The organism is Mucilaginibacter sp. (assembly GCF_036568825.1).
Classification (GTDB): domain Bacteria; phylum Bacteroidota; class Bacteroidia; order Sphingobacteriales; family Sphingobacteriaceae; genus Mucilaginibacter.
This window is the reverse complement of the sequence record NZ_DATCRU010000061.1, coordinates 1-115,343: the sequence shown is the minus strand read 5'-3', so window position 1 is coordinate 115,343 and position 115,343 is coordinate 1. Positions and strand designations below refer to the sequence as shown.

The window sequence follows — 115,343 nt, the reverse complement described above, 5'->3', positions numbered from 1 at the left end:
TCATCGCGGGTATATTTGATGCGGATACTATCGGGCTTATCTTTTTCCTTGTAGGTAAGATAGAAAGTCTTGTTGGCAATAGAATTCAGATAATCATGAAAACGCTGACGGAGATTTCCGTACCTGGCTTTATCCGTCGAATCCCTGTCGCAATTGCTGAATATTTTATCAAATGCCTCATTGATACTAAAAACAGCATCTTCCTCATAATTAACAAATCCCGGCAAGGCTGAATCCAATACTACTGAGCGTATATGCTGCGGAAAATTGCGCATCACGGTCATCATCAAGCCGCCGCTGTAGGAGATACCCACCAGGTTTATGGAGTCGATATTTAATGCACGGCGCAGGTCTTCAATATCTGCTGCGTTTTCAATGGTATTATAAGCATCCAGGTCGATGCCCTCGCTCACCAATCGTTTACGGCAGGCTTTTACTGCTTGCAATATCATGCTATCACGATTTAATCCTTTGCGATATGATTCTTTGATCGCTTCAGGAACTTCGGTGCAGTTTAACCACGGCTTGGCGTAGTAGGTACCACGCTGTTCAAAGGCAATATAATCGCGATCCTTTATAAAAGCACGGTTATGAACAAACGTTACACCATGCAGTGAACTCGCACCCGGACCACCGGCGGTATACAGCACAGGGTCCTTATGCTTATTCGGATTTTTACTTTCTACATAGATAAAAGGCAGCTTGATGGTTCTTCCGTTAGGCTTATTGCGATTTTCAGGAACTATCAAATAAGCACAACGGGTTTTCAGGCTGGTATCGGCTTTAAAGGCACATTCGCAGGGTTCAATTTTAGGCGTATAGCCTTTTTGCTGCGCGATGCTTGTTTGCTGAAAAAGATTGAAAAATATTATAACAGATATCAGGTATTTCATTGTGACAAATTCTTTTTCAACAAAATAAAAGTTTAGAAACAATGGAATTTAGTAAAAAACGGACAATTTGCCTCACCCCAACCCCTCTCCTTTTGGAGAGGGCTTTTATCATCAGTTTATTTAAAGTCCTCTCCTTTGCAAAGGATTTAGGTGAGGTTAAGCCGCCACATGTTCAATAAGCTTCTTGCCTGTGAACCGCACTACTTCTTTGTAAAAATGACTCATATCATAATAGCCAAAATCATAAGGAGTAAAATCAGCCTTATTATTCACATACTCTGTTAAAGCAGTGCGGGCGCGCATAACTGAAAAGTAATTCTTAGGCGAGATACCCACTACCCTGTTGAAATATCTATTAATTGTTTTAGAGGTGACAAACATCTTTTCGGCTATCTCGCTCGTGTTCAGGTGCATGTCATAGTTGTCAATACAATCTCTCACAAAGCGCAGGTAATGATCTTTTAGCTGGCGCTCTTTAAATGAGCCTAGCAGGTAATTCTGCATCAATTCACATCTTTCCAAAAAAGTTATTGGCTTTTTGATCTGATGGAGAAGTTTCGCAGGTAAAATAGCGCCCAGGTCAACCATGCGATCCACGCATTTAAGCTGGCTAATCCCTAAAACGGCTTCCAGTCCGCCGGGATAAAACTTGATAGTGAAAATATTATCAGACGGTGTATTAAACCGCTCGACAATGGAATCGCGCAGAATCAAAATGTCCTGCTTAGCATTGATACGATACTGTTGGTAACCAACGGAAATCAGATAAGGAGCACCGAGATTGATGTAAAAAGTCGGCGTCCAGCTCGGGAACATCTTAACTGAAAAGTTGGAATTGCCAATATATTTTTGAGTTGATTCGACAGACGATTCAGAGAAAAACTCGATGTGATCTGCCAGCCCGGGACAAGCCTCCGTAAAGGTGTATATCTTGCGTATGTTATCGAATATCTCAACCATTGATTATAAGACGTAAGCAAAAGACCAATAGTTACACAATCTGATCCCAAACTGCACAATAAAACCCCGATGTCATTTCGAACCCGCAGTATGGCCTATTTGGTAGCGCGGGTGAGAAATCTTATACGACATGCAAAGCGAATATGCAGGGCGAACATGTAATGCGCAGAAGATTTCTCTTCGCCCTCCTACTCTTTCCCCAACTGCTCATTTGAAATGACAAAGTTTATTACGAAGTATGATCACAAACAATCTTCCACTCACCATTAATTCTTCTAAACCAAAGCGTAAAATAACCACCCGGCGTATCTTTCTCCCGTTTTAAACGCCATCCGCCTAAAACAAAAGCATTATTGCCATCCAGTATTTTTACCTGTATGATATCAAAAGTAAGCTCTCCCATCGCAGTTTTATCGGGATATGCTTTTTTATAACGATCGATAGTTTTTTGCCAGCCATATACCGGAGCATCTTTACCAACAAAAACAAGAGAATCTGACTTCCAGTAACCTTGCATATAAGCGTCAATATCTCCGCGGTTCCAGGCCAGGCGCTGATCTTCCAATATTTTTTTAACAGCCTCTTTATCTTGTGCGAATAATGAGCAGGAAAACAGAAACAGGGCAAAAAAGGTTATTATTGTTTTCATATCCGAAAATAACAAATTGAAATAAAAAGCTTTTAGATTTGTGATAAACCCCGGCACCTATGAACACCGTATTATGCTTTGGCGAGATCCTTTGGGACACTTTTGAAGACGGCAAAAAAGCCGGCGGCGCACCGATGAATGTCGCCATGCACTTAAAACAGCAAAAAGTTGATGTTGGCTTTGCCAGCAGCGTAGGCAGTGACAGATCCGGGGATGAGCTGGTGGAGTTTCTAAAAAAGAATGATCTGTTCTCCGACAGCCTGATACAACATAATGACAGATACCCAACTTGTGAGGTAACTGTCCAACTGGACGAAAATCAGCACGCTACTTATATCATTCCTCAACCGGTTTCATGGGACGATATTGAGTTAAGTTCTTTTCTCGAACACGCCGCTGTGCATGCTTCAGCAGTGATTTTCGGTAGTCTTGCATGCCGGAGCGAAGTCAGTCGCAATACTTTACTAAACCTGCTCGACGAAACCCAGGCATTAAAGGTGTTTGATGTCAATCTACGGGCACCACATTATACTTTGTCTACCATTGAAACACTTACGGCAAGGGCCGATGTAGTAAAAATGAATGAAGATGAAGCAAGTCTTTTAATAGGTGGCAGCAATGGTAACCTGCGCGAGAAGATCGAAGAGTTTCGTTCAAAATATCATCCCAAAACCATCTGCGTTACCCGCGGCGAACACGGAGCCATCGTATGGCACGATCATAAATTCTATGAAAATGCGGGCTGCCGTGTTAAGGTTGGCGATACTGTTGGTGCAGGCGATTCCTTCCTGGCCACTTTTGTAGCCGGCCTGCTCAAAAATGAACCCATGCAGCAACTGGTTGATAAAGCATGTTTCGTCGGCTCCTTTGTAGCCAGCCAGCGCGGAGCTAATCCGTCGTATGATGAGCATGTGAGGAAGTTGCTTGGTTTAGTCTGAGTTGCAGTGGCAGCGGCAGTAGCAGTTTTCTATCAAATGAATAATACTGCTACTGGTGACTGCAACTGCTACTAAACAAAGATTGTCATCCTTCCCTAACATTTTAGGTTCACAGGCGTCATCTCTAAACTTTTAACAGAATTAATCCGTTATTTTATATTCGAAAGGATAACTATGCGTGGCTACGGATTTTCCAAGTTCACCCCCAGGCAGATCCCACAGGGCGGATTTGACGAATTACTGAAGCTTTTTCTCGAACTGCTGAACTATACAGCAGGCGACGCGGGCGAAGCTTTGGCCTGGATGAATGAGCTGGACAAGCAATATAATGTCACCAATGACGAATACGGCATGGGTGATTTTATTGATGAATTAAAGCAAAAAGGCTATTTAGACGAAGATAAAGGCAACGGCGAGTTTAAGATCACCGCCAAAACGGAGCAGGGAATACGGCAATCTGCTTTAGAAGAGATCTTCGGCAAACTGAAAAAATCGGGGAAGGGTAATCATCGTTCACCACAATCAGGGCAGGGTGATGAAAAGAATGCCGAGCGCCGTGAGTACGAATTTGGTGATAGTTTGGATCAGATCGACATGACGCAGTCGATCCACAATGCGCAGATCAACCATGGTATCGGGGATTTTACAATGACCGAGCGTGATCTGGAAGTAGAGGAAATGGATTATAAAACCCTTACCTCTACCGTGCTGATGATCGATATTTCGCACTCGATGATCTTGTATGGCGAAGACCGCATTACTCCGGCCAAAAAGGTGGCAATGGCTTTGGCTGAGTTAATCAGGACAAAATATCCGAAGGATACATTGGATATCGTAGTATTCGGCAATGATGCCTGGCCAATAACTCTAAAAGATCTACCCTATTTACAGGTGGGACCATATCATACTAACACATACGCAGGGCTTGAACTGGCTACTGATCTGCTTCGTCGCCGCAAAACACACAACAAGCAGATATTTATGATCACCGATGGTAAGCCGACATGTTTAAAAGAAGGTAACCGTTATTATAAAAACAGCATCGGGCTTGATCGTAAGGTGGTAAACAAAACGCTGAATATGGCCGCGCAATGTAAAAGGTTAAAGATACCGATCACCACGTTTATGATCGCCCGCGACCCATACCTGCAGCAGTTTGTACGTAAATTTACTGAGACAAACGGTGGCAAAGCGTTCTACAGTTCGTTAACCGGCCTGGGAGAATATATTTTTGAGGACTACATCCGTAACCGGAGAAGAACGGTGAGATGATGTGCAGATTTGCTGATGCGGAGATGTGCAAATTTTACCAATGACTAATGACAATTGACTAATGACAAAAATAACAGATATAAAAACTTTAGGCGAGTTAAAGAAATCGGCATATAAGAGCCGCTCGGTTAAGGATGAATTAAGACAAAACCTTATCCAGCAACTGCAAAAGAAAGAAGGTGGCTTTGAAGGTATAATTGGATTTGAAGACACTGTAATTCCCGATCTGCAAACCGCAATTTTGTCGCGCCATAATATATTATTGCTGGGTCTACGTGGTCAGGCTAAAACACGTATTGCGCGTTTGATGGTGAATTTGCTGGATGAATACGTGCCATATATTGAAGGATCAGAACTGTTTGATGATCCATTCAACCCAATCTCATGGTATGCCCATAATGAACTAAATACTAAAGGTGATGCAACGCCAATAGCCTGGCTTCACCGCTCGGAAAGATATACTGAAAAACTGGCTACGCCTGATGTTACCGTTGCCGATTTGATAGGTGATGTTGACCCCATCAAGGCCGCTACTATGAAGCTGCATTACTCGGACGAAAGGGTGATCCACTTCGGATTGATCCCGCGTGCGCATCGTGGTATATTTGTTATCAATGAATTGCCCGACTTGCAAGCCCGTATCCAGGTATCCTTATTCAATATTCTTCAGGAAAAAGACATTCAGATACGCGGGTTTAAACTGCGTTTGCCTTTGGATCTGCAATTTGTATTTACTGCCAATCCGGAAGATTATACCAATCGTGGTTCTATCGTTACGCCGTTGAAGGACCGTATCGAGAGCCAGATTTTAACGCACTATCCACGCTCTATCGAGATTTCGCGTAAGATCACTCAACAGGAAGCTTTATTATCTCCTGAGCAAAAGACTGCTATTGAGATAGATGGATTGGTAAAAGACCTGATCGAGCAGATTGCTTTTGAGGCACGTAATTCGGAATACATCGATAAAAAATCTGGTGTATCTGCACGCTTAACTATCTCGGCTTTTGAGAATTTGGTTAGTAATGCGGAAAGACGTATGATCATCAATGGCGAGTCGTCTACATTTGTGCGCATCACCGACTTTTTAGGTGTTATCCCTGCTATAACCGGTAAGATCGAATTGGTATACGAAGGCGAGCAGGAAGGTCCGGCCAAAGTAGCCAATATGATGATCGGCAAAGCGATTAAAACCCTGATGCTGCAGTTTTTCCCTGATCCGGAAAAAGTAAAGAAATCAAAAGCTCCGAACCCATATGCCGAGATCATTAACTGGTTTGGCGATAGCAATACCATACTGCTGAATGACGATCTGCCGCTGGCAGAATATAAAAAGTCTCTTAACTCAGTAGCAGGGCTGAAAGATTTAGTTAAAAAAATCCACCCAAAACTGAGCGAAAACCAGCAACTATTGCTGATGGAATTCGTACTACATGGCCTTGCTGAGTTTTCTCAGCTCAACAAAGGCTTTCTTGATAATGGCTTTGCATTTTCAGACATGTTTAACAGCCTGTTCAACCTTGAACCCGATGAAGACGACCTGGATTTAGATGATGACCGTTATTAATTATTCTTACTAAATGGAGCAACAAGCCCCTTCTATACTTCTGATTTGTGCATGCTTTTTGATTGCCGATTTCTATTTGATAGGCGGCATACGCGCCGGGCTCAAAAAATGGAAATTTGTCAAATCAGGTGCTTTTACCCGTCTGTACTGGCTCGTCTCGGTAATACTCACCATTGGAATTTTTGTGAGCATTTTCCGGCACGCGGGTCTTGGTGTGCGGTCTGTACTTCTGCTGGGATTTTTTCTGATGGCAATAGGCAAATTGATGTTCCTGCCATTTATTTTGATCGATGATATCCGCAGGTTAATCATTTGGTTCAGGAATAAAACCAAAAAGGAAGAAAAACCTGAGAGACAACCGGGGCCGAATGATATTCCCCGTTCGGAATTCCTGATGAAAGCCGGATTACTGGCCGGTTCTATTCCCTTAGGCGGACTAGTCTATGGCACCATCAACGGCGTATATGATTACCAGGTAAAATATCGTACACTTTATTTGCCGAATCTCCCAAAAGCATTTGACGGCATAAGACTTGGACAAATATCAGATATCCATTCCGGCAGCTTTTACAACAAGAAAGCGGTAACCGGCGGGGTAGAAATGCTGATGAAAGAAAAGCCCGATTTTATTTTCTTTACGGGCGATTTGGTTAACAGCCGCACCAGCGAAATGAGTGGTTACCAGGATATTTTCAGCAAGGTAAAAGCGCCGCTGGGCGTTTATTCTTCCTTAGGAAATCATGATTATGGCGATTATGCTTACTGGCCAACTGAGGAAGCCTGGAACAAAAACTTCCAGGACATATTGGATACCCACAAAAACATGGGCTGGGACTTGCTGCGGAATGAGAACCGCAGATTGAAAGTAGATGGTGAAGAAATCGGTATTTTGGGGGTAGAAAACTGGGGGTCATTAAGCCGATTCCCTAAACGCGGCAGACTTGACCTGGCTACAAAAGACACACAAGATCTGCCTGTAAAATTATTGCTCTCGCACGACCCATCGCACTGGCGGGCACAGGTATTGGATTATCCTGATATCGATGTGATGTTTGCAGGGCATACTCACGGTATGCAGTTTGGCGTCCAGACCAAATATTTCCAATGGAGTCCGATCCAGTATATTTATAAAGAATGGGCCGGGCTTTACCGCGAAGGCAAGCAGCAATTATATGTAAATGTGGGCTACGGATTTTTAGGTTATCCAGGTAGGCTTGGAATGTTGCCGGAGATTACGATATTTGAGCTGAAAGCAGCCGCTGACCCTGCATTATCAAACAAGGCTTAAGACCAGCGGGCTTTTTCATTTGCCGATGAAAAAACTATTGCAGCCCGTTATTGATTTCGTGCTTTTCAGCAACGTATTCATGTCATTATGTGCCGTGGCGCAGGGCCTGCTCACCTTTTATCTTATTGATTCAAAACCTGCCTATTCGGTTCTGGGACTGCTATTTACGTCGACACTCGGTATTTACAATTTCTGTATACTCATCAGTAAACCCAAACATCCGGAGCAATCGCCTTATCGCCGTATACGCTGGTTTTTCTCACATTACCGGTTGATGGTTACGCTTACCATCGTATCGATGCTATCGCTGATCCCACTATTCTTCCTGATCTCTACTGCTTCAAAAATATTGCTGATCTTCCTTTCGGTATTATCATTTGGATATAGTTTGCCCTTGTTTTCCATTGGCGAACAGAAATTCAGTCTGCGCAATATACCCGGTTTGAAACTGGTGATGATCACTTTGGTGTGGACCATGAGCTGCGTACTACTGCCAATACTGGAGGCTCAGGCGGGGCAACTAGCTACCATTTCCATGCGGGATACGACCATCCTCATCGCCAAACGCTTCCTGTTTATTGCCGCATTGGCCATTCCTTTTGATATCCGCGACCTGTTCCAGGACAAGCAATTAGGCCTTAAAACCATCCCTGTAGCCTGGGGCGAGAAAAACGCCTACTTATTTTGTCAGGTATTGCTGATAGGTTATGTAGTACTGTTATTCCTTTTCCGGGATAGAGGTTTCACAACCGACTTTTGGGCACTAACACTGAGCGTCGTACTTACAGGCTGGCTCATCTTCAAATCCAAATGGGAGAAGAATGAATACTACTACTTTTTTTATATGGATGGGGTATTGATATTGCAGTATCTTTTTGTGATTGCGTTTAACCAGGTAAGCCGGTTGATTTCATAACTTCTATTTATGGCCTCTATCAGCTGAAAGCTTTTGCCATACTTTATCACGAGTTGCAAACTCGCGGCAGCGGTGGTGGTGAATTTGCTATCTATTCCTTTATTATTCTCAAAGTGCCAGTAGTGTAATCTGCAGAATCAGATTTTCCAGCAAATACGCCTTCGACTGAAATGGTATAAAGCCCTTTTTCACTAAAAGCATTTCTAATCAAAACAGTATTTCGATCTGGAAAAATTAAATCCTGACATAGTTTATTATTAATCATTACTTTAATTTCTGGAGTAATTTGCGGCGGATTAGCTACTGTTATATATAAGTCTTTTATTGATTTGTATGCCTTTCCAGTCATTATTGCTACGGCTGAATCGTTATACTTAGTATACGTGCGAGAACTGAACACATAGCCGTCCCTTCTTAAAACTTTGCCTGATTGGTCGTACCTGCATAAATAGAATTTATCACCTAAAATGTCATAAGTATGATAGATTTCCAGTTTCTTATTTGGATAGTAATAAAAAAAATCCCCGTAGGGTCTATCATTGACCCAATTTCTTAGTAATCTTAAACTACCATCTTCGTAATATTCGTATTCCATTCCCTCGACCTTGTCGTTTTTACGAAATGACTTCAGTTCAATCCGTCCGCTCGGATAGTACATTATGTTAGGCCCATCGCGTTTGCCGTCTTTAAAGAATTCCCTACTCTTTATTTCCCCATTTATGTATGTATCAACTTCTCCATTTAATTGACCTTTATTATTAAAATGCCAAATCGTCCCGCTTCTGTGAAATGTAATTATATATAGCTTTTTTATGGAAGTAAAAGCAGTAAGCATTAATATCAAACCCAACACGACGCTTACGCTAATAAAATAAATCGTTCTTTTCGTTTTTGTCATATCAAAGTTATCAGTTTCATTTCACCACCGGCAAACTAATACACGATGCCGCCGCTGCTGTATGATAGATCATCTCCGTGGCCTTCTGATAATCAGCTTCAGTGGCTTTGTAAATATTCGGCACATATTTCTGCGGGTTGCGGTCAATGATCGGGAACCAGGTACTTTGCACCTGCACCATAATACGGTGACCTTTCTTAAATACATGATCAACGCCATGCAGGTCGATGGTGTATAATTCCTCTTTGTTTGGTGTCATTGGTTCCGGTTTTTCAAAGCTTTTCCTGAACCTGCCCCGGAATACATCGTCAGCTATCATCAATTCGTAGCCGGACATTTTAAGTTCTTTTTTGTACTGCTGTGGGTAAACGTCGATCAGCTTTACTATCCAATCCGCATCGGTGCCTGTGGTAGCAGCAAATATTTTGGCGAGTGGGTTGCCCGTTACTGTAATATCTTCAGTCAACGTATCCGTTTCCCAGCTCAGCACATCCGGGCGGTTCTGCACAAAACGCTGATCCTCAGTAAGCCATGGGTACCAGCGCGAACCTGGACCGTAGGTTTCTTCAACCGGTCTTGCACGATAAGGAACCGGTTTAGCAGGATCGGATATATAACTATCAAATTTACTTTCCGCCGCTGATGGTGCATCGAAAGACAGCTTACCATTAGCATGCAGATAGATATTTTTATTGGTTGCTTCTTTTGGCGGCCATGCAGTATAGTTCTTCCACTGGTTTGAGCCGGTTTGAAAGCTGATGGCTTCGGCAAACTTGCCATCGCCTTTTCCTTTCAAATACCAGGCAAACCATTTAGCCTGTATCTCCTTTCTGAAATAAGCACTTGTTTCCTGATCATCAAATTTGATATTGCCCAGGCTTTTGCCTGTGCCTCCGGCCCAGCCGCCGTGATTCCACGGGCCCATCACGATAAAATTCTTATGGTTCTTATCGTGTTTTTCCAGCACCTTATAAGCATCCTGCGGACCCACCATGTCTTCCTGGTCCCACCAGCCGCTTACATGCTGGGTAGCAATCCGCGGCGTGTCGAGCCTATAGGCTAACGACAACTTCTTCCAGAACTCATCATAATTTGGATGTTCTATGAAGTTGTTCCAGGTAGGCAGCGTGTTATGAGCGTATTTCTTATTGATATCGGAGAGCGGACCAAGTTTCAGGTACCAGTCGTAAGTATCATACTCGCCGAAACTATAAAGTGAATCAGTCTTGGCAGCTTCGGTCAGCACCGAGTATTCAAAACCATAACTCAGCCTGAAAGCTCCGTTATGATGAAAATCGTCATTCATAAACATATCAGATGGTGTTGCTTGTTCCGAAACAGCAACCATAGCCGGGTGCGGATCAGTCGCAGCGATGATGGTTGTCCAGCCATCATAGGAAATGCCGTACATACCTGCTTTACCGTTATTCTCGGGAATATTTTTTAACAGCCAGTCGATAGTATCATAAGTATCGCTGCTTTCGTCAATCGCTTTCGGGTCTTTTTTATCGCGACTGAAACGCTGCATTTTAAAAGTACCTTCCGACAAATATCTTCCCCTGATATCCTGAAAAACAAAAATGTAACCCTCTTCAGCCATGTCCCTTATATACCCCTGCCTTTCCGGACTTGGATAACCCTTTACTCCATAAGGCGTCCGTAACATCAGGAAGGGTAATTTTTCTTTCTGATCCTTCGGCGTATAGATCACTGTATACAATTTCACACCATCCCGCATGGGGATCATTACTTCCTGACGATTGTATTTATCGTCAGGTTTAGCTTGCTGCGCAGATGATGAAAATGGATTGAAAAGTATAATAACCAGGACTACAAAACAGGAAAGGAATGTTTTCATGATAATGATGTTTGAAGGTATTGCATTAAATATAGCAATACTCCCATGCATTATGGAATTAAAAAACTATTCTTGTCCAATTATAAAGCTATGTCATTTCGACGAACAGGCCGGGCAGCGTAAAAGCGTGAGGAGAAAACTTATACGCGATGCATGATGAACATTGCGAGTCGTATAAGATTTCTCTTCGCTCCCATCGCTTAGACTGCACCGCTCATCGAAATGACATAGGGTTTTTATTAAACTCTATGGCCGCCAATTACGATAACTCCGCCTGGTTTTATGACCGTCTTTCGAGGCTGGTGTATGGCAAAGCGTTGGTTCGGTCGCAGGTTTATTTGTTAAAGCATATTCCAAAAAAGTCAAGCATATTAATTGCGGGCGGTGGAACAGGCTGGATACTGGAAGAGATTGCCAAAGTTCATCCTTCAGGTTTGAACATCACTTATGCAGAGATATCATCCAACATGATGGAGTTATCTAAAAAACGGAACACGGGGAATAACCAAGTAGCTTTTATTAATGAGCCGGTTGAAAATATTGCGATTAACACGCTTTACGATGTAGTGTTTACGCCTTTCCTGTTCGATAACTTTACAGAAGAAACATTACAACAGGTCTTTACTCACATTCATAATCGATTAAAGCCAGAAGGCATCTGGCTCAATATCGATTTCAGGCCGACGGGTAAGTGGTGGCAGGCTTTTTTATTGAAGTCGATGATTATTTTTTTTAGGGCAATTTGTGGTATCGAGGCAAAGAAACTGCCTGATATTGAGAGACAATTTGAACAGCGTCAATATCAGGTGATCGATCAAAAATCATTTTTTGGAGAGTTCATTTTATCGACGGCGTACAGGAAGAAACTATGAATAAGAGCGTTGTCATGCTGAGCCTGTCGAAGCATTGGCGGGTAAGGCCTTTGCACACCGCACTTCGACTGGGCTCAGTGTGACACCCGTTTTGGTTCAATTCATTCCGATTTCGGCCTTCCGACTTCCGACTTCAAATCATCCTTCGTAAACAAACTTATACCCAATCCCTCTAACCGTCTGTAAATAGGTTGGCGAATCAGGGTTATTTTCGATTTTTTTACGCAAGCGGACAATATGCATATCCAGTGTACGAGTATTTACATCGGCATTGTAACCCCAAACTTCCATCATCAGTTCTTCGCGGTTGATCACCTTGTTTTTATTTTTCAGGAAGTAAAGCAATATGCGGTTTTCCAGAATGGTTAGCTCCACCTTACGGCCGTCCCTTATCAGCAGGTGCGTATTAGGGTGGTGCTCCATATTGGCAAACTTGTAAGCTTCCGGCTTTTCACTGTTCAGCGAAAATTTGATTTTGTTGTCAATCAGGGCTACCAATACATCCATATTAAATGGCTTGGTGATGTAATCTGACACGCCAAAATTATATGCCTCAATCTTGTCAACATCCTGGGCCTTCGCTGTCATCATGATCACCAGTTTATCAAAGCCCTGCTCTCTTATTGCGCTGCATACTTCGCCGCCCTGTTTGCCGGGCAGCATCCAGTCAAGCAATACAATATGGGGTTGTTCTTCCAATATCATTGTTTCGGCATCATCGCCATTATCGGCTTCCAGCACTTTGTAGCCTTCCGACTGTAAACGCTCGGCTACCAGGAAACGCAGGTTTTCGTCATCTTCAACCAGCGCTATTTTTATTTCTTTTTCCATAATACAATTTTGATCATTATTCGGCACTTACATAAGGCAGGGTGACAATAAATTCCGACCCTTCGTTCACTTTTGAATTTACCGTTATTTCTCCGTTCATAAAATTAACCAGTTCCTTACAGAATGCCAAACCCAACCCCACGCTTCCATCCTGGTTATATTGATTTTCTATCCGGTAGAACTTCTTAAATATATTTTCCATCTCCTCGCGGGGTATGCCAATGCCCTTATCCTTAAATGAAAAGAGGATATTGTTTCTTTTCCCCGCGGCTATTTTAATATGCATTTCCCGGTTTTTAGGGTTCGAATACTTGTAGGCATTCTCCATCATGTTTTGAAACACACTACCCAGCAGCACCGGATCGGTATAAAAATTGGTAACCTTGTCTATTTTATAATCCAGTTTAAAATCAGGGTATTTTATTCTAAAGGTATCAATATATCCTTTTGTAAAATCTTCCAGGTTTACTTCTTCTTTTTTTATGCTGATGGATTTATTCTCAATCTGCGTAAATGACAGCAATTTGGTCATCAGGTCATTTAGCTTGTCGGCCTCCTCATCCAGTATCTTTCCGTAATGTTTAAGCTGACGTTCGCTCAGGTTGCTATCACCGCGCAGGTTAGATCCGGCTATTTTTATAACACTGATGGGCGTCTTAAATTCATGCGTCAGGTTATTGATAAAATCGTACTGCAGCTTAAACAGTTTCATATTCACATTCAAATTGCGGTAGATCAGCCAACCGATCAGCACCAGGAAAATGTAGATCAGCAGTACCATTGCGGCAATGGGCATAAAACGGCGGTTGGTCTCTGCGGTCAGGTAATCCAGCGGAGAGCTGAAGTATAATTTATAATCCGCAAAACCTCCTGTAAGGGGAACTTCCGTAGTAATTTTATTCACCGAATTATCCAACGGGTCATACACCACCGGGCGCAGGTAAATATTTTTATATAACTCAGGATGTGTATTTACCACCTTGAGTGCATGTTGGTTTAAAATAAACGTAAGCATGTTCTGCTTATATTCCGATGGCGGCCCTACTCCTTTTTGTATCTCGCGATAGCGTTTTACTTCTTCACGTCGCGGGATATTGAGATAAGTTATTTTTTCCGGCTGGATGTCGTAAAATGTCCTGAATTTTTCGTCCTGCGTCGGCTCCCTTGAGGTATCAGCAAAAGCTACGAAACTATTCAGCTTAGCCGACATGGAAGTAAAATCTGCGTGATTTTCGGGTATCGGCTTTTTCACACCGGTCATAGTTCCATCTTTGCGGCGCCAGTACTCATACATGGAATTGATGTTCACCCCCAGCCCTTTTTGAGGTGGACTAGTGCTGCCAATGCTGACTCCATAAAAAATAATGCGCCGTACAAAAGGATAGTCGCTGAAAACCGTGCCTGAATATTTGGCTGCAGAAGTCGAATCCAGGTAGCCCTGATAATAGGTAATTTCAGGAATACGGTTCGAGAAGAAGTCATTATAAGGCTTCATCGTCTGCTCCAGCACATCTATCTTCTTTGATGAAAACTCATTTTCAACGTAGGTTGATGTTAGCCCGTAGGCAATAAAAAGCGCAACGATAAATGTCGCCGATATCAATATCAGGAAAGCAATGATCAATGAGAAGTTCTTACGATAAATACTCTGCTGCGCGGCCATTACAAACGTAATTTAGTTCTTTACATGCATATTAGCATCCAGGAACTTTTCTATTTCAGTATACATTTCCATACGGTTACGTTCATTTCTGAAAGGCTTACGTTCATTTGGTTTTAGGAAATAGGTCACACTCACCCCTTCTTTTTTTAATTCGCGCACGAACTGGTTCATCTCGCTTATGTTGGCCGATTCATCCTTGGCGCCCTGGAAAATCAATAAAGGCGCCTTGATTTTATCTGTATGGAAAACGGGAGAAATCGCCCTTAATTGTTCTGCATCCGTTTCGGGGTTGCCTATCATCTCATACATCATCTGTAATCGCGGTTTTACATAAGGCGGAACATCTTTGATGTAGGTAAAAAAGTTGATCAATCCATATTGTACAACCGCACAGTTATATAACTCATGATGATTGGCAACACCATATAATCCGCAAAAACCACCAAAACCGCCTCCCAGTATAGCTATTTTTTTAGGGTCAGCCGTACCGCGTTTTATTAGCCAGTTAACGCCATCGGTTATATCATCCTGCATTTTGCCGCCAGCCTGCTTAAATCCGGCGCTGTAAAATGCTTTCCCATATCCGGCAGAACCACGGTAATTTACCTGGAATACAGCGTATCCCCTGTTCGCCAGGAATTGCACCTCATCGCTATATCGCCAGTTATCCCTGCTACGCCACGGCCCGTCGTGTGGTAATACCACTACAGGCAAATCGGTAGTCTTAGTCCTTTTTGGCAAGGTAAGGTAACCATTGATCTCAAGCCCATCTCTTGATTTAAAACTGATAGGTTCCATAACGCAGAGATCTTCTGGTTTTATGGATGAGTTAATATTTCCGAGGCTGGTTATTTTACCTGTATTCCGCTGATACAGGTAATAAGTACCCGGGTTGCGGTCCGTATAACTAAAGAAGATGAATTTATTTTCGGCACTGTCCCTACTGATGATATCTATTTGCGTACCATGCAAAAATTGAGATAGTGTGTCATAAATGAGCTTAATACCCGAGTCTATAAAATGTTTTTTAGGCTTCTCTTCCTCGCAGGTCGCAGTCTCCAACCGATGCTGGTCTTTTGAATAATCGACTCGTCCTATATCAGTTTTATTGCATGAAAATACCACCCTTTGCTCCTTACCCGTTTCTGCATCAATCTCTACCAACGCCGATTTATCACGCTCTACATTCGACAAAGCATAAAAATTGCTTTTTTCTCCTGTAAAAGCTATTGGCTGCACCCTGTTCACGAAGTTGTTTTTAATGATCGGCTTAAAGGGCATATTATCATTTGCCCGGTAAAGGATGGTTTCGTCTACCCCATCTGACGATTTTACCAAACGTATCTTACCATCATCATCCGGGAACCACTCCGTTATATTTCCCGGGTTGATCAGGTAAGGCTTTAGCTGCCCGGTTTTCACGTTCAGTTGGTAAATATCAAAATTTGCGGGGTCGCGTTTGTTCATGCTGATGGTCACCACATCAGGCTCACCCTTGTTGCGGTTATTCAATATGTTTATCCGTCCTTTCTCTACCGTCAATATTTCCCGCAATTTCAATTCAGGAACATCCATTGCGTACATTTTATACTGATCGAGCGAAATAACATCCTGTATGATAACAAGCTGGTTATTGTAGGTCCAGGAGTAATTACGTACAGAGTAATCATCAAAAGAAGTAGCCATCAGCTCTTTCCCGTCGTTCAGCGATTGGATGAACAGATTTTGTCGCCCTTTATACGGTTTCAGGTAAGAAACATACTTTCCATCAGGCGATAACCTGAAAAAACTTTTCTCGGCAGTTTTGAAAAAATCGCTAATAGGTATTTGCTTTATATGCTCTTCCTTGCACGCTGCAAACAAGCATATAATGATAACAGATAATAAAATTCGCAGCCTGGTCAGCATAATCAACAATTGTTCGGAACCCTATATTACGTTAAACTTAGTCAAATTACTTATTGCTTACAAAATGTCACTACAATTTTACTGCATTCCGCCGTTATAGTATATGGCAACCTCTGCCTGCAATAATATTGGCTTTATTTGATTATTTTTGACTTAATGAAGAGGATTTTCGTCATATTTTGCTTTCTGCTTTGCTCTTGCTCATTAGTTTTTGCACAGGGGAGTGACCTGCAATTAGCACGGCAATATTCTGCTAACGGCGAACCGCAGAAAGCGCTGGACATCTACCAGAAACTGTACAAACAGGATAATGACGCCTACTTTATTTATTATCTGAATGGACTGCTGAGCCTGAAAAAATTTGATGAAGCCGAGTCTGTTGCGAAGAAAATGCTACGCAAGCATCCAACTGAATACCAGTACAGTATATGGCTTGGCCGCGTATATACACAAAAGGGAGACAATGATAAGGCAAATGCGATTTATGACGATCTGATCAAAAATATGCCTGCTGATGCCGGAGCCATTACCAATTTGGCTACGCAATTTTACCAGGCTGAGAACGTAGACTATGCCATCAAGATATTTCTGCAGGGCCGCAAGCTATTGCATAATGACAATCTATATGCCTTTGAGCTGATCAACCTGTACCGCTTTAAAAGGGACAAACCTGCACTTACTGAAGAGTACCTGAACTTCTTGCCAACCAATCCCGCGTTTATTACGCAGGCAGAAAATACGCTTTCGTCAATATATGAGGGAGACGAAGACTATAATATGCTCAAAGTTGCTTTGTTTAAACGGATTCAGAAAGACCCGCAACAAGTGGTTTATATCAATCTGCTTACCTGGCAGTTTTTGCAGCAGAAGCAATTTGATCAGGCTTTAGACCAGGCACTGGCATTGAGCCGGAGGCAGAACGATGATGGCAACAGCATTTTTGAACTTTGCCAAACTTTAATTTCGAACGAGGCTTACGATGCTGCTATCCGTGGATATCAATACATCATCAGCAAAGGACGCGACAACCCGCTTTATATTCCTTCAAAAATCGAGCAGATCAATACCAAAAACTTGTTGGTTACAGCAGGCAAATACACACAGGCCGATCTGTCGGGATTAGAGAAAGATTATCTTGATCTGATCGGAGAATTTGGCAAAAACAGCAATACAGCATTCGCCATGCAAAAGCTGGCCAACCTGGAGGCTTTTAAATTACATAAACTGGACGATGCCCAAAAGCTACTTGAGGAAACCATAAAAATCCCCGGCCTGAAAGCCAATTTATTGAATAGCTGCAAACTTGACCTGGGCGATGTTTACCTGATGAATAAACAACAATGGGAAGCGACATTGTTATATAGCCAAGTTGAGACTGCTTACCCCAATACCTCAATTGGTCAGGATGCGAAATTCAGAAATGCTAAACTGGCCTATTATACCGGCGATCTGGAATTTGCAAAAAGAGAACTGGATGTGTTAAAAGCTGCCACCTCCCAATTGATAGCAAACGATGCATTGAACCTATCTTTGTTGATCACCGATAACTTGTTTGCCGACACTTCAGGTAATGCCCTAAAAATGTATGCACGCGCCGATCTGCAGATATTTGCTGAACAACCGGAGAAGGCGGTGACTATTCTTGACAGCATCGATGTAAAATACCCCGGCAATAACCTGAGTGACGATATCCTGATGGCCAAAGCTCGTATCCTGATCCAGCAGAAAAATTTTAATGATGCAGTTACCCCTTTAAAAAAGATCGTTGATGAACATCCTAATAATCTCTGGGCCGATGACGCGGTTTTCATGTTAGGCGATCTGTACGAGAACCACCTAAACAACAAAGAGCAGGCAAAAACATTTTACCAGAAAGTAATCACCGACTATCCCGGTAGCTTGTGGATCAATGAAGCGAGAAAACGGTTCAGGTTATTGAGAGGCGACAAACCGGATGCGTCTTAATTAGTGAATGAGTGAGTTAGCGAATTAGTGATTTTTTATCTTGGGTCTTGTCTCTTGATTCTTGGCTCCGATTCACTACTTTTACCGCATGTTAGTTTACAACGAGACTTTTATTGTCGACGATGCCATCGTAACCGAGTGGCTCGAATGGATAAAAACCAATCATATACCTTCTATACTGGCAACTGGCGCTTTTGATAGTTATAAAGCATTGACTGTGCTCGATTCGCCAAATGAGGGGATCACTTATTGCATCCAGTATCATTCTGATTCTATTGAGCGCTACAGCGATTTTTACTATAAACACTTAGAAAAAATCCACCAGGCACATAACGCGCAGTTTGAGGAACGCTTTGCGTTGTTTCATACCTTGATGGAAGAGATTGAGCTTTAAATAAAAAAACTATGTCATTTCGAAACTGCAGGGATGGCCAACGCTACGGGCAGGTGAGAAATCTTATAAGACTTGCAAGGCGAATATGTAGGGCGTATAAGATTTTTCCTCACGCCATCCCTATTCCCATGCTGGTTCGTCGAAATGACAGAGTTTTTTTATTAATCTATCCTCAACTCCTTCGGCATCCTTCCATGCAATAAGAACTGCGCCCATTTTTCGTTACCATTTTTACGGGCAGCTTCTGAGGCTTTGTGCCAGTCGTAGGCGCAGAGTACTTGTTCTATACTGATATTATCGCCATCCGCAGTTACAATGGCATATTTAGCATGAGGTGTCATCGATTCCATAGCAAAACGGTGTTCCCCGGTGCCGAGGTAAGCTGGCAATCCCACACTGCCGGGATTTAGAATGATCTTATTATTTGAGAGGTAGATCACCCTGTTTACATGTGAATGTCCGCAAAGTATTATTCGTTCTTTTATGTATGTGGTCTTAGCTATTAGTTCCTCGTCATTATAAACAAACACGCCATGTTTGGTTACTTTCTCCAGTAAATATTCGTCATCGCTTTGGGGCGTTCCGTGGCAAACAAAAAACAATCCGTCACAGGTTGATGTCTTTGGCAAAGTGCGTAGCCATTGTATGCTTTGTGCAGACAAGTCAGCTTTTACTCTATCCATACCATCTTTGGTAAACTTGCTATCAATCGCCTGCAATATCTCGCGGTCGGTATTACCGCTGATGCAAAGCATTGGGTTTTCGCGCATCATCCCGGCAACTTTCTCAGGCTCCAGTGCACCAAAAAGGTAATCGCCCAGGTTGATGATCGTTTCAATCCCACGCGATTTAATATCTTTCAAAACAGCTTCAAAAGCGAGCGAATTTCCGTGTATGTCGGATATGATAGCGTATGTTTTCATAGTGATTTTAACAAAAAAAGAAAGCCCCTTGTTCAGGGGCTCTGTATTATTGTTTGATCAGATTATACAACTCATCCAGTTTTGGCGTCAGTACAATTTCAATTCTCCTGTTTTTTGCCAATGCATCCGGCGTTGTACCCGGATCAATCGGTTGGTACTGGCTTTTACCGGTAGCAGTTAATCGCTTCGGGTCGATCTTCTCTACTTCGGTCAGGTAGCGGGTTACCGAGGTAGCTCGCAGCACGCTCAAGTCCCAGTTATCTTTTATCTGGCCCAGGTTGATCACCTTTTTAATATCGGTATGCCCCTCTACAGCTACATTGATTTCTGTCTCTTTATTTAACACATCGGCCAATTGGTTTAAGGCCAGTTTACCATGCTCATCAATCACAATACTGCCTGACGGGAAAAGCAATTTATCAGCCAATGATACATACACCTTTCCATCGCGGATATCTACCGTTAATCCGCTGTTCTGGAAACCCAGTAATGCCTGTTGCAATTTGTCCTTCAGCGCGTTGGCAGCCTCATCACGTTTCCTTAACGCTTCTTCTACTTCTTTTAAACGGGCCTCGCGTTTTTTCAGGTCGCCCGATAATTCACTCACCTTACTCGAGCTGCTGTTATAATTATCGTTCAGCTTGTTATAGTTACTGGTCAAATCGCCGTATTTATTCTGTAATTCAGCAATTTGGTGGTGTAAGTGCATGGTGTCCGCCTGCAGGCTCGAAACCTGTGCCTCAAGACTGGTCGTGCGGTTCTGAAGCGAGTCGCGTTCGCCGATTGCCATTTTGTACTTTTTCATTGATACGCATGAATGCAAGGTTGCGCATGCGATAAAGGCCAATAAATAATATTTGATTTTCATCGTCGTAATTTGTTTTTTAATGGAGATGAAGCTATCATAAGCTATTTTTTATTTTTTTACTGGTGGCATATGATGGTTTCATGATTGAATGGTTATTGAGAGTTAAGCAAGTGCATTTCTTAAAAATACGTTAAGCGGATATATTTTACTGCATATATCTGCCAATTTTTCTGCCGCATCATCCTTCATCAAAAACTTGTCGGTCACGTTGTACATTACGATGAAGCTTTTCAGTCGCAATAAGTCAATGTTTTCATTATCGGCAGCATATCCCTGCGGCGCAGTTTTCAGTTGCTCCTGGTCGCGGAAATTGCCAAACATTTTCCTGAATTCAGGATCATCAATGATCTTTTTCAGATCAGCCGCATTATAATCTATCTCCTGGCGTATTTTCTTTAACAGATCGGCTTCAGGCATCCAATACCCACCTGCAATCATCGACTTACCAGGCTGAATATGGAAATAATATTCTACGCCTCCTGGTTTTGAGCTCAGGGTAGGTATGCTTACACCGAAATTATTCTTGTATGGGGTTTTGTCCAGCCTGAAACGGATATCGCGGTAAATTCTTAAAACGCATTTTTTAGGGTCGGCTTCTTCGTTTACCAATGGGTCTACCTTATGAATTTGTTTTAGCAATTCAGCAGTAAATTCTATTACATTCTGGCGGGCTGCGTCGTGTTGATCTTTGTGTTCCTGGAACCATTCGCGGTTGTTATTTTCTACCAGATTTTTTAAAAAATCGAACGTTTCAGGATTGATCCTCATAGATTAAAAACAGCTAGACGAGATGATAGAATAACAAAAGAATCAAGTGTGAATATCTGAAATTTATTCACGAAAGCAAAAAGACAAGCAAGTCTTAGTTCAAATTTAATTTCTCGTGACGAATGTTCAGATCAACATTCTTGCGACGGTATTTTTTGTACCAGATGTAGCCAACAATAGCCACTGCCAGGTAAGGCGCAGCCAGTAAATAAACGATACCGTTATTGAGCCCGTGAGTTGCATTGCTTCCGCTTTTGTTGTTAGACTCTACCGCGGTGGTACACATAGCGCACTGCGCCTTCACGCCAACAGAGCCTAAAATCATCAGGCTAAAAGCAACCGAAACCAGGAAAATTCTAATGCTTTTCATCAATGCAAAATTACATATTTAATTCCGGATTTTCGATTTCGGATTTTATTTATAACATTCGATAATCTTTATTGTTCAAATAAGCCTAATGTAAGGCTTATCTAAAAGGATAATACGGCGCTATCATAAAGTAAACGATCACACCGGTAATGGTAACATACAGCCAGATCGGGAAGGTCCATCTTACCAGCTTTTTGTGTTTCTCTACCTGCATTTGTAATCCGCGGTAAAAGCTTAGTAATATTAGCGGCAATACACCGGCGGCCAGTATAATATGAGAGGTCAGTATCACATAATATACGTAACGGATATTCCCTACTGTAGCTTTTTCATCGGGTGATAAAATACCATCGCCATTTATGTCTCCAAACCTGGTTTCAGGATTCAGATAGTGGAACAGAATATAGGAAACAAGGAAAAGTGCCGATAAACAAAAAGTGACAATATTGATCCTTTTATGAACGGTAATATTCCCTTGCTTGATGAAGTAAAATGTGGTGAGCAATAAAATAGTACAGGTGCCATTTATTATGGCATTCAACTTAGGCAGATAAACAATGAACGATGGAATAGTTGCAGGCGCGGGTATCAAATGCCGGTTTAAAATAAGCACCACCAAAAACACAAATATGGATACGGCTGCAACGAAACGGATTATGAATTTATCGGACATATTTTTTAATTAGTGAGTTAGTGAATTAGTGAGTTAGTGAATGAATTTTCCTTAGTTAAATCGCTCATTCGCTAACTCACTAATTCACTCATTAATACAATGGTGTATCTTTTGCAAGCAATTCTTCTGAAATAAGCACCTTGATCTCATCATTCAGACGGAGCACATCTGGCATTGACGCACCTGAATAATAGCCCCTTATTCTTTTATGCGAATCGATCAGGATCATTTTGTCCGAGTAGATGAAATTATCTTTATCTACTTTCAATGCATTCACCAAAAAACCTTTACGTGCCAACGGATAAATAGTGCTTGTATCGCCTGTCAGGAAAAACCATTTGGCAGAACCCGGAAACTTCTTTGAATATTCCTTCAATACCGGCGCTGTATCCCTGTCGGGATCAACTGTTATCGAAGCAAAATAGATCATCTTGTTTTTCACCCAGGCTCTCGATAAGCTGTCCATATTGGCATTCATCGTGGTGCAGATATTGGGGCAGTTGGTATAAAAGAAATTGGCTATAAATATTTTGTCGTCAAATGTTTTAAGCGACACCGGCTTTCCATCTTGATCTGTTAATGTAAAATCACTCAGGGTATGATAAATGGTATCCGGAACGTCTTTCCCCTTAGCACGATGAGTGGTTTTGGCTATCTCTTTCGGTCCAAATTTTGCAAGAGGATGATATCGGTTTTTACCCTTGACGGTTAGTAAATAATATAAAAATCCCGGTAGAGCTAAGATCAATACCAGGATTAATATTTTTTTTATTAAGCTTAATTTGCCCATTAAAATGCTCTCAGATCAATCCAGTGGTGGCTTTCATTTGTAAGTACCAGGATTAAACCGATGATAAACAAAACAGGGACTATAATTGCAAACACTAAACCAATTCTTTCGAATTTTAAGTGCATAAAATAAGCAACGATAAAGAAAGCCTTGAACAGCGTCAGTACAATATAAATAGGATTTGCCCAGTTAATCGGTATGTGATGACCAGGTACAAGCCACAACGCTATAATAAACTCGATTACTGTTATGCCTAATAAGATGAAAAATACATTCCAAATTCTTCTTTTGGTCATGGTGTCATGCTCGGCATGCTCATCATGATGTTCTGTATGAATAGTTTCTGATGACATACAATAATTTTTTAAACTAAGTAAAAGAAAGTAAATACGAATACCCAAACCAGGTCTACAAAGTGCCAGTACAGGCCAACTTTCTCTACCATCAGATAACTGCCGCGTTTCTCGTAAGTTCCCTTTAAAACGTTGATGGTAATAATGATATTGATCACCACACCACTAAATACGTGGAAACCGTGGAAACCCGTTATGGTAAAGAATAGGTTTGCAAATTGATGCGCATACGTCGTCGATATCGGTCCATGGAAAAGCTCCTTTAACGTTTCCACATTCGGGATCGATCCCCACCAAAAGCCTTCGCTATGTAAGTGTGTCCATTCCAATGCCTGACATCCCAGGAACATTAAACCACCAATGATGGTTCCGATCATCCATCCTATTACTTCCTTTTTAGCATTACGGTGACCGGCTTCAACTGCCAATACCATAGTAACAGAACTCATGATCAGGATAAAGGTCATTAAACCCACAAATACCAGTGGTGCATCTTCGCTCACATAAGGGAAAGCCTTGAACACCAGGTCCGGTGCAGGCCATGCATTCGAACTAAAACGTAACGCTCCGTAAGAGATCAGTAATGAAGAAAAAGTGAAGGCATCCGAGAGGAGGAAAAACCACATCATCATTTTGCCATATTCAACTGCGAAAGGTGATCTGCCACCCGCCCACGGCGTTGTCTTAACTTCGTCAATTTGTGATACAGTTGTACTCATTTGTACTAAATTGTTGGGTTATTAATGTTGGTTCAAAAGTAAAAAAACATATAGATATATCCATATAATATCAAGAAAATGCCAAAATATTGAGGATATTTCCATTCGGTATAAGTTTATCGCCTGTGGCTTATTGCGATAGCTTGTTATCAATGCTCCCAGCAGGAACATCAAGCCCGCCAAAATGTGCACAATATGCACGCCGGTCAGGATATATATAAATGAACGCGCTGCATTCGGATTAACAAAATAGATCCCCATTTTGTTAGTCAGGATGTACCAGCCGTCAAATTGTATAGCGCAAAAAGCAATGCCTAAGGCAAATGTTATCCACAAAAAAAGGCGTTGTTTTTCAAATTCCAACCTTTTTGCGGCCCTCGACGCTAAAAATAATGTTAAACTGCTAATGATAATTACCGCCGTACTGTATCTGAATACATCGGGTAATATCACGTTTATTCCGTGCCCTTTGCCGCCCACGTATACGATGAACCCGCTGGTAAACGCAGCGAAGATCATAAACGAAGCGAAAACAAACAGCCACATCACAAATTTTTTTGGTGCCAGGTTCAACCTGTCTTTTTCCTGTTGTATTTGAGCCATCATCTCACTTTCCTAAAAAATCAAATAAAAACATTAACTGTACTATCGGTAAATAAAAAAACGAACCAAACATCAGCTTTTGTGCCGATTTGATATCGCGCTTAATTAAAAGCATAAAACCGAGGTACAAAAATACTAAACTGCACGCTAATGACACGCCAAAAACCCAATATCCTCCGTAGCCATAAATAGTTGGCAACAAACTTACCGGTAGCATGATCACTGTACTGATGAAAGTAATTATAGCACTGCCCAGATCGCGTTTGCCCGTAGGCAATAATCTGAAGCCTGCCAGTTTATAATCGTCATCCAACACCCAGGCAATTGCCCAGAAATGCGGGAACTGCCACACGAACTGGATTCCAAAAACGATCAGTGCTATCTGGTCCACAGTCCCATAACCGGCTACATAACCAATAAACGGAGCTAAAGCACCTGGTATCGCTCCTACAAACACGGCTATTGGCGAAACGCGTTTTAACGGCGTATAGGCAAATGCATAGAATAAAATCGAAAAAACTGATAACAAACCAGTAGGCAGGTTCAAGCTACCTAATAAATAAGTACCTGCTATAGCCATACCCAAACCCAGGATCAACGCCTGCCCAGTAGTCATGTGACCGGACGGAATAGGGCGATCTTTGGTGCGTTTCATCAGTTTATCATAGTCTTTCTCTATGATCTCGTTGAAGCAGTTGGCAGCGCCTGTTACAAGGAATCCGCCCACGATCAGCATGCCCCAATGCATCCAATTGATGTGGCCATGATTCTGTGCGTTGGCTTTACTACCTATCAAAAATGTGACTGATGCGGAGAACACCACAAGAAATGTCAGCCTGAATTTGATCAGCTTTGAAAAATCTTTCCACTTCATTTGCTTACCCCCTGTCCATTGGCCGACCGGTACAGGTTCAGCATTAAATAAAACTGTGCGCCAAACATTAAGCTGGCCAGCAAAATATGCGATGCCTGCGCAAGCGGCGGCAACGAAAGGTACGAAAGAATAATACCCGTTACGATCTGCAGCATAATGATCAGAAAATTAAAGCTCATTAACTGCTGCTGAACTGAATGCCTGCTGAAATGACGGCGTATCAATGCGTAAAGCATTATGTTAACGGCCAAAACTAATAATGCCACATCGCGGTGCTGAAGGAAAATCTGGCCCGCGCTGTTCACCCAGCCATCGCGATAGCCGCGTAAACGGGTGGATACTGCGTCGATCTTTTCTCTTACTTCTGTGCCGAAAACAATCTGAGCCACAGATATAATTAGTGCGATCAGGGTAATGATATGGATGATAGGCGTAGTTTTCAATTTCGGCTTACCGTTTGTTTTGGCCATATGGTAAGTCAATATGGCTATAGCCAATATTGCCAATGCCAACATCATGTGTACAGTTATAGTCCAGGCCACCAGGTTAGTAGACACTACGATAGAGCCAAACCACGCCTGGAAACCAACCAGTATGACGTTGAAAATACTTAGTACAACTATCGTCTTGCTTACTTTTCTGTAACTGAATGCATAGATCGCTGTAAAAAGTAAAGCCATACCCGTTATTTCGCCCAGCAACCTGTTGATATACTCTGTCCAGGTTTTGGCGGCGTTGAACTCTTCGGGTACTAATATGGATTTATCCTGGCGCAAGCGGGTAGCGAGATCGCTGAAACCGAATACATCTAATGTTTTAGCAAAGCGTTGATTTTTTGCCAAACGCTCCGTAACATATTTCTGTTTGTAATCTTTGGGAAGTTGAGAAACATTGGTAGGTGGTACCACGCATCCGAAACATTTTGGCCAGTCGGGGCAACCCATTCCTGAACCTGTGCTCCGTACAACTCCTCCGGCAAGTATCAATACAAAAAGCAGAACAATTGTGATAAGATTGATCTTTTGGAACCTTTTTTGGGATACTGCTATATTCATTTATATATTCTAAAAATTTAGGGTACCTGTTAGGGAAATAATTCCGGCACAGATACCCTAAAAGCTAGATCGTTGTTAGTTAATCAGTTAACCAGTTAATCAGTGATTGGTTAATTAGCAATCTATTCACTGCTCACCACTCACTATTTTACTTCTTCACTTGATTTTTGCGTCTTTGCCCATTCATTATACTGCTGAAGCCCGGCAGGATTATCTTCGAAATCATGAGGTAAGTTAGAGCTCATGGTTTCCGATAGTGGAGTAGTCTGCAAAATAAAATCTGCATCATGTCCTGGCTTGCTGTAGTCATATGGCCAACGGTAAACAGTTGGTATTTCACCTGGCCAGTTACCGTGGATATGTTCTACCGGAGCAGTCCATTCAAGGGTATTGGCATTCCATGGGTTCTGGCTTGTTTTCTTACCAGCGAATATGGAATGTATAAAGTTGTATAAGAATGCGATCTGTGCTAAACCTGCGGTGATTGCCGCCCAGGTAATAAAGGTGTTAACAGATAACCAGCGGTTAAATGCAGGGAACTCAGTCATTGCATAGTAACGGCGTGGCACACCGTCAAGACCCATAAAGTGCATTGGGAAGAATACCAGGTAAGCACAAATGAATGTTAACCAGAAGTGCAGGTAACCTAATTTTTCGTCCATTAACTTTCCGAACATTTTAGGGAACCAGTGGTAGACGCCCGCAAGCATACCAAATATCGCTGCCGAACCCATTACCAGGTGGAAGTGGGCAACAACGAAGTAGGTATCGTGCAGGTTGATGTCCAATGCAGCGTTACCCAGGAATATACCTGTGATACCACCTGAGATGAAGAATGACACCATACCAATTGCAAATAACATAGCCGGAGTGAAACGGATATTACCGCGCCACAATGTTGCCAGCCAGTTGAAAGTTTTTACTGCAGATGGTACCGCAATGATCAACGTCGTGATCATGAACACACCACCTAAGAATGGGTTCATACCGGTTACGAACATGTGGTGACCCCAAACGATGAACGAAAGAACGGTGATACCTATCAGCGAGTAAACCATCGCATGGTAACCGAAGATCGGTTTACGAGAGTTTACCGCTATAACTTCCGACGATATACCCATCGCCGGCATAATTACGATATATACCTCAGGGTGGCCCAGGAACCAGAATAAGTGCTGGAACAAGATCGGGCTACCACCTTCGTAAGGCATAATTTTACCGTTCAGGATAATGTCTGATAAATAGAAGCTTGTACCAAAGCTACGGTCGAAAATCAATAACACGACACCTGCAACCAATACCGGGAATGATAATACACCAAGTATAGCAGTCAGGAAGAAGGCCCAAACTGTCAATGGCATTTTCCAAAGGTCCATCCCTTTGGTACGCATGTTTAATACCGTACTTACGTAGTTGATACCACCCATCAGTGAAGATGCGATGAAGCACACCATACTGATCAGCCACAAGGTCATACCTAATTCAGAGCCGTTCATTGCTTTTGGCAACGCTGATAACGGAGGATAGATAGTCCAGCCGCCGCCTGCAGGGCCTTTCTGAATAAAGAATGAGGATAACATGATCACACTGGCAGTAAAGAAGAACCAGTATGAAAGCATATTAATGAATGGTGAAGCCATATCACGAGCACCTACCTGTAATGGAATTAACAGGTTACTAAAAGTACCGCTCAAGCCGGCTGTTAACACGAAGAATACCATGATGGTACCGTGGATAGTCACCAGCGACAGGTAGAACTGCGGATCTAAACGGCCGTTAGGTGCAAAGCGTCCCAATAAAGTTTCCAATAAAGGGAAGTTCTTATCAGGGTAAGCCAGCTGGATCCTGAAAAGGATAGATAACAGCATCGCAATAACCGCCATCGTAATACCTGTGATCAGGAATTGCTTAGCGATCATTTTGTGATCCTGGCTAAAAACGTATTTGGTTATAAATGTATCATGATGATGATGTTCGTGGTCGTGATCGTGACCCGCTACTCCATGATCGTGAACTGCTAATGTTGACATAATCCCTATTCTTGATTAATTATTTAATGCTATCCTGTTCTCTGCTGCCTTGTTTGGCTGTGATGCATCCGCAAGATGCAATTCTTTCTTTATCTGATCGGTCAGGTAAGGTTTTTGCCTTGCCATCCAATTTTCGTATTCAGCCTCGCTCACCACACGAACCACTTTTTGCATGTTGTAGTGACCGCCACCGCAAATTTTGTTGCAATACAGCAGGTATTCAAATTTTGGGTCGTCCAGCCTGTTGCGCATATCGGCAGTAGTAATGGTCGGTGTAAATTTGAAGAAAGTTGGCAAGCCCGGTACAGCGTTCATCTGAACCCTGAAGTGTGGCATGTATACGCTGTGGATCACATCCTGAGCGTGAATGTTAATACGAATCTCTCTGTTTACCGGTAATACCAATGTATCGGCCTTTTGGTCATCAAAGCTATTTCTGTCTTTGAAATTTACGCCAAGGATGTTATTCGGAGTATACAATTGATAGTTAACCTCACCTAATTTGCCATCTTTACCAGGATAACGAATCTCCCATGCAAACTGGTGACCGGTTATATCGATATTGATATCATTTTTTAGATTGTCAGTATTGGTAACTGTTCTCCAGGTGAAGAAACCGAACACCACCAATATCGTTAACACGATAGCAGGGATGATGGTCCATACCTTTTCAATAGTGTTATTATGCGGATAATAGTAACCTTTGCGTTTGTCTGAACCACGGTATTTGAAAAGGAATACCCACAGCAATATCTGCGTGATAAAGAACACAAACATGGTGATTATTGTGGTTGTCCAGAACATAAAGTCAATCTTGACACCGTGCTCTGAGGCCGACTCAGGAAGGATCATATTGCCCTGAACAGTAAATGACCAGTAAACGCCATACATACTTACCACCAGGAATATCAGGCAGATAACACCAATGATGTTATTCCAGTTCATACCTTTTTTACCCTGCATTTGAAGGCTAAGGTCATATACCTTTAACACCTTACCTATTACTGCTACAACAACGCAAGCAAGCAATACTAATAGCACATAGTATCCTACGCCGAGCCACATGTCTGCTTTTGACGTTGAATCTGCAGCTTTCGGATCTGCACCGGTACCCTGCGCCAGTAATACATTCGTGCCGAACAGCATGAACGCAGCAACAAGCGAAAGAGCTTTTTTAGAGTTTATTAATTTTTTGAATCCCATTTTTAATATCCGTTTGGTATTCTATATATCCGTTGTAAAATTAGCAATTATATGTGGTGATGCAGGCTTTCTTCCAGGAATGGGTGCTTCTTTGGAATAAGTGATTTGTACTTACTCAAAGCAGTCATTACACAGAAGGTGAACAATCCGGCAAAACCGATGAAGATACCTGGCTCAAGCAGGCTGAACTCTGTATACCAGTGTTCTTTAGGACCGATAGTTCCCGGCATGATCATTTGCCAGTAATCCAGCCAGTGACCAATGATCAGAATAATACACATTATTTTGATGGTACCTTCGTAGCGTTTTGAGTCGCGTGACATCAGCACTAATAAAGGTGTTGCAAAGTTGATCACAATATTCAGCCAGAACCAAGGCATAAACTGTGGCTCCCATCTTCTGAAGAAATAAGCAGATTCTTCAGGGATGTTAGCATAATAAGTTAACAGGAACTGAGCAAACCAGGTGTAAGTCCAGAAGATAGAGAATGCAAACATGAACAAACCTAAGTTATGAATGTGATCTGTAGTGATCCATGACATGTAACCTTGTTTCCTCAGGGTAATAATGATCAATGCCATTACTGCTATACCGCTTACCCATAAACCTGCCAGGTTATACCAGCCAAACATGGTTGAGAACCAGCGTGCTTCCAGAGACATAATGGTATCGAAAGCAAATACCGGAATGCTAAAGCCAAATAATACCAGGAATACAGCAGATATTGTAAAGCTCTTGTTATAGAATTTCATTCCGCCCAGGTCATCCTCGGTGTTCGAGTATTTGGACAACAGGTAGCCGAATATGCTGTAGCAAATGATCATTGCTGCAATACGGCTAAGGAAATACGGTTTATTTAAGTAACCTTCTTTACCGGCGATCACGTGATCGTATATGCCGCTGCCTTTAATGTGCAGATCTTGTGTTGCCCAACGAGCATATAAATAAGGCTGAACGTGATCTTTTCCGTCGATATTAACGGTATGAGTCATTGACAAACCGGCAACGATGATTATGAATAAGATCACACCTGCGATTGGCAATACTTTACCAAAGGCCTGCGGTACGCGCAATATCGAAGCTGACCAGCCTGCCTGAGCTGCATATTGTATAGCGCAGAACATTACACCGGCTGCACATATGCAGGTAAAGTAATAGCCAACCAGTAACAGGTTGTCAAAAGTTTGCTCGGCATGGTTCGTCAGAAACCCTGCTATGATGGTAATAACACCTATAACAATAGCAATCAAACTCCCGGTTTTTAGCTTCCCGGTAAATTGATATTGTTCGTCAAAACTGTTATGAGTCTTCATCTAAATACTAATTCTTATAAAGTTTGTAAATGGTGTACGTACATAATTACTTTCCAGCGCTCTTCTGGTGCAAGTTGCGAAGCGTAGGAACCCATTGCGTTCACACCATAAGTGATTGTATGGTATATTTTACCATCGGTCAGGTCTTTCATGGCACCACCGCGTGATGATTGTCCTTTTGAATAAGATGGTGGTGGCGGGAATCCGTGAGCAACAACTAAACCGTCACCCTGTCCAGTCATACCGTGGCATGGTGAGCAAAAATGCTCAAACAATACCTTACCTTCTGCAAAGTTGGCTTCGGTTTGTGGCAGCGGGTTTTTTACCTCTGTGCCAGCCAATTCATAGCCATCTTTGGTATTTGGATAATCAAAAGTTACAAATCCAACAGGAATAGTACCCTGAGGTGGTTTTTGTGCCGTCTTGCCATCCTTAAAGTTAGGATTAGGCTGATCGGGATCATACGCAATATGTTCGTACATATTGGGGGCGTATTCCCATCCGGTGCTCCTTTTGTCTTTGCACGATGAAATTACAACCGTAGTGGCAACAGCAACTGCCGCAATGCCCAATATCTTTATTTTATTCATAGCTAACATATTTTCTGTCGTTATGCTTAATTTCTACTGCCCCTGCTTCTTTTAAAATGTTGGTGATGTCTTCGTGAGGGATATTTCCTTTGGCATCAATTGCAATTACAAAGCGGTCATCAGTTGCTCTGAAATCCATTACCCGTGGCGCGCGGCCCGGGAAAAGGTGTGTTGCAAAGAAGAAGGTAATCGTCATACCGAATGCGGTAAACAATACGGTCCACTCGAAAGTTACAGGGATAAAATCCGGCACTGCGAAAGCTGGTTTACCACCGATGTTCATCGGCCAGTCGTGTACCAGGAAGTAATAAACCAAACTGAAGATGGTGGTACCACCTAAACATCCAAACATAAAGGCAGCAAAACCTAAGCGTGATGGCTTAATTCCTAATTTAGCTTCAATGCCGTGGATAGGCATTGGCGTATACACGTCGTAAATAGGAACGCTGTTCTTTTGTAATTTGTCAATCCCGTGCATCATTACATCAGGATCATCAAAAAGACCTAGTATAAATTTAGTACTGCTCATTATTATGCTTTTTCATATTGAGACAGTTCAACACTGTCAAATTTGGTTAATGACTCTTTATAGAATTCAGCATGGCTTGGATCAACATGGCCATCTTCCATCAGCTTCTTCTTAGCCTGCTCGCTTGAGCTCTTCAGCAACAATTTCACTTCGGCCATTGCAATTGAAGGGGCAACACGGATGAACAACAGGAACAAGGTGAAGAACACACCGATCGATCCGATGAACACGCTCATATCAACCCAGGTTGGATAGAACATTGCCCAGCTGGAAGGGATGTAATCGCGGTGCAGTGATACTACGATGATCACAAAACGTTCGAACCACATACCGATGTTTACTACGATTGACAGTACCCATGAGATCGGAATGTTTGTTCTTACTTTCTTGAACCACATCATCTGCGTCATCAGTACGTTACAGCCGTACATCATACAACCTGCCCACCAGTACGGACCAACGAAACGGTTTAAGAATGTATATCTTTCATACTCGCCGCCTGAGTAGTAAGCGATGAAGAACTCAGTTAAATAAGCCACACCTACTATCGAACCGGTTACCAAGATGATCTTGTTCATTGATTCGATATGGAACATGGTGATGTAATTCTCCAATCCCAATACCTTACGTAACACTAATAAGAGCGTTTGTACCATTGCGAAACCAGAGAAGATCGCACCTGCAACGAAGTAAGGCGGGAAGATAGTAGTATGCCAGCCCGGTTCCAGTGAGGTTGCAAAGTCCATGGATACTATCGTGTGTACCGAAAGTACCAGTGGGGTTGATATACCTGCCAGGATCAGGGACACCGTTTCAAAACGCTGCCAGGTTTTTACTGAACCTGTCCAGCCAAATGATAGTACCGAATATATTCTGCGGCGGATACCGGTTGCACGGTCACGGATGGATGCCATATCCGGCAATAAACCTGTGTACCAGAACACTAATGATACCGAGAAATATGTCGAGATCGCAAATACGTCCCAGATAAGCGGTGAGTTGAAGTTAACCCACAGTGAACCGTACTGGTTAGGGAATGGCAACGAGTAAACAGCCATCCAAGGGCGGCCCATGTGCGCTACGATATAGGTAGCGGCGCAGATTACCGCGAAGATCGTCATCGCTTCTGCAGAACGGTTAATCGAGTTACGCCAGTTTTGACGGAACAATAAGAGGATCGCCGAGATCAGGGTTCCGGCGTGACCGATACCTACCCACCACACGAAACCGGTGATGTCCCAGGCCCAGCCGATTGTTTTATTTAAACCCCACGAACCGATACCGTACCAAAATGTCCAGCTTACTGCAAACACCCAAAGGCAGGCAGCCAATGATGCGACAGCGAAACCAATCCACCATGCTTTGGTAGGCATATTTTCTACCGGCTTCAACACATCATTCGTAATCTTAGCATACGTGATGTCGTTACCGGTAATTAACGGTTCCCTTATTATTGATTCATTATGAGATGCCATATTCTATATCTCTTATCTTATTATTAAGCTTCTAACTCAGTATTCGTATTTCTAACTTTTACCTGGTAACCAATACCTGGTTGTACGTTCAATTCTTCAAGCACATAGTATGTTCTTTCACTCTTCAATGCTTTTGAAACTTCTGAGTTAGGATCATTTCTGTTACCGAATACTATCGCGTTGGTAGGACAGGTTTGCTGACAAGCCATTTTAACCTCACCGTCTTTTAAAGGACGTTTCTCGATCTTAGCCTGCAGTTTACCAGCCTGGATACGCTGAATACACATTGTACATTTTTCCATCACACCACGGAAACGGGTAACCACATCAGGGTTAAGCACCAGGTGCGTATGTTCGTTGATCAGGTAGTTATCGAAACGTGCGTCGTTCCAGTAGTTGAACCAGTTAAAGCGGCGAACTTTGTACGGACAGTTGTTTGCACAATAGCGGGTACCCACACAACGGTTATAAGCCATCATGTTTATACCTTCTGATGAGTGAACGGTGGCCAATACCGGGCAAACTGTTTCGCAAGGTGCGTGGTCGCAGTGCTGGCACAGCATAGGTTGATACACCACCTGTACATTATCAAGGTCTTTCAGTTCTGAAATTTCCTGTTCTTCAGTTATCTCTTTACCTTCTTCAACGAAGCTGTAGTAACGGTCGATACGGATCCAGTGCATTTCACGACGGCGGCGAACCTCGTCACGACCTACAACAGGAACGTTATTTTCAGCGTTACAAGCTACCACGCAGGCGCCGCAACCGGTACAAGCGTTCAGGTCAATTGCCATAACCCAATCGTATGCAGGGCGCTCATAAGCATCCCACAGATCTTCGTATGGTTTATGTTTTCTTTCTTCACCGCTGCTTGATGAAGGATCTTTCTGATATTGTTTGAATGTAGTATCGCGGATCACATCACGACCTTCGATTGAATGGTGCGTTTGTGTTTGCGCTAATATGACGATATCGCCTGTTTTAGTCAGAGATGCTGTTGAGGTTCCCTGGAAAGTTCCGTTAAGGAATGTTTGGAAAGGGAAAGCATTTTTACCCACACCGTTAGCTACCGGTCCGGCCATCGTACGACCGTAACCAACTGCTACCGAGATAGTGCCTTGTGTTTGGCCAGGTTGTAATAATATTGGCAATGCTACAGAATAACCATGAGCCTCAACAGTTACGATATCGCCCTGAACATAACCCAGTTTCTTCATGTCAGTTGGCGACATGGCAACAAAGTTATCCCAGGTAACTTTTGATACCGGTTCAGGCATTTCCTGTAACCATGGGTTGTTGGCACGTTTACCATCGCGGATAGCAACGTTCTGGTATAATTCCAGTTCAAACTTACCATCGCCTGCTGCAGTGCGGCCGCTTTGGTTAATTATGGTTTGTGCTACACCGTTCAGGTCACGGCTAAATGATTGCGCGCTGGCAGGTTTTGGAGCAACTTTTACAAAACCAGTTTGTAAAACTGCTTCCCAGCCTTTCAGGCCAGATTGCAAGCCACCTTTTGGTTGTAAATTTTTATCCCAGTTATTTCTTACGTAGGTATAGTAATCTTTAACCGCGTTGTCAGACCATAATAATAGTGACTGCTCAGCCTGGCGGGTATCATATACCGGGTTGATAGTCGGCTGAACTACGGTGTAATATCCTTCAATTGCATTTCCGTCACCCCATGATTCAAGGTAATAGTGGTTTGGCGCAACTACAGTACAAAGTGATGCAGTCTCGTCATTACGTTCTGAGAAAGATACGGTCAAACGAACTTTCTTTAAAGCAGTTTTGAAAGCTTCTGCATTATAGTAATCATAAGCAGGGTTTGTATTCAGGAAGAATACCGCGTCAACTTCGCCGCGGCTCATTTCAGCTACAAATTCTACAAACTCAGCATCGTTACCTTTATATTGATTTGAATAATTATCCAGATCAATAGTAGTTCCGTAGCTGCCTAATTGCGAGTTGATAGCATTCACCAACACCTGAGTAGCTACATCATTTGATCCGCATACTACCAAAGCTTTGCCTTTTGCAGCTTTCAATTCAGCAGCAGCTAGTTTGATTGCTTTGGCAGCGTTAGTATTTCCTAATGCTTTTGTTCCCGGTAAAGTAGTTCCTGCTATTTCATTGTACAGGTTTACCAGTGCAATACCTTGTTCTGATGGTTTGATCAGGATACGGGTATCAGCATTTGAACCGGTGTTGCTCATTCCAGATTCAAACTGGATATGACGCGACATCTTTTTATTCTCCAGTGATTTGTTATTACGGTTCTGAACATATTGGCCCTGGTACTCAACAGGTGAGATCCATGTAGCTAAAAAGTCAGCTCCGAAACTTACGATCACGTCAGCTTTATCAAAATTGTAGTGAGGAACTACCGCTTTACCAAAGCTGTTTTGGTTAGCCTGGATGATACCGGTATAAGATACCGCATCATAAGTAACGTGTTTGGTATTCGGATAAGCACCGATAAAATCAGCAATTACAGCCAGAGTAGAAGGGCTGTGAATAGTTGACGATACGATCCTGATCTTTTTACCGCCTGCTTTAACAGCAGCTAATTCATTTTTTACGAAACCATCCAGCTGATCCCAGGTTGTATCATTGCCGCCGCGGATTGGGTTCTTTAAGCGATTGTAATCATACAGGTCCAATACTGAAGCTTGTGCCTGCGCGTTCAAACCACCTTTTGACAGCAGGTCGTTCGGGTTACCTTCAACCTTGATAGGGCGACCTTCACGGGTTTTAACCAAAATAGCATGACCTTCATAAGAAGAAACATAGTAGTTAGGTACACCCGGGGTTACTTCCTCTGGTTTAATTAAGTAAGGGATAGATTTGTGTACGGGAACTTTCTGACAAGCTGCCAGCGTAACTGCACCAACACCAAATCCAAGTGCCTTTAAAAAGTCGCGGCGTGGGGTTTTGCTTGACAAACCACCGCTGCTCAGAACGTCCTCGATCGGAATAGGCTCGGCAAATTCGTGTTTATTTTTCTCAACAAATTCCGGGTCGCTGTTTAGTTCTTCTAAACCTTTCCAGTATTTTTTATTGCTGTCCATTTAAGCTATATAAACTGTAATGTTTCTCAAATTATTTATTAATAGTGGCACTTGCCGCACTCTATACCGCCCATCATGGCCTCAGTTACTTTACCGCCTTTTCTGATCAGCTCGTGAACCTGCTCCATCTTTTCGTAGTAAGCGTTGCCTTTGATGTTGATCTCAGTACGTTTGTGGCACTGGATGCACCATTTCATAGTAACCGGTGAGTATTGATAAACTTCTTTCATGGTTTCAACCGGGCCGTGGCAAGTCTGGCATTTCAGGCCCTGTACTTTCACATGCTGTGAGTGGTTGAAGTAAGCCAAATCAGGCAGGTTGTGAACGCGTACCCACTGGATAGGATGCATCTTGGTGCTATCGTATTTCTGAGTAGCCGGATCGTAACCCAATGCATCATAGATCTTAGCGATCTCAGCAGATGGCTCTTTGGCTCCCATTCTTGTAGTAATTACCTTGTGGCAATTCATACATATATTTAATGAAGGGATGGTTGCGTTTTTAGATTTGTATGCACCGGAGTGGCAATACTGACAGTTGATCTGCATTACACCAGCGTGCAGATCGTGTGGAAATTTAATAGGTTGAACCGGTTGATAACCTGTGTGAACGTTGGTGTTCCACAAAATAACCCATGTCCAGCTGCTGCAGAATATCGTTCCACATAGTAACACAAAGAATACGAATTTCTTATTCTTGATAAGCATTTTCGCTAACAAGAGTCCTTTGGAAGGACCTGCTTCCTCTTCAGCAGCAACTTCCTCAGGAGCAAGTGCCGGCCTGTTAGCAACCAAACGCTCTAAAGTGCTGATTACCTTGTTTAATACCAGGATTACAATGAAGGCAATGATGATCACACCGATCAGACCAAAAACAACAATGTTGCTTGGACCTGTTTCCTGTGCGGCAGCAGCGCCGGCGGCAGGAGTAGCTTCTTTTTCTTTTTTGTACTCGGTACGTACATAAGCAATAACGTTTGCAACATCACCGTCAGACAGGTCGCCGAAAACAGTCATGGCAGCCCCGTTGAACTCATTGTAGATCTTAAGAGCTTTAGGGTCTTTAGCCGCGATCAACGCCTGGTTGTTCTGGATCCATTTGGTGAGCCACTTGTCATCAGTTTCAGCTTCCAGTGTAGGACCAAGAGCCGGACCAATTACTCGTTGATCCAATTTATGGCAGGCTGTACATTTGGCTTTAAAGATGGCCTCGCCTTTAGAAGCATCTCCCTGGGCATAGGCTGTGAGTCCACAAATAGCAAGACCTGCTATTAAGATAACTTGTCTTGAAAATTGTTTTAAAATCAATGAGATACTTCTCATAAAGCGTATTTGTGCTAAATAGTTTTGTAGTTAATATATGAAAATAGACAAATCAAGTGTGTTTTAACCCGCTTTTTCAGGCACAAAAGTAAAATTTATTACAGTATGGCTGACAAATTAATGACAGTAATATCTAATTTATAATCGTTCTAAATAAATGAGAAAATTAGGTTTTAGATTGAAATTTGGCTGTTTTTACTTATGTGAAATCAACTAGGTTTGTTAATACAATATTACCTTTTTTTTATAATAAAATTATTGTTTTAATATCCAGGCAAAAATAAGCGGAGCAACTATGGTTGCATCAGATTCGACTATAAACTTAGGTGTATTGATATCCAGCTTACCCCAGGTTATCTTCTCGTTAGGCACTGCCCCCGAGTATGACCCGTATGAAGTGGTTGAATCAGATATCTGGCAGAAATAGCTCCAGAACGGGATATTTTCCATTTCCATATCCTGGTAAAGCATCGGCACAACACATATCGGGAAGTCGCCCGCGATACCACCGCCTATCTGGAAAAAGCCTATTCCTTTACCTTCTGAGTTTTTAACATACCAGTCGGCCAGCCATGCCATATACTCGATACCGCTCTTCATGGTAGTAGATTTTATCTGCCCCTTGATCACGTATGAAGCGAAGATGTTGCCCATGGTTGAGTCTTCCCATCCTGGTACAACTATCGGCAGGTTCTTTTCGGCAGCTGCCAGCATCCATGAGTTTTTCGGGTCGATCTCATAGTATTGCTCCAGTTCGCCGTTCAGTAAAATTTTGTACATGAACTCATGCGGGAAGTAACGCTCACCCTTGTCATCAGCATCTTTCCATATTTTATGAATATGTTTTTGCAAACGGCGGAAAGCTTCTTCTTCGGGGATACAGGTATCGGTTACGCGGTTGTAGTGGTTTTCTAACAGATCCCATTCGTCCTGCGGACTAAGGTCGCGGTAATTCGGAACGCGTTTGTAGTGTGAGTGGGCCACCAGGTTCATGATATCTTCTTCCAGGTTAGCGCCGGTGCACGAAATAATAGCAATTTTATCCTGGCGGATCATTTCGGCAAGAGAGATACCTAATTCGGCAGTGCTCATTGCGCCTGCCAGTGTCACCATCATTTTGCCGCCTTCGGCCAAATGGGTTTCATATCCTTTGGCTGCGTCCATTAATGCGGCAGCATTAAAGTGCAGGTAATTTTTTTCAATAAACTGAGAGATTGGTCCTCGTGTGTTACTCATGTTTCAGCTGTAATGTGTGGGCGCAAAATTAGATATTTTGTTTAATCTGGTTGTTAAATTTCAAAATTACCTTTCGGGGTAAACAACTATGCCGAATTTGAGTTTTATCTTCGCGCCGTTGCAGCCTATGAAAAAACTATTTACCGTACTTATTTTTTTACTTAGCGTATTTCACGCAAACGCCCAGATAAAATGGCTGCCCAAGTTTATCAATAAGATGTATTTTGATAACGACAGCACCAAGCATAGCAGCTTTGTTGTGTTGCCGGTATTGAGTTCTGCCCCTGAAACCGGTGTAGAAATTGGCGGAGCGGGCCTATACTCCTACTACAGCGATACCAGCCGAAAAAGCTTTACTAAAGTCTCCAATATATATGGATACGCTACGGTTACCACAAAAGGTCAAAGCCGTTTCAGTTTAAGTACTACTTATTTTTCACCAGCGAATGAATGGCATGTATATTCTGCTATTAGCTATATTCATTTCCCCTTTAACTTTTATGGTATTGGCAACAATACCCGTAAAGCTGATGGCGAACTGGTGGATGAAAAACGTTTTAAATTCAACCTGGATGCTGAGAAATTGATCACCAAGCAATTGTACGCCGGTATAGTCGCGGGAGGATTTAATTACAAATATGCCAATGCTGATCCGGCGAGTTCGTTTTTTGAGACTGATCCGCAAGTTCAGGACAGATCAGGAGGTGCAAGTGTATTTATCGGACCAAGTTTGATATTCGATACACGCGACAATAATACCTATACTACTAAAGGCACTATCATCACCGCTTATTATAACCTCATGCATGGCATTTTAAGCAACAATAATTACGTGGGCGGGTTTTTGAATATAGAATATTCTCAATTTTTCAAATTGAGCAAAAAGTTTATTCTGGCAGTAGACATACAGGAACAAAGCCTTACTGGGGGACAATCACCCTTCTATCTGCTTCCGGAACTAGGCAGTGACGAGATGATGCGCGGTTATTACAACGGCCGTTACCGCGACCGCAACTTTATTGCCGGGCAAACCGAGCTGCGCTATCGCATCTGCAACCGTATTGGCATCGTAGGTTTCTTAGGAACCGGCGAAGTGGCGCATGGTGATTTCTCTATTAATACCTTAAAACCAAATTATGGAGGTGGTGTCCGTTATTTCTTTGATACCGAAAAAGGGCTCAGCATTCGTGCTGATTATGGTATTGGTGAAAAGGTGGCCGGTGAGGCAAGGCAGAGCGGGTTTTATATCGGATTGGGACAAGCGTTTTGATGTGCAAATGTGCAGATTAGTAGATGTGCAGATGGCTTTAACTTTATTTCTTTTTTATCATTTGCACATCTGCATATTCGCACATCTGCACATCCTCAAATCTTCACAATAAAATCCTCTTTCACCTGCCCTTTTTTAAAGTACACCAACCCTATCCAGAAAAGATCAACAGTCACAGTAACCTGCGGATGCGCTTTTATTTGCGCCCAGGCTTCTTTCATGCCTTCGCTCCAGTAAATGTCGTCGAATATCAGTAAGGTATTTTCGTGCACTTTGGGCAGGCACCAATCAAAATATTTCAGCGTTGCATCTTTTTGGTGATTACCATCTACAAAAACGAAATCAAGTTGATCTAAATTGTCGATCACTTCTTTTAATGTATCATCGAAGTTTCCGATTACCTGCTTTATTCCATGAATGTTAGATTTCTCAAAAACCTCTTTTGCAGCATTTGCAGTTTGAGGGCAGCCTTCCAATGTATACAATTCGGCTTCAGGTGCAGCGCTTTTTAAATATAAAGAGGTCGTGCCAAGGCAAGTTCCCAGCTCGATCATGTTTTTTGGTTGCTGATCTTTTACCAGACGATAAAGCAATTGGGCCAGTTTGGGTGGTTTTAGAGCATTTTTGGCGATCTCGCTTATTTTCTTCTGCTTATTATTATTGACTAGCGATCCTGCACCCAGATCAGTTACAGTTATCATCCTGGTGTCAGAAAGCAGTTGCGTACGAATGCCTTCTATATCATTATAAATATCTTTGCGTTTATAATCGTAAATAACCTCATCTAACAGCCTGTAAACAAAAGGCGAATGTGTTCCGTGCCTGTTATTACCCCTCAAGCGATGCAGCAGGTAGTCCTTCGCGAACCTAAAATTTAACATGGCCGTAAAAATAGACAAAGGTTTAGTATTTTAGCTTACATAGAAATATGATAGACCCTAAAGAGATCAATTCCCTGATAAAACTGCTTGACGACCCCGACCGGGAAATATATGAGCATATCCACGATAAAATTCTTTCCTACGGCGGCGAGGTGATCGAATACCTTGAGTCGGCATGGGAGCAGGCTTTCGACCCAATACAACAGGAACGCATTGCCAACCTGGTGCACGAGATACAATTCAGACTGGTAAAAGACGAACTGAAATTATGGTATCATGGCGGCGCTTTCGACTTACTGCAAGGTGCGCTGATCATCAACAAATACCAATACCCTGACCTGGATGAACAAAAAGTGATCAACCAGATCGAGGCAATCAAGCGCGATATCTGGCTGCAGATGATCTATGACAGCAGTCCAGCGGAGCAGGTGAAGCTCATCAACCATGTTTTTTACAACATACATGGCTTTAGCGGCAATACATCCAATCACCAGGATCCGCAAAATAGTTACCTGAACCAGGTTTTGGAAACAAAGAAGGGCAACCAGATATCATTAGCTATTATTTATTCCATTATCGCTCAAAAGCTGGATATACCAGTTTATGGCGTCAACCTGCCGCAACACTTTATCCTGGCTTATGTGGATGAAACGAGAGAAAGCGAATTTGAAGGCGGGGTTTTATTTTATATTAATGCCTTTAACAAGGGATTTATCTTCGGTCGGCGGGATGTGGATATGTTCCTGAAGCAATTGAACCTGAAAGCGGAAAAGCAATTTTATGAGCCTTGCTCAAATGCAGATATCGTACGCCGCATATTGCGTAACCTGATCAGTGCTTACGAGAATTTGGGATCGACGGATAAGGTGGCGGAGTTGAATGAGTTGTTGGAGATAGTTAATCAGTGATCTGTTAACCTGTGATCAGTGACCGGTTAATCTGTGTAATCTCACTTTATAATCGGTGTAATCCCTAATCAAAAGCCATTTTCTGCCATCCAATTCGCGCCCCACTCAAACCATTTCCCTTTGTTTTTAGGGTTAGTCATACCAAAACCGTGACCGCCTTCCTGGAAAAGGTGCATCTCGGCCTTTACTTTATTGTTTATTAAACCATCATAAAACAATAAGGCATTTTGAACGGGTACAGCGTCGTCATTTTCTGCGTGTACCAAAAAGCATGGCGGTGTATCCGCGTCTATTTGCTTTTCATTGGAGTATAGATCAATTAGTTCCTGCGACGGGTTGTTACCGATCAGGTTTTTGCGTGAACCTGCATGCGCAAATGGCCCGAAGGTTATAACCGGGTAAATGAGCATCGCAAAATCAGGTCGCAGGCTGATATTTTTTTTATTAGGTATTACCTCTTTCTTAAAATGTGTCGCCAGTGTCGATGCCAAATGTCCACCTGCCGAAAAGCCGATAATACCAATTTTATCAGGCTTTATGCCCCATTCGGCGGCCCGCTCACGTACTATTTGTATTGACCTTTGTGCATCCTGTAACGGTCCAATGGTTTTATCAACCATGATTTCGTCACTCGGCAAACGGTATTTTACGACAAAAGCCGTGACACCAATTTTGTTGAACTCCCTGGCAATGTCTTCCCCTTCGTAAGTAATCGTTAAATTGATATAACCACCGCCGGGAAATACGATAACTGCAGTACCGTTAGCCTTGCCCTTTTCCGGAAAGTATGGCGTGATCGTCGGGTCCGTTACCTGGCTAATACTATACCCTTCCCTTTTCTCAAAATAAGTAGCCGGTGCCTTTTTTGAATTGGGCACGCCATTAGGATAAAGCGGAATTGGTTTTTCCTGTGCGTTAGAACTTGAAGAAAATAGCATAGCTGCGCCGAACAATAAGCAGATGTTTTTTAGCATGGTTAATGTATAGTTGACGGTTAATCGGTAATAACCAAATATAGCCAACTATTTTGAACCGCCAAATTCCATCAAATAAGCTTTCAGGAAATCGTTCAGATCGCCATCTAATACTGCTTGCGCATTGGATGTTTCGTGATCAGTACGCAAATCTTTTACCAGTTTATATGGATGCAAAACATAGTTCCTGATTTGTGAGCCCCATTCAATTTTCTTCTTGCTGCCTTCTATCGCATTAGTAGTCTCCTGGCGTTTCCGCATCTCGATCTCGTACAATTGCGATTTTAGTAAGCGCATCGCATTATCCTTGTTTTGCAATTGTGAGCGCGACTCCTGGTTTTTGATAATAATACCCGATGGTTTGTGATACAAACGAACGGCGGTTTCCACCTTGTTTACGTTTTGCCCACCTGCACCTCCCGAACGGAAAGTCTCAAACTCAACATCTGCCGGGTTGATCTCGATCTCGATTGTATCATCTACTAACGGATAAACATAAACTGAGGCAAACGAGGTATGGCGCTTGGCATTCGCATCAAACGGTGATATACGTACTAAACGGTGTACGCCGTTCTCCCCTTTCAGATATCCGTAAGCAAAATCACCCTCGAATTGTAAAGTAACTGTCTTCACTCCAGCCACATCGCCTTCCTGGAAGTCCTGCTCGGTAACTTTATAGCCGTTCTTTTCGCCCCACATAATGTACATACGCATCAGCATGCCGGCCCAGTCGCAGCTTTCGGTACCACCGGCGCCTGCCGTGATCTGCAATACGGCATTCAGCTGATCTTCTTCAGCCGACAGCATATTTTTGAATTCCAGTTCTTCAACAGCAGTCGTCGCTGTATCAAACTGCTCCAGCATTTCCGCTTCCGAAGCGTCGCCTGCCTGGTAAAATTCAAATAACACGCCGGTATCTTCAACAGTTGATTCTACCTGCTGAAAAGCGTCTGTCCAAACTTTTTTGGTTTTGATAGAAGCCAGAACCTTTTCGGCTTCCTTAGGGCTATCCCAGAAATTGGGCCCAACGGTTATTTCCTGTTCTTTTTGTAGTGCATCGAGTTTGTTATCGATGTCAAAGATGCCTCCTCAGGGAAGTTATTCTATCCCTCAAGTCCTGGATCTGTTCTTTAGTCATGGCGCAAATATAAGTTTAATGTGCAGATTTTTGATGTGCAGATGCGTTGATTGATGTGCAAATGTGCAGATGAGTAGATGTGCAGATGATTCAAGATGAAAAGCAACTTTTCAACCTTACAACTTTTCAACTTTACAACCTTCCAACGCCGAAGGCTGCCCTAAAAAACGTCAAAGGGGTTGTAAATTAATACAGCCCCTCTGAACGTGCTTTTATAGGTAGTGTATCTTTATCCAACCATCAGCCTGTCTAACAGGGTGGTCAGGTCGGCGCGGTTGCCATTTAATTTCGTAAGGAAAGTAGTTAAAGTAAATTCCTTATTCTTTTCGCCTTTGGTTTGCTCGATCAACTCAAGCATCACCGGCGGGATTAATGCTTTAGAAATATTTAACGCCGAAGCAGGACTGATATTGTAATATCGGTTCAGCTTGTTAGCGAACTTGTTGATCACACTTGTGGTCAGCGGACTCTTATATATTTCCGGGTATTGGAAATATTTTACAAGGTCTTTTAACTTACCCGATTCCATCTGTCCTTTAAAAACCTCGATAATAGAACTTGAAGCATCGTTGATTACGGCTTCACGGTCTTTTTCTAGTATTTCCGGATTGTCAATAACAGCCGTCCCGGCGTTATTTTTCACTATCAAAAAGAGTCTCTCAAACATAAAAAATTCCCTCAATTAGCAGATTAACATTTTGATGACAAATAGCTTTTTTATTTATCAACACCACAAAGGTATGACTTAAATTTTTATAAAATCAAAAGAATTGTCAAAATATTTTAAGATTTTCACAATTTTTCAGTGTACATTAAACACTATGTAGGGTGTGTTGTTTTAACACCCAAAAGAGGTGTGTTTTTGACACCGAAAACAGGTGTAGACACGACACAAATTTCAGTTTCGAGGCCATCGAAAAAACACTAAAATTTATTGTCATTCACCTGAATTTTTAATTCTATTTTTGTCTAAAACCATTCAAACATGCTGCCAAATATTGATTTCACCACGACCCAGGCTTATAAATACTTAGCCGACCATTACATTGACATCACTTCAAAGAGCCTAAAAGACCTTTTTAAAGCTGATAGCGAAAGATTTGAGAAGTTTTCATTAAAATTTAACGACATCCTGCTCGACTTCTCCAAGAACCGTATCGACGACGAGACCGTTGCTTTATTGATACAGTTGGCAAAAGAATGTAGGGTAAAAGATGCAGCCGAAGCTATGTTTTCGGGCGACAGGATCAACGTGACAGAGAACCGCCCGGTGCTGCATATCGCCCTGAGAAACAGGAGCAACAGTCCAATCTATGTCGATGGACAAGACGTGATGCAGGACGTAAACCGCGTGCTCGATCAGATGAAAAACTTCAGCGAGGCGATCATCTCCGGCTCGTGGAAAGGATACACCGGCAAAGCCATTACCGATGTAGTAAATATCGGCATCGGCGGCTCAGACCTTGGTCCCGTAATGGTAACCGAGGCTTTGCGTCCATATAAAAATCATTTGAAGATGCACTTTGTATCCAACGTGGATGCAACACATATAGTTGAAGCGCTGAAACCGCTTAACCCGGAAACCACTTTATTCCTGATCGCTTCAAAAACATTCACCACACAGGAAACTATGGCAAATGCCCACAGCGCCCGCGACTGGTTTATTGCCGGCGGCGGTAAAGATGGCGACGTTGCTAAACATTTCGCTGCCCTATCAACTAATGCGCAGGCAGTCGAAAAATTTGGTATCGACACCAAGAATATGTTCGAGTTTTGGGATTGGGTGGGTGGTCGTTATTCGTTATGGAGCGCAATCGGTTTATCGATTTCTTTAAGCATCGGTTTTGAGAACTTTACCGAACTGCTTACCGGCGCACACCAGATGGACCAGCATTTTAAAAATACCGAACTGGAGCAAAACCTGCCTGTGATATTAGCTTTAGTTGGTATCTGGTATAACAATTTCTTCGAATCTGAAACCGAAGCTATCCTGCCTTACGATCAATACATGCACCGCTTTGCGGCTTATTTCCAGCAGGGAGACATGGAAAGTAACGGCAAACATGTTGACCGCAACGGCAATACTGTAGATTATTCTACCGGGCCGATCATTTGGGGTGAACCGGGCACTAACGGCCAGCATGCATTTTATCAGCTGATTCACCAGGGAACCAAATTGATCCCATGCGATTTTATCGCGCCAGCAATTTCACACAATCCGCTGGGCGAGCATCACCAGATGTTATTGTCTAACTTCTTTGCTCAAACCGAAGCTTTAATGAACGGCAAAACCCGCGAGGAAGTAGTAGCAGAATTAAAAGCGGCAGGCAAATCAGATGCCGAAATAGAAAAACTGGCTCCGTTTAAAGAATTTGACGGCAATCGTCCAACCAATTCTATTTTAGTGAAGAAGATCACGCCGCGTACATTGGGTTCATTGATCGCCATGTATGAGCACAAGATATTTGTTCAGGGCATTATCTGGAACATCTACAGCTTTGATCAGTGGGGTGTTGAGCTTGGCAAGCAATTAGCGGGAAAAATTCTTCCTGAATTAAGGACTAATGACGAGATCAGCAGCCACGATTCATCTACTAATGGATTGATCAATCAATATAAAAGCTGGAGATAGGTTCAGTTTGCAGTTATTAGTGGGCAGTTTGCAGAATATTGCAGACTGCCTATTTTTTTGCTAATTCGTCCTCTCTTTACTTTTCTTTGAGATCAAGACATCCAATGAAAAAGCCCCCGATCCGATTATAATCAGCGTTATCAAACCTGCAATATATAATAGATCAACCTCATATCCCGGTGGACCGAATAAAGGGCCGTCCGCGGACAAGCCTATCGTCTTTATTGCGCTGAATCCATATTTAAGGTGAACCGTGAACATTGCGGTCAGCATCACAAAGATCATTGGAATAGCTGTAACTCTGATAAATAGACCCACTAGAATAGCGAAGCCGCATATTAACTCTGTCAATGGCACTACCCACGCCATCAAGTGTGGGAATGGAACATGAAGGAACATTAATAGCTTTTCGAACCCGCCTACCCCACGACTTAACTTGGCCCAGCCATGAGCCATTGATCCATAACCGATAACCAAACGCAAAGCCAATGGCGCCAGTTGCTGATAATTTTTTGACATGATTTTTCTAAGCAGTTGTTTGCTTAGTCGAAATTATGTCGGAAAACTTACAAGGGGTTTTAATTTTTTACGCGTTCGAAATATTGGCCGGTGAATTTGTAGGTGATACGTTTATTTGTTACCCGCCCTTTAGAAACAACTACGGGTAAAGATATCGTCTTTTGAACAGGGTCATACTTTATATCGTCGTTCTTCCCACCATCAAATAAATATTCATAGTACAACTGACTGTGCAATCCAGAACCAGTTTTGATAAGTTTTATATCATCGTTCAGTTTCCCATTTTCTATCGCAAATATTTGTATTCCTTGTCCAGCTTCAACATGAGTATAAGCACCGTTATAAATAGCCAAATAATAAGTTTTGTTGTTTGCATTCAACGTATATAAATCAGAATAGTAATAAACATATTTCCATTGCCCTGAATCCGACTCTGATATTAAACTTGATTTAGTTTTTTCCCCTATTTTATATTGAATCACATCTGAAAAAGAATACATCGTACCATCAGATCGTGTATCCCATGAGTAAATCCTAAATAAGCCGTCTGTTGATGTTAATATATTGACTCTGTTCTTGGTTACATTATTCCGCTTTTGCGCTATTGAAGAAAACTCCTGGTTGATAGTAAAAGGATAATTCGAGGTATAAAACTTCAATTTTTCTGCAAAAGTATCGCACGCTTTATTCAGGGAATCGTTGCCTCGCTCCGACTTATCCACATTTTCTTTATTGGAATTGCGATAGTCCTCCCAATAATCAATTCTCTTAAACGATTTTAAGAGATCGTTTTCAATCTGATGAGGAGTTTGCGCGAAAAGCGATGATGTTGTTAAAAAACCGAAAGAAGTTAAAAGCAGGCTCAGGTATTTCATCCAATAAAAATAGGGATAATCTTTCGATTATCCCTGCTTATAGTTGATTGAGTAAGTATGCTAAATTACGCTTCTACTGCGTTACCGATCAGGTGATTTGCCATTAAGTATTCAGCAATCTGTACCGCATTAGTAGCAGCGCCTTTACGCAGGTTGTCTGACACGATCCAGCAGTTCAAAGTATTCGGGTTGCTTTCGTCGCGACGGATGCGGCCTACAAATACTTCGTCTTTTTCGTGTGCATCAAGCGGCATCGGGTATTTCAGGTTGGCAACGTCGTCAACCACTACCACGCCCGGAGATTTTGACAACAGGTCACGAACTTCGTCCAAATCGAAATCGTTTTCAAACTCGATGTTCACCGACTCTGAGTGACCGCCAATAACCGGGATACGAACGGTAGTAGCCGTAACACGGATACTGTCGTCACCCATGATCTTGCGGGTTTCTTTGATCATCTTCATTTCCTCTTTAGTGTAACCGTTTTCGGTGAACACGTCGATATGAGGGATCACATTCAGGTCGATAGGGTAAGTATAAGCCCTTGGACCATCGGTAACACCTTTACGCTCGTTGAATAACTGGTCAACGGCTTTAACGCCTGTACCGGTTACCGACTGGTAGGTAGAAACCACAATTCTTTTCACTTTATATTTATCATGCAACGGTTTCAGCGCAACCACCATTTGTATGGTTGAACAGTTAGGGTTTGCAATGATCTTATCTTCTGCTGTCAATACGTTGGCATTTACTTCGGGCACTACCAGCTTCTTGGTAGGGTCCATGCGCCATGCTGATGAATTATCTACAACGGTTGTACCTGCTTCGGCAAACAAAGGTGCCTGGGCCAATGAAGTGCTCCCGCCGGCTGAAAATAAAGCCAGGTCGGGCTTCTGTTTTATCGCATCCTCAACAGAAACCACCTTATACTGCTTACCCTTGAATGTTACTTCTTTACCAACACTCTTTTCTGAAGCTGCGGGGATTAACTCTGTTACCGGGAAGTTGCGTTCTGCCAGAACCTGCAACATTTTAGTGCCCACCAATCCTGTGGCACCTACTACTGCGACTTTCATTGTTTTTTAAAATTGTTTATTAATAAATGAACCCCAAATATCCGAATTATTCTGCGCTAATTGTGCATTATTGATTTGGAATTATTTGAATCTTAATTTATTGGGTTAAAATGAAGCTGATATTTAATTAATTGTAAAAACATCGCTGATAATTTAAAAATCTTCAAATAACTAAAATCTGCGGATTTGGGTTCAGGCAAAAAAATCTACCTTTGCGCATCAATAATTAACTTCATGAGCGAAAAGATTTTAGTGATCGGCGCTAATGGCCAGATTGGGACAGAACTGGTCACCGCATTGCGCGATAAATATGGCGCCGAACAAGTAATCGCATCCGATATCAACAGCCCTACCTATGTTATCCGTCACAGCGGCCCGTTCGAGTTTGTGAACGTGCTGGACAAGGACAATCTGCATCACATTTTTACCAAACATCAGCCCACACAAGTGTATTTGCTGGCGGCCATTCTATCCGCCGTTGGCGAACAAAAACCCAAAATGGCCTGGGACCTGAACATGACCGGCCTGATCCAGATACTGGATTACGCGGTAGAGTTTGGCGTTAAAAAAGTATTCTGGCCAAGTTCGATAGCTGTTTTCGGACCACATTCGCCGCAGGAAAACACACCGCAGTATTGTGTGATGGATCCTAACACCGTTTATGGTTTCAGCAAACTGGCCGGTGAGCGCTGGTGTGAATATTATTACGAGAAACATGGATTGGATGTACGCAGCCTCCGTTATCCGGGCCTGATCGGCTGGCGGGCAAACCCGGGCGGTGGCACTACCGATTATGCCGTGCATATATTTCATGAAGCATTAAAGAACGGCAGCTACCAAAGTTTCTTATCAGCTAATACTGCTTTGCCCATGATGTATATGGATGATGCTATCCGCGCGACTATCACACTGATGGATGCGCCCGCTGAACAAGTTACTATCCGTTCATCATATAACCTTGCCGGCATCAGCTTTACCCCTACCCAACTGGCTGATGAGATCAAAAAATTCATGCCTGATTTCGAAATCAGCTATGCTGAAAGTGATCCGCGACAAGCTATTGCTGATAGTTGGCCGAAATCGATTGATGACAGCTACGCTCAAAAAGACTGGGGCTGGAAACTGGAGTATGATCTGAGGGCGATGACGGAGGATATGCTGAAGAATTTGAAAAGCGTCATATTAGCTTAAAGCAGAAAGGATAAAGCTAAAAGGCTTTTATTCGGTTAAATAAAGAAACAAGTACTATATTCGCTGAATCCATGGAATATCGGCCATGGACTATTGACTATTAAAGAAAAATGGGAAGAGCATTTGAATTCCGCAAAGAAAGAAAGCTAAAGCGCTGGTCGAAGATGGCGGTGCAGTTTACACGCCTTGGTAAGGAAATTGTAATGGCGGTTAAAGCCGGCGGCGGCGATCCGAACACCAACTCGCGCCTACGCACTGCCGTGCAAAATGCCAAAGCAGTAAACATGCCTAAAGACCGTGTGGAAGCAGCTATAAAAAGAGCCACCAGTCGCGACGAAAAAGATTACGAAGAAATTGTATACGAAGGATACGCGCCGCACGGCGTAGCTATTTTGGTTGAAACTGCCACAGATAATATTAACCGTACCGTTGCCAACGTGCGCAGTTACTTCACCAAAGTAGGCGGAACATTGGGTAAAACAGGATCATTGGATTTTATATTCACCCGCAAATCGGTATTCACTTTTGTTCCCGGCGATCGCGACCTGGAAGAACTGGAGTTTGAATTGATCGACGCAGGTTTAGAAGAACTGTTTATTGAGGCCGACGAAGAAGGTAATGATATTGCCGTTATCCATACCGCTTTTGAAGATTTCGGTAAAATGCAGAAGACATTGGAAGGGATTGGTATTGAAACCAAATCAGCTAAGCTGGAGCGCATCCCTCAATCCTTCCACGAAGTAAACGAAGAGCAGGTTGCAGATGTAATGAAACTGATAGATAAACTGGAAGAGGACGATGATGTTCAGGCGGTTTATCATAATATGGCTGAATAGAGATTAGTTAATCAGTGATTAGAGATTAGTTGCCTTACTCTTAGAGTTTAGGATTTAGATTTTAGAATTTGACCCATGCCCCTTTTCACATCACGCAGGCAGGAGAAGAAAGTTAAAGTGACCTTTAGCAATGGCTTGCTTTTTGTTGAAAAGGAAGATGGCAAGTCGGAAGTTTTTCCGCTGGAGTTTTTTCCAAAGCTGATGAATGCGACTGATGAGCAGCGTGAGGATTGGAAGCTGACAGATAAGGGGATACATTTTAATCAACTTGATTTAGATGTTGATGTTAAATATTAGATAGAAGGCATGAGTGAGGGCAAACGTCTCAAATCTCATATCTCACATCTCAAATCTATATAATGACGTTCGAAGAATTTTTTAAGAAGAAAAAGATCAGCCTGGTTGCACTAGAACAGGGCGAGCCGGGGCTTTTTTCTGAATTTAAAATTCACTTTGAACAAATGGGCGAAAAAAGCTTCGACCATACTAAGAAATACTGGTTTAATAAGCTCAGGCTGCGCTTCCCTGCACCGCCGGAACCCAAGGTGGAGAAAATAGTCATTGAAAACACTTTAGCCGAGCAAACTGTCACCGAAACTTTAACTGAAAAACCGGCACAACCAGCCCCTAAAGTGGGCTTTACTCCACGATTTAAAGCAGGAGCAACCAAACCTGCTGAAACAACACCTGCATCCGAGCCAAAACCTGAGGTTGAAAAATCTGAAGAAGCAGAAAAACCCGCAGCACCTGTTGGATTTAAGCCTAGATTTAAAGCAGGCGTTACTAAACCCGCTGAGCCTGTTGAAAATACTGAGTCGACACCCGAACCGGAAAAACCTGCTGAAAGTGAAAAACCAGCTTCAGCACCTGTTGGATTTAAACCACGCTTCAAGGCTGGAGTTACAAAACCTGCCGCATCAGTTGAGCCTACCGAAAACATAGAAGAACCCAAGCGGGAACCAGAGAAACCTGTGGAGGAAGAAAAACCTGCCTCGCTTGGTTTTAAACCACGGTTTAAGGCGGGTGTTACAAAATCTGTTGATCCGTCTTCAGAACAAAAAGACGAATCGAAAGAGGAAGAATAAAAAAAGACGTCATGCTGAACTTGTTTCAGCACCCCATCATTAAAGTCTGCGATAAATAAGTCTGCCACATGCAGATCGCAGACTAAGCAAGCGTGAATGTCCTGTGGGTTCCCGAAACAAGTTCGGGATGACGTGTTTTCATTACAGCTCTACTTCTTATGCGCAAACAGCCAAGGAATTAGCTGCGGTTCTTTAAACGCATCATCCCAGCTATTGTGGTCATCATTAGGGTAAACCGTAAATTTTGGGTCACCGCCTTCGGCTTTGATGGCTGCTACCATGATGGATGAGTGATCAAATGGCACTACGCTATCTTTTTGACCGTGGAATATCCACATCGGAACTTTCTTAGCATAAACCTTTGCATTCAGCGTATTATCGCCACCGCAAATGGAGAATGCAGCAGCGAACCATTCAGGTTTGCGTCTCAGCAATTCAAATGTACCCATACCGCCCATTGACAGGCCGCCTACATACACATGATGCTTGTCTACAAAGGGTTTATCCAGCCATTGGTCGATCAATCCCAGTAAACCCGTCATGGCTGTGGTTGGGTCACCACCCTGAACAAAAGTCCAGGTCATTTTTCCAGAGGCATCATTTCCCATTTTCACATTACTCCAGAAACTGTTAGCAGGGCATTGCGGGAAGATCACTATTGCCGGGTATTTTGCACGGATGGTATCATTCAAAAATAATTGCGTGCCATATTTCAACTGAGACTCGTTGTTGTTACCACGTTCACCTGCTCCATGCAGCACGATGATCATTGCATACTTTTTGGAAGGATTAAAATTTTGCGGGAAAATGAACCGATAGGGTATCGTGTCACCTTTATTAATATAGCTGCCACGATCAAATCTCGATGCGTCAGTCGACTGGGCAAAAACAGGAAATGCCAGGCAAAGGCCCAGCATTCCGGTTAAAAATATTTTCAATGTTTTCATAAGTGTTAAAATACAATCTCGGCGTAAATTAACATCTTTTCTTTAAAAATCCACTCCGTGACTCTTTGTGAAAATCTCAGTGCACTTTGTGGTTAAGATATTTTACCACAGAGATCACAAAGAAAGAACACGAAGGTCACAGAGAAAGTGATTAATCAATTCTTTGCAAATGCAGGACTTTGAAATCCAATTTTCTTTAATCCATGCTGCACTTCAGGACAGCTCATGAATAATTTCCATAGCAAACCGCTGCGGTAATTCTCGATCATCACTATCTCCGGCCCCTGGTCGATAGCCAGGTATGATTTGGCATACCAGTTATGCGATTCGCTGAAGGCATCTACAAAGCCATATTCGCCCCAAATCTTATCGCCAAGGTCATAGTAGAAATGACGTAATGCTTTCATTGAATACTCCGGTGTATATGGAAATGCTGATAAGGCTGCGGTTGGTGTGATCACCCCTAAATCATTTGTTGGTGAATGGGCATTGTAGCCTTCATAATTATCACTCGCGGTCAATCCCCAGCAATCTTCACCATAGCCTTTATAATGTTTTGGATTATCAACACAGTAAGCGTGATTGATTAACGTGTGGTTTTTATTCTGCTCCCAATAGTCAGCATATTGGTCTTTTAGGCCGTGCGGATCAAGTCCCATAAATGAATATTGAGAAAAGAAAAGCGGGCCGCCATAATCAAAACCCAAAGGCAGCTTAAAGCCGTAAAATGTTTTCCCATTTTTAAAGAAATCGCTTTGCGCCCAACCCCTGAAATAAATATCAGCGCTTACCGGGTAACGTTGGGCGGATTCAGCAAGGATATAGGTGATCAGGCACTCATTAAACCCACGGATGGGGAAGTTCATCACCCAGCCATTATTAGGTGACCAGTGCCAGTACAGGTTGTCTCTCCCACCTTGTGTATACCAGCTCCATTCCATTTCGCCCCACATCCAGTTGATCACATCTCTTATATGCTCTTCTTTAGAATTATTCCCTGTAAAATATTGACGTGCGCAAAGCAGTCCTTCAAAAAGATAGGAGGTTTCTACGATATCCCCTCCATCGTCCTTGCGACCGAAGCGAATTACTTTGCCTGTTTCGCCGTTCATCCAGTGTGGGAAAGCGCCGTGAAATTCGTCAGCCTTATTTAGAAAGTTCACGATTTTCAGCATGCGGTCTACAGCCTGCTCATGGGTGATAAATTTGCGGTGATCGGCTACAATCAAAGCCATAATCCCAAAACCGGAGCCGCCGGTGGTTACTACTTCATCTCCATAATCAAAGGACTTATTGCTCCGCTCACGGGCCAGACCACTTACCGGGTGACCGAAGTCCCAGAAGTAACGGAACGTTTGCCGCTGCACCACATCCAATAGGGCACTATCAGATAGTCCTTTTATAATGCCGACAGGCTTAATGCCCTCATCAGCTTGTTTTGATTTATTCTGAGAGAAGCCCAACAACGTGACTGAGCTTAATACAATTGCGATAAAAAAAGATTTCATCTGCTAAAAATTTTTAGTTTATAAGTTCGGGCTTTGAAAGCCAAGGTTTTTCATTCCGGTTTTTACTTCGGGACAGCTCATAAATAGGTTCCAGAGCAAGCCGCTGCGGTAATTTTCTATCATGTCGATGATCGGCCCCTGGTCTATGGCAAGGGTTGAATTGGCAAACCAAACATCATTTAAATTGAAAGAATCATAAAAGCCATATTGTCCCCACATTTTATCACCCAGTTTGTAATAAAAATACCTGAGCGCCGCCATTGATTGCGTTGGTGTATAAGGTAACGATGATATAGCCGCGGTCGGCGCAATTACCCCCACATCATTGGTTGGTGAGCTTGCCGTATAACCATTTTCAATATCACTGGCAGTTAATCCCCAGCAATTGGCGCTGTAGCCGCTATTACCTTTAGGATTTGCCACGCAATAGTTATAGTTGATCATGGCATGCGCTTTATTCTGCACGTCATAACTTGCATAGGCGTCACTTAACCCATTAGGATTAATCCCCAGGAATGAATAATGAGCAAAGAATAACGGGCCACCTTCTGCCGGACCCAAAGGCAAGGTCACACCAAAATAGGCATTCCCATTTTTCATGACTCCGTTCATTGCCCAGCCGTTATCATATACAGCTTTGGTTATAGGGTGTGTGATTGACGATGCTGCCATCACGTAAGTGATCAGCGCCTCATCCCAGCCATTCACCTGCATATTGGTCGACCATGCATAATCGGGGCTCCAATGCCAGTAAAGGGTATTTTGCCCATTTTGCGTGAACCAATCCCATTCTACTGCATTCCATAAAGTATTGATATCATTGCGCAAAGTAGTTTCTGGTACACCGGGGTCATTAAAATACTGACGGGCGGTTAGTAAGCCCTGCATCAGGTACGCGGTCTCCACCAGATCTGCACCGTCATCTTGTGTACTGAAGGGCACTACTACACCACTCACGCCATTCATCCAATGCGGGAATGCGCCGTGGAAAGTTTGCGCTGTTTTCAAAAAACCAACAATCTTTTGCATTCGCGCTAACCCATCGGCACGGGTAATAAATTGCCTGTTGATGGCCGCCACAATAGCCATAATACCAAACCCTGAACCACCGGTAGTTACCACATCGCCAGAAGTATTCCGTTCACGAGCCAGACCGCTTGTTGGGTGACCAAAGTCCCAGAAATATTTAAAGGTTTGTTTTTGCACCAGGTCAAGCAAGGCGTTATCAGAAATAATGGGAAATTTGTTTGTGGTATCAACTGCTGTAGTCAGTTGTACAGCAACAGATGATTGCAGACTGCCATTCGTGGATGACTTAAGCCCGGTAGAAACTGTCAAAGTATATTGGGTTATAGCCTGCAATGCTGATGGTGTGATCACAATTGTACTGTCATGATTATCATAAGCTGTAGTAAAAGGCACTGCCGTTCCTGCTTTGGTGTTGAATGTCATGCTTCCTGATGTTGAAGTATGATTAACAGCTGCTGAAAAAGACACCCTGATAACAGGCTGGTTATTAACGCTTTTATAATTAAATCCGTTATTCACACCATTTACCGTAAGACTATTAAATGCAAAAGAAGACGGTGTAACAGGCGGCGTTGGTGTTGGGTTTACTTTTTCCTTACTTGAACACGCAAATGAGCCAGTAAGCACCACTACAATCAGCATAAAAGCTAAAACTCTGCCTCCACAAAAACTCATATTACTGTTAGCTTTCAATTCAAAAATTTCATTAAAAAAGGCTGCTGCCCGCCTTGAGCGGGCAAGCAACCTCAACCTAAATCAATCAACTGTTTATTTTCCCCTGCGTTGTAGTGCCACTAATGAACTTACTTCAACGCTTGTTAATACGCGATTATATACCCTTACTTCATCCGTCAAACCTGTTTGGTAACTTGCCCAACTCTGCGCACCGGTATTAGCGGTTAACGATGGTGTTGTTTGAAATTGCAGTGTACCAAACACCATCTTCTTTGCTGCGGTCCAGTTAAGTGGCGCAAATCCGGCTACAGTAGATGTTCCTACCGAATTGCCGTTATAATAAACCACAAACGTAGAAGTAGAATCATCATAAGTAACCGTCACGTTTATCCACCCATTCCATGGATTGTTTACAGTGTAGCCACCTAGCCAGCCGTCTACGCCTGTAGGACTTCCTGTTACATTAAAGGCATGTATTTTTAATACACCGGTATTTGCAGTAGCCCCATTGTCAAAAAATATAGCCATACTGCCCCAAAAACCAGGACCGCCGATTTGATTATTGTCGATATCCATTAATCCTACTGCACCATCAGTATTTTCGGGCATATTTACCCAAATGCTAAAAGTGAAGCTGTGCAGGTTCTGTATTGCTGTAGGTACATCAGATAATGCGTAAGCACTATTTGCACCCTGCAACGCCTGTCCAAGCAATCCATTTGAAAAGCTAGTATTTACAGCTGTGGTGGCAGTGGTGGTTGACAACGAGTCGGTAAGATTGCCATTAAAGCCCCAGCGAGCTATCAGATTTGTAGGAGCTATCTGATTGGCCGCAGTGTAGCCGTTGATGTTTAATGCCGGTGCATAACTTGACGGATCAAATTTTTTGATGCAGGATGAAAGCCCTAAGCTCGTTATCAAAAGGGCTATTGAGAATTTATTAAATAATTTCTTCATGATAATAAATTATTGATGATTAATAACCCGGATTTTGTGTTAATACGCCACCGCTTTTCACTATTTCAGAAGTCGGTATAGGCTGCAACTCATTTTTACCCACTTTAAAATGCCTGTCGGCAAATACGGTGCCCGCACGTCCCTGGCGAACTACGTCAAAGAAACGGTCACTTTCCATAGCAAGCTCTACCTGGCGTTCGTGCCAAATAGCTGTTTGCAATGCAGTTTTATCTGTAGTAGTAACCGGAGGCAATATGGCGTTGTTACCTGCCCGTGCACGGGCCCTTACTTTCTCTAAAGATGCTAATGCTAAAGTGGTATTACCAGCCTGGTTTGCAGCTTCTGCATTCATCAGCAATACATCCGAATAGCGAATTACACGCACATCCTGTCCTGCACCCGGGTTGCCGTTTAAGATCGGCTCACTGAAAGGCACATAAGATTTGTAATTATACATACTGTCTACCTGCCCGGTCGGTATGGCGTCACCCTCTGCTGAAGTACCTCCGGCAAAAAGGATGGTACCTGCCATTCTCGGATCTCCCGGCTCGAAAGCAGCTACCAATGCTTTGGTAGGGATGTTAAAGCCCCAGCCGGCAGCCGGCGCTACGCCCTGAACCTGTGAGTACTGGCTTGTAGCAGCTGCAGGGTTACTTGCATCATTCGGACATTGTATTTCGAATATCTCTTCCGGATTGTTCTCGTTTTCTTCACGGAACGATTTTTCAAAATCAGGGAACAAAGAATATTGTCCTGATGCGATAACAGTATTGGTGTAAGTTAGCACATCGGCCCATTTACCTTCGTACATGGCCACCTTTGCATGTAATGACAATGCAGCACCTTTTGTAGCGCGACCAATGTCAGCACCGCTGTAAGATTGCGGGAGTACCGAAGCGGCATCTGTCAAATCCTGCTCAACCTGGGCATATACCTGCGCCCTTGGCGTACGTGGAATGTTATAATCCGCAGCTGATTTTGGATAATGCAGTCTTAAAGGAACATCGCCATAAGCCCTGGCTAATCTAAAATAACTATATGCGCGTAAAAATTTAGCCTCTGCTATGTAACGGGCCTTTAATGACGCATCCATATTAATTTTAGGAATGCTGTCGATTGCCTGATTAGCTAAGCTGATGGATTGGTATTGTCCTGACCAGAACGGATCATCAAAGCCGGTTTCGTCACCAGTTTGGGTAAAGGTATGGTACAGACCCATTGGCGAAGAGTCGCCAGGTGTGCTGCCTTTTTGTACTTCATCGCCACCCATACTTTCGATAGCGAGAGCAGGGAATGCTGTGTGATTAAAATCGCGGTCCAATGCGTAAATTGCATTGATACCTTGTGCAGCACCTGCAGCATTAACATACAGCTGCGTAGCCGGAAGCTGTCCCTGCGGCTGGGAGTCTAAAAAGCTCTTTTTACATCCTCCCGCAACTATCATCAGCGCAATAGCTGATGCCAGACCTAAAAGGTTGGAAGAATTATTTCTTTTACTTAACATGATCTTAAATATTTTATAGTTAAAATGTAACGTTCACACCAAAATTGAAGATGGCATATATCGGCACTACACCGGTATCAATTCCCTGGTTTATGCCGTTTGTTCCGGTTGATAAAATTTCAGGATTGAAACCTTTGTATTTAGTAAATGTTGCCAGGTTTTGCCCCGAAACATATAAACGTACGCTACTCATTTTTATACTTGATGCAATGGATTTTGGTAATGTATAACCTAATTGTACGTTACGTATTCTTAAATAGCTGCCGTCCTGAACATAAAAAGAGTTTGGCTGGCTGTTAACTGCGTCGCTTAGGAAAGCTGAAGGCGTGGTATTTGAAGTACCTGCACCATGCCAGCGGGCATTATAAAATGCTTCTGTCCAGTTCTCTTCACCAAAACGAATACTTTCATTTGCATTATATAAGCTCACCTTACCAACGCCCGATATATCGGCAGCAAAGTCAAACTGCTTATATTTCAAATTGATGTTCACGCCATATAAGTATTTTGGATTAGGATTACCTAAAACAGTTTTTTGTCCGTTATTACCGTAGATCACATCACCCGGCTGAGCGTTGGGCTGTGTTGTTTGTGCTGCAACCTGCTCTGGCGTCTGGAAAATCCCAACTACTTTATAACCATAAAATTCACCAATAGGCTGACCTACTATGGTACGTGTGGTTAAAGTACCGCCAGTGCCACCGTTGCCACCACCATATAATGGTATTGGGCCAGAAGTTACTGAAGTAACTTTGTTATCATTTACACTAAAATTAGCATTGATAGCGTAAGTGAAATCGCTGCCGATATGGTCCTTCCATCCTGCGGTAAATTCCCAGCCGGTATTTTTGATATTTGCCTGGTTTGCTGTAAGCTCGCCGCTGCTTGCACCTAATGATTCTAAGATCGGTACAGGGAATACAGCATTCTGAGTTTCCTTAATATAGTAATCGGCTTCAAGAGTTAAACGGCCCTTTAAAAATCCGGCCTCCAAGCCAACATCGGTACCCACACTTTTTTCCCAATAAATAACCGGAGGAACTAAGCCCAGCAGACCAGACCCTAATTGTAAACCTCCTCCGAAATTAGAATAGAATTGTGTATTTACGGCTGTTGCCAGGTTTGGTGTTATACTTCCGTTACCTGCTTCGCCCCAGCTGCCTCTCAGTTTCAGGTTATCGAAAATATGCTGATCCTTCATAAAATCTTCATTGCTGATCACCCAGCCGGCACCCACTGAAGGAAAAGTACCCCATTTATATTGATCACTATATACAGAAGAAGCATCACGACGTACGGTAGCATTCAGAAGGTATTTGTCTTTATAAGCATAATTTACTCTTCCAAAATACGACTCACGGGTTTCTAATGAAGCATTAGGCGTGGTAACAGTTGGATTGTCACCTAAGCCTAAATACAAATCTCCGCTGGAAAAGCCCGGGACATTTTGTGCAGTTACATCCTGTTCATAATGTCTGTAACGTTGCGCTGATTGACCGGCTAAGATGGTCACATGATGATCCTTGTCAAAAGTATTATCATATGTCAGTGTATTTTCCCATATCCAGTTACGGTCGTCTACTGTGTTCTTGCTTAGTGTGCTGATGGTATTGAACTGTCCTCCGGTAGCCGCATATACCGGGTCATAGGCCTGTACTTCCTGGTGGGCAAACGTGCCACCAAAGCTGGTGCGGGCTGACAGGTGATCGGTAAACTTAATTTCAGCAAAAGCATTTCCGTTGAAATTATAATTTTGAGTAGTCTGGTTAAAGTAATCCAATTCAACCTGCGGGTTATTTACCGCATTACCAACTTGTGGCGTTAACGTCGGATCGCCATAAGTGCCATCTGCATAGCGTACAGGAACAGTCGGTGCTGCTACATATGCATGGTACATAACTGAACCTGGTATATCTTTTGAATGATCGCCAGACAATATAGCGGTATATCCAACTTTTAAAAACTTGGCTATTTGTACATCCTGGTACAAATGGGTGGTAATACGGTCATACTTATTATAAGCTACGTTACCATCCTGCTGGAAATAATTTGCTGAAAAATTGTAGGATGTTTTATCCGTACTGCCGCTTACGCCGATGTTATGGTTTTGGGTAAAAGCACTGTGCAGGATCAGGTGCAACCAGTCAGTACCCGTTCCAAAACTTGACGGATTGGCAAACGTGGCTGCGTTGCTCGCGGCATTTACTTCGTTAACCATCGTGGCGTATTGAGTAGCATTGGCCATAACCGGCACGTTGGTAGGGGTTGAAAAACCTGCATAAGCATCATATCTTATATGTGCCGCACCTTTACCCTTTTTGGTGGTGATAATAATTACACCATTTGCTGCCTCTAAACCATAAATAGCTTCACTGCTGGCGTCTTTTAACACGCTCATGCTTTCAATATCGTTTGAATTGAGGAAAGCGATATCATGATACCAAACACCATCGACAACAAATAAAGGTGAGCTGCTACCGAATATGGTGCCTAAACCACGCAGTGTAATTTGTGGTGATGAGCCGGGAGTGCCTGAATTGATAATTTGCACACCTGCTACTTTGCCCTGCAAAGCGCTTACAGGGTTGGCATCTGGTTGACTTGCCAAATCTGAACCTTTAACTGTGGCAACAGATCCGGTTACATCGACTTTCTTTTGCGTACCGTACCCTACAACCACCACTTCATTTAAAGCGTTGCTCTGTGATTTTAAGAGTACGTTAATTGTAGTTTGTCCGTTTACAGGAACTTCCTGTGATGTATAGCCGAGATAGCTAAGTACTAAGGTGCCATTAGATGGGGCTGCTAACGTAAATGTACCGTTAACATCGGTTTGCGTACCTGTTTCTGTTCCCTTTAATATTACACTTACTCCTACCAGGGTTTCACCGGTAGTGGCGTCAGTAACCTTACCTTTTACAGTAACGTTCTGCGCATAGGCATAAGTAAAAAAAAGAGAACACAAAAGTACCAACCCTGAAATAGTAAAGATTTTTTTCATGTGGTTCTGGAAATTAATTTAGGAATTGATATTAATTGGTTCTAAACAACTACGAATTTCAAGAGATAATACTTTTTTAACAAAAAACAGCACTCAACATTATTACATCATTTAAAAAGTAGTTTCTCAAATCCATCCTATTATAGCTAATAATTAGCTCACAATAAGTAAGTTAAATATATAAAAGCAGGCTCGAAAGATACTACATTTAAGAAGTATGGTGTATAATATACAGATAGGGTTATGAGAGGTAATGATGTAGTGTTAAAGCTCCATGAGAAACTCCACCAGGTTTTTGTCATGCTCCAGGTTAAGCTTCTTACGCAGCCTGTAGCGCCTTATTTCTACACCGCGCACAGAAATGTTGAGCAGGGAGGCCATTTCTTTACTGTTCATATTCATGCGCAGATAGGCGCAAAGCTTTAGATCGTTGGGAACAAGATCGGGGTGTTGGGCCTTCAGTTTTTTGAAGAAACTTTCGTGCGCTTCGTTAAAACTGCTTTCAAAAAGGTTCCAGTCGCGCTCATCGCTCATGCCTTCGTCAATTACTTTTTGAATCCGGCGCAACTGTTCTTCTGAAAGTCTTTTGCCCGAGCTATCCTTCAACTGCGTTATCTCGTGGCTGATCTTTTGCAGCAGTTCGTTTTTATATACGATATTCATTGCTGAGTTAGCCAGCTCACGGCTTTTGCTTGCAAGGTCAGCTTGCAACTGCTCATTTCTTACTTTGGCTATGCGCTGTTCATTGGAGATAGATTCCTGTTTCAAGTACTCGTCATGTTCCTTCCTCATCCGCTCCTGGATATGATGTTGATGGCGTCTGAGTTTGATGCGATAATATTTTCTTACCAGGAAATAAGCCAGAATAAGTAACAAAACATAACAAACCAAAGCAATGCGCCCTGCATACCATGGCGCCAATATGGTAAAGGTTAAAACGGTTTCTGGCGATATATTCTGCTCATTTATTTTAGCACGAACTCGGAAATGGTAAGTCCCCTGGTCGAGGTTGGTAAATTCTTTTTGACTTTGCGTGCTCCAGTCGGACCATTGGCGGGAATAGCCTTCTAAGTAATACTGGAATCTTATTTTCTCCTGGCGGTAAAACGGAAGCGAGTAAGAGATGCGGATATTGTTTTCTGAATGTGGTATTTCTATATCGCCTCCGTTGGCTATGGTTGTGATCTTGTCGGTAATGTTTTCCACTTTCCTGATCAGCACATAAGGCAGTTTAACATCGCTTTGCCTGAGGGCATCCACATCATTCATGATCACAAAGCCATCGTCGACGCTAATGAGATAGATAGAGCTATTGATTCGGCTGATGTTCTCATAGTTCTGCACCATTCGCCCTTCAAGAATGCTGAACCGGTTTGAATCAATGCTCATCTTACCGGGAACCGAAAAATCAGCCAGCGAAACATGCCCGTGATTGATAAACCAGTATTTTTTACCTAATGCAGGGATGATCTTGTTTGATCGTGCAAATGAGCCCAGCTTTTTGTTTAGTTCTTCATATTTGGAGAAACGGTCACTGATATCATCATAGACATAAAATCCTGAATCGGATGCGAAGACAATCCGGTTATCCAGGTTAAAGACGTTGATATTAAAGCTTCCGGGTAGACAGTATTGCTTATCGTAATATTTGATGGAAGTTGCCTTTTTTAAGTCGCTGCTCAGTGTCACTTTGTAAATGCCTTTATAAGCATGGCTCACCCACAATTGGCCCTTATTATCCTGCTCTACGTAGCGCGATGGTTCGCCAAAGCCATCTATTTTATGATCGAACACCCAATTGCCCGAGTTATCCTTTTTATAAATAACCAGCCCGGTGTAAGTACCCTGGATCAGCTGGTTGGCATTGAGTTTTTTGATCGTCCAGCCACCGCTTATGCTAGTTATCTTGGAAATTGAACTGCCGTTTACCTGGAAGGTGCCCGTATTATGCCCGCAAAGTAACTTACCATCTTGTAATGACAATTCCCAAACCTGCCCCTGGGAGCCGGGAATCAATTTGAAATCAAATGACTGAAAGAGGCGTTTGTTACCGTTTTCTATCCAATCGCTATAAAACAAACCCTGATTGGTACCGAGATAGATCTTATTGTTAAAAATGATGCTGGAGTAGACCGTCCCAAAACGACCTGTTTTATCAAAATAAAAATAGAGTGGTGAGTTGATCTCGATACGATCGATGCCATTGTCTAAGCCGGCCCAGAGGTTTTGTTCATTATCAATATAAAGGCTCAAAACGGTGTTGTTTTGCAGACCACTTGATTTATTTATCTGCTGGATCACATTGCCAGTAGTATCAATAATAATGATCCCGTTCAGGATGGTACCGTAAGCCACGTATTTGCCTATCCGTGCGCCATTGTTTAGCTGATAATTTTTTAAAAAATCGCTGGCCTGGGTGTTCCAGGGTTTGATTTGGCCATTGTCATAAATGAACAATCCGTTACGTGCTGTACCGATCAGGTATCGATTGACTGACAATTGCAACATCGACAGCACACCGCTGTTACCCATGATATTGCTACCATTGACATATTCAAGCTTGTTATCTTTTAACTCGTACAATCCCGTGTTAACCTGTTCAACAAAATACCGGTTGCCAGTTTTAAACAAAAAAAGGTACGGCTGCGGCGCCTTTACTAAGCTTATTTTACCATCCTTATAAATATAGATTGAGCCGAATGATTGGAAGATAACCTGGCTCTTGTCGACATATATCTTCCATATTTCTTCATTAATGGGTTGATATTGTTTCGGGACCAGTTGATTAAGCGAATGGTACGTGAGTTGGCCATTTTTATTATTCTCCCAATAACCTAACTCTCCAAAGCCACCCGAATATATTTTTCCGTTCCCATCAGCAGCAACTGCGCGAACGATCAGGCCATTGGGCATGCGGTATGATTGCCAATATTTACCATCAAAAGTGAGCAGCCCCTCAGAATTACCGAAATACATAATACCATGCTCGTCTCGCGTTACCGACCAGTTTTGATTGCCTGACTGATAGATCGCTTTGGTATAATTCTGAACATATGGTACGCCGATACTTTTTATATCGGTGCCTGCTGCATGTAACGAAGCAAGCAGCAAAAAAGAAAGAATGCTCAGAATAGATTTACGCATAATTAAGTTCAGTCGCACCCTAAGGCAGGGCGCAGAGACGAAAATACAACTTATACACGATTATAGGATTCGTGGGATAAAGAGATTTGCGGGGGAATACAAAGATCGACCTCAAACACGAACAATCTCATTGTCTCTGTGAACTTTGCGTTCTTCCCTCAGTGTCCTTTGTGGTGAAAAATTAACCACCAAGAGCGCAGAGATTTAACACAGAGGACACGGAGAATTAAAAGCTATTCAACAATAACCTTAATGCCCTTTTTAACATTCACCGGCTGAGGGATCTTTACATAATACCCTGTACCGTCGTATTCTCTTTTACGCGGATGCGATTTGCAGGCATCGCTGCAGCAACCGTCCATTGTGTCACCGCATTCGTCGCATTGGGTAAAATGTTCATTGCACTCAGGATTGGCGCAGTTGATCATTTTATCAGTTTGCTTGCCGCAATTAAAACAAGTTGATATTATCACAGGATTGACTGAATTGACATCTACCGCCAAACGGTTATCAAACACATAACACTTACCTTCAAAATCTTCGCCTCCGGCTTCTTTACCATATTTTATGATACCACCATGCAACTGGTACACATCGGTAAAGCCTTCGTGCAGTAACAAAGCAGATGCTTTTTCGCACTTGATTCCGCCTGTGCAATAGGTCAGGATTTTTTTATCCTTATACTGGGCAAGCTCGTTTATTTTTGACGGAAAATCCCGGAAGTTCTCGATATCCAGTGTGATAGCATTCTTGAATTTGCCTAAGGAATGTTCGTAGTTGGAGCGCACATCTAATACCACTACATCATCGCGGTCTTTCATTGCCAGGAAATCTTTTGGCTCAAGATGCTTACCTGTTTGCTTGTTTGGGTTTATGATATGAGGGTCACGAAGACCAGAGTGTACGATCTCTGACTTATAGCGTACATGCATTTTTACAAATGACAGTTCGTCAACCTCATCAATTTTAAAATCGGTAGCTGAAAAGCGCGGATCGGCGTGAACAGCATCCATATAAGTTTTACAGGCTTCAACAGTTCCGGATACAGTACCGTTAAGACCTTCATCAGCCACGATAATGCGCCCAACCAAACCTAATGATTTGCAAAATTTCAGATGACCGGCAGCAAATTGCTCCGCATCCTCTATAGCCGAATAGCAATAGTAGAGTAGTGTGTTGTACTTTGTCATAAACATTGATACTGCTGCAAACAGCGTTAAATGAGCCGCAAAGGTACAATTTTTAGCGAAATTTTTAAAACCAGGCCAATTTGCTTGAGATGAACGCTGCAATTAGTTCTATGCGAACAAATTATTTATTGGATAATAATTTTGCTTTTAAAACAAATTTCTATATTTGCAGCACCCTAATTAATTCTTTATACCCGAAGGCCCCTGCTATTTCAGCAGGGGCCTTCTACTTTATACACTGTATATCAAATGATTACGCAAAATTATTTGATACCATAAAATATCCTGAAGCCTTGTACGGTTTTATGATTCCCTTCAAAAGCAAAGCCGTAATCAACACGGAAGATCAATCGTTGTATGCCGAAATAGAACTCGGAATAGTTGTGGTTGTTGTTTTCGCTCAAGTAGTTGACGCCGATGATCTCATCCAGCTTCAAACGCCTTAAACCGGGTATGTTATTAAACAGATAGCCGGTAAAATTATGTTCAAAGTGCGCTTCAATATATCCTTGGTTAGCGCTGTAGGTGTAAAATGGCAGGAAATGAAAGCTTCCGGGCGTTGGGTCGAAAGTAGTACCCTGGTTACCCTGAAAATGATTATAATCCATAAAATACAGCTTATTGCGATTGAAAAAATCACCTGCTGCGAATTTAAAAGCTGAAAAACCCATTATACCTTCATTCAGATGTTCCTGGAAGACTTCTACCGACGCGAATTCATAATTTACATCGGAACCTAAAACACCGTTAATCCCTTTTCGGTAATTTACCCTGATCTGCGGATAAGCTGATGGCTCGTAAACTCTGCCTGTTGGTCTTGTATCATACTGCTGATCAAAAGTAAACGTGAGCGACGTTGACAGGGTCAGAGCCTGATTTTGCGGAAAAAGTATCGAGCGGTCGGTGGCTGCACTATCAGGAGCCAGCGGATTGTTTGATGTAAACCGCCGACCTTTATAGGTGGTTACCGCATAATAAGAATTATTGTACAACTGCGTACGATTGGCATAGGATAGGTCAGCTTTAAGCAGAATGCCATTAGCAATATCACGTTGATAGCCTATTTCGCCGTATTCTGAGCGATAGAATTTCACAAAGTTTTGCTCACTCAATAGCGTACTCAGGGTATTGAAATAAAGTGAACGTGTACCCACGTTGCTCAGATCGAGAATGGCGCTTCCTCCGCCAAAAATGATCTTCCCTTTATTATTGGGATCAAAATCATACTCACCTTTTAATTCGGCATTAAATTGCTTGCTTGAATATCCGTATCTTAAATCAGGCGTTAACCGGTAGTTTCGCATTAGGTCCAAATAATGAACATATGTTCCCCGCAAGTTAATTCCGGCGCCTTCTACCGTATTATAAAACACAGTCTGAATAAAGGGATCTACATAGATGGAATCTTTATTATTGTTATAAGTAGCCTTGTAACCAAAAGGTATGTAAGGCAACGGTAGGAAAGCATTTGGACTTCGCTGGTCGGGCGCATACTTAGCTATTGCCCGGTCAAGCTCGGCTTTAAATTCTTTCTTGGTATAATCGCTTTCCTCCTGCCTGGTTAATGGAACCGGCCGCATACTATTCCAATAAGCGGTATCCCGGCTATTTTCGATAGTATCCATTCGCATTCGTTCGCCATTAAAATAATGGTCAGGAAAGTTAGGGTTCAGGTTGTAATGATTGTAAATATTCAGGAAATAGCCTTCAAACTGAAAGCCCAGTACGCTCCCCTTGAAACTGTATTGCGCTGCCAGCGGCATCCACACACTATCCGTTATAGGCACATACTCCTGACTTACGCGGATGGTATCTACCAGGTTAATGCCGTTATCTTTTTTAGTAAGCATCAGGTCGGCACTGTACAAACGCCAGTCGCCATCTACAATATATATATAACCGTAAAAGACCGGGTCATAGGTATGTTTGGGGACTACCTTGATCTTATGCACAGCAATGCCATTTTCTATTTTCGTTCCAATCAATTCATACTTATAATAGTGCGGCGCATTGGATGCAATGGGCGATATAAACCCATGACTACTCAACCCCTGCACAAAAAAGATATTCTTATAGAGATTTACAGCCAGGTCCGACGCCTTGTTATAGCTGAAGGCCGTATTTTTACCATACGATTTAGAGGCGATCATCTCCTCTTTCACCTTATTGGGTAACTCAAAATTATAGTTGGACAGTGACTCAGACTGATACAACATTCCTTTGCCGCTGCTATCAATGCTCAAGGCATTGACCACGTTCTCATTCATCATCGATTTAGGTATCTTATCGAGCTTTTGAACACCTTTTACATAAGCAATGCAGGAGTATTTTTTAACCTGGTTCAGGAAATATTCCCGCTTATTGATCACCCTTCGCACAATGTCCATTGCCGAGTCGCTGCTGAATTTCTTCAGCACATAATTTTCATCGGTCAATTTTATATTATGATAAACATTCTGATCACTGATCGTAATTTTCTCAGTCGCCTCTTTATACCCCACAAATCGGTATACTACATTGTATGTGCCCGGGGAGAGTTTAAGCTGATACTTTCCTTCCTCATTGGCAACTGTGCCGTAGGTTGAATTCCTGATATAAACGGCAGCGTAAGAAATTGTTCGGTTAGCCTGATCGCTAACCCTGCCGCTTAGCAAATAGGTTTGAGCCTGAACAGATAGATTGATAATTATGGTAAAAATAAGCAGCAGGTATTTTCTCATTATTTTTAATAAAACCCTATATAGAACAGCGGGCTTGCAAAATGTTTGTCAAAATAGGTATTTAAGACTTATTTCATTTGACCAATTCACAACTTATTCATCACAAAAAAAGAGTTCACAAACGGAACTCTTTTTCTTTTCATAGGTAGATGACAATTTATGTAGATCAGGCAGCTTGTTTAGCCTGGAGTTGTTTTTGTCCTGAACGCGCAGCCTTAAAATTTTCAAGATCGGCCAACAATAACGCTTTTAATTCCAAATCAAGCGCTTTTACTATTACAGTGGTTTTATTTAAGCTTTTCATAATAGGTTGATGTTTTGTTATGTGCTGAAGTAAATACCAATTTTATGCCAAGTGCCTAAAAATGTAAAATCTGCTTAAAAACAAATATTTAAGGAATTTTTGGGGTTTTATCAAAGTATATACGGATATACAAGGCGTCTGATTTTGTATACAAAAGTAGACAGAATTGATATAGGTTAGTCTGAAAATCGTTCGCATATTTTACCCTCCCGGTCTTATTCCGCTAACTAGCGGATCGACCATCCTCCCTTTTGCAGGCAAAATGGAGGGGATTAAATTGTTTATCGAAAAGATGGAAAATCTATAAAAGAAAAAATCTCTTGCCGCCCCCACGTCAAGAGATCTTAGTCAGATAATTGCTGTTAATGAAATAACAAATATGACTACTTTTACGCCATCCGGAATCAAAAGGTTACCGAAAATCACTTCAAATAACATATTTTTTCTTGCTCATTATCAGAAACTTACACAAAATCACTAAAAATATAGTCGAATAAAAAAGGGATACCCCATCGGATATCCCCTGAAATTTAATTTAACCTCTTCCAGATGATGGAAAAGAACTTTGATCGTTACTGTTGCGTTTCGGACTGCTGATCGCCGCTGTTATTGTTATCCTGGTTATCGGCAGTACCGGCGCCATCGATGCTTACAATCTTATAGGCCTTCTTGCCATTAGCGTCTTTTACTTCCTGGTAATAGATGCCGTCTTCAGATACATAATAAGTAGTACCAGATAATTTCACCTTACGGCAATCCGGAGGCAATTGGCTTACAATATCGCCAACATGCGGCATAACTGAGTTTGCGCCTGACGCACCGGTATTCAATTGACCGTCTTTACCTACCACTTCGTAAACTACAGTGCCATCATCCTTGGTAATAGCCTGGTAGTATACGCCGTTCTTTTCGTAATACTGCTGGCCATCTATCACGATAGATGAAGCGTCACTTGGCAAAGCATTGATGGCAGCGCCGACAGGAGGTTCAACTACCGTATATTGGTCATTATCATAATTATAGAAGAAGCCATCGCTGTAAAAATATGGATAACCTCCCCAATAGAATGAATAGTATCCATAAGGCAGGAATCCAAAGCTTAAGCCTAACCATGGGTAGTATAAGCTTCCATAAAAGCCGCCATGATAAAAGTATCCGCCGTGATATCTCCAGCCATAAGGACGACCATAATAGCCTCCGTGACCATAATAACCTCCGCCAACTGAACCGCGTACATAACCACGATGCGCGGTTACACCCACTGCCGCGTTATTTCTGACAACACCACTGCGTGCTCCAAAACCTCCTCTTGACGTAACCATACCTCGCGAACCGGCAACACTGCCCGTGCGCGGAGTGAACCCACTGCGGGGAGCAAAGCTTGTACGGGGGGCAAATCCTGATGAACGACCTGCGCTTGAAAACCCGCCGCCGGAATGGCCCCCGGAGAAACCACCACCGCCACCACCTGAGTGACCGCCACCTCCTCCGCCACCGCCGCCTCTATGTTGGGCAGTGGCTGTTGCAGCCATAAACAAACACATTACTGCGCTCAAGCCGGTAAGTGTTAAATATTTGAAAATCCTTTTCATGATCTTAAATGTTGATATGATAATTTATTTAGGTAATCGCTATATAACGTATATGTTTTTCAATAGTATCAATAGGGCCATAAAAATTATGCTAGATGTAAATCATCGCAAAAACTGCCCCATCAAATGCGCAGCATGCAGTAATTCAGGTAAGCATATTGCTGCGACCGGTGCTTTTTTATAACCGGCGCCATAAATGGCATCAATTGTTTCAATAAACTACCGCCCGCAAGTATAAATACGAAAACGACACCGATTTGTAACAATTTGCTGAATATTTCGTGTTTGTTTTCTACGGTCGACTTGTAAGCCCGGTGTATCAGTACCAAAACATTGGCTCCGGTATTTTTTACCTGGTGAGAAGATTTTACTATCAATTGAGATTTTGCCTGCACGTAATTACTGGTGATTCTGAGCGGACTAAACTTTGGCAGATAAAGCAGGTAGGTAACTGCAATAAAAAAGTATAGGGTCGTTAACAACACAACGAGGCACTTTTTTACGATGGTATTCCTGGCTTTCATCACCTCTTTATAAGCAATACTAAATATAAGCAAATTTACTTAATATGACATGTATACGTGTAAAATGTTTAATCCGGCTTAGAAATTTAACATTTTTATTAGGCTGGAATGACAGAAAGCGGACTATGGGGGACACATCGACCTGCATAGCACTAAAAATACTCCACATTTTGGCGTTATGAGTATAATGCAATGTGAATAACTTAAACTCCTTGCCTATAACCTAAACCCAACCGCCTGCGTTTAACCACCTATGAAAATTGAAGGCGGACTGCTCATTAATATGAGCTCAGAATTAGCAAACTACTTTAAAGGTCACCCGGCAGAACTACCGCCGACTGTTGATGTAAACTCTTTAGAAGTAAGAACCTCATCTTATCTGATCGAGCATATCGAGAACTACTCCCAGAAACCATTTACAGATAAATTCCTGTGGTGTGTGGTATTCCCGAAATCAAAAAATCCGTTGTTTGAATACTTTTACTTTATCGACTACATGGCAATACATAAAGGCGAGCATGGTATTGTTTCGGCTAAACTGATGTACGAAAACAAGGATTATACTGCAGCCTGGTATTCGGCTAACTGACAGCAGCTTTATTTTTGAAACTGCAGAATACAAAGCTTTGTATAGCATGAAAAGGTGTAATGTGCATTTTGGTAAAGCACTTTATCTTTTCAAAGTATTTTGCGAATAAATCCGGCAAGCTATTTTCTGAATACTGCTGAACAGGCAGACCACTGCATTTTTCTGGCCCCTCTTCGCTGAAAGTGCTCAATACCATATAGCCATCCGGTGTCAGATACCGGTGTACTATTTCAAGGTATCTATTCTGCTCTTCTTTATTAATCAGGAAATGAAATGTAGCCCGGTCATGCCACAGGCCATATTTTTGATCAGGGTTAAAATCGGTCACATCTTTCACAATCCATCTCACCTGTTGGGCTTTCTCGCCTAATCTTTCTTTCGCCCGCTCAATAGCATTTGACGAAATGTCCAGCACGGTAATATCGGTATAACCAAGCATTAATAAATAATCTACCAGTAGACTATCGCCGCCGCCAATATCAATAATGGCTGCGTCCTTTTTTAGCTTAAAGAGTTTTATAATTGATAAAGAAGTTTCGGGGATGGGTTCGTACCAGCTTACTTCGGTCAGTTGTTTGGTTTGATAAACATCTTCCCAGTGTTGTTTTCTGTTAGACATTGTTATAATAGCAAGGTGGCCTAAATCACAAAGATCAATAATACACAATAAAAGTAAAATTAGCAGAATTCTGAAAATTGGGCCAATTCTGATTCAGACTTATAATTAACTACATTTATAATAATTATGAACCCATCTTCCATTGTAGTTATCGGCAGCACCAATACCGATATGGTCATCATGTCTGAACATTTGCCTGCACCGGGGGAAACCATCCTGGGCGGCAGTTTTTTTATGAACCCTGGCGGCAAAGGAGCCAACCAGGCTGTAGCTGCTCAAAGATTAGGCGGCGATGTAACTTTCATAGCCAAAACCGGCAATGATATTTTTGGTGAACGTTCTGCACAACTATTTAAAGATGAAGGTATTAATACCGACTTTTTGCTTACCGATCCAATTAATCCCTCCGGAGTAGCACTTATAACCATCGATAAGAGTGCTGAAAATACTATCGTAGTAGCTTCCGGTGCAAATGCTTCGTTAAATCCTGTTGATCTTGAACCGGCAATTGATGTTATCAAAAATGCAGCTATTGTATTGATGCAATTAGAAATTCCATTGGAAACCGTGTTATATGCTGCCGAAATAGCAGTAAGCAATGGCGTAAAAGTGATCTTAAACCCTGCTCCTGCCTGCCCGCTTCCGGATGTGCTGTTTCAATATATCAGCATCATCACACCAAATGAAACCGAGGCGGAAATGTTATCCGGCATCCGCATCACAGATATGGAAAGCGCCAAAGCTGCAGCGATGGTAATCAGAAGCAAGGGCGTCGATACCGTCGTCATTACCCTCGGTGCAAAGGGTGCTTTTATCAGTAATGCGGACATGGAAGTGCTGATTCCCTCACCTGTGGTGAATGCGGTGGATACCACTGCTGCGGGTGACGTCTTTAACGGAGCATTGGCAGTCGCGCTGGCTGAGGGGTGGACATTAATTGATGCTGTTAGTTTTGGTTGCCGGGCAGCAGCCATCAGTGTGACCCGGCTGGGTGCACAGGCAGCGGCGCCATACCGGCACGAAATAGATTTAAACCAACCTAATTCCTGAAATATGTTTATAGTACACTCCTACCCGGTGGCCGTCCTGTTTTGCATAGTAACCATGCTGTGCTGGGGCTCATGGGCCAATACGCAAAAACTGGCGGGCAAAACCCTGCGTTTTGAATTGTTTTATTGGGATTATGTGATCGGCATTCTGCTATTTTCGCTGCTTTCGGCATTAACCTTAGGCAGTATGGGTACGGAAGGGCGGAGCTTTGCTACAGACTTACAACAAGCCGGTAGTTCGAATATCCTCAGTGCCTTTATAGGTGGAATTGTATTCAATGCAGCCAATATCCTTTTCTCGGCAGCGATTGCCATCGCGGGCATGTCGGTGGCTTTTCCGGTGGGGATTGGGTTGGCGTTGATATTGGGTGTACTCGTCAATTATTTTGCTGAACAAAAAGGCGACCCGGTATTCCTGTTCATTGGAATGGCTTTTATTATGGCTGCTATTATTCTGAATGCATTGGCTTACCTGCGCACCAATCGCGAAGGCAAAAAGGTATCGGCACGCGGGGTGTTGCTGTCGTTGGTGGCCGGGTTGCTGATGTCGTTCTTTTACCGCTTTATTGCCGCCGCTATGGATTTGCAGGATTTTGTTCACCCTACGACAGGTAAGATGACGCCTTATACCGCCGTGTTTATTTTCTCAGTTGGGATTTTTGTATCCAACTTCCTGTTCAATACCCTGCTGATGAAAAAGCCTATCGACGGTCCGCCGGTAAACTACAAGCAATATTTTGCCACTAAGATGCCTACGCACATGGTAGGTGTTTTAGGCGGATTGATATGGGGATTGGGTAACTCGCTTAACCTCATCGCCGCAGGCAAAGCCGGGCCGGCTATCTCCTACGGATTGGGCCAGGGCGCTACCCTCATTGCTGCGCTCTGGGGCGTATTCATCTGGCGCGAATTTGCCAAAGCACCCAAGAGTATCAATGCTGCATTGTTTGCTATGTTCCTGTTTTTTGTGGCGGGGTTAGGGTGTATTATTTATGCCGGGAACCGTTGATTTGGAATGATTAGGAGATTGCGTTGGTTATGTCAATCAGAATTTCCAGAATTCTGAAAATTCTTTAATTCTGGAAATTCTGATTCAGACAACTATTTCTGCGCATTAAAGTCATTAAAAGCGGCAACAATAGCGTCGGCTTCCGACTGCTTAAATGCATTCTTTTTTGCGTAGGCCACCATTTTAGACATGAGGCCTTTGTGTGGAACTACCGGCTGATTTCCATACTCTCCTTTTTGATACTTTTCCTGTACCGCCGGAACATCCGCCAGGTATTTCAGCATATCTATATCGAAAGCGTTTTGCGGCTTTTTTTCACCCTCTTTTATGCAGAGTATCTTGTATCCTTTTAAAATTTCCTGTTTGTTCTTTTCCTCATCCTCTTTTATTTTTTCTTCTGATCCCGCATACATGTCTTGCGGGTAATCATAAAAGCGATGGGCCGTAATACGTCCTGAGGATAACCGCTCCATCATATGGTCATTGGTGCCGAGGCTTTTCAACTGCAGGTTTTCCGTATTCACGTAATGCACCTTATCAAAAATACGGGTGCCCGCCTGGTACATCTGCATATCATCGGCCCGGTATTTTTTTCCCCTGGCCTTCGGATTGGCAGCATATGATGTTGAATCAACAAACCAGATATACCGCTGATTATACCATGGATTATCGTCATCCAGCAATATATAACCTGCAACCCTGTTACCGTCTTTAAAAACAACTGAGCCTGGCTGGTACTTGTCCTGTGCTTTACAAAACAATGCGGCCGAAGTAAGAAATACGATTAATGCAATGTGAAGTTTTTTCATTTGTGACATGATTTAGTTCGACAATATACATTAATGTTTTTCTAATATCCAAAATACTTTCAAGCGTTAACGCCTAAATCTTTTGGTATTCAAGAATCACACCGTATTATATTCTGTCCGCTATATATGCCGCAACTTCTGCCAGTCTGCTGCTGAAACCCCATTCATTGTCGTACCAGGATGCAATGGAAAGCAGGCCTTCTTGCCTCGTCGTAAGCTTCAGGTCCATCAGTGATGAATGCGGATCCCCTACGATCCTCGCCGAGGTCCATTCATCTTCCAGGACATCCATTACACCAAGAAGCTCTCCTGCGGCGGCTTTTCTGAATGCTTCATTAACCTCTTCGGCAGAGCATGGCTTGGTGGTAACCAGGTTGAGTTCCGCTATACTCCCCGTCCTGGTTGGGACGCGGTATGCTTTCCCGGTCACTTTCAGATCGCTCCAAATAAACTTTAAGGCTTTTGCAGCGCCTGAAGACGATGGAATAATATTTTCTGCTGCAGCCCAGGAATCGCGCCGGTCAGACATAGGTTGGTCAGTTAAAGACTGTGAATTAGTATAGGAGTGAACAGTAGAAAATAAGCCGTACTCAATACCAAAGGCCTCTTTAATAACCTTTATCGGGGCTGCCAGTGCATTTGTGGTGCAACTACCCATACTCACGATATGATGCTTTTGAGGATCGAAGTCATCTAAGTTTATTCCCTTGAGCAGCACGGCATCGCAATCATCCAGCGTTTTACTGGGAGCGCTCACTAAAACATGCTTTGCTCCATGATCCAAATGCGCCTGTGCACCTTCGCGCTTCGTACCTCTGCCTGAACAATCAACAACCAGCTCAACACCCAATGCTCCCCAATCCGGGATTCCACTTGAAGAGTTTACATAGGCTATCTCATGTTCATCTAGCATGAACGCATGCTCGTTAGTACTCACATTCCCCTTCCAGCGGCCATAATTAGTGTCCACGCTAAATAAAGCTGCAAGCGTTTTTACATCTTTTATATCGGCAACTGCTGCCGGTACAGAAAGCTTCCGGTCAAGGCTGATACGTAAAAATTGGCGACCGATCCGTCCAAATCCATATACTGCTATTTTTTTCATAGGTTTTCAATGTTAGGGTTGCATTAATAAGGTCAAATTAGCATTCATGTTTGCATTTACCGCCAACATTTATCAAGAATTGTTAATGCTTTAGCAGTTCCTTGCTATAATCTGCAAAATCAAATAATCATCCGGATAGCTCAAAACAAATCAATAATTGGCATGTATTATCAATGAACTACAAATGCTATTATGGAAACTGCTGAGCTGCAAATTGACGATATCCTGAACCAGGTTTGCGAAAAGAACCATTTACATGCCTACGTAAGTAAAGTTGGAGGATATACCACCGTTTTATGTTGCTGTAAAACCTTCACAGAACATATAAAAGAGGAGCTGACTGAGGCATTGGGCGAGAAATATGTAAGAGAAAATTTCCACTTTCGCACCGGCTACCTCGAATATGTATAACCGGGTGAAGTAGTTAAGAAAGATATAAAAAGGTGTCACACTGAGAGGGTGTCATACTGAGGTGGACCCTATCCTGAGTTTATCGAAGGAAGTAGGGTGCTCGAAGCCCAATCCTGCATATTGTCTGAACCATGATTCTTATGATTAAAGGATTAGCATGATCACTGCAAACTGCCAACTCAAAACTGCTAACTGGATCAGGGCGTTTCCCCCTATAAGATCGGGGCCAGGCTTTCCACTCATACGCCTGCGAGGCATTAGGCGCAAGGCCGGTATCCGTTTCAATCCTTAACGCGTTGTCTAAACCGCTGATTTGCTTAATTGAAGGATTAACATGATTTTTTTAGATCGTTAATCAATCCGTCATGCTGAACTTGTTTCAGCACCCCATCATAAAGGTCTGCGATAAACAAGTCTGCTACATACAAATCGCAGACCAAGCAAGCGTCGACCTGTCCTGAGGGTTCCCGATCCGCTAGCCAGCGGATGGGATGACGTAATGGATGTTTTGTTCCGTTCTTTATTTTGTGTAACAAGTAATGCGAACGCTCTCTTTCCACCACGTCATTGCTGTAAAGGTTAGATAATTCGGTAACAGAATTACTAAACCCTTACAGCAATGACACAGTGTGATTATCTCAAATACACCGCATCCTCTTTGCCGTCCTCATTCAGCACTACATCCACATGCTCTTTTAATACGGTAGAAAGCGCGATTCCAGAATAATCAGTTGTTACCGGGAAGCTTTTGTGGTTGCGGTCGACCAGCACGACAGTTCTCAATTTCTTTAATGGAACATCCAGGAAAACGCCGAAACCATAGGCCAGAGTTTTGCCGCTATTCAGTACGTCATCAACAATAATAACCACTTTATTATGGCAGATATGTATGTCAGTATCGGTTTTAGCTGTTAAACTGCTGCTTTGCTTTTCGAGCTCGATATTCATCAGCGTACTTTTGAATGGCGCAATTTTGTCGAGAATTTGCTTTATTCTTTCAGCTAAATAATTACCGCGCGGCAGTATTCCGGCGATGATGATCTCTTCTTCGTCAAAGTTATCTTCCAACAATTGGTAAGCAATCCGATCGATCTTTTGCTCTATCTGGTGCTGGTTTAATATGAGGATCTTTTTTTCCATTTTGTCGTTGTAATGTTGTAAGGTTGGAAAGTTGTAATGTTAGCAAGCCTTAAAACTACATGGTAAAGATAAACTCAACTTTACAACATTCAAACTTTTCAACCTTTCAACTGCTTTTTTTGTAAGGGAAGTAGACAAAGTTTGCGCCTTCAGGTACGATCACAAACAGGCACATAAAATCATGTGGATTTTTGTATGACTTGGTAAAACGTTCCTGCAATTCTTTCTTAATGACTCCTTTTTCGACAAATTCTTCCAATGTAGAAGCATTTATGCTCCATTCCATATTCAGATCGTCGCGGTCAAGGATAAGTTCGCCCAACTTTACGATATGCTGATAGGCGATAAAAATAGGGTAGCTGGACAAACCTTCCACCATGATCTCGATCGCCACTTCATGTATCGACTCGCTGTAAACCTTCAGGTCCCTTTCAAGGCTTAGCAGTGGACTTTCCTTTTTCTTTTCCCCGTCGTTATTATTTTCGTTAAGCAGTTCTTCCGGATCCATTTATTGAAACTCTAAATACTAAATTCTAAACTCTAAACTCTAATACCTGATTAACTGATCACTGGTTAACCGATCACTAACTTCTTAACCTCAACAGCACCACATTCTCCACATGCTGCGTATGCGGGAACATATCTACCGGTTGAATTTTTTCTATGTCGTATTTTTCTTTTAGTACCAGCAAATCCCGGGCCTGGGTTGCGGGGTTGCAGCTTACATAGACGATCTTCTCCGCTTCAATTTCCATTAATCGTGCCACAACATCCGGATGCATACCTGCGCGTGGCGGGTCGGTAATGATCACATCCGGTCTACCATGTTCGGCTACAAAATCTGCATTCAATACATCTTTCATGTCACCTGCATAAAACTTAGTATTGGTGATATTGTTGATGCCCGAATTGATCTTTGCGTCTTCAATAGCGGATTGCACATATTCAACGCCAACAATCTCCCTTACCTTACCTGCAATAAAATTGGCAATGGTTCCTGCACCGGTGTACAGGTCGTAAACTAATTCATCACCTTTAAACTTGGCAAATTCGCGGGTTATCTGATATAACTTATATGCCTGAACAGAATTGGTTTGATAAAAAGATTTCGGCCCGATACGGAAACGGATACCTTCCATTTCTTCATAAATATATTCCGGTCCGCGTTTTACCAATATTTCCTGGTCGAAAATGGTATCGTTCTTTTTCTGATTGATGATGTACAACAATGATGTGATTTGAGGAAATTCATCGTCAATGTAATTCATCAGTGAATCAATCTCTTCCTCACTTGCATAAGCAAATACTACGATTACCATTAATTCACCTGTGGATGATGTGCGGATGATCAGGTTGCGCAAGGCACCTTCATGTTGTTTCAGATTATAAAAGCTTATATTGTGCTTCTTGGCAAAGTCGCGTACTTTATTGCGTATATCATTCGATGGATCAGCCTGGAGGTAGCAGTGATGTACATCCAATATCTTATCAAATCGGCCTGGAATGTGGAAACCCAAAGCATCCATATCCACAGGCTCATCCGTGCGGTTTTCCCCATCATTCAGCCAGCGTTTATTGGAAAAGGTGAATTCCAGTTTATTGCGGTAGTATTTATCCTCAGGAGAGCCAACTATCGGTAGCATCCCGCTTACATCAACCTTTGCCAGGTGACTTAGCGCGCTTGATACGGTTTTTTGCTTGAACTGCAACTGCGCATCGTAAGTCATGTGCTGCCATTTACAGCCACCGCAGGTACCAAAATGTTCGCAAAATGCTTCCGTGCGATAGCCTGATGCTTGTTTAAGCTGGACAATTTTCCCCTCTCCAAAGTTTTTCTTTTTGCGGTAAACCTGCACGTCGGCTATATCGCCAGGCACAGCCTTATCAACAAAAAGTACAAAATCGTTAGCCTTCCCTACACCTTTGCCTTCCTCAGCAATATCGATAATGGAAACATCCTCAAAAACAAGATTATTCGCAGTTTTATTCATCAGGCTGCAAAGGTACGCTTTATCGTTGAAAGGTTGGAATGTTGTAAAACTGGAAGGTTATTACAACCTCATAAACGATGTCATTTCGATAGAGCAGGATGGAAATGTGGAGGGGTGCGAAAGAGAAATCTTATACGCTATATAAAATCCGCGAGCATAGGCGCATAAGATCTCTCACTATCGTTCGAGATGACATTTATTTTTAATATCGGGCAAATCAAATAAACAAGTTAACAATAGCTTCCAAAAGATCGTCGCTTTCGGTGATCTCCATATCGGCTATGTCGAACTGTTCATCTATCTGCTCAGAAAAATTCATCAATTCCTCACTCATGACATTTATTTTGATACTACAAATATAGCAATTATACCATTTGGTATAATTATAATATAAAATCTGACATTTTGATTAGATAGTCTATAGTTGTATCTAATTTATAGCAATGTAAAAATATTTATACCAAAAACCAAATTGGTATTTTGAATTACTATTAGAGAGATTTGGCAACTTTCAAAAAGTTGTCAAATCTAATTTTTATGCAAATTGTGTTGACATCGTATTGGTGGTTATCCTTTTTAATGTTCTCAAATATTTATACTCCATCTTCCTCGAATACGAATCAAAACTATTTCCACCTGCTTTGAATAACTTCCGGTGCCCAACCCACACTAATGTCGCGGTAGCATAAAAGAAATATTTATACACTATACGTCTCCAGGTTTTTGAGAAGTTATTCTTGCCTTCATAAATAATTGCCAACCGTTCGGTTTGAAAAGTGATGTGATAAGCTTCGTCGATCAGGATATCATTGCATATTTGTTTTAACAATTCACAGTTGGTGGCATCCTTCAGCGACTGGTAAAATATCTGCGCTGTGCTTTCGACAACAACGACGGCTAAAGTCCATATCTCCATGTTAGTATTAAAATATCTTACCCGACGGAATAAACTGTCGCCCCAATTCTTCGTCACCCGCGGCTGACCGATCCGGTCAAGATACATGCCCAGGTTATTGCCGTGCTTTTGCTCTTCTTTTATAAAAAGCTTCACTGCGTCGATATAAGGCAGGTCGCCCACAGCGTGCGCATATTTGGTTGATGCCGCTATCAGATGTTTGCCTTCGGATGTTTCGCCTAATTGCCAGGCTTGCAGCGATGGCAGAATAGCGCACATTTCTTGCGGGGTGATATTGGGCTTTAAGTTCCGGTCGATTCTTTTTTCAAGGGCATTTGCTTTGAAATGCCCTATCCAGTAATTGCTGTTTTTCATGTTGATTGCGTTATTAGGAGATTTGACAACTTTTTAAAAGTTGTCAAATCTTTGGTTGATATTATTGCCAGTTGATTTTTCTAGAGAAATACATCAGCGTCGCTACCACAAGGAATAAAGCCACGCTGCCAACCAGCAACGCCAGATCTTCCAACTGGATGATGACATATATGAATGCATAAAACAAGCTGAGAATGAAGGCGAACAGGCCAGTCGTTTTGACGCTTTTGATGAGCGATCTTAAAAAGGCAGCAACCAAAATTACGGTTGCTGCCGAAGCGATAAGGTAGGCGGATGTGAAGCCCACCTGCTCAGAAAACGAGAGCAGCAGGGTATAATAAACGATCATGGCTGCGCCGATGAGTACATAATTAAATACATGAATACGATGTTTGCTGATCATCTCGGTCAGAAATAATGAGATGAACGTGAGCATGATGATCAAGATGGCGTATTTGCTGCTGCGGGTAGTCTTCTGGTATTGGTCAACCGGCAGTCGCAGTTTTACTCCGAATGTAGCATCATCAGCCTTTTTACTTTTCAGCACATTCAGATCATCCACCCATTGCTGCGGGAACGGACGATTGTAATACAACATGCGCCATTTGGCATCGAACATATTGGCCTTAGTGTCGATATTCCGCGTGTCGGGCAAATAGCGGCCATCAAAGCTTGGACTGGCCCAATTACCTTTCACGGTTACGTCGGTGGTTTTTCCGAGATGCAGAAAGCTCAATTCCTCACTTCCTTTCAGATCAAGGTTGAATTCAAAGGGAATGGTTTTATCCATCATTCCGCTTAGGTTGACCGCCACTTGCAGGCCGTTGGCAAATACAGTATCACCAAAAGCCGGCTCGGCCGTAGCTGTTTGTCCAGCTATTTTTAACTGGGGATTTGTTTTTAAACCTTTCAGGTCACTGATACTGAACAATAGCTTGGCTTTTTCTGGCATTAGCTGATCTGCAGTTATGGAAAGAGAACCCAGATCAGCCTGTGTAAAGTTTCCGGATACCTTAACAGTGCCGTTGTAAACCACCACCTCGAATATGCCCCGGTGCAAAATGTCAGGACTAACGTTTGCATTGTAATCAAGTTCGTTTGGCAGCAGGAAGAGATTATTTACCACTTCTTTGATAGTATCCCGGCCTCCGTAGTACGGCTGCTTCACCTGTTTTTTGTAGGGAATTACCAGTACTGGTCCCTGTATGAGTTGTTCGCCAGAATATTGGTCCGATACCTGTTTTTCGGTCTCATCCTGCCGGAGTGACCGTTCTTGTATCAGGTTTTGCACCAGCTGTGACGGTATGAGCAATAAAATTATCAGCAGACCAATAAAGGCCAGCTTTACAGTTACCGACTCCTTGAGCCAGTATAAAAATCCTTGCTGTTGTGGTTGTTCGGTTATCATTTTCTTTTAATAAAAAGTACTTTGTATTTCAAAGCATGCGGATAAAAAAAATTTAAGTGAGTTTTTGTTGTTTTATCAGTTGTTCAAGGGTGTTTAAATGGTCTTTAAATGCTTGTTTGCCTTTAGCTGTTGCTTCATAATTGGTATTGGGTTTACGTCCCAGAAAACTTTTATGTACTACAATGTATTCCTCTTTCTCCAATGCTTTCAGATGTGAGGCCAGGTTACCGTCGGTAATGTTCAACAGATCTTTGAGCGAGTTAAAATCGTAGCGCTCATTGGCGGCCAGCACGCTCATGATCTGTAACCTTACGCGGTTCTCAAATGCTTTATCAAGTTTGTCAAAAGCTATCTTCACTTATCGTATTTTAAGTACATCATGCTGCCGTAGATAATGTGCAGCACTCCAAAACCAATGGCCCAAAATAGCAATCCGTAACCGGGTAAGCAAGCAGCAATAAGCCCGAGTATAATTTCTAATATCCCCAGGTATTTTACATCGCTGAAAGTAAAATTGCTTGCGCTGATCAGTGACAGGCCGTAAAATATCAGTGTCGACGGAGTAACGATACCATAATGGCCACGGAATAAAAGGATCAGGATCAATAAGCCGCCTGTTACTAATGGTGTTGCCATGTGAAACAACAATGTTTGGCTAATTTTCCCCCAGATAGCCTGCCCTTTGCGTTTTGCCTGGCGACTGCTTAAAATAAATCCTGTGATTAACGATGCTGCCAGCACCACTACTGCGATTATAATCAGGTAAGTGATGGTCTCCGGATAAACGCCAACTGACAAAGAATCATAAATCCTGGTCGACCCTTTATAGATCAGCCTGTATGCAAAGTAAGCACCAATAAGGGCATAAATACCGGCCAATATGCCCGATAATCCACTCAGCGAGATGAATTTGGAGGAGCGTTCCATAATGCTGCGTATGGACGCCAGCTCGTTTTGAAGATCTTTTTCTTCCATTGAAAAGCACTTTGTATTTCAAAGTAAATAAATATAAATGAAATATGCAAATGGATAGGTCGCAAAAATCAAAAACGCTTTGATTAATAGGTTTAGAATTATGGAGGGTGGCAATCTCAGGATACTCCTATGGAGTTTAATTCTTTATATATTATTGTGCTATAAACAGGAAGCTCCTATGGAGCCATGATGGAGCAAGTCCCATAGGGACTCCCTGTTTATAGAAAAAGGGGGAAAATGAATCTGAGCTCCATAGGAGCTTCCTGTTTATTCAAATGCAAAGTGGATGTTATGATATAAATTCCGAAATCGAAATTCCGCATTCCGAAATCAAATCACACCGTCAACGCAGCCTTCACCAAATAAGGCAATATCTCTTTCTGGAATGAAACAAAGTTTTTGCGAACATCTGAATCGCTAACCGAAGTAAATGCAAAGCTGAAAACAATATTCTTACTGCATTTGATAAGAAAGCGGATGCGCTGCATGGAATTTTCCTGTTTGCGTATACCACTCAATTGCATAAATGAGCTCACCAGCATTTCTTCCAGCTCGTTGGAAAGGTTCTTTAGAAAATCCTGTGAGTTGGCTGATTCGCGGATAAAATCCCAGCCAATAAATTCGTTGCAAACGGTGTAGGAGAGGCGGCAGGTTTTCATGATGAGGTTGCTCAGGTGCGTTTCCTCATCAATTTCTGTAGCGTTGCCGGTGATCAGTTCATCCACGCTGGATTTGATATAATCCATCAGCAACACATGCAAAACCGCTTCTTTACTATCAAAATATTTGTAAATAGTGGCTTTGGCTATTTTGGCCTTTTTAGCTATCTCGTTGACACTGGTTTTATGGTAACCGAATTTCCGGAATAACTCCTGTGCCGCTCTTTTTATACTTTCTTTTATTTTATCAGCTTCCATGTATCAATTAGATACAAATATCTCAAAATTACTCACATTTACATTATAGGCACGCAATGCTCTTGTTGCCGGAGCTTTTACAGGCGTACCATCGGCCAGTGAGAATTTTGATCCGCTGCAGGGGTCGGTGCAGGTGAGCGAGTTGCCGTCAAGGGTAACAGCACATCTTTTTTCGGGCTGATAGCTGCTGCAGGCGTCGTATGCAGCGTAAGTCAGATCCGGCTCACGATAAATGATCAGTCCGGCTACGCCATAACCTTTTATAATTACAGCGCCCCCCGGACTTTTTAATGCTGCTAAACTCGGGTTATCAATATCCGCCTGAAAGGCTACCGCTACACTGGGAACCAAATCACCACTCTTACCGCATGAAAGAAAGCTTAGAGAGATGACAGCCAGCAGGAAAATTTTACGGATCATATGATCTCTGTTTGGAATTGTTTAAGGAAGCGAACGTCGTTTTCAGAGAATAAACGTAAATCGCGTATCACATATTTTAAGTTGGTGATTCTTTCTATTCCCATTCCAAAAGCAAAGCCGGTATATTTTTTACTGTCAATGTTGCAATTCTCCAAAACGTTCGGATCAACCATGCCGCAGCCTAATATCTCTACCCAGCCGGTATACTTACACATATTGCAGCCAGACCCGCCGCAAATCGTGCAGCTGATATCCATTTCAGCTGATGGCTCGGTGAAAGGGAAGTAGGAAGGCCTGAAACGTACTTTAGTACCCTCGCCATATAATTCCTGAACGAAGTGATATAATGTCTGCTTTAAATCGGCAAAAGATACATTCTCGTCAATATACAAACCTTCAACCTGGTGGAAGAAGCAATGAGCACGTGCTGATATAGCTTCGTTACGGTAAACACGCCCCGGCATAATGGCGCGGAACGGCGGTTTACCATTTTCCATCATGCGCACCTGTACCGATGAGGTATGTGTACGCAAGGCAATATCATCCTTGCCATTGTTCTTTTTAATGAAGAAAGTATCCTGCATATCGCGGGCAGGGTGCTCTTCAGGGAAGTTCAATGCAGAGAAATTATGCCAATCGTCTTCTATTTCCGGCCCTTCAGCTACTACGAAACCAAGTCGTTTGAAAATATCGATGATCTCGATCCTGGTTAATGATAACGGATGACGCGAGCCTACCTCGAAACCTTCACCTGGTAGGGTAAGGTCAATATCTGAGTCTTGAGTCTTCAGTCCTGAGTCGAGTGTCTCTTTCAGATCAGCATATTTTGTTTCCGCCAGTTGTTTGAACTGGTTTAGCACTTTACCATAAGTGCGCTTTTCTTCCGGTCCGACGCTTTTAAATTGATCGAACAAGTCTTTAATAATGCCTTTAGTTCCTAAAAATTTTATGCGGAAAGTTTCCAGTTCCGCCGCATTGGCCGGTGAAAAAGAGTTGATCTCGGCGGTATATTGATCTATTTGTTCTTGCATTATAAAGTCCTTAAAAATTGTTCGGCTGTTAAAACCGGTATGGTGGATTGTTTATAGTCTTTTATATTTCTTGTGATGATTACATCAGCTTTTGCACTTATCGCTGTATAGTATTGAACTGCGTCTTCAAAGTCTGAGAAGTTGCTTTTTAATGCCAAATCTATTTCTGTTTCTCCTACTTTGATTAAAGAGACAATCGATCTTAATTCTCTTAACAGATGTAATTTATTGAGGCGATCGAATTTATTTAGAAAATAATGGACATTCATAAAAGCGACTGATGAAGTCATACCCTCAATGGTATTTTGATAAATTAAAGCGAGCAGGTTCATAGCTTGTGTATCAAAGCCTGGTCTCTTTAACAATGCATCCAATATTATATCACTGTCGATAAATACTTTTTTCACAAGCCGTATTTTTCGTCAAGGTGTTTATGGTACTCTGCTTTATGGTCAAAATCAGGAATAGGATCTCCGGATATGTTAAGCTTTTGAATCCATTCAGGGAGCTCTTCTTTGGTTTTCATCCTGAAAGGTTCTTTTTCGCTCTCCACTTCTTTCTTAAAAAAGCTTTCTGCAAGTTTCGAAATACTTGTATTCCTCTTCTTGGCTACTTTTTTCATCTGTTCGATCAGGTCTGGCTCGATGTTTAATGTCAGTTTCATAGCTATCGCACTTATACGTACAAATATAAGAAATTTATACGTATAATTTACTTGATCACCCCCAGCTCTTTACCCACTTTGGTAAATGCAGCAATCGCTTTATCCAAGTGTTCCTGCTCATGTGCTGCGGATATCTGTACCCTGATGCGTGCTTTGCCTTGCGGAACAACTGGGTAGTAGAATCCAATCACGTAAATACCTTCCTCCAGCATTTTTGCTGCAAAATCCTGAGACAATTTAGCATCATACAACATTACCGGCACAATAGGGTGCACGCCCGGCCTGATATCAAAACCCGCCTCCGTCATTTTACTGCGGAAATATTGGGTGTTACTTTCCAGTTTATCACGCAATTCGGTAGTCTCGCTTAATAAATTCAATACGGCGATGGATGCACCGGTAATAGAAGGGGCCAAAGTATTTGAGAACAAATATGGTCTTGAACGCTGTCTCAGCATATCAATGATCTCCTTACGACCAGAAGTAAACCCACCTGACGCACCGCCCAGCGCTTTACCTAAAGTACCGGTAATAATATCGATCTTACCCATCACATTATGATACTCATGTGTGCCACGACCGGTTTTGCCCATAAAGCCCGAGCAATGACTCTCATCGATCATCACCAATGAATTATATTTCTCTGCCAGTTCGCATATCTTATCCAATTGGGCAATGGTACCGTCCATGCTGAATGCACCATCAGTAACAATAATGCGGTGACGGCAGCTTTGCGTAGCTTTCAGTTTCTCTTCCAGGTCGGCCATGTCATCGTGTTTATAACGCTGACGTTGAGCCTTGCATAAACGTACCCCATCAATGATTGATGCATGGTTCAACTCATCAGATATGATTGCATCCTGCTCATTAAACAATGGCTCGAAAACACCACCATTAGCATCAAAAGCAGCTGCGTAAAGTATAGTATCTTCCGTGCCCAAAAACTCGGCAATTTTTGCTTCCAACTGCTTGTGAATATCCTGCGTACCGCAGATAAATCGCACTGACGACATTCCATATCCATGCGTATCCAGGGTTTCTTTTGCAGCTTGTATCACTTTAGGGTGACTGGATAGCCCCAGGTAATTATTAGCACAAAAATTGATCACTTCCATGCCGCCCTGCACCGTAATATCGGCACCTTGCGGCGAAGTAATGATGCGTTCTCTTTTATACAATCCGGCTTCTTCAATTGCGGCGAGTTCCTGCTCTAACACAGGTTTCAGGGTAGTGTACATAGTATGTAATTATTGAGGCTGTAAAATTAAGCATTTGCCATGCAATATTTAACAGTATGTGCAAACGATTGCGTTTACGTTCATGAACACCGTGAACACTCATAGGCCTAAACACCAATTACTTGTATTTTTTGGCACGATAAAAAATCCGGTCACCATTTTTTATTGAAAAATACAGCATCTATTTCTCGAAACAAAGTATCACTCCCGATAGTTATCCCGAGTGTACAGAGACGTCCATGCCACTGATCCGTGTCCCAACAAGACTTAGTACTATCTTAATGCAAAATCCGGTGAGATCAACCCTAAGACTCATCGTTGTTTGTGTGGTAATTGTTTTTGTACAATCTTCCGTCCATGCACAATCACTACCGGTGGGTACCACTGCCATAGAAGATTACTACAGACGAGCCCAATTATCAGGCGCTGCAGATACTAATGTCTCTTTCACCATTCGTCCGCTTTTTCCAAATCAGGTTGATTATGACCCTGAAAAAAATCTATGGCAATCTACCGGCAAAAAATCTGAAATAGATATTTTGCCATTTACGGTTCAAACCCAATTTACTTCCCATCACCCCTATGGCTGGAATGATGGCGCCATGATACCTGCAAAAGGCTTAGAAGGATTGGTAAGTGGCGGCTTTTTTGCACGCTATGGGATACTAAGCATCCAATTCAAGCCGGAGTTGGTGACGGCCCAAAATTCTGATTTCGACACTTTTAATAAAAACTCATCCGCCAACGCCTTTGTACGTTACTACAGCATTTACAACAATATCGACTTACCTGCCAGGTTTGGCACAGGTACTTATACCAAAGTATACTGGGGCCAATCCAGCATCCGGTTAAATTACAAGGCGGTATCTTTTGGCTTATCCACCGAAAACCTTTGGTGGGGGCCTGGTATCCGCAACTCCTTATTGATGAGCAACACTGCCCCCGGTTTTCCGCACATCACCCTGAATACTCTGCACCCGGTGCAAACCCCTATCGGTTCTTTTGAAGCTCAGGCTATTGCCGGTAATTTGGATGCTTCGGGATATGCTCCTTTACAACCCGATTATTATTACCACGGTGCCGATCTATATCTCCGTAAACCCAATTACTGGCGATACATGAACGGGATAATCCTAACCTGGCAACCCAAGTGGATACCCGGCCTATTCCTGGGCTTCGATCATAGTTCTGTATATGATTTAAAGGATCTGGATGTGGTTAATGATTACATCCCCCTGCTTCCGTCCGACGTTTCCGATGGCAGGTCTATCCGCCTGACCTCCGCCTTTATGCGCTGGATTTGGACACAGGAACACGCTGAAATATATTTTGAATGGGGTCAGTATGATAACACCCAGGGCACCTTGCAGGAAACATTAGCGCCCAATAACGAGCGCGCCTACATTTTTGGTATCAGGAAATTGCTGCCTTTTGGTTCGTCAAAAGATGAAAATATCCTGCTGGGCTTAGAGGTTACCCAACTCCAGGAAAATTCTTTCACCAACATCCTTACAGGCAATGAATGGTATATAAACCATTACATCAGGCAGGGGTATACCAACCAGGGAGAGGATCTGGGTGCAGGCATTGGTCCCGGCGGTAACTTGCAAACGCTGGATATCAGCTGGGTAAAGCACCTCAAGAAATTGGGTTTGCAATTTGAACGCTATGCCCACAACAACGATCTGTATTACCTTACCTACACCGATACCCACGATTACAGCAGGCATTGGGTTGACCTGAGTATTGCTGCAATCGGCGAATGGAATTATAAAAACTTAATTTTTAACGCGAAGGTTCAGGCTATTAAATCTTTTAATTATCAATGGTATATACCAACAGACCCGTTAAATCCGGCTGTTACATTATATGGGAGTAAATCCGATGCATTTAATTTACAGTTGCAGGCGGGGGTTACTTATTTATTTTAAGTTTGATGAAAAGGATACTTTTTTTATTGATCATCATAAGTGCATTGAGCTATGCCTTTCCCCCGGGCATAAATGCGCAAACCCTGCCTGTAACCTCGCACGTCCTGAATGATTATTACCGGGTGATGCAGCTGGCAGGGAAAGCCGATTCAAATATATCTTTTACTGTCCGTCCGCTTTCAGATACTGCCTTAAAGACTCCTGATGTGTTCGATCCTGATAGCACAATGAAACGCGATCATTGGACAGCAACACCTCCGGTTTTATTTGGCAAAGGTCGCGGGCAATTCAGGCTTTTGCCATTAACCTGGCAGCAGCAGTTCAACTCCAATCACCCCTACGGCTGGAACGATGGCGTAATGATACCCGCCAAAGGTTATCAAACCCTTATTACCGGTGGTTTCTACCTGAAGTATGGCGTGCTGAGCATACAGGTTCAACCCGAGTATGTTTATGCCGCCAACCCTGCGTTTAACGGGTATGCTTCCGGACATGGGAGCCAGGACTTGCAGGAATATTATATCTACCATAATTTAATAGACAACCCTGAGCGTTTTGGAAACGGCCCCTACAGTAAACTATTCTGGGGACAAAGCAGTATCAAATTAACCTTCGGCTGGTTTGCTGTGGGGCTATCAAATGAGAATTTATGGTGGGGACCGGGCATCAGAAACGCCTTAATATTGAGCGACAATGCCCCCGGTTTTAAACATCTTACCCTTAACACAGTTCGACCTGTAAAATTACCTATTGGGTATTTGGAAGGACAAATCATAGCGGGCCGACTGGATGGCTCCGGCTACCCGCCACTTGCTGTTACCTCGCTGCCCAACGGCACAAATGTATACGTCCCCAAAGACCCTGACTGGCGGTATTTTACAGGATTCAATATAAACTATCACCCCAAATGGATTCCCGGCTTAACGCTCGGGCTCACCCGCACGTTTGATGCCTATTACCACGATGTGAGAGGGTTTAGCGGGTATATTCCTTTCTTTGTGCCTTATTCCAAAGATGCTACCGCCGGGGGACAAGGCGACCCTTTCCCGAGGGATCAGTACACCTCATTTTATGCCCGCTGGCTGTTCAAAAAAGCACACGCCGAAATCTATTTTGAGTATGGTTTAAATGATAATTCGCTTAACCTGCGCGATTTTATCGGCTCGCCCGATCATTCAAGGGCTTATATATTTGGTTTGCGCAAGCTGTTCCCCGTCAATGGCCCATCCGGTCAGCATATTTTGTTCGGCGCCGAGATTACGCAGCTTTCCCAATCGCCCGACAGGCTGGTGCGCAATGCCAACGGCTGGTATCTCCATAGCCAGGTTACCCAGGGACAAACCAACGAAGGACAAGTGCTCGGCGCCGGAACCGGTTCAGGCGGCAACCTTCAATCCATAGAAATAAGCTGGGTATCCGGATTAAAGAAACTGGGCATATCCCTCGAGCGTTACGAGCACGACGTCGACTTTTACCAAACCTATTTCCCCGACATGAACGGCAACAGCCGCAAATGGGTCGATTTCGCTTTCGGTTTACAAGGCAACTGGGGCTATAAAAACCTCCTGTTCAACGCCACCCTGCAAACCGTCAAATCCTTCAATTACGAATGGATACTAAACAACTACACCCCCAGCCAATACTACGCCCCCAACAACACTGTCTACAACCTCCACGCCGAACTGGGAGTGACTTATAGGTTTTAATAGGTAAAAAGGAAAGTAAAAAAGAAGGTAAAAAGGAAAGTAAAAAAGAAGGTAAAAAGAAAAGTTCCCCTCTCGTCCAAAGAACTCCTTTCGGAGAGAGGGGCAGGGGTGTGTTCTACACCATGAAGGTTAAATCGGGAAGGAAAAAGGGGTGTCATGCTGAGACTCTCGAAGTATGGTGCGAAGGGCTAATCCTGCATATTGTCTGAATCAGAATTTACAGAATTTAAGAATTAACAGAATTAACCCACTGCAAACTGCCAACTAAAAACTGCCAACTAAAAACTGCCAACTGAATCAGGGCGTGCCCCCGATGAATATCGGGGGCAGGCTATCCGCTTATACTACACAGGCATTAGCCACGGCCTGCACTGAGGCTCTCGAAGGCCGGTATCCGCTTCTATCCTTCACGCGTTCTGTTTTCTCTCAACCACGTCAACGGCCAATTTGTTTTGGAGTGCTTACTCAATACTCCCCCCTATCATCTGCTCCAATTTCTCAGCAGTCAAACTCAAACCATCGACAATAATACTGGCTTGTGAATAAAACTTTTCACGCTCGTCTAATTTTTGCTCGATAAATTCAACGAGTGCATCACCATGTTTATCCTGCAGTAATGGGCGCTCTTCTTTACCGGCTTCCAGACGGTCAGCTAAAGTTTTAGGGTTGAGTTTGATATAAACGGATTTACCGTTGGCTTTCATCCAATCCATGTTATCAAAGTAACAGGGTAATCCGCCGCCGGTTGAAATAATAGCGTTATCGGGGTATAATGTTTTCTTCAACACCTCCGATTCTAATTGCCGGAATGCATCTTCTCCAAATAATTGGAAATATTCGGCTATGCTTAGCTCTACCTGCTGCTCCAGTTTATGGTCAAGATCGATAAACTCATACCCCATCCTGCTTGCCAGCTTGCGGCCCAATGTAGTTTTGCCGCTGCCCATAAACCCAATCAAAAATATCTTCATAAAATTAACTCAACTTAACCCGCGGATCGATCCACACATACAGCACGTCCACCAGGGTATTGATCACGACAAATATAAAAGCAATAAATAAAATGGAGCCCATCACCACCGGGAAGTCCGACATTTCCAGTGCATCCACAGTCGCCTTACCTAAACCATTATAGCCGAATACATACTCCACAAAAAATGAACCAGCCAATAATGAAGCAAACCAATTGGCAATAGCAGTTATTACAGGGTTAAGCGCATTTTTTAAAGCATGACGATAAATTATGGTGCGCTCACCCAAGCCTTTTGCTCTGGCTGTGCGGATATAGTCTTGACCCAATACATCCAGCATAGCGCTACGGGTCAATTGAACAATAATGGCTAACGGCCGGAGCCCCAAAGTGATCATCGGCAAAATCAGATTTCGCCAGGTAATTATCTCACCTCTGAACGGATCGTAACTATACAAACTACCCGACATATTAAGACCAGTATATTTATTCAGCACAAAACCAAATATCCAGGCAATGATGATCCCTGCAAAAAAGGAAGGCGCTGATATACCTAAAGTAGAAAACGTCAATGCCGCCTTATCAATCCAGGTATTTTGATGTACCGCGCTCAACACTCCTAAAAGCACGCCGATTATGATTGCAAAGATCATAGCTGTTGTGGCTAGTATTAAAGTATTGGGGATCACACCCAATAACAGCGAAGCAACATCTTTCCTGGTTTGATATGAACGACGCAGATAAGGCCATTTGAGCGCAATCGTTTTTTCTTTCGAAATAGGTATCAGCGATACGTAATGATAACGCTGACGCTCTTCCTCGTTCCGGGCATGAACAGCTATAGGTGAAAGGTCATTCAGATAATAAATAAACTGCACCGGAACTGGTTTATCAAGCCCAAATTCTTTGCGAACTGCTTGTAGCGATTGCACATCAGCGCGCTGGCCCTGCGTCATCCGGGCAGGATCAACCGGCAAAATATTGAATAGAAAAAATACCACGACCACGATCCCCAGCATCACTGCTATCCCATAACCCAACTTGCGGAGAATGTAGCCGATCATAGCGTTTACTTCTGAAAATACTGTTTTACCAAATCGTCATATTTTGGCACCGAGTGATAGTGCCATTTGTTTAGGATCACACCGTTCTTCATCAAAATTACTCCGGGATTAGCACGCACCATTGATTTTAAGGGAACTTCATCGGCATAAAATATCTCCATCACCAGGTGATTCTTCTTAGAAAATGCCTCTGCGTCTTTTGCCGAATTAGAGGTCAGCATTACCGCCCGCGTATTAAAGTTATGGATCAGGTTTGCAGCCATTGCGTTTAACTTACCAATCGCCTCAACGTTGGTATGATTCAGGTCGTATGCCACAACAATGAGACTATTAAATGGATTTGATAAGAGCTCATTGGTATAATCATTACCCTGCGCATCCTTGATTGCAAGATCCCGGATAGGCGGTGTATAGCCTTTTTGTATCAATGTACTTTCCCGATCACCAACAATCTCCCAATTCTTATCATTCCAGATATCACTTCTTTTCAAATATTCTTTGTCGGTCATCACTTTGGTTTCACCTGTCTTTTTGTTTTTCAGGTGATAAGTAATTTCGTATACATCCGGTTTTGCCCCTGGCGGGGTTTTCATTTCATCCGGGATATTAGCGCCAACTTTATAAGGCAAAAAGTCGATCACCGGCATAAAATTATAAGTGTATAACCCTATTCCAACAGCAATAATTGCTGAACCGATCAGCAGATTATCGCCTGTTTTTTTATTAAACGCAGCTTCTATTGTCTTGCGGTTGATGAATATGACGATGATCAGCAATAGCAAAACCAGGTCCTTGCTAAACGATTGCCATGGCGTAAGCGGAATAGCATCGCCAAAACAACCGCAAGTTTGCACTACTTTAAAATAGGCCGAATAGAATGTTAGAAAAGCAAAAAAGATAATAAGCAGCAATAATCCCCACGCAACAGATTTTGCTCTAACTCCTATCAGCAAAGCAAATCCGAGTATGATTTCCAGTGAGCATAAAATGATGGACATGCTCAATGTAAAGCTGTCCAGAAAACCGATATGGAAGACCTCGAAGTATTCTTCGAGCTTATAGGAAAATCCGAGCGGGTCGTTGATCTTGATCAGGCCGGAGAAGATGAACAGCAGTCCGACAAATACCCGGCAAAACCAAACCAGCTTTCTCATTTTACACCCAATTTAATCAAGGCAAAAACTGCGTAGTTCAGCATATCCTGGTAATTGGCCACCACACCTTCCGATGCAAGTGTTTGTCCTTTGTTATCTTCAATCTGTTTCACACGAAGCAGCTTCATCAGTATCAGGTCGGTTAATGAGCTGATACGCATATCGCGCCAGGCCTCGCCATAATCGTGATTTTTGGCGAACATCAACTCTTTGGTAGCATTGGACTTTTCATCGAACATAGCGCTCACATGCTCTACAGAAAGTTCAGTCGGCGTATCCGGACCGCAATCCAATTGCATCATAGCAATCAAGCAATAATTGACTATACCAATGTATTCGCTGCTGATATCCTCGTCCACCTTTGATACTTTCTTTTCTTCGAGTGTGCGTATGCGCTGGGCCTTAATAAAAATCTGATCGGTGATGGATTCGATGCGCAGGATGCGCCATGCTGTACCATAATCGCGGGTTTTCTTCATGAAAAGCCCTTTACAAATCTTAATTACCGCGTCGTATTCTGCTGCTGTATTGGCCAAGGTAGATTTTATGATTATAATTGTCTGAATATTATCTATAAGCAAAGGCTACTTAACTCTAACCTTTTCACCGTTTTACTCGTTTTAACCTGAATAATGGCTAAAGATACACTTTTTAAGAAAAAGGTAACCATAAATCCAGGTGGTAAACTGATCGACCTGAGCGTGCCGAAGGTGATGGGTATCATCAATATTACGCCCGATTCTTTCTATGCCGGCAGTCGTAAACCTCTGTTGAATGATGCTCTGCTTCAGGCGAATAAGATGCTGGCTGATGGTGCCGATTTTTTAGATATAGGTTCTTATTCATCGCGGCCCGGCGCCGAGGATATTTCGGAGCAGGAAGAAATTGACCGTTTGTTACCTGTTGTCGAGCTGATCACTGCCAACCATCCAAATGCTTTTATTTCGATAGATACTTTTCGCTCCTATGTTGCCGAAGTTGCTATAAAGGCCGGTGCACATATTATAAATGATATATCGGGCGGACAGCTTGATGAAAACATGTTTGCTACCGTTGCCAAATTGAAAGTACCTTACATTCTGATGCACATGAAAGGCAATCCGCAGAACATGATCCAGCGTGCATCATACAAAGATGTGTTTACTGAAGTATTGGATTATTTTGCATGGCGATATCATCAATTGAAGCAATTAGGTATTCATGATGTCATTATAGATCCCGGCTTTGGCTTCGCAAAAAATGCCGATCACAATTATACTTTAATGAACCGCCTGAATGAGTTCGACGTGTTAGGCTTACCAATCCTTGTCGGTGTATCGCGCAAGCGAATGGTTTATGGCGTAACAGGCGGCACCGCTGATGAGGCGCTAAACGGCACTACAGCATTAAATACTATAGCGCTCACTAAAGGTGCAAATATTCTGCGCGTTCATGATGTGAAGGAAGCTGTGGAAGCTATCCGGATCTACTTGAAAGCAAAAGAAGCTTAATCTGATATTTTCTGAAAATCTGAAGCAACCTGGTCGGTCATAGTAGTACCTATGGTGATTGTTGTACCTTTCATATAAAACGGCTCGCCATAGGTGGTATTGTCAAAGAATATTGCATATTCTGAGATAGTGTTTTCAGTAGGATTATTGTAATGTTTAATATGAAAAACCCCGGTTGAAGCTAATTTATTTGCTTCAAAACGCTTGTAAGTGCTGTCACTATTAAACTGCAAAATGTTACCGTTTCCTGTTTTGTAAACCGAATCAAACCCGGCCAGGCCACCGTAACTACGCCTCAATTCCCATTTACCAAATAAGGTTGGAGATACGGAGCTGCCTTTCTTGCAGCTTAACCCACAAATAACTATGGCTATGATTATTAGTACTGCTGATCTCATAATGCATTTTTCTTTTATTACGTTGATAATCATACCAATATAACAACCTGTCTCCTTTTATTTTTACAACCGTACGGAAGCGAACAGTAAATGTATCAAAATGACTCAAACGTGCATTTAATTACAAGTTTAAACAACTGTAAATTAATTATTTACAATATCGGCACTTCGTTTGATGTGAGATAGTTGAAGCACTCATATATGTCTTACTTCCGTAAAAAACTTGAACGTCGTACCTTCTCACAAGACCGGTACTATACCCTCATTAAACGCCAGAAAGAGGGCAAAGCAACGTTTAATGAACTCACCGAACTGGATGAGATCGTAAATCGTGTACCCGATATCCGCGACCTGGTGATCCGTGAAAATTTTGGAGAAGAAGATAGTGATACAGACACCAACCCAACAAACGGACCAACTAATCAAGACCTGATTTCAACCTCCATTACCCCACACCCCAATCTGCTAACCCGCATCAAAAACTGGTTAAACCGGACATTCGAGGCTGAAATTTCTGTTGATAATAAAGATATGAAAACGGGATTTAGTATTTAAACAGCGCCTTATAGCTATTTGATCTATTGTACCGGATCAGGAGTTTATATAAGCTCCCAGTTTGCTCAAATAAGTATCATCCAGAGTCCCATTATTATCTGACATAAATTTATTTACCTTATCAGTTTCTCCCTGGAGCGCTTCCTTAAGTGCCCTTTTCTTAAGCGTCACTTTTTGCACCTTCTTTGTTTGCACATTAAGTATATAATATTCGGTTTCGTCAGTAAACTCGTCATAATCCTGCCCTTTGTCTCCTGAAGCTGTATGCGCCACACCCGAGCCGACAAACTCTGTTCTGATGAGCTTTAATATTTTATATTTTGAGCCGCCTGCCAAAACCTGTAAGTAATGATTTTTGTCAATCTCTGGTACTTGCTCAAATTCGTACCGCTGGTCCGTTTTATCATATAGAATGAGCGATTTGATCTGGCCCCTGTCCACTTCCCTTACATCCTTTTTGTCCGTGGTCAGCAAAATATACCCGCTCATTTTTTCATAATTGAACAGGCAATTTTGACTGGAAAATTGCTTATCAGACATATCGGTAAAATATCCGTGAACAAAAGTATCAAACAGATACCGGCTGCCAACTAACCTGGGGTTTCGCCTCGCAACAGCTACCTGACCATCTATTGTCATGACCGTAGGCAAGCTGAGGCCGGTAGTTGGTATCGGCAGATTGACAGCAAGTTTTAAATTGATTTGTGGATTCTGGCTCATCGTACCTGCGTCGATTAGCGTATCCCGGTAGCCCTCCGATTGAAAAAGGAGTTTAGAATCGGGATGTACCGCGATTGTAAAGTCGCCTACTGAGTCAGTGAAGGCCACATTGTTATATTTACTGTCACCAACCATTGCAAAATGCAATAGTTTCCCGTTTTCACCCTGGATAGTACCCTTGATTGTATTGCTTTGTGCCGATGCGATATTTATAGTCAGCGCGGAAATAAATAATAGTAAAATTGTCTTCATAAAATTAAAATACCTGATAAGGCTCAGCTTATAACGAATTAATTAGTTGCGAAATACAAGAAAAGAATTTTTGCCGAAATTGGAAAGTAGAAAATTTGTTACAAATCGTTTTTTTTACAATTTGGGGATATTTTGCGGTGCATTTTCTGGAAACTGGCTTCGATTTACAGCGTAACGCCCGTTCAAGCGTGGACGCTTGAATGATTTGGTTTTGAGCGTCTGCGCTCAAGAAAAAAAGTATTACGAGATTCCGGCTATTAATTCAATATCAGACTTGAGCGGGACGCTCAAAATCTTACGTGTTCAAGCGCGGACGCTTGAACAGGCGACGGGCGTCTCGCTCAAGAAAAAATGCAGTTGCAAAATTTCTCACTATTAATTCAACATCAGACGAGAGCGGGACGCTCAAATCTGATGTGTTCAAGCGTGGACGCTTGAACAGGCGGAGGTTAGCCAATTTATGTTTAACTTTATAATTATCGTTATCACGTTGAAAAAGCCAATACTAGCCATATTACTCTTACTAAGTCTAAGCAGCTGTGGTTATAAATCTCCCCAGCAATACATGAAAGAAGCCTGGGATTTGGAAGATAAACAAAAATACAAGGAAGCAATCACGGTGCTTAACGAAACGATTGATTCATACCCGAAATTAATTGATGCCTATTTAAGTCGTGGCGCTGATAAATCAGCTCTTAACAACTATAATGGAGCAATTTCTGACTACATTCAAGCACTTAAACTCAATCCAAAAAACACATTAGCATTATTCAATATCGGCAACAATTACAAGCGTTTAAACAATAATTTAAAAGCTATTTCATATTATAATCAAGCCTTTGCCACAAAAGGCAGTGACCAAATCTATTCAGATATGAAGCCCAATAGTTTTGTTGAATCATCAAACTTCGATGTTGAGGGAAAAGCTATTTTTTACGAAAGAGGATTGGCATATTACAAAATTGATAGCTTAAGAAAAGCATTTAGTGATTTTCGGAATTGTATCATTTCCAATTACCAGGTTAAGGAGAGTTATTATTTCTTGGGAATTATTCATAAAGCTTACAAGTCGAAGAAAAAGGCATGCGAATGCTTTTTAAAATCAGCACAGCTGGGGGATAAAGACTCTAATATTGAATTAAAGAATTATTGTAAGTAATGCAAAAACAGCAATGATCTAATTTGCAATTCGACCTCTACACCAATTCCATCATCAGCAATATCGAATCAATATATTCCCTGTCATTAGCTAAACGAGGCACTTTATGCTGCCCTCCTAATTTACCTTTTTCTTTCATCCAGTTGAAGAAAGTACCCTGCTGTGCGCGATGAACTATCGGGCGACGAAGGGCCATATCTTTAAAGCGTTTAGCATCATAATCGGAGTTGATCTTGCGAAGTGTTTCATCCAGCAAATCAACAAAACGGTCAAATTCAGGCGGACTTTTTTCAAACTCGACTATCCATTCATGCGCGCCATTTTTGTCGCCATTGAAATAGACAGGAGCAGCGGTGTAATCCCTGATAATCGCACCGGTTTGTGTGCAGGCCTCTTCCAAAGCGCGCTCGGCGTTATCGATAATTAACTCCTCGCCAAAGGCATTAATGAAATGTTTTGTGCGACCGGTGATCTGTATCCTGAAAGGTGCAAGCGAGGTAAACCGGATTGTATCCCCTATCATATACCGCCACAAACCAGCGTTAGTGCTGATAATTAGCGCATAGTTTTTATTTAGTTCGACTTCATCCAAAGTCAATGTCTTAGGGTTCTCATCATGCAGGTGCTCAAGTGGCAAAAATTCGTAGAAAATGCCATAGTCGAGCATCAGCAGCAAATCGCCATGTTCTTCCTGATCCTGTATACCGAAAAAGCCTTCCGAGGCATTATAGGTTTCCAGGTAATGCATATCCTCATTGGGGATCAGTTGCCTGAATTGTTCGCGGTATGGAGTAAAGCTAACCGCACCGTGATAATACAGCTCCAGGTTTGGCCATACTTCAAGCAAGTTATTTTTCCCGGTGATCTTCAGTATACGTTTGAATAATAATAAATTCCAGGTGGGTACACCGCTGATGCTGGTTACATTTACATCTTTAGTGGCGTGGGCCATCTTTTCAATCTTCTCCTCAAAATTTTCAAGGAGGGCAATATCAATATGTGGAGTTCGTAAAAACTCGGCCCACATAGGCAGGTTCTTCATCAAAACGGCCGAGAGATCGCCAAAAAAGGTATCGGCATTCAACTGGCTCACCTGGTGGCTGCCGCCTAAGGTCAACGTTTTGCCTGTAAATACACGGGCATTAGGGCGGTTATTCAGATAAAGGGTAAGCATATCCTTACCGCCCTTAAAGTGGCATTCTTCCAATGATTCTTCGCTAACCGGAATGAATTTACTGCGATCACTTGTTGTTCCGGATGACTTGGCGAACCACCTGATGCTGGACGGCCACAGTACATTTTGTTCGCCTTTCAGCATCCGCTCAATATAAGGCTTCAGCGTATCGTAATTCTGTATAGGAACCCGCTCCTTAAATTGACTAAGGTTCTCAATACTTTTATAATGAAATTTCCGTCCCCATTCGGTATTCTCGGCCCCGGAAACCAACTGCTCAAACCACTCCTCCTGCACCTCGTTGGGATACTTCATAAAAAGCTCTATCTGGTGGATACGCTTTTTAATGAACCATGTAAACACTGAGTTTATAAGCGTCATAGAAGGGTTGGATAATTGGTCATTGGTTTAATGTTACTAAGCAAATCGCATAGTTGACTCACCCGGTCATTGCTTCGCTCGACCACCCTCTCTACCGCAAGCGGTAAAGAGGGGATTTTTTATTTTTTTTCTTCTTCACCCTCTTTATGGCTTGCCATAGAGAGGGTCGAACAGCATAACGTATTCGAGGTGAGTCCACACGGAGCACTAATTTAAACGAAACTCTTTAATTTAACCAACTCAGCCACATGAAAACTATAGCTAATTACGTTGTGGGTGTTTTATACAAATGTCTTTCTTTTCAATACGAAGTTAGCTCCCAGGTAAACTTTTCTCACCATTTCGTTCTCAGCAAGTACTTCAGGCACACCTGATTCCAGTATTTTTCCTTCAAAAAGCAGGTAGGCCCGGTCGGTTATCGAAAGGGTTTCCTGTACATTGTGGTCGGTTATCAATATGCCGATATTACGATGTTTAAGTTTGGCTACCATTGCCTGAATTTCCTCTACGGCAATCGGGTCTACACCAGCAAAGGGTTCATCCAATAGAATAAAATTAGGTTCAGCTGCCAGCGCACGGGCGATTTCGGTACGCCTACGTTCACCACCGGATAACAAATCACCACGGTTTTTGCGGACTTTATGCAGACTGAATTCGTCTATCAGCTCTTCCAGTTTATGATGCTGCTGTTCTTTGGTCATTTTACCCATTTCCAGCACAGCTTTGATATTATCCTCAACGGATAGCTTACGAAAAACAGATGCTTCCTGCGCCAGGTAACCTATCCCCTTTTGTGCGCGGCGATACATCGGGTCGCCGGTAATGTCTTCATCTTCCAGGAATATCCTGCCTTCATTTGGTTTGATCAAACCCACAATCATGTAAAAGGATGTCGTTTTACCGGCACCATTCGGACCTAATAAGCCTACAATCTCGCCCTGCGAAACATTAAATGAAACATGATTTACAACGGAACGCTGCTTATATTTTTTTACGAGGTCTTCTGCTCTTAAAATCATTTCCTTATTTAAATTCTAAATACTAAACTCTAAATTCTAATCTTATTTTTTAGAGTTTAGAAATTAGATATTAGAGTTTTCCAATCGAACTCCCTTTACATTCAACTGTATCGAGCGCCTGTCGCGCCATACATTTTCTTCAATATGGTAACAAATATCAAAAGGCTTACCGCTTTTTATTTCGTCAAGGAAACTGCCCTGCCCGAATGCTATACAATCAAACCCCGGTGAACCTTCCTGTATTACCGACATTTTCAGGTGATTTTCGCCCACCAATCCGGCATAACCGCTAACATACACATTCCTGCTCAAAAATACCGGCGACATATTCTCCGGGCCGAATGGCGCAAACTGGTTCAGTATCCTGAAAAACTTTGGGTCGATCTGTTTCAATTCCAGTTCCGCATCAATTTTTATTTCCTGAACCAATTGCTCATCAGTAATGGTAGCGCAAACCACTTCTTCAAAACGCGCTGCAAAAGCTTCGACATTTTCCGGATGTAATGTTAAACCCGCAGCATATTTATGCCCGCCAAACTGGATAAGCAGATCTTTACATTCGCACAAGGCCTCATAAAGATCGTAACCAAATACCGACCTTGCCGACCCAGCTACATGCCCGTTCGACCGAGTTAGAACGATGGTTGGACGATAATATTTTTCTGTAAGCCGCGATGCCACTATTCCTATTACACCCTTATGCCATTTTTCATTAAATACCACAGTCGATTTTCTGCCGATTAGCACTGCGTCATTTGCGATCATGCTGAGCGCTTCATCGGTGATAGACAGGTCATGTTCCTTTCTTTCAGCATTTTTGCCATTGATGAGCATTCCTTTTTCCAAAGCTGCATTTTCATCGCAGGCGATCAGCAACTCAACAGCATGTTTGGCATCGTCAATACGGCCGGCAGCATTAATCCGAGGGCCGAGTGCGAAAACCACATCAGATATAGCATAATTGCCAGTGCGCCCAGCTACCTGCATCAAAGTCTTTACACCTATGCAGGGTTCAGTGTTCAATTTTTGCAAACCGAAATAAGCCAGTACCCGGTTCTCCCCGGTAATGTGCACAATATCGCAAGCTACACTAATGGCTACCAAATCAAGATAACAGGTTACTTCTTCAAAAGGAATATCATTTTTTTCAGAGTAAGCTTGTATTAACTTAAAGCCAATGCCGCATCCTGATAATTCTTTATAAGGATATTCACAGTCTGTTCGTTTTGGGTCGAGCACCGCAATTGCCTCAGGCAATTCTTTTCCCGGCAAGTGGTGATCACAAATCACAAAATCTACGCCTTTGGTATTCGCATAAGCAATTTTATCGACGGATTTGATACCGCAATCCAGTGCGATGATCAGGCTGAATCCATTGTCAGAAGCATAATCAATTCCCTGCGTGGATATGCCGTAGCCCTCCAGGTAACGGTCGGGGATATAGTATTCGATCTTATTGTAAAACTTTGAGAAGAAACTGTAAACCAAGGATACTGCCGTTGTTCCATCTACATCGTAATCACCATAGATCAGTATCTTTTCTCCTTTAGATATGGCTGCCTCAATCCTTTCTATGGCTTTCTCCATATCAGCCATCAGGAAGGGATCGTGCAGGTGTCTCAGGTCAGGGCGGAAGAAATAGCGGGCATCCTCATAGTTCTTTATGCCCCTGTGGATCAGCAAAGTACTCAGAACGGTATCGATGCCCAGCTCATTGGCCAATTTTATGACATCTGCATTATCAGGCTTTTCTCGTACCGCCCATCGTTTATCCATATCTTTGCACTTTAAACAGTAAAGATATGGAAATGTGCAGATATTGAGGATGTGCAGATGTGCAAATGAGAAAATGTGCAGATTATTTTTAGCATCATATTTTTTTCATTTGCACATCTGCATATTCGCACATCCGCACATTAATCTACATCTGCACATCAAAACATATGGAGATTTTTGCATTAAGTGAAGGGTCTTATTCTGTCGATTCTTCTAAAAAATTCATACCCTTCGATCCGCAAACCGATAATACTAAAGATCGTCCGGGTTCTTTGTTTATCCACGTTAATCCGTTCCTGGTAGAGACCTCTGATGATCTGATCCTGTTTGATGCCGGGCTGGGTTTTAAGGATACACGCGATGAATTGCTGATCCATCAAAATATCCGGAACAATGGCTTTGATCCGGATGATGTAACGCTTGTTTTGATGTCGCACTTGCACTATGATCATTCCGGAGGCTTAGTGGTTGAGCGAAATGGCAAATTAGAACCAAGCTTTCCACATGCTACGCACGTTATCCAAAAGGGAGAATGGGATTTTGCTTTAAGCGGGAAAGGATCATCCTATCACAAAGAAATATTTGAAGCGCTGAAGGACTCTGTAAAAATTCAATTTTTGGAAGGATCAGGGGAGTTGAAACCGGGCATTCAGTATGAATTGTCTGGCGGTCATTGCCCTTTTCATCAGGTATTCTGGATAAATGATAAAGGCGAAAAATGTTTTTATGGCGGAGACGAACTGCCTGAGCCTGAACAACTATTGAGAAAATTTATAGCCAAATATGATTACGACGGTCGTAAAGCCATGCAATTGCGCGAGGAATATGGGAAAAAGGCAGCGGAAGAAAATTATACTTGCTTATTCTATCACGCTAAATCAACCACCGCAGGCAAAGTAGGTTTTGAAGATGACCATTTTGTAGTCACCAGGGTGTTGTAAAGTTGGAATGTTGTAAAGTTGAAATGTTTTTTGATAGGTGTTTAAACGGATAGTTTGTAAAAATAAAAAAGTTAACCTTCCAACTTTTAAACTTTACAACCTTTCAACGGCTTAGACGTGGTTAGCTACTTCAAAAAGCTCTTTTATCTTCTCTACATTTAATGGTTTCGAGATAAAGTCTTTCACAACCGGGTATGAGCGCGCTTTATTGATATCGTTGCTAAATACAGACGATGAGATAATATACACTTTGCATTTACCTAACGGATCGATATTTAAGCGCGTGTACTCATCCAAAAACTCCCATCCATTCATGATAGGCATATTAATATCCAACAAAATATAATCTGGTAATTTAGAAGGATCGTTTCTCTGGATATCCAGCAAAAGATCAATTGCATATTTACCATGCAGGCAGGCCATAATATCGGTGTTCAACAAGGCCTTCTTAATCAATTTGATCGAGATGAAATTGTTGATTTCATCATCATCAACCAGCAAAATGCTTACAGAACCGTTAGTATTAATCATATGTAACTTTATACGGGGGCAAAATCTAAAAGGTTATGTAAGTATTAAATTCCTCAAAAAAAATTCGCACCAATCAATTTATTCTACAAGTTAAGTAAAAATATAACCATCAGGCAAGTATAGAGTTAAAGTTTTCTGCCAGTGTTAATTCAATATTAATAAAATTTTAACTAACATGGCCTCATTGAGCTATATAAAAAATGTGCAGATGAGCTAAAATCATCTGCACATCTGCATATTTTCTCATCTGCACATTTACTCAATCACACTTTCCTCAAACTCATAATCTTCCAATGGAGGACATGAACAGATCAGCGTTCTATCACCATAAGTATCATTCACACGACCAACTGAAGGCCAGAATTTATAAGCAGCCACATACGGCAGCGGAAAAGCAGCTTTTTGACGTGCATACGGATGTTCCCATTCGTTACCGGTAACAACCGCTGCAGTATGAGGTGCATTCTTCAATGGGTTGTTCACTTTGTCGAACAGACCTTTCTCAATATCATCAATTTCGTGACGGATAGCGATCATTGCATCGCAGAAACGATCCAGTTCGTGCTTTGGTTCAGATTCGGTAGGCTCAACCATCACCGTACCCGCAACAGGGAATGAAACAGTTGGCGCGTGGAAACCATAATCCATTAAACGTTTAGCTATGTCGATTACCTCGATGCCTGCTCCTTTAAATGAGCGGCAATCCAGTATCATTTCGTGAGCGCAACGGCCATTAGCTCCTGTATATAATACCGGGTAATGCTGTTTTAAGCGGCTCTTGATATAATTTGCATTCAAAATCGCATAACGGGTTGCATCTGTCAAACCATCAGTACCCATCATCGCGATGTATGCATGAGAGATGATCAGGATAGATGCCGAACCCCATGGCGCAGCTGAGACAGCGTGTATAGATTTTCCACGATCGATATCAACCACAGCATGACCCGGCAGATAAGGCACCAGGTGCTTAGCCACACCAATAGGCCCCATACCCGGTCCGCCGCCGCCATGCGGAATACAGAAGGTTTTGTGAAGATTTAAGTGACATACGTCAGCACCAATATTGGCAGGGCTGGTTAAACCAACCTGTGCATTCATATTAGCGCCATCCATATAAACCTGGCCTCCATTTTGGTGAATGATCTCGCACACTTCAATGATAGCTTCCTCGAACACACCGTGTGTTGATGGATAAGTTACCATCAGGCAGGATAGATCATCTTTATGTTCTTCGGCTTTTGCACGCAGATCATTTACGTCGATGTTTCCGTTCTCATCGCATTTTACTACTACGATCTTCATTCCGGCCATAGCTGCAGAAGCAGGGTTGGTACCGTGAGCCGATGAAGGGATCAAAGCAATATTGCGGTGACCTTCGCCCCTGTCATGATGATAAGCCCGGATCACCATTAAACCGGCGTATTCACCTTGTGCGCCTGCATTTGGTTGCAAGCTCATCGCAGCAAAACCGGTGATCTCTGATAACCAGTTGTTCAATTCATCAAACAACTGCATATAACCACCAACCTGGTCGGCAGGTGCAAACGGGTGCATCTTGCTGAATTCAGGCCAGGTAACCGGAACCATCTCGGTGGTCGCATTCAGTTTCATTGTACATGAACCCAACGCGATCATGGAGTGGCACAAAGAAAGATCTTTGGTTTCCAGTGATTTGATATAACGCAGCATCTCATGTTCTGAGTGATGCGAATTGAAGATGGCATGAGTCAGATACTCTGACTTACGTTGTAAAGCAGATGGGATAACGGTTTCCAAAATAGCTTTCAGATCATCAAAATTCACATCGCTCAGGGTTTTGCCTTTTACTTTGGCAAAAAAGCGAACCATAGTTTTGATGTCTTCCGGCGATGTTGTTTCGTCGATCGAAATGGTAACGATTGAACCTTCATAATTAAAATTCATTTCGTTGTTCAGCGCCTCAGCATGAAGCGGACCAACCAGTTCGCCTAAATCAAATTTTAAGGTATCGAAATAGGATTCGTTCAGCTGTTTGTAGCCTAACTGTTCTAGTGACTGGGCTAATAATATTGATAAGCCATGTATACGCTCAGCAATCAGTTTAATTCCCTGCGGACCATGATATACAGCATAGCATCCTGCCATGATAGCCAGTAAAGCCTGCGCGGTACAGATGTTTGAAGTAGCTTTATCACGGCGGATATGCTGCTCGCGGGTTTGCAGTGCCATACGCAATGCATAGTTGCCGGCACTATCGATGGTTACCCCAATGATACGGCCCGGGATCGAGCGTTTGTATTCTTCTTTAGTTGCAAAGAAGGCCGCATGCGGGCCACCGAAGCCCATTGGCACACCAAAACGCTGGCTTGAACCAACTACCACATCAGCGCCCCATTCTCCCGGAGGAGTTAATAACGCTAAGCTCATAATATCGGCAACTACTGTCAGTTTTATGCCTTTTTCATGTGCCTTTGCAGCGAAGTCAGAGTAATCATATACCGCACCGTGGCCGGCAGGATATTGTACAATGGCTCCGAATATATTTTCGTTAAGTTCAACCTCGCGGTGATCGCCGATCTGGATCTGGATACCATAAGGTTCAGAACGTGTTTTTAAAATATCGATAGTTTGCGGGTACACCTCGTCAGACACGAAGAATATCTTTGCATCCTGGTTTTTGCGCAGGCTGTATTGCATAAACATTGCTTCAGCCGCAGCGGTGCCTTCGTCCAATAGCGATGCGTTGGCAATTTCCATTCCTGTCAGGTCGATCACCATGGTTTGGAAATTCAATAAAGCTTGTAAACGCCCCTGTGCAATTTCGGCCTGGTACGGGGTATACTGGGTATACCATCCCGGGTTCTCCAAAATGTTGCGCTGTATTACGCCCGGCACGATCACATCATAGTATCCCTGGCCTATGTACGACTTGAATACCTTGTTTTTTGATGCGGTTTGGCGCAGGGTGTTCAGGTAATCGAACTCACTTTTTGCCGGTGGCAGGTTGAGCGGTTTTTTTAGCCTGATGTTGGATGGAATTGTTTGTGCGATTAATTCATCAAGTGAACCTGCACCAATCGTTTTTAGCATTTGAGCCGTATCAGCGGCGTTCGGAGCAATGTGTCTGTATTGAAACTTCTCCTGATAATCTGTGTTCAACCCCATGAAATTTGATGTCCAGTTAATTTTGCTGCAAAGGTACAATTTTAGAAATTGAGTAACAATCGGATAACCTTATAGTGACAGTGATTTTACAGACTATCTGAACCGGAATTTATCGAATTAAGGAATTAGCAGAATACAATATCCCGCTCAAAAAATTCCAAAAATTCTTAAATTCTGTAAATTCCGGTTCAGACAAAATACTCTAAACAGCCAGTTGCCTCAAATACATTTGTATCGTATTCTCCAGCCCATAATAAAGCGCGTCAGATATCAATGCGTGGCCTATACTTACCTCATCCAAATGAGAGATATTTTGTGCAAAATATTTCAGATTATGTAAATCCAAATCGTGGCCGCCATTAATCCCTAAACCAGCGTTGTGTGCAACCTCGGCAGCTTTTACATAAGGCGCAATGGCTTGTTCCTTATTTTGATGATATTGATGGGCGTATGCTTCAGTGTATAGCTCAATGCGATCGGTACCTGTTGTTGCAGCGGCTTCCACCATTTCAACAACCGGATCAACAAATATGGAAACACGGATACCGGCATCTTTAAATACTTTGATCATCCCTTTCAGATACTCCTGGTTGGTGATGGTGTCCCAACCGTGGTTAGAAGTGATCTGCCCCAAAGCATCAGGTACTAAAGTTACCTGCTCAGGTTTATTGGCTAACACCAGGTCAATAAATTTTTGTTCCTGGCAATTGCCTTCGATATTGAATTCGGTAGTTACTATCTTCTTCAGTTCAAAAACATCATTATAACGGATATGCCGCTCATCGGGTCTCGGGTGAACGGTGATACCCTGCGCTCCAAAACGTTCGCAATCTTTTGCAACTTGTACCAGGTCGGGATTATTGCCGCCGCGTGAGTTACGCAGTGTGGCAATTTTGTTGATATTGACAGATAGACGGGTCATTTAATCCAATATTTTTACAGCACAAATATCCTTATTACTTAACTAATAGCTGAAACAATTTTAGGATTCGTTTATTTGTGACTTTAATATGAAACCCCTGATCAGATTATCACTCTTATTATTCGTCTTATTTGTTTCGGCATTAGCTAATGCGCAGCAAAACTTCCTGGATATTACCAAATATGAAGTGTATTACGGTTGGGCGCATAATTACCCGCAAGACTGGATCGTACTGCGCAGGTTTCAAAATCGCGACAAAGAATACTACCTGCTGGTAAACCCGCAAACGCTGCAAACCAAGGTAAACGAAAGCAGCTTTTACCAGGTAAAGCCCATGACCCTGGCTCAAACACGAATAGTGTTTAAAAATACGCCTTACGAAAAAGCCATCAGCAAAGCTGAAAAACAATCGGTAAATATGCAGGATGCGGGTATTGAACGTGGAATGCCAACCGAAACAGGCATTAGCCTTACCGCCGATCTTTGTCCTTCACACAAGCCACTTGATCGCAGGATATTTACCGCCATGTTCAACGAATTTAAAAAGGTGGAAAAGCCTGCGCCGATAGCTTTATCCGTAAGTGGCTTGTGGATGCTGAACCACAAGGAAGACCTGGAGTGGTTAAAGCAATTACGCAACGAAGGCGAAATCCGTATTACCTGGGTAAATCATTCGTACAATCATCGCGTAAGCAAAACTGCTCCGCTTAAAGAGAATTTTCTATTAGAACCTGGCACCGATATCAACTACGAAGTATTAGCAACAGAGCAATTGATGCTGAAGAATGGGTTAGTACCGTCAGCATTTTTCCGCTTTCCAGGATTGGTTTCTGACCAGCAATTGGTATATAAAATCACTGATTTTGGATTGATCCCAATTGGCTCCGATGCCTGGCTGGCAAAAGGACAGCAGCCTAATGCAGGCAGCATCGTACTGATACATGGCAATGGTAACGAGCCTGTCGGTGTAGCTGATTTTATCAAGCTGCTGCAGTCAAAAACCAAACAGATCGCCAGGAAGCAATGGTTGTTGTATGATCTGAGCGAAAGCGTGGATGATGCGGCAGAAAGTTCTGAATGAAACAGCTAGAAATTCAATATCAGCTACACTGTCAACTAGTTTATTACGTTAAACTAACGTATAAAAACAAAAACTCCTATCTTTAGGCATTGAAATTTATACCTAATTGATATTCTGTTTGATGGGACCGCTGTTTCAAACCTTATCAAACTAACTATCTGAGTAATAATGAATAGAGTAAAAGGCGCACTTCTGTTTCTGCTGCTTTGGTCGTTCCATAGCTATGCCCAACAAAAAAGGGCCGGCTGTATCTTGGGGAACTGCCAGGTGGGCATCGGGGCTATTGTTTTCCCCGACGGACGGAAATATGGCGGTGCATTTCAGAACGGTAAGATGAACGGCCAAGGAACTATGACCTGGCCGGATAAAAGAAAATATGTAGGTGGATGGAAAGATGACCGCTACTCGGGTGACGGTACTTTTACCTGGCCCGATGGACACTACTACCAGGGTGAGTGGAAATATGGTGTAAAGGACGGACAGGGAACTGAGTTTTGGTCACAGAAGAAATACTACGTAGGCAGCTTTAAATTAGGAAAGAGATCGGGTCAGGGCACTATGAATTTTCCTGATGGCAGAAGGTATGTAGGCGAATGGGCAAATGATACACAAACCGGGCAGGGCCTGGAAACATGGCCTGGCGGTGAAAAATATGTTGGCGGATGGAAAGATGACCTGCGCGACGGGCAGGGCGCCAATGACTATGCCAATGGCAACCGTTACGACGGACAATGGGAGGCCAATCAAAAGAAAGGAAGCGGAACTTTTACCTGGACCGACGGCAAGAAATATGTAGGCGAGTGGGATAAGGACATGAAGAACGGCAACGGTGTGCAGACCTGGAAAAACGGCGAAAAATATGTCGGCGACTGGGTGGACAACCAGCGCGAAGGCCGGGGCACACAAGACTATGCCGATGGCAGCCGTTATGATGGTCAATGGAAAGATGATAAGCAAACCGGGCAGGGTGTAGCAACTTATGCCGATGGCAGCAAGTACGAGGGCGAGTGGAAAGACAACAAGAAGAACGGTACCGGGACCATGACTTTTGCCAACGGCACCAAGCATAGCGGCCTCTGGAAAGATGATGTGTTTGATGAATCAAAAGCGGCTTTGCAGGCAGCAACGCGTACCGAAACTCCAATCAAACCTTCTTCTTCATCTGGAGCTGATCTGCATGTGACCGGCTTAACCTTTAATGACAGTATCGGCAATAAAAACAAAGTGCTGGATGCTAACGAAAGAGCCGAGATCAGGTTTACATTAGCCAATACAGGTAAAGCCAATGCAAGCAACCTAATTATCGAGATACAAGATCTTAATTATACTAAGGGTATCACTTATACCCCACGACAAACTTATCCATCCCTGGCTGCTGGCGGTGAAAGAGTTATCGAAATACCGCTGACCAGTAAGGTAGACCTGCCAACAGGCGAAGCAAATTTCAGGATACAGATTCACGAAGGCAGCGGCTATGATGCAGGGCCTTTTTACCTGGCTTTCAGAACACGGGAGTTTATTAAACCCCGGACTATAGCCGGTGATGATAAAACAGGTTGTATCCTGGGCGATTGCAGTGACGGCAAAGGCTCGATGGTGTTTGATGACGGCAGAAAATATACCGGTGGCTGGAGAAACGGGCAAATGGACGGTAAGGGTACCATGATATGGCCCGATGGCCGGAAATATGACGGCGAATGGAGAAACGGCCTTCAGAATGGTGACGGTATGGAAATAGGCGGCGATGAAAGCCGGTACCAGGGCGAGTGGAAGGACGGCGCTAAATCAGGGCGCGGGACCTACATCTCGGCTATTGGTCGTAAATATGTTGGCGACTGGAAAAATGATAAACAGGAAGGCGACGGTCTAATGACCTGGCCATCCGGACAAAAATTCCTGGGTAAGTTTAAGGACGGCATGCGCAACGGCCATGGACAAATGATATGGCCATCCGGCGAAAAATATGATGGCGAATGGAAAGATGATAAACAGGATGGCCAGGGCATATTTTACTACAGCAATAAACAGGTTTACAATGGTGAATGGGAAAACAACCAGGTAAACGGCATTGGCACCATGACCTACCCTAACGGAAAAAGAAGCTCGGGTGAATGGCGTGACGGGGTACTGGTAAGAGAAGGTGCTACTACTAAGGAAAAGGATGCAGCTGTTACTAAAGAGAAAGAAAAAAATCAACCTAAAGAGAAAGAAAAGCCATCTGTCGTTGTTGCGACACCAGTACAGGAAAAGCCGGCTCCGGTTGTTGTAAACACTCCACCTAAAGAAAAACCGGCCAGCGGCGCTAATAATGCCAATACCACGGCAAGCAACCATACTTCAACCAAAAAGCATAATACGCCGGTTAGCGAACCTAAGCAGGAGGAAGTTCAGGATGTTCCAAAGCCGAAGTCTCCGGCTGTACTGGAGATCGTTAATGCGCAATTTATGGACAATGGCGGAAATAGGGATAACATACTCAACATTAATGAGAGCGGCGAGATCAGGTTTACCTTGTCCAATGAGGGACAGGGTGATGCCTATAACATGGTGGTACTTGTAAAGGATGTAAACGACATTAAAGGGGTGGAATATAGCCCTAAGTTTACTATCGCCCACCTGCCGGCAGGTGGACAAACAGTTGTTAAAATTCCGGTTAAAGCCAGTGCAGATATGGATACCGGCGCCACCAATTTCAATATCAAAATATCTGAAGCTAATGGCTCTGATGCGGATCCTTTTTATGTTAATTTTAGGACGATAGGTAAAAATCCGCCTCAGGATAACTGATGCACCTAAAATCTAAAAGAATAATAACATAAGAGCGCTGTCATCCTGAGCCGGTCGAAGGATATGTGGGCAGGCCTTTACGCACTCCCTTCGACAGGCTCAGGATGACACCCGACACAAAATATCTTTGGCTGAATAACATTTTTTATTATTAAATCGCCTCTTAACAAGATTTAACACATAGCTGTATTTTAATTACTTAGCTTTAGGTATGAAACGCAGTATCCTTACTACATTAACACTGGCACTGTTTTCTTTTGGTGTTCAGGCTCAAACTATTATTCCCGCAAAAGACGCTTTAAAACATGTGGGCGAAAAAGTAACCATATGCGATGAAGTATATGATGAAGATTTGAAAACATTTGTGATCGTTTTGTTTCTTGGCGGCGATCGTCCCAACCAATTACTAACTGTTGCCTGTCGAGCTACCGGGAAAAACAAATCCAAACATTTTAATGCCCCCTATAAAGGGAAAAAGATTAGCGTGACGGGAGTTATTACGAAAGGCCATGATGGTAAACCTGTCATCAATGTCTCCGATCCGGCGCAGATCAAACCCTTTATGGAAGATAGCATGCCACAACAGGCACCTTCTTTACATTAAGATTAACGATCTTTGCTTGCATGAGCTGGATCTGTCCAAAATGCGAGCGCGAGTTAAAGGGCCCTAACCAAATGCATTATTGCATTAAGGTTAGCCTGGATGATCTGTTAAAAGGCCAGAGTGATGAGTTGGTTCTGGCTGTTGATAAACTGCTCGCCGAAATTGCAGATTGGGACGGGGTTACTATTAGCTGCTCGAAAAACTACATCGTATTCGTTCATAATAAAACTTTCTTTCTGATAAAACCGATGAAAGGTCTGTTAGACCTTAAATTCTATTCAGCCAAATTACCGGAAGATTCCATCGTTACAAAAAGCACACTTTACTCAAAGAAGTATGAAAATCATATCCGGCTGACATCTTTGGATAAGCTTACACCTCGGGTGTTTGCTCTTATAAAACAATCATACGATCTGTTATAATCGCAATTTTCAATCAGTGCTTAATATCGCATTACGATAGTATCGCGTACAAACCATGTACCCACATCTTTTCGACAGGCTTGTTTTCTGTGACCCGTAGGGTTTACCGCTTTGTAGCCAGTGCAGAAAAATTAGTTTTTTGCCCCGTTAGGGGTTACCCTTTACCGCCTTCCTGTATGCAATATGCATAGATGGTTAGCCGCTATGCGGCACAAATCATATTCATTATTCTTTTCTACAAAGCGGTAGGCCCTACGGGCAATGTCATTAAGTTAAGGATTAGTATGCTGGTTTAAAGTTTGAATAGGTTCGGAATTTACTTTTTGAGTGTTTATTTTTTATTGTTCTCTCAAAGGCCCGGCCTTTTCTTATGGGTAACGTGTTCTTAATGAAGAGG

104 protein-coding genes (1 of these 104 running past the window's edge) are annotated in these 115,343 nt (G+C 42.6%); 29 read left to right on the top strand and 75 right to left on the bottom strand.

From position 1 onward, the window contains the following. The 3 genes from VIM89_RS13255 to VIM89_RS13245 all read right to left on the bottom strand — a co-directional run. A protein-coding gene (locus tag VIM89_RS13255) for an alpha/beta fold hydrolase (protein WP_488156642.1) crosses the window boundary here: on the bottom strand, nt 1–893 show its 5' portion. 556 nt of this gene lie to the left of the window's left edge; only the first 893 of its 1,449 coding nucleotides appear in the window; its start codon is at nt 891–893; the stop codon falls past the left edge of the window. A 156-nt stretch (nt 894–1,049) separates the two neighbouring features. After that, a complete protein-coding gene (locus VIM89_RS13250) occupies nt 1,050–1,853 on the bottom strand; it encodes a helix-turn-helix domain-containing protein (protein ID WP_488156641.1) in 804 nt (267 codons plus the stop codon). Between the two features lie 229 nt (nt 1,854–2,082). Continuing rightward, nucleotides 2,083–2,502, bottom strand: a complete 420-nt coding sequence (locus VIM89_RS13245; protein ID WP_488156640.1) for a YybH family protein — start codon at nt 2,500–2,502, stop codon at nt 2,083–2,085. 59 nt (nt 2,503–2,561) lie between these two features. Between VIM89_RS13245 and VIM89_RS13240 the strand changes: the two genes are divergently transcribed. The 5 genes from VIM89_RS13240 to VIM89_RS13220 all read left to right on the top strand — a co-directional run bounded on the left by VIM89_RS13240 (nt 2,562) and on the right by VIM89_RS13220 (nt 8,483). Beyond that, a complete protein-coding gene (locus VIM89_RS13240; RefSeq protein WP_488156639.1) occupies nt 2,562–3,440 on the top strand; it encodes a carbohydrate kinase family protein in 879 nt (292 codons plus the stop codon). Between the two features lie 174 nt (nt 3,441–3,614). Continuing rightward, nucleotides 3,615–4,712 carry a vWA domain-containing protein gene (locus VIM89_RS13235; protein ID WP_488156638.1) on the top strand — a complete coding sequence of 366 codons (1,098 nt, stop codon included), beginning with the start codon at nt 3,615–3,617 and terminating at the stop codon, nt 4,710–4,712. 61 nt (nt 4,713–4,773) lie between these two features. After that, the gene (locus tag VIM89_RS13230) at nt 4,774–6,279 is read left to right on the top strand and encodes a sigma 54-interacting transcriptional regulator (RefSeq protein ID WP_488156637.1); all 1,506 of its coding nucleotides are present in this window, start codon (nt 4,774–4,776) and stop codon (nt 6,277–6,279) included. 13 nt (nt 6,280–6,292) lie between these two features. Further along, nucleotides 6,293–7,567 (top strand): metallophosphoesterase, encoded by a 1,275-nt coding sequence (locus tag VIM89_RS13225; RefSeq protein WP_488156636.1) that lies wholly within the window; start codon nt 6,293–6,295, stop codon nt 7,565–7,567. 25 nt (nt 7,568–7,592) lie between these two features. Further along, on the top strand, nt 7,593–8,483 hold the full coding sequence (locus VIM89_RS13220; protein WP_488156635.1) for a UbiA prenyltransferase family protein: 891 nt from the start codon (nt 7,593–7,595) through the stop codon (nt 8,481–8,483). A gap of 91 nt (nt 8,484–8,574) precedes the next feature. Here the strand turns inward: VIM89_RS13220 and VIM89_RS13215 are convergent, their stop codons facing one another. Both VIM89_RS13215 and VIM89_RS13210 read right to left on the bottom strand, forming a co-directional pair. Further along, nucleotides 8,575–9,381, bottom strand: coding sequence for a toxin-antitoxin system YwqK family antitoxin (locus tag VIM89_RS13215; RefSeq protein ID WP_488156634.1), 807 nt, complete (start codon nt 9,379–9,381; stop codon nt 8,575–8,577). A 16-nt stretch (nt 9,382–9,397) separates the two neighbouring features. Next, nucleotides 9,398–11,239 carry a CocE/NonD family hydrolase gene (locus tag VIM89_RS13210; protein ID WP_488156633.1) on the bottom strand — a complete coding sequence of 614 codons (1,842 nt, stop codon included), beginning with the start codon at nt 11,237–11,239 and terminating at the stop codon, nt 9,398–9,400. A 248-nt stretch (nt 11,240–11,487) separates the two neighbouring features. On the opposite strand from VIM89_RS13210, the gene VIM89_RS13205 reads away from it, so the two are divergent. Then, the gene (locus tag VIM89_RS13205; RefSeq protein ID WP_488156632.1) at nt 11,488–12,111 is read left to right on the top strand and encodes a class I SAM-dependent methyltransferase; all 624 of its coding nucleotides are present in this window, start codon (nt 11,488–11,490) and stop codon (nt 12,109–12,111) included. A 138-nt stretch (nt 12,112–12,249) separates the two neighbouring features. Here the strand turns inward: VIM89_RS13205 and VIM89_RS13200 are convergent, their stop codons facing one another. From VIM89_RS13200 to VIM89_RS13190, 3 genes are read right to left on the bottom strand one after another with little or no spacing between them, the layout of a single operon-like run. Further along, a complete protein-coding gene (locus VIM89_RS13200; protein ID WP_488156631.1) occupies nt 12,250–12,942 on the bottom strand; it encodes a response regulator transcription factor in 693 nt (230 codons plus the stop codon). A gap of 16 nt (nt 12,943–12,958) precedes the next feature. Continuing rightward, a complete protein-coding gene (locus VIM89_RS13195; protein WP_488156630.1) occupies nt 12,959–14,605 on the bottom strand; it encodes a sensor histidine kinase in 1,647 nt (548 codons plus the stop codon). Nucleotides 14,606–14,617: 12 nt separating this feature from the next. Continuing rightward, on the bottom strand, nt 14,618–16,513 hold the full coding sequence (locus VIM89_RS13190; RefSeq protein WP_488156629.1) for an alpha/beta hydrolase family protein: 1,896 nt from the start codon (nt 16,511–16,513) through the stop codon (nt 14,618–14,620). A 156-nt stretch (nt 16,514–16,669) separates the two neighbouring features. Between VIM89_RS13190 and VIM89_RS13185 the strand changes: the two genes are divergently transcribed. Continuing rightward, a complete protein-coding gene (locus tag VIM89_RS13185) occupies nt 16,670–18,478 on the top strand; it encodes a tetratricopeptide repeat protein (RefSeq protein ID WP_488156628.1) in 1,809 nt (602 codons plus the stop codon). A gap of 88 nt (nt 18,479–18,566) precedes the next feature. After that, nucleotides 18,567–18,872: a DUF4286 family protein gene (locus VIM89_RS13180; RefSeq protein ID WP_488156627.1), complete on the top strand. Its 306-nt coding sequence runs from the start codon at nt 18,567–18,569 to the stop codon at nt 18,870–18,872. A gap of 161 nt (nt 18,873–19,033) precedes the next feature. Here VIM89_RS13180 and VIM89_RS13175 read toward each other — a convergent pair whose 3' ends face one another. From VIM89_RS13175 to VIM89_RS13080, 20 genes are all read right to left on the bottom strand, one after another. Further along, nucleotides 19,034–19,795, bottom strand: coding sequence for a metallophosphoesterase family protein (locus VIM89_RS13175; protein WP_488156626.1), 762 nt, complete (start codon nt 19,793–19,795; stop codon nt 19,034–19,036). A gap of 46 nt (nt 19,796–19,841) precedes the next feature. Continuing rightward, nucleotides 19,842–20,600, bottom strand: a complete 759-nt coding sequence (locus tag VIM89_RS13170) for an OmpA/MotB family protein (protein WP_488156625.1) — start codon at nt 20,598–20,600, stop codon at nt 19,842–19,844. A gap of 165 nt (nt 20,601–20,765) precedes the next feature. After that, on the bottom strand, nt 20,766–21,431 hold the full coding sequence (locus VIM89_RS13165) for a DUF2461 domain-containing protein (protein ID WP_488156624.1): 666 nt from the start codon (nt 21,429–21,431) through the stop codon (nt 20,766–20,768). Between the two features lie 94 nt (nt 21,432–21,525). Beyond that, entirely contained in the window at nt 21,526–21,801 is a 276-nt protein-coding gene (locus VIM89_RS13160; protein ID WP_488156623.1) for a hypothetical protein, read from the bottom strand. A 97-nt stretch (nt 21,802–21,898) separates the two neighbouring features. Then, nucleotides 21,899–22,474, bottom strand: a complete 576-nt coding sequence (locus VIM89_RS13155; RefSeq protein ID WP_488156622.1) for a DUF420 domain-containing protein — start codon at nt 22,472–22,474, stop codon at nt 21,899–21,901. A gap of 91 nt (nt 22,475–22,565) precedes the next feature. After that, nucleotides 22,566–23,264: an SCO family protein gene (locus tag VIM89_RS13150; RefSeq protein WP_488156621.1), complete on the bottom strand. Its 699-nt coding sequence runs from the start codon at nt 23,262–23,264 to the stop codon at nt 22,566–22,568. Further along, nucleotides 23,264–23,617 (bottom strand): cytochrome C oxidase subunit IV family protein, encoded by a 354-nt coding sequence (locus VIM89_RS13145; protein ID WP_488156620.1) that lies wholly within the window; start codon nt 23,615–23,617, stop codon nt 23,264–23,266. Before VIM89_RS13145 ends, VIM89_RS13150 begins: the two co-directional genes overlap by 1 nt. A gap of 11 nt (nt 23,618–23,628) precedes the next feature. After that, the gene (locus tag VIM89_RS13140) at nt 23,629–24,336 is read right to left on the bottom strand and encodes a cytochrome c oxidase subunit 3 (protein ID WP_488156619.1); all 708 of its coding nucleotides are present in this window, start codon (nt 24,334–24,336) and stop codon (nt 23,629–23,631) included. 21 nt (nt 24,337–24,357) lie between these two features. Beyond that, nucleotides 24,358–24,942 (bottom strand): cytochrome c oxidase subunit 3, encoded by a 585-nt coding sequence (locus VIM89_RS13135; RefSeq protein ID WP_488156618.1) that lies wholly within the window; start codon nt 24,940–24,942, stop codon nt 24,358–24,360. Between the two features lies 1 nt (nt 24,943). After that, nucleotides 24,944–25,813, bottom strand: coding sequence for a heme o synthase (gene cyoE / locus VIM89_RS13130; protein WP_488156617.1), 870 nt, complete (start codon nt 25,811–25,813; stop codon nt 24,944–24,946). After that, nucleotides 25,810–26,868, bottom strand: a complete 1,059-nt coding sequence (locus tag VIM89_RS13125; RefSeq protein WP_488156616.1) for a COX15/CtaA family protein — start codon at nt 26,866–26,868, stop codon at nt 25,810–25,812. Before VIM89_RS13125 ends, cyoE begins: the two co-directional genes overlap by 4 nt. Nucleotides 26,869–27,011: 143 nt before the next feature. Then, nucleotides 27,012–28,898: a cytochrome c oxidase subunit I gene (locus tag VIM89_RS13120; protein WP_488156615.1), complete on the bottom strand. Its 1,887-nt coding sequence runs from the start codon at nt 28,896–28,898 to the stop codon at nt 27,012–27,014. Between the two features lie 15 nt (nt 28,899–28,913). Then, the gene (locus VIM89_RS13115; RefSeq protein WP_488156614.1) at nt 28,914–30,101 is read right to left on the bottom strand and encodes a cytochrome c oxidase subunit II; all 1,188 of its coding nucleotides are present in this window, start codon (nt 30,099–30,101) and stop codon (nt 28,914–28,916) included. Between the two features lie 47 nt (nt 30,102–30,148). Beyond that, on the bottom strand, nt 30,149–31,414 hold the full coding sequence (locus VIM89_RS13110; RefSeq protein WP_488156613.1) for a quinol:cytochrome C oxidoreductase: 1,266 nt from the start codon (nt 31,412–31,414) through the stop codon (nt 30,149–30,151). A 14-nt stretch (nt 31,415–31,428) separates the two neighbouring features. Beyond that, nucleotides 31,429–32,013 carry a c-type cytochrome gene (locus VIM89_RS13105; protein WP_488156612.1) on the bottom strand — a complete coding sequence of 195 codons (585 nt, stop codon included), beginning with the start codon at nt 32,011–32,013 and terminating at the stop codon, nt 31,429–31,431. After that, entirely contained in the window at nt 31,997–32,533 is a 537-nt protein-coding gene (locus tag VIM89_RS13100) for a DUF3341 domain-containing protein (protein ID WP_488156611.1), read from the bottom strand. The genes VIM89_RS13105 and VIM89_RS13100 overlap by 17 nt, the downstream gene beginning before the upstream one ends. Before the next feature lie 2 nt (nt 32,534–32,535). Next, on the bottom strand, nt 32,536–34,008 hold the full coding sequence (gene nrfD, locus VIM89_RS13095; RefSeq protein ID WP_488156610.1) for an NrfD/PsrC family molybdoenzyme membrane anchor subunit: 1,473 nt from the start codon (nt 34,006–34,008) through the stop codon (nt 32,536–32,538). A gap of 23 nt (nt 34,009–34,031) precedes the next feature. Continuing rightward, nucleotides 34,032–37,079, bottom strand: a complete 3,048-nt coding sequence (locus VIM89_RS13090; RefSeq protein ID WP_488156609.1) for a TAT-variant-translocated molybdopterin oxidoreductase — start codon at nt 37,077–37,079, stop codon at nt 34,032–34,034. Between the two features lie 38 nt (nt 37,080–37,117). Next, nucleotides 37,118–38,401 carry a c-type cytochrome gene (locus VIM89_RS13085; RefSeq protein WP_488156608.1) on the bottom strand — a complete coding sequence of 428 codons (1,284 nt, stop codon included), beginning with the start codon at nt 38,399–38,401 and terminating at the stop codon, nt 37,118–37,120. A gap of 255 nt (nt 38,402–38,656) precedes the next feature. Then, nucleotides 38,657–39,637 carry a deoxyhypusine synthase family protein gene (locus VIM89_RS13080; RefSeq protein ID WP_488156607.1) on the bottom strand — a complete coding sequence of 327 codons (981 nt, stop codon included), beginning with the start codon at nt 39,635–39,637 and terminating at the stop codon, nt 38,657–38,659. Nucleotides 39,638–39,764: 127 nt separating this feature from the next. On the opposite strand from VIM89_RS13080, the gene VIM89_RS13075 reads away from it, so the two are divergent. Beyond that, nucleotides 39,765–40,907, top strand: coding sequence for a BamA/TamA family outer membrane protein (locus tag VIM89_RS13075; RefSeq protein ID WP_488156606.1), 1,143 nt, complete (start codon nt 39,765–39,767; stop codon nt 40,905–40,907). A gap of 95 nt (nt 40,908–41,002) precedes the next feature. On the opposite strand, the gene VIM89_RS13070 is transcribed toward VIM89_RS13075, so the two are convergent. Further along, nucleotides 41,003–41,788 (bottom strand): O-methyltransferase, encoded by a 786-nt coding sequence (locus VIM89_RS13070; protein WP_488156605.1) that lies wholly within the window; start codon nt 41,786–41,788, stop codon nt 41,003–41,005. Between the two features lie 47 nt (nt 41,789–41,835). On the opposite strand from VIM89_RS13070, the gene VIM89_RS13065 reads away from it, so the two are divergent. After that, nucleotides 41,836–42,696, top strand: coding sequence for a transglutaminase-like domain-containing protein (locus VIM89_RS13065; RefSeq protein ID WP_488156604.1), 861 nt, complete (start codon nt 41,836–41,838; stop codon nt 42,694–42,696). Nucleotides 42,697–42,764: 68 nt separating this feature from the next. On the opposite strand, the gene VIM89_RS13060 is transcribed toward VIM89_RS13065, so the two are convergent. The 3 genes from VIM89_RS13060 to VIM89_RS13050 form a co-directional block, all read right to left on the bottom strand. Continuing rightward, a complete protein-coding gene (locus tag VIM89_RS13060; protein ID WP_488156603.1) occupies nt 42,765–43,670 on the bottom strand; it encodes an alpha/beta hydrolase in 906 nt (301 codons plus the stop codon). A gap of 48 nt (nt 43,671–43,718) precedes the next feature. Next, a protein-coding gene (gene prfB / locus VIM89_RS13055) for a peptide chain release factor 2 (protein ID WP_488156602.1) occupies nt 43,719–44,808 on the bottom strand; the annotation gives its coding sequence in 2 pieces (ribosomal slippage) (nt 43,719–44,747 and nt 44,749–44,808; 1,089 coding nt in all). A gap of 229 nt (nt 44,809–45,037) precedes the next feature. Continuing rightward, nucleotides 45,038–45,475 (bottom strand): hypothetical protein, encoded by a 438-nt coding sequence (locus tag VIM89_RS13050; RefSeq protein WP_488156601.1) that lies wholly within the window; start codon nt 45,473–45,475, stop codon nt 45,038–45,040. Between the two features lie 318 nt (nt 45,476–45,793). On the opposite strand from VIM89_RS13050, the gene pgi reads away from it, so the two are divergent. Continuing rightward, a complete protein-coding gene (gene pgi, locus VIM89_RS13045) occupies nt 45,794–47,440 on the top strand; it encodes a glucose-6-phosphate isomerase (protein ID WP_488156600.1) in 1,647 nt (548 codons plus the stop codon). 60 nt (nt 47,441–47,500) lie between these two features. On the opposite strand, the gene VIM89_RS13040 is transcribed toward pgi, so the two are convergent. The 3 genes from VIM89_RS13040 to VIM89_RS13030 form a co-directional block, all read right to left on the bottom strand. Continuing rightward, nucleotides 47,501–47,959, bottom strand: coding sequence for a DoxX family protein (locus VIM89_RS13040; protein ID WP_488156599.1), 459 nt, complete (start codon nt 47,957–47,959; stop codon nt 47,501–47,503). A 59-nt stretch (nt 47,960–48,018) separates the two neighbouring features. After that, nucleotides 48,019–48,834, bottom strand: coding sequence for a hypothetical protein (locus tag VIM89_RS13035; RefSeq protein ID WP_488156598.1), 816 nt, complete (start codon nt 48,832–48,834; stop codon nt 48,019–48,021). Between the two features lie 65 nt (nt 48,835–48,899). After that, entirely contained in the window at nt 48,900–49,910 is a 1,011-nt protein-coding gene (locus VIM89_RS13030) for an aspartate-semialdehyde dehydrogenase (protein WP_488156597.1), read from the bottom strand. 234 nt (nt 49,911–50,144) lie between these two features. Between VIM89_RS13030 and VIM89_RS13025 the strand changes: the two genes are divergently transcribed. The 4 genes from VIM89_RS13025 to VIM89_RS13010 all read left to right on the top strand — a co-directional run bounded on the left by VIM89_RS13025 (nt 50,145) and on the right by VIM89_RS13010 (nt 53,022). Continuing rightward, nucleotides 50,145–51,101, top strand: a complete 957-nt coding sequence (locus VIM89_RS13025) for an NAD-dependent epimerase/dehydratase family protein (RefSeq protein ID WP_488156596.1) — start codon at nt 50,145–50,147, stop codon at nt 51,099–51,101. Nucleotides 51,102–51,211: 110 nt separating this feature from the next. After that, nucleotides 51,212–51,937, top strand: a complete 726-nt coding sequence (locus VIM89_RS13020; protein WP_488156595.1) for a YebC/PmpR family DNA-binding transcriptional regulator — start codon at nt 51,212–51,214, stop codon at nt 51,935–51,937. A 75-nt stretch (nt 51,938–52,012) separates the two neighbouring features. After that, nucleotides 52,013–52,234, top strand: coding sequence for a DUF2442 domain-containing protein (locus VIM89_RS13015; protein WP_488156594.1), 222 nt, complete (start codon nt 52,013–52,015; stop codon nt 52,232–52,234). Between the two features lie 62 nt (nt 52,235–52,296). Next, entirely contained in the window at nt 52,297–53,022 is a 726-nt protein-coding gene (locus tag VIM89_RS13010) for a hypothetical protein (RefSeq protein WP_488156593.1), read from the top strand. A 149-nt stretch (nt 53,023–53,171) separates the two neighbouring features. Here VIM89_RS13010 and VIM89_RS13005 read toward each other — a convergent pair whose 3' ends face one another. From VIM89_RS13005 to VIM89_RS12950, 12 genes are all read right to left on the bottom strand, one after another. Beyond that, nucleotides 53,172–53,969 (bottom strand): carboxylesterase family protein, encoded by a 798-nt coding sequence (locus VIM89_RS13005; RefSeq protein ID WP_488156592.1) that lies wholly within the window; start codon nt 53,967–53,969, stop codon nt 53,172–53,174. Nucleotides 53,970–54,124: 155 nt separating this feature from the next. Beyond that, the gene (locus VIM89_RS13000; RefSeq protein ID WP_488156591.1) at nt 54,125–55,477 is read right to left on the bottom strand and encodes a glucoamylase family protein; all 1,353 of its coding nucleotides are present in this window, start codon (nt 55,475–55,477) and stop codon (nt 54,125–54,127) included. An 18-nt stretch (nt 55,478–55,495) separates the two neighbouring features. Further along, nucleotides 55,496–57,181 (bottom strand): glucoamylase family protein, encoded by a 1,686-nt coding sequence (locus VIM89_RS12995; protein ID WP_488156590.1) that lies wholly within the window; start codon nt 57,179–57,181, stop codon nt 55,496–55,498. A 93-nt stretch (nt 57,182–57,274) separates the two neighbouring features. Beyond that, on the bottom strand, nt 57,275–58,138 hold the full coding sequence (locus VIM89_RS12990) for a LamG-like jellyroll fold domain-containing protein (RefSeq protein ID WP_488156589.1): 864 nt from the start codon (nt 58,136–58,138) through the stop codon (nt 57,275–57,277). A gap of 19 nt (nt 58,139–58,157) precedes the next feature. Further along, nucleotides 58,158–59,642, bottom strand: a complete 1,485-nt coding sequence (locus tag VIM89_RS12985; RefSeq protein WP_488156588.1) for a RagB/SusD family nutrient uptake outer membrane protein — start codon at nt 59,640–59,642, stop codon at nt 58,158–58,160. Between the two features lie 19 nt (nt 59,643–59,661). Continuing rightward, on the bottom strand, nt 59,662–62,643 hold the full coding sequence (locus VIM89_RS12980) for a SusC/RagA family TonB-linked outer membrane protein (protein WP_488156587.1): 2,982 nt from the start codon (nt 62,641–62,643) through the stop codon (nt 59,662–59,664). A gap of 264 nt (nt 62,644–62,907) precedes the next feature. Further along, nucleotides 62,908–65,787 (bottom strand): ligand-binding sensor domain-containing protein, encoded by a 2,880-nt coding sequence (locus tag VIM89_RS12975; RefSeq protein WP_488156586.1) that lies wholly within the window; start codon nt 65,785–65,787, stop codon nt 62,908–62,910. A 233-nt stretch (nt 65,788–66,020) separates the two neighbouring features. Next, entirely contained in the window at nt 66,021–66,977 is a 957-nt protein-coding gene (trhO, locus tag VIM89_RS12970; protein ID WP_488156585.1) for an oxygen-dependent tRNA uridine(34) hydroxylase TrhO, read from the bottom strand. Nucleotides 66,978–67,240: 263 nt separating this feature from the next. Further along, nucleotides 67,241–69,697 carry a DUF5686 and carboxypeptidase regulatory-like domain-containing protein gene (locus VIM89_RS12965; RefSeq protein ID WP_488156584.1) on the bottom strand — a complete coding sequence of 819 codons (2,457 nt, stop codon included), beginning with the start codon at nt 69,695–69,697 and terminating at the stop codon, nt 67,241–67,243. Between the two features lie 166 nt (nt 69,698–69,863). Beyond that, on the bottom strand, nt 69,864–70,001 hold the full coding sequence (locus VIM89_RS12960) for a hypothetical protein (RefSeq protein ID WP_488156583.1): 138 nt from the start codon (nt 69,999–70,001) through the stop codon (nt 69,864–69,866). Between the two features lie 572 nt (nt 70,002–70,573). Beyond that, entirely contained in the window at nt 70,574–71,593 is a 1,020-nt protein-coding gene (locus tag VIM89_RS12955; RefSeq protein ID WP_488156582.1) for a DUF6515 family protein, read from the bottom strand. A 122-nt stretch (nt 71,594–71,715) separates the two neighbouring features. Further along, nucleotides 71,716–72,117, bottom strand: a complete 402-nt coding sequence (locus VIM89_RS12950) for a hypothetical protein (protein ID WP_488156581.1) — start codon at nt 72,115–72,117, stop codon at nt 71,716–71,718. A 253-nt stretch (nt 72,118–72,370) separates the two neighbouring features. Here VIM89_RS12950 and VIM89_RS12945 point away from each other — a divergent pair, with 253 nt between their 5' ends. Beyond that, entirely contained in the window at nt 72,371–72,706 is a 336-nt protein-coding gene (locus VIM89_RS12945) for a hypothetical protein (protein ID WP_488156580.1), read from the top strand. Here the strand turns inward: VIM89_RS12945 and VIM89_RS12940 are convergent. After that, nucleotides 72,699–73,325 carry a class I SAM-dependent methyltransferase gene (locus tag VIM89_RS12940; RefSeq protein ID WP_488156579.1) on the bottom strand — a complete coding sequence of 209 codons (627 nt, stop codon included), beginning with the start codon at nt 73,323–73,325 and terminating at the stop codon, nt 72,699–72,701. The genes VIM89_RS12945 and VIM89_RS12940 overlap by 8 nt on opposite strands. 126 nt (nt 73,326–73,451) lie before the next feature. Here VIM89_RS12940 and rbsK point away from each other — a divergent pair, with 126 nt between their 5' ends. Next, a complete protein-coding gene (rbsK, locus tag VIM89_RS12935) occupies nt 73,452–74,375 on the top strand; it encodes a ribokinase (RefSeq protein ID WP_488156578.1) in 924 nt (307 codons plus the stop codon). 3 nt (nt 74,376–74,378) lie between these two features. Next, complete coding sequence (locus VIM89_RS12930) at nt 74,379–75,383, top strand: GRP family sugar transporter (protein WP_488156577.1); 1,005 nt, start codon at nt 74,379–74,381, stop codon at nt 75,381–75,383. A 92-nt stretch (nt 75,384–75,475) separates the two neighbouring features. On the opposite strand, the gene VIM89_RS12925 is transcribed toward VIM89_RS12930, so the two are convergent. Next, nucleotides 75,476–76,192 (bottom strand): hypothetical protein, encoded by a 717-nt coding sequence (locus VIM89_RS12925; RefSeq protein ID WP_488156576.1) that lies wholly within the window; start codon nt 76,190–76,192, stop codon nt 75,476–75,478. A gap of 106 nt (nt 76,193–76,298) precedes the next feature. Next, nucleotides 76,299–77,297, bottom strand: a complete 999-nt coding sequence (locus tag VIM89_RS12920) for a type I glyceraldehyde-3-phosphate dehydrogenase (RefSeq protein WP_488156575.1) — start codon at nt 77,295–77,297, stop codon at nt 76,299–76,301. Nucleotides 77,298–77,489: 192 nt separating this feature from the next. On the opposite strand from VIM89_RS12920, the gene VIM89_RS12915 reads away from it, so the two are divergent. Then, nucleotides 77,490–77,708, top strand: coding sequence for a hypothetical protein (locus VIM89_RS12915; protein ID WP_488156574.1), 219 nt, complete (start codon nt 77,490–77,492; stop codon nt 77,706–77,708). Nucleotides 77,709–78,341: 633 nt separating this feature from the next. Here VIM89_RS12915 and VIM89_RS12910 read toward each other — a convergent pair. The 13 genes from VIM89_RS12910 to kbl all read right to left on the bottom strand — a co-directional run bounded on the left by VIM89_RS12910 (nt 78,342) and on the right by kbl (nt 88,762). Then, nucleotides 78,342–78,848, bottom strand: coding sequence for a phosphoribosyltransferase family protein (locus VIM89_RS12910; protein ID WP_488156573.1), 507 nt, complete (start codon nt 78,846–78,848; stop codon nt 78,342–78,344). 106 nt (nt 78,849–78,954) lie between these two features. Then, nucleotides 78,955–79,356 carry a hypothetical protein gene (locus VIM89_RS12905; RefSeq protein WP_488156572.1) on the bottom strand — a complete coding sequence of 134 codons (402 nt, stop codon included), beginning with the start codon at nt 79,354–79,356 and terminating at the stop codon, nt 78,955–78,957. 76 nt (nt 79,357–79,432) lie between these two features. Further along, nucleotides 79,433–80,839 carry a 23S rRNA (uracil(1939)-C(5))-methyltransferase RlmD gene (rlmD, locus tag VIM89_RS12900; RefSeq protein WP_488156571.1) on the bottom strand — a complete coding sequence of 469 codons (1,407 nt, stop codon included), beginning with the start codon at nt 80,837–80,839 and terminating at the stop codon, nt 79,433–79,435. A gap of 535 nt (nt 80,840–81,374) precedes the next feature. Further along, nucleotides 81,375–82,109 (bottom strand): ferritin-like domain-containing protein, encoded by a 735-nt coding sequence (locus tag VIM89_RS12895; RefSeq protein WP_488156570.1) that lies wholly within the window; start codon nt 82,107–82,109, stop codon nt 81,375–81,377. 61 nt (nt 82,110–82,170) lie between these two features. Continuing rightward, a complete protein-coding gene (gene creD, locus VIM89_RS12890) occupies nt 82,171–83,517 on the bottom strand; it encodes a cell envelope integrity protein CreD (RefSeq protein WP_488156569.1) in 1,347 nt (448 codons plus the stop codon). A 52-nt stretch (nt 83,518–83,569) separates the two neighbouring features. Beyond that, entirely contained in the window at nt 83,570–83,875 is a 306-nt protein-coding gene (locus VIM89_RS12885; RefSeq protein ID WP_488156568.1) for a winged helix-turn-helix domain-containing protein, read from the bottom strand. Further along, nucleotides 83,872–84,492 (bottom strand): hypothetical protein, encoded by a 621-nt coding sequence (locus VIM89_RS12880; protein ID WP_488156567.1) that lies wholly within the window; start codon nt 84,490–84,492, stop codon nt 83,872–83,874. Before VIM89_RS12880 ends, VIM89_RS12885 begins: the two co-directional genes overlap by 4 nt. Before the next feature lie 335 nt (nt 84,493–84,827). Next, nucleotides 84,828–85,409, bottom strand: coding sequence for a TetR/AcrR family transcriptional regulator (locus tag VIM89_RS12875; RefSeq protein ID WP_488156566.1), 582 nt, complete (start codon nt 85,407–85,409; stop codon nt 84,828–84,830). A gap of 3 nt (nt 85,410–85,412) precedes the next feature. Continuing rightward, entirely contained in the window at nt 85,413–85,829 is a 417-nt protein-coding gene (locus VIM89_RS12870; protein ID WP_488156565.1) for a Rieske (2Fe-2S) protein, read from the bottom strand. Continuing rightward, entirely contained in the window at nt 85,826–86,860 is a 1,035-nt protein-coding gene (pheS, locus tag VIM89_RS12865) for a phenylalanine--tRNA ligase subunit alpha (protein WP_488156564.1), read from the bottom strand. Before pheS ends, VIM89_RS12870 begins: the two co-directional genes overlap by 4 nt. Further along, on the bottom strand, nt 86,860–87,267 hold the full coding sequence (locus VIM89_RS12860; protein ID WP_488156563.1) for a type II toxin-antitoxin system VapC family toxin: 408 nt from the start codon (nt 87,265–87,267) through the stop codon (nt 86,860–86,862). The genes pheS and VIM89_RS12860 overlap by 1 nt, the downstream gene beginning before the upstream one ends. Next, on the bottom strand, nt 87,264–87,524 hold the full coding sequence (locus VIM89_RS12855; protein WP_488156562.1) for a DUF6364 family protein: 261 nt from the start codon (nt 87,522–87,524) through the stop codon (nt 87,264–87,266). The genes VIM89_RS12860 and VIM89_RS12855 overlap by 4 nt, the downstream gene beginning before the upstream one ends. A 47-nt stretch (nt 87,525–87,571) precedes the next feature. Further along, nucleotides 87,572–88,762, bottom strand: coding sequence for a glycine C-acetyltransferase (gene kbl, locus VIM89_RS12850; protein WP_488156561.1), 1,191 nt, complete (start codon nt 88,760–88,762; stop codon nt 87,572–87,574). 293 nt (nt 88,763–89,055) lie between these two features. Here kbl and VIM89_RS12845 point away from each other — a divergent pair, with 293 nt between their 5' ends. Then, a complete protein-coding gene (locus VIM89_RS12845) occupies nt 89,056–90,693 on the top strand; it encodes a capsule assembly Wzi family protein (RefSeq protein ID WP_488156560.1) in 1,638 nt (545 codons plus the stop codon). A 5-nt stretch (nt 90,694–90,698) separates the two neighbouring features. Next, nucleotides 90,699–92,399 carry a capsule assembly Wzi family protein gene (locus VIM89_RS12840; RefSeq protein ID WP_488156559.1) on the top strand — a complete coding sequence of 567 codons (1,701 nt, stop codon included), beginning with the start codon at nt 90,699–90,701 and terminating at the stop codon, nt 92,397–92,399. Nucleotides 92,400–92,860: 461 nt separating this feature from the next. Here the strand turns inward: VIM89_RS12840 and VIM89_RS12835 are convergent, their stop codons facing one another. The 4 genes from VIM89_RS12835 to VIM89_RS12820 are packed head-to-tail and all read right to left on the bottom strand — an operon-like array spanning nt 92,861 to nt 96,066. After that, a complete protein-coding gene (locus tag VIM89_RS12835) occupies nt 92,861–93,370 on the bottom strand; it encodes a shikimate kinase (RefSeq protein WP_488156558.1) in 510 nt (169 codons plus the stop codon). Nucleotides 93,371–93,374: 4 nt separating this feature from the next. Continuing rightward, the gene (locus tag VIM89_RS12830) at nt 93,375–94,433 is read right to left on the bottom strand and encodes an ABC transporter permease (RefSeq protein WP_488156557.1); all 1,059 of its coding nucleotides are present in this window, start codon (nt 94,431–94,433) and stop codon (nt 93,375–93,377) included. 5 nt (nt 94,434–94,438) lie between these two features. After that, nucleotides 94,439–95,587: a BT_3928 family protein gene (locus VIM89_RS12825; protein WP_488156556.1), complete on the bottom strand. Its 1,149-nt coding sequence runs from the start codon at nt 95,585–95,587 to the stop codon at nt 94,439–94,441. Then, nucleotides 95,584–96,066: a DUF1599 domain-containing protein gene (locus VIM89_RS12820; RefSeq protein WP_488156555.1), complete on the bottom strand. Its 483-nt coding sequence runs from the start codon at nt 96,064–96,066 to the stop codon at nt 95,584–95,586. Before VIM89_RS12820 ends, VIM89_RS12825 begins: the two co-directional genes overlap by 4 nt. Before the next feature lie 153 nt (nt 96,067–96,219). On the opposite strand from VIM89_RS12820, the gene folP reads away from it, so the two are divergent. Continuing rightward, a complete protein-coding gene (gene folP / locus VIM89_RS12815; protein ID WP_488156554.1) occupies nt 96,220–97,077 on the top strand; it encodes a dihydropteroate synthase in 858 nt (285 codons plus the stop codon). Here the strand turns inward: folP and VIM89_RS12810 are convergent. Further along, nucleotides 97,074–97,475: a hypothetical protein gene (locus VIM89_RS12810; RefSeq protein WP_488156553.1), complete on the bottom strand. Its 402-nt coding sequence runs from the start codon at nt 97,473–97,475 to the stop codon at nt 97,074–97,076. The genes folP and VIM89_RS12810 overlap by 4 nt on opposite strands. A gap of 201 nt (nt 97,476–97,676) precedes the next feature. Between VIM89_RS12810 and VIM89_RS12805 the strand changes: the two genes are divergently transcribed. Next, a complete protein-coding gene (locus tag VIM89_RS12805) occupies nt 97,677–98,030 on the top strand; it encodes a hypothetical protein (protein WP_488156552.1) in 354 nt (117 codons plus the stop codon). 36 nt (nt 98,031–98,066) lie between these two features. Here VIM89_RS12805 and VIM89_RS12800 read toward each other — a convergent pair whose 3' ends face one another. Further along, the gene (locus tag VIM89_RS12800; protein WP_488156551.1) at nt 98,067–99,002 is read right to left on the bottom strand and encodes a hypothetical protein; all 936 of its coding nucleotides are present in this window, start codon (nt 99,000–99,002) and stop codon (nt 98,067–98,069) included. A 565-nt stretch (nt 99,003–99,567) separates the two neighbouring features. Between VIM89_RS12800 and VIM89_RS12795 the strand changes: the two genes are divergently transcribed. Beyond that, complete coding sequence (locus tag VIM89_RS12795; RefSeq protein WP_488156550.1) at nt 99,568–100,161, top strand: tetratricopeptide repeat protein; 594 nt, start codon at nt 99,568–99,570, stop codon at nt 100,159–100,161. Nucleotides 100,162–100,198: 37 nt separating this feature from the next. Here VIM89_RS12795 and VIM89_RS12790 read toward each other — a convergent pair whose 3' ends face one another. The 3 genes from VIM89_RS12790 to recJ all read right to left on the bottom strand — a co-directional run bounded on the left by VIM89_RS12790 (nt 100,199) and on the right by recJ (nt 104,511). Further along, complete coding sequence (locus tag VIM89_RS12790; protein ID WP_488156549.1) at nt 100,199–101,716, bottom strand: GH3 auxin-responsive promoter family protein; 1,518 nt, start codon at nt 101,714–101,716, stop codon at nt 100,199–100,201. A gap of 281 nt (nt 101,717–101,997) precedes the next feature. Next, nucleotides 101,998–102,735, bottom strand: a complete 738-nt coding sequence (gene lptB, locus VIM89_RS12785; RefSeq protein ID WP_488156548.1) for an LPS export ABC transporter ATP-binding protein — start codon at nt 102,733–102,735, stop codon at nt 101,998–102,000. 63 nt (nt 102,736–102,798) lie between these two features. After that, a complete protein-coding gene (gene recJ, locus VIM89_RS12780; protein WP_488156547.1) occupies nt 102,799–104,511 on the bottom strand; it encodes a single-stranded-DNA-specific exonuclease RecJ in 1,713 nt (570 codons plus the stop codon). Between the two features lie 167 nt (nt 104,512–104,678). Between recJ and VIM89_RS12775 the strand changes: the two genes are divergently transcribed. Continuing rightward, nucleotides 104,679–105,452 (top strand): MBL fold metallo-hydrolase, encoded by a 774-nt coding sequence (locus tag VIM89_RS12775; protein WP_488156546.1) that lies wholly within the window; start codon nt 104,679–104,681, stop codon nt 105,450–105,452. A gap of 111 nt (nt 105,453–105,563) precedes the next feature. Here the strand turns inward: VIM89_RS12775 and VIM89_RS12770 are convergent, their stop codons facing one another. The 3 genes from VIM89_RS12770 to VIM89_RS12760 all read right to left on the bottom strand — a co-directional run bounded on the left by VIM89_RS12770 (nt 105,564) and on the right by VIM89_RS12760 (nt 110,052). Then, nucleotides 105,564–105,983: a response regulator gene (locus VIM89_RS12770; protein ID WP_302899979.1), complete on the bottom strand. Its 420-nt coding sequence runs from the start codon at nt 105,981–105,983 to the stop codon at nt 105,564–105,566. 255 nt (nt 105,984–106,238) lie between these two features. Then, complete coding sequence (gene gcvP, locus VIM89_RS12765) at nt 106,239–109,130, bottom strand: aminomethyl-transferring glycine dehydrogenase (protein WP_488156545.1); 2,892 nt, start codon at nt 109,128–109,130, stop codon at nt 106,239–106,241. A 202-nt stretch (nt 109,131–109,332) separates the two neighbouring features. Continuing rightward, nucleotides 109,333–110,052, bottom strand: a complete 720-nt coding sequence (locus VIM89_RS12760) for a pyridoxine 5'-phosphate synthase (RefSeq protein WP_488156544.1) — start codon at nt 110,050–110,052, stop codon at nt 109,333–109,335. Nucleotides 110,053–110,140: 88 nt separating this feature from the next. Between VIM89_RS12760 and VIM89_RS12755 the strand changes: the two genes are divergently transcribed. The 4 genes from VIM89_RS12755 to VIM89_RS12740 all read left to right on the top strand — a co-directional run bounded on the left by VIM89_RS12755 (nt 110,141) and on the right by VIM89_RS12740 (nt 114,946). Beyond that, the gene (locus tag VIM89_RS12755; RefSeq protein ID WP_488156543.1) at nt 110,141–111,133 is read left to right on the top strand and encodes a polysaccharide deacetylase family protein; all 993 of its coding nucleotides are present in this window, start codon (nt 110,141–110,143) and stop codon (nt 111,131–111,133) included. A 168-nt stretch (nt 111,134–111,301) separates the two neighbouring features. Continuing rightward, the gene (locus VIM89_RS12750; protein WP_488156542.1) at nt 111,302–113,920 is read left to right on the top strand and encodes a hypothetical protein; all 2,619 of its coding nucleotides are present in this window, start codon (nt 111,302–111,304) and stop codon (nt 113,918–113,920) included. A 211-nt stretch (nt 113,921–114,131) separates the two neighbouring features. Further along, nucleotides 114,132–114,524, top strand: a complete 393-nt coding sequence (locus VIM89_RS12745; RefSeq protein WP_488156541.1) for a hypothetical protein — start codon at nt 114,132–114,134, stop codon at nt 114,522–114,524. 20 nt (nt 114,525–114,544) lie between these two features. Continuing rightward, nucleotides 114,545–114,946, top strand: coding sequence for a DUF5655 domain-containing protein (locus VIM89_RS12740; RefSeq protein ID WP_488156540.1), 402 nt, complete (start codon nt 114,545–114,547; stop codon nt 114,944–114,946). The last annotated feature ends 397 nt before the right edge of the window (nt 114,947–115,343 follow it).

Excerpts from the sequence above, each read along its gene's own strand:
- kbl (WP_488156561.1), bottom strand. The coding sequence starts at position 88,762 with ATGTACACTACCCTGAAACCTGTGTTAGAGCAGGAACTCGCCGCAATT.
- VIM89_RS12985 (WP_488156588.1), bottom strand. The coding sequence starts at position 59,642 with ATGTTAAGTAAAAGAAATAATTCTTCCAACCTTTTAGGTCTGGCATCA.
- VIM89_RS13165 (WP_488156624.1), bottom strand. The coding sequence starts at position 21,431 with ATGAGGATCAATCCTGAAACGTTCGATTTTTTAAAAAATCTGGTAGAA.
- VIM89_RS12745 (WP_488156541.1), top strand. The coding sequence starts at position 114,132 with ATGAAACGCAGTATCCTTACTACATTAACACTGGCACTGTTTTCTTTT.
- VIM89_RS13030 (WP_488156597.1), bottom strand. The coding sequence starts at position 49,910 with ATGAAAGTCGCAGTAGTAGGTGCCACAGGATTGGTGGGCACTAAAATG.
- VIM89_RS12820 (WP_488156555.1), bottom strand. The coding sequence starts at position 96,066 with ATGAAGAAAACCCGCGATTATGGTACAGCATGGCGCATCCTGCGCATC.
- rbsK (WP_488156578.1), top strand. The coding sequence starts at position 73,452 with ATGAACCCATCTTCCATTGTAGTTATCGGCAGCACCAATACCGATATG.
- VIM89_RS12795 (WP_488156550.1), top strand. The coding sequence starts at position 99,568 with ATGAAAGAAGCCTGGGATTTGGAAGATAAACAAAAATACAAGGAAGCA.
- VIM89_RS13105 (WP_488156612.1), bottom strand. The coding sequence starts at position 32,013 with ATGTTAGCTATGAATAAAATAAAGATATTGGGCATTGCGGCAGTTGCT.
- VIM89_RS12995 (WP_488156590.1), bottom strand. The coding sequence starts at position 57,181 with ATGAGTTTTTGTGGAGGCAGAGTTTTAGCTTTTATGCTGATTGTAGTG.
- VIM89_RS12910 (WP_488156573.1), bottom strand. The coding sequence starts at position 78,848 with ATGGAAAAAAAGATCCTCATATTAAACCAGCACCAGATAGAGCAAAAG.
- VIM89_RS12760 (WP_488156544.1), bottom strand. The coding sequence starts at position 110,052 with ATGACCCGTCTATCTGTCAATATCAACAAAATTGCCACACTGCGTAAC.
- VIM89_RS13100 (WP_488156611.1), bottom strand. The coding sequence starts at position 32,533 with ATGAGCAGTACTAAATTTATACTAGGTCTTTTTGATGATCCTGATGTA.
- VIM89_RS13195 (WP_488156630.1), bottom strand. The coding sequence starts at position 14,605 with ATGGCCGCGCAGCAGAGTATTTATCGTAAGAACTTCTCATTGATCATT.
- VIM89_RS13145 (WP_488156620.1), bottom strand. The coding sequence starts at position 23,617 with ATGTCATCAGAAACTATTCATACAGAACATCATGATGAGCATGCCGAG.
- VIM89_RS12895 (WP_488156570.1), bottom strand. The coding sequence starts at position 82,109 with ATGAAAAACAGCAATTACTGGATAGGGCATTTCAAAGCAAATGCCCTT.
- VIM89_RS13185 (WP_488156628.1), top strand. The coding sequence starts at position 16,670 with ATGAAGAGGATTTTCGTCATATTTTGCTTTCTGCTTTGCTCTTGCTCA.
- VIM89_RS12855 (WP_488156562.1), bottom strand. The coding sequence starts at position 87,524 with ATGAAACTGACATTAAACATCGAGCCAGACCTGATCGAACAGATGAAA.
- VIM89_RS12915 (WP_488156574.1), top strand. The coding sequence starts at position 77,490 with ATGGAAACTGCTGAGCTGCAAATTGACGATATCCTGAACCAGGTTTGC.
- VIM89_RS13085 (WP_488156608.1), bottom strand. The coding sequence starts at position 38,401 with ATGAGAAGTATCTCATTGATTTTAAAACAATTTTCAAGACAAGTTATC.
- VIM89_RS12945 (WP_488156580.1), top strand. The coding sequence starts at position 72,371 with ATGAAAATTGAAGGCGGACTGCTCATTAATATGAGCTCAGAATTAGCA.
- VIM89_RS13110 (WP_488156613.1), bottom strand. The coding sequence starts at position 31,414 with ATGAAGACTCATAACAGTTTTGACGAACAATATCAATTTACCGGGAAG.
- VIM89_RS13245 (WP_488156640.1), bottom strand. The coding sequence starts at position 2,502 with ATGAAAACAATAATAACCTTTTTTGCCCTGTTTCTGTTTTCCTGCTCA.
- VIM89_RS12835 (WP_488156558.1), bottom strand. The coding sequence starts at position 93,370 with ATGAAGATATTTTTGATTGGGTTTATGGGCAGCGGCAAAACTACATTG.
- VIM89_RS13050 (WP_488156601.1), bottom strand. The coding sequence starts at position 45,475 with ATGTTTGAGAGACTCTTTTTGATAGTGAAAAATAACGCCGGGACGGCT.
- VIM89_RS12930 (WP_488156577.1), top strand. The coding sequence starts at position 74,379 with ATGTTTATAGTACACTCCTACCCGGTGGCCGTCCTGTTTTGCATAGTA.
- rlmD (WP_488156571.1), bottom strand. The coding sequence starts at position 80,839 with ATGAATAAAACTGCGAATAATCTTGTTTTTGAGGATGTTTCCATTATC.
- VIM89_RS12960 (WP_488156583.1), bottom strand. The coding sequence starts at position 70,001 with ATGAAAAGCTTAAATAAAACCACTGTAATAGTAAAAGCGCTTGATTTG.
- VIM89_RS13120 (WP_488156615.1), bottom strand. The coding sequence starts at position 28,898 with ATGTCAACATTAGCAGTTCACGATCATGGAGTAGCGGGTCACGATCAC.
- creD (WP_488156569.1), bottom strand. The coding sequence starts at position 83,517 with ATGATAACCGAACAACCACAACAGCAAGGATTTTTATACTGGCTCAAG.
- VIM89_RS12975 (WP_488156586.1), bottom strand. The coding sequence starts at position 65,787 with ATGCGTAAATCTATTCTGAGCATTCTTTCTTTTTTGCTGCTTGCTTCG.
- VIM89_RS13020 (WP_488156595.1), top strand. The coding sequence starts at position 51,212 with ATGGGAAGAGCATTTGAATTCCGCAAAGAAAGAAAGCTAAAGCGCTGG.
- VIM89_RS13000 (WP_488156591.1), bottom strand. The coding sequence starts at position 55,477 with ATGAAATCTTTTTTTATCGCAATTGTATTAAGCTCAGTCACGTTGTTG.
- VIM89_RS12770 (WP_302899979.1), bottom strand. The coding sequence starts at position 105,983 with ATGATTAATACTAACGGTTCTGTAAGCATTTTGCTGGTTGATGATGAT.
- VIM89_RS13225 (WP_488156636.1), top strand. The coding sequence starts at position 6,293 with ATGGAGCAACAAGCCCCTTCTATACTTCTGATTTGTGCATGCTTTTTG.
- VIM89_RS13005 (WP_488156592.1), bottom strand. The coding sequence starts at position 53,969 with ATGAAAACATTGAAAATATTTTTAACCGGAATGCTGGGCCTTTGCCTG.
- VIM89_RS12990 (WP_488156589.1), bottom strand. The coding sequence starts at position 58,138 with ATGAAGAAATTATTTAATAAATTCTCAATAGCCCTTTTGATAACGAGC.
- VIM89_RS13140 (WP_488156619.1), bottom strand. The coding sequence starts at position 24,336 with ATGAGTACAACTGTATCACAAATTGACGAAGTTAAGACAACGCCGTGG.
- VIM89_RS13150 (WP_488156621.1), bottom strand. The coding sequence starts at position 23,264 with ATGGGCAAATTAAGCTTAATAAAAAAAATATTAATCCTGGTATTGATC.
- VIM89_RS12830 (WP_488156557.1), bottom strand. The coding sequence starts at position 94,433 with ATGATCGGCTACATTCTCCGCAAGTTGGGTTATGGGATAGCAGTGATG.
- VIM89_RS13250 (WP_488156641.1), bottom strand. The coding sequence starts at position 1,853 with ATGGTTGAGATATTCGATAACATACGCAAGATATACACCTTTACGGAG.
- VIM89_RS12955 (WP_488156582.1), bottom strand. The coding sequence starts at position 71,593 with ATGAAAAGGATTTTCAAATATTTAACACTTACCGGCTTGAGCGCAGTA.
- VIM89_RS13060 (WP_488156603.1), bottom strand. The coding sequence starts at position 43,670 with ATGCTAAAAAACATCTGCTTATTGTTCGGCGCAGCTATGCTATTTTCT.
- VIM89_RS12925 (WP_488156576.1), bottom strand. The coding sequence starts at position 76,192 with ATGAAAAAACTTCACATTGCATTAATCGTATTTCTTACTTCGGCCGCA.
- VIM89_RS13025 (WP_488156596.1), top strand. The coding sequence starts at position 50,145 with ATGAGCGAAAAGATTTTAGTGATCGGCGCTAATGGCCAGATTGGGACA.
- VIM89_RS13040 (WP_488156599.1), bottom strand. The coding sequence starts at position 47,959 with ATGTCAAAAAATTATCAGCAACTGGCGCCATTGGCTTTGCGTTTGGTT.
- VIM89_RS13190 (WP_488156629.1), bottom strand. The coding sequence starts at position 16,513 with ATGCTGACCAGGCTGCGAATTTTATTATCTGTTATCATTATATGCTTG.
- VIM89_RS12775 (WP_488156546.1), top strand. The coding sequence starts at position 104,679 with ATGGAGATTTTTGCATTAAGTGAAGGGTCTTATTCTGTCGATTCTTCT.
- VIM89_RS13115 (WP_488156614.1), bottom strand. The coding sequence starts at position 30,101 with ATGGGATTCAAAAAATTAATAAACTCTAAAAAAGCTCTTTCGCTTGTT.
- VIM89_RS13070 (WP_488156605.1), bottom strand. The coding sequence starts at position 41,788 with ATGTTAAATTTTAGGTTCGCGAAGGACTACCTGCTGCATCGCTTGAGG.
- folP (WP_488156554.1), top strand. The coding sequence starts at position 96,220 with ATGGCTAAAGATACACTTTTTAAGAAAAAGGTAACCATAAATCCAGGT.
- VIM89_RS13135 (WP_488156618.1), bottom strand. The coding sequence starts at position 24,942 with ATGATGGCTCAAATACAACAGGAAAAAGACAGGTTGAACCTGGCACCA.
- VIM89_RS12905 (WP_488156572.1), bottom strand. The coding sequence starts at position 79,356 with ATGGATCCGGAAGAACTGCTTAACGAAAATAATAACGACGGGGAAAAG.
- recJ (WP_488156547.1), bottom strand. The coding sequence starts at position 104,511 with ATGGATAAACGATGGGCGGTACGAGAAAAGCCTGATAATGCAGATGTC.
- nrfD (WP_488156610.1), bottom strand. The coding sequence starts at position 34,008 with ATGGCATCTCATAATGAATCAATAATAAGGGAACCGTTAATTACCGGT.
- VIM89_RS12940 (WP_488156579.1), bottom strand. The coding sequence starts at position 73,325 with ATGTCTAACAGAAAACAACACTGGGAAGATGTTTATCAAACCAAACAA.
- VIM89_RS13015 (WP_488156594.1), top strand. The coding sequence starts at position 52,013 with ATGCCCCTTTTCACATCACGCAGGCAGGAGAAGAAAGTTAAAGTGACC.
- VIM89_RS13170 (WP_488156625.1), bottom strand. The coding sequence starts at position 20,600 with ATGAAAAAGTACAAAATGGCAATCGGCGAACGCGACTCGCTTCAGAAC.
- VIM89_RS13075 (WP_488156606.1), top strand. The coding sequence starts at position 39,765 with ATGAAAAAACTATTTACCGTACTTATTTTTTTACTTAGCGTATTTCAC.
- pgi (WP_488156600.1), top strand. The coding sequence starts at position 45,794 with ATGCTGCCAAATATTGATTTCACCACGACCCAGGCTTATAAATACTTA.
- VIM89_RS12965 (WP_488156584.1), bottom strand. The coding sequence starts at position 69,697 with ATGAGAAAATACCTGCTGCTTATTTTTACCATAATTATCAATCTATCT.
- VIM89_RS13160 (WP_488156623.1), bottom strand. The coding sequence starts at position 21,801 with ATGAAAAGCATTAGAATTTTCCTGGTTTCGGTTGCTTTTAGCCTGATG.
- VIM89_RS12825 (WP_488156556.1), bottom strand. The coding sequence starts at position 95,587 with ATGAGAAAGCTGGTTTGGTTTTGCCGGGTATTTGTCGGACTGCTGTTC.
- trhO (WP_488156585.1), bottom strand. The coding sequence starts at position 66,977 with ATGACAAAGTACAACACACTACTCTACTATTGCTATTCGGCTATAGAG.
- VIM89_RS13210 (WP_488156633.1), bottom strand. The coding sequence starts at position 11,239 with ATGAAAACATTCCTTTCCTGTTTTGTAGTCCTGGTTATTATACTTTTC.
- VIM89_RS13200 (WP_488156631.1), bottom strand. The coding sequence starts at position 12,942 with ATGGAAAAAGAAATAAAAATAGCGCTGGTTGAAGATGACGAAAACCTG.
- VIM89_RS12870 (WP_488156565.1), bottom strand. The coding sequence starts at position 85,829 with ATGATCCGTAAAATTTTCCTGCTGGCTGTCATCTCTCTAAGCTTTCTT.
- VIM89_RS12800 (WP_488156551.1), bottom strand. The coding sequence starts at position 99,002 with ATGAAGACAATTTTACTATTATTTATTTCCGCGCTGACTATAAATATC.
- VIM89_RS12740 (WP_488156540.1), top strand. The coding sequence starts at position 114,545 with ATGAGCTGGATCTGTCCAAAATGCGAGCGCGAGTTAAAGGGCCCTAAC.
- VIM89_RS13155 (WP_488156622.1), bottom strand. The coding sequence starts at position 22,474 with ATGTCCGATAAATTCATAATCCGTTTCGTTGCAGCCGTATCCATATTT.
- lptB (WP_488156548.1), bottom strand. The coding sequence starts at position 102,735 with ATGATTTTAAGAGCAGAAGACCTCGTAAAAAAATATAAGCAGCGTTCC.
- VIM89_RS12810 (WP_488156553.1), bottom strand. The coding sequence starts at position 97,475 with ATGAGATCAGCAGTACTAATAATCATAGCCATAGTTATTTGTGGGTTA.
- gcvP (WP_488156545.1), bottom strand. The coding sequence starts at position 109,130 with ATGGGGTTGAACACAGATTATCAGGAGAAGTTTCAATACAGACACATT.
- VIM89_RS12980 (WP_488156587.1), bottom strand. The coding sequence starts at position 62,643 with ATGAAAAAAATCTTTACTATTTCAGGGTTGGTACTTTTGTGTTCTCTT.
- VIM89_RS13125 (WP_488156616.1), bottom strand. The coding sequence starts at position 26,868 with ATGAATATAGCAGTATCCCAAAAAAGGTTCCAAAAGATCAATCTTATC.
- VIM89_RS12880 (WP_488156567.1), bottom strand. The coding sequence starts at position 84,492 with ATGGAAGAAAAAGATCTTCAAAACGAGCTGGCGTCCATACGCAGCATT.
- VIM89_RS13220 (WP_488156635.1), top strand. The coding sequence starts at position 7,593 with ATGAAAAAACTATTGCAGCCCGTTATTGATTTCGTGCTTTTCAGCAAC.
- VIM89_RS12790 (WP_488156549.1), bottom strand. The coding sequence starts at position 101,716 with ATGACGCTTATAAACTCAGTGTTTACATGGTTCATTAAAAAGCGTATC.
- VIM89_RS12950 (WP_488156581.1), bottom strand. The coding sequence starts at position 72,117 with ATGAAAGCCAGGAATACCATCGTAAAAAAGTGCCTCGTTGTGTTGTTA.
- VIM89_RS12875 (WP_488156566.1), bottom strand. The coding sequence starts at position 85,409 with ATGGAAGCTGATAAAATAAAAGAAAGTATAAAAAGAGCGGCACAGGAG.
- VIM89_RS13205 (WP_488156632.1), top strand. The coding sequence starts at position 11,488 with ATGGCCGCCAATTACGATAACTCCGCCTGGTTTTATGACCGTCTTTCG.
- VIM89_RS13180 (WP_488156627.1), top strand. The coding sequence starts at position 18,567 with ATGTTAGTTTACAACGAGACTTTTATTGTCGACGATGCCATCGTAACC.
- VIM89_RS12805 (WP_488156552.1), top strand. The coding sequence starts at position 97,677 with ATGTCTTACTTCCGTAAAAAACTTGAACGTCGTACCTTCTCACAAGAC.
- VIM89_RS13065 (WP_488156604.1), top strand. The coding sequence starts at position 41,836 with ATGATAGACCCTAAAGAGATCAATTCCCTGATAAAACTGCTTGACGAC.
- VIM89_RS12750 (WP_488156542.1), top strand. The coding sequence starts at position 111,302 with ATGAATAGAGTAAAAGGCGCACTTCTGTTTCTGCTGCTTTGGTCGTTC.
- VIM89_RS12920 (WP_488156575.1), bottom strand. The coding sequence starts at position 77,297 with ATGAAAAAAATAGCAGTATATGGATTTGGACGGATCGGTCGCCAATTT.
- VIM89_RS13240 (WP_488156639.1), top strand. The coding sequence starts at position 2,562 with ATGAACACCGTATTATGCTTTGGCGAGATCCTTTGGGACACTTTTGAA.
- VIM89_RS12840 (WP_488156559.1), top strand. The coding sequence starts at position 90,699 with ATGAAAAGGATACTTTTTTTATTGATCATCATAAGTGCATTGAGCTAT.
- pheS (WP_488156564.1), bottom strand. The coding sequence starts at position 86,860 with ATGCAAGAACAAATAGATCAATATACCGCCGAGATCAACTCTTTTTCA.
- VIM89_RS13080 (WP_488156607.1), bottom strand. The coding sequence starts at position 39,637 with ATGAGTAACACACGAGGACCAATCTCTCAGTTTATTGAAAAAAATTAC.
- VIM89_RS13035 (WP_488156598.1), bottom strand. The coding sequence starts at position 48,834 with ATGAAATACCTGAGCCTGCTTTTAACTTCTTTCGGTTTTTTAACAACA.
- VIM89_RS13175 (WP_488156626.1), bottom strand. The coding sequence starts at position 19,795 with ATGAAAACATACGCTATCATATCCGACATACACGGAAATTCGCTCGCT.
- VIM89_RS13230 (WP_488156637.1), top strand. The coding sequence starts at position 4,774 with ATGACAAAAATAACAGATATAAAAACTTTAGGCGAGTTAAAGAAATCG.
- VIM89_RS13090 (WP_488156609.1), bottom strand. The coding sequence starts at position 37,079 with ATGGACAGCAATAAAAAATACTGGAAAGGTTTAGAAGAACTAAACAGC.
- cyoE (WP_488156617.1), bottom strand. The coding sequence starts at position 25,813 with ATGAAGTGGAAAGATTTTTCAAAGCTGATCAAATTCAGGCTGACATTT.
- VIM89_RS13215 (WP_488156634.1), bottom strand. The coding sequence starts at position 9,381 with ATGACAAAAACGAAAAGAACGATTTATTTTATTAGCGTAAGCGTCGTG.
- VIM89_RS12755 (WP_488156543.1), top strand. The coding sequence starts at position 110,141 with ATGAAACCCCTGATCAGATTATCACTCTTATTATTCGTCTTATTTGTT.
- VIM89_RS13010 (WP_488156593.1), top strand. The coding sequence starts at position 52,297 with ATGACGTTCGAAGAATTTTTTAAGAAGAAAAAGATCAGCCTGGTTGCA.
- VIM89_RS13235 (WP_488156638.1), top strand. The coding sequence starts at position 3,615 with ATGCGTGGCTACGGATTTTCCAAGTTCACCCCCAGGCAGATCCCACAG.